The following is a 115,343-nucleotide window of genomic DNA, read 5'->3' as shown; positions in this document are numbered from 1 at the left end:
GCGCCTGGTGGCGGGGGCGGATGGCCGGCCGCACCGAACCCGCCCGCCTGGTCGAGCGGACCTCCTCGCTCACGACCCGCCGGCTGCGCCGCTCGGTGCGGCTGTCCGCCGAGGAGACCGGACGGCTGGACAGGGCCGCCGGCCGCGCGGACACCCGCGCCTCGCGCGTCCTGATCGCCGCCGTGGCCGCCTACCTGCACCGGGTGACCGGAGAGCAGGACCTCGTCCTCGGCCTGCCCGTCGCCGCCCGGCAGGACGAGGCCGCGGCCGGGGTCCCCGGCATGGTCTCCAACATCGTCCCGCTGCGCCTGACCGTCCGGCCCGCCACCACCGCGTCCGCCCTCGTGGCCCACGTCCGCGACGCCGTCGCCGAGGCGGTCGAGCACGGCCGCCACCGCGCCGAGGACCTCGCCAGGGACCTGGGTCTCGTCGACGGCGTCGCCGAACTCGTCGGCCCCACCGTCAACGTCCTGCCCCGCTCCGACGACCTGCGCTTCGCGGACCTCGCCGCCGAACTCCGGCCGGAGTGGCTGGGCCCGGTCAGCGACCTGGCCTTCGGCTTCGGGGAGCACCCGGGCGGGACCGGGACCTCCGTGCACCTGGACGCCGACGCCGCCGTCTGCGACGAGGAGACCCTGCGCGCGCACGAACGGCGCTTCCTCGCCCTGCTGCGCGTCTTCACCGAGGAACCGGACCGCCCGGTCGGCCGCCTGGACCTCACCTCGGAGGCCGAACGGGGCCTCCTGCTGGACGAGTTCGGCGTGGCGCCGCGCGAGACGGCCGAGCTGTCCTGGCCCGCCGCCTTCGAGGCGCAGGTGCGCCGCTCGCCCGGCGCCGTCGCCCTCGTCTGCGAGGAGCGCGAGCTGACCTACGCGGAACTCGACGCCGCCGCGAACCGGCTCGCCCGCCACCTCGTGGACCGCGGCACGCGGACCGAGGACGTCGTCGCCGTCGCCCTGCCGCGCTCCCCGGAACTCGTCGTCGCCCTGCTCGCCGTGATGAAGGCCGGCGCCGCCTACCTGCCGCTGGACGCCGACCACCCCCGGGACCGCATCGCCTACATGCTGGACGACGCCGGCGCCCGCACCGTCATCACCGCGCGCGAGCTCGCCGGCGAGCTCCCCGAGCTGCCGCACGTCACCCGCCTGCTGCTCGACGCCCCCGCCACCGAGGACGCCCTCGCGCGCCTCGACGACACCCGCCCCGGCGTGCCGGTCGCCCTGGACCAGGCGGCGTACGTCATCTACACCTCCGGTTCCACCGGCCGCCCCAAGGGCGTCGTCGTCCCGCACGACGGGGTCGGCAGCCTCATCGCCACCGCCACCGACCGCATCGGCATCACCGCCGGCAGCCGCGTCGTCCAGTTCGCCTCCGTCGGCTTCGACGTGACCGTCTGGGACCTGATCATGTCCCTGTGCGTCGGCGGCCGGATCATCGTCGTCCCCGCCGAACGCCGCGTCGCCGGACCCGCCCTCACCGAGTACATCGCGCGGCACCGGGCCACGCACATGATCCTGCCCCCGTCGCTGGTCTCCGCGCTGCCCCCGGAGTGCGAACTCCCCGACGGGGCCGTCCTGATCGTGGGGACCGAGGCCGTGCCCGGCGAGCTCGTCGCCCGCTGGTCCGGACGGGTCCGGGTGGTCGTCGCGTACGGACTCACCGAGGCGAGCGTCAACTCCACCCTGTGGCCCGCCGACCCGGACCGGCCCGGCGCCGCCCCGATCGGCCGCCCCGACCCCAACACCCGCGCCTACGTCCTCGACACGGCCCTGCGCCCCGTCCCCGTCGGGGCCGAGGGCGAGCTGTACGTCGCCGGACGCGGCCTCGCCCGCGGCTACCTGGGCCGGCACGCCCTCACGGCGGAACGATTCGTCGCCGACCCCTACGGCGCACCCGGCAGCCGCATGTACCGGACCGGAGACCGGGTGCGCTGGGGCGCCGACGGCAATCTGGAGTTCCTCGGCCGGGCCGACGGCCAGATCAAGATCCGCGGCCACCGGATCGAACCGGGCGAGATCGAGAGCGCCTTCATGGCCTGCCCGGGCATCGCGCAGGCCGCCGTCCTCGCCCGGGAGGACCACCGGGGCGTCAAGCGCCTCGTCGCCTACCTGGTGGGCGACGAGGGGACGGACCCCGAGTCCGCCGTCTCCGCCGCCCGCGCCCGGGTCGCCGACACCCTGCCCGACTCCATGACGCCGTCCGCGGTCGTCGTGCTCGACGGACCGCTGCCGCTCACCCCCAACGGCAAGCTCGACCGGCGTGCCCTGCCCGAGCCCCGGTGGACCGCGGTGAGCGGCACGGACGCGCCCGAGGGCCCGGTGGAGACCGTGCTCGCCGGCCTCTTCGCGGAGCTCCTCGGCCTGCCCTCGGTCGGCGTCCACGACAGCTTCTTCGAGCTCGGCGGCGACAGCATCGTCGCCATCCAGCTCGTCAACCGGGCCCGTGAGGCGGGCCTCGTCCTCACCCCGCGCGAGGTCTTCCGGCACCGCACGGTCGCCGCGCTCGCCCGGGTCCCGGAGCGGACGGCCCCGGCCGCCGCCGCCCCCGTCGAGCTGGACGGGACGGCCCTGCCCGTCTCCCCGCTCCAGGAGGGGTTCTACTTCCACGCCGCCTTCGACGAGGAGGCCGCCGACCTCTACGTCGTGCAGGAACTCCTCGACCTCGACGGCCCCGTCGACCCCGACCGGCTGCGCCGGGCCCTCCAGCTGATGCTCGACCGGCACCCCCTGCTCCGCGCCTCCTACCGCCAGCTGCCCGGCGGCGAGGTCGTCCAGCGGCTCGCCGACCACGTCACGCTGCCGTGGCGACAGGCCGACACCACCGCCACCCCCCTCGCCGAACTGCTCGCCGCCGACCGGGCCGCCCGCTTCGACCTGGCACGACCGCCGCTGGTGCGGGCCACCCTGATCCGCGACGGCAGGCGCCACCGCCTCCTCCTCACGCTGCACCACATCGTCGCCGACGGCTGGTCCGTCGCCCTCCTCCTGCGCGAACTGGCCACCGCCTACGAGGGCGGCGCGCTCCCCGAGCCCGTCGACCCCCGCCCCTACCTGGCGTGGCTGGCCGCCCGCGACCGGGACGCCGCCCGCGACGCCTGGCGCGGCGCCCTGGCCGGCCTGGACGGGCCCACCCGCCTCGCCGCGCCCGCCGGCGCCGCGGACCCCGACCGGCTCCCCGCCAGGCCCGAGCACGTCGACACCCGGCTGCCCGAGGACCTCACCACCGCGCTGAACGCCTTCGCCCGTGCCCACGGCGTCACCCTCGGCACCGTCCTGAACGGAGCCTGGGCCCTGCTCCTCGGCGCGCTCACCGGCCGCCGGGACGTCGTCTTCGGCACCACCGTGTCCGGGCGGACGACCGAGGTCCCCGGCGTCGACGCGGCCGTCGGCCTCTTCATCAACACCGTCCCGGTCCGCGTGACCCTGCGCCCCGACGAGCCGCTGGGCGCCCTGCTGCGCCGCGTGCAGGACGAGCACGCCGCCCTCCTCGACCACCACCACCTCGGCCTCGCCGACATCCAGCGGCTGGCCGGCGGCGGGGAGCTCTTCGACACGCTCGTGGTCGTCGAGAACTTCCCCGCCGGCGAGCCCGCGCCCGGACGCGCACCGGGAGCGCTGCGCGTCACCGGCACCGAGGTCCTCGACGCCGTGCACTATCCGCTCGCCCTCGTCGTGGAACCGGGCGACGGCCTGCAGCTGCGGTTCAAGCACGACGCCGCCCGGCTCGACGGCCTCACCGTCGCCGTCCTCGCCACCCGCTTCACCACGCTGCTGCGCACCCTGGCGGCGGACCCGGGACGCACGGTCGCCCGCACGGACGTGCTCTCCGACCGGGAGCGCGGCCACCTCGCCGCGTCGCACGCCACCGGGCACGCCGTCCCCGACGCCACCCTCGTCTCCCTGATCGCCGCGCAGACCGCCCGCACCCCGGACCACCCGGCCGTCGTCTTCGACGACACCACCCTCAGCTACGCGGAACTCGACCGGCGCGCCGAGGCGCTGGCCGGCCGGCTGCGCGCCCGCGGTGCCGGACCGGAGACCTACGTCGCCGTCGCCGTGCCCCGCTCGGCCGAGCTGATGGTCGCCCTCCTCGGCGTCCTCAAGGCGGGCGCCGCCTACCTGCCGGTCGACCTCGACTACCCGGCCGACCGCGTCGCCCTCATGCTCGCCGACTCCGGCGCCCGCACGGTCGTGACCACCGCCGGAGCGGCCGCCCGGCTGCCCCGCGCGGACGGCCTCGACCCCCTCGTGCTCGACCTGGCGGACCCCGCCGACGCCGAGGCCGCGTCCGGCGGCCCCGGACCGGCCGCCGGACCCGACCACCCCGCGTACCTCATCTACACCTCCGGCTCCACCGGCCGCCCCAAGGGCGTCGCCGTCACCCACCGGGCCGTCGTCAACCGGCTCGCCTGGATGCAGGACGCGTACGGGCTCGCTCCCGACGACCGGGTGCTCCAGAAGACGCCGTCCAGCTTCGACGTGTCCGTCTGGGAGTTCTTCTGGGCCCTGACCGCCGGCGCCACCGTCGTCCTCGCCCGCCCGGACGGCCACCGCGACCCCGCCTACCTCGCCGAGCTGATCCGCGCGCGACGGATCACGACGCTCCACTTCGTCCCCTCCATGCTGGCCGCCTTCACCCGGGTCATGGAGGGCACCGCGGCCCGGCCCGACTGGGCGGCGAGCCTGCGGCGGGTCTTCTGCAGCGGCGAGGCGCTCACCGGCGCCGACGCCGGACGCTGGCGGGAGCTCACCGGGGGCTCCGCGCACGGACCCGTGCCGCTGCACAACCTCTACGGCCCCACCGAGGCCGCCGTGGACGTCACCTACTTCCCCTACGAGGGCGGCACCGAGCTCGCCGTCCCCATCGGACGGCCCGTCTGGAACACCCGCCTGCACGTCCTCGACCCCTTCCTGCGCCCGGTGCCCGACGGCGTCCCCGGCGAGCTGTACCTCGCCGGAGTCCAGCTGGCCCGCGGCTACCACCGCCGCGCCGCCCTGACCGCCGAGCGGTTCGTCGCCGACCCGTCCGGCCCGCCCGGCACGCGTATGTACCGCACCGGCGACCTGGTGCGCCGCCGCGCCGACGGTGCCGTCGAGTACCTCGGCCGCACCGACCGGCAGGTCAAGATCCGCGGCAACCGCGTCGAACCCGGCGAGGTCGAGGCCGCGCTGGCCGCCCTGCCGGGCGTCGCCCGCGCCGCCGTGATCGTCCGCGACGACACCCTCCTCGGCTACGCCGTCCCGGCACCCGGCGCCGCGCCCGACGGCCCGGCCCTGCTCGCCGCGCTCGCCGGGGCGCTGCCCGCCGCCCTGGTGCCCGGCGCCGTGACGCTCCTGGACGAGCTGCCGCTGACGCCCAGCGGGAAGCTCGACCAGAACGCCCTGCCGTCGCCCGAGCTCGCCCCCAGGGCCGACGGCCGCGCGCCCCGCGACGAGCGGGAGAGCGCGCTCTGCCGGATCTTCACCGAGGTCCTCGGCATCGAGTCCATCGGGGCCGAGGACGACTTCTTCATGCTCGGCGGCGACAGCCTCACCTCGATCGCCGTCGCCACCCGGGCCCGTGAAAGGGGACTGACCATCAGCCCGCGCGATGTCTTCGAGCACCGCACGCCCGCCGCGCTCGCCGCGACGGCCGCGGACGTGCCGGACGAGCCCGCCGCCGCACCGGCCCCCGGGGCGCCGGCCGCCGACGTGACCGTCTCCGCCGCCGACGCCGGCCAGGCCGCCGCCGCCCTCCAGGCGGTGCTCGCGGCCCAGGCCCTCTCCGGCGCGCCGGTCGACCCGGCCCTCAAGGCCCTCCTCGACCGGCTGGCCGCGGCCTCCCACGCGGAGCCCCCGGCCGCCGCGCCGCTGGGCGGCCTCGCACTGACCCCGGAGGAGACCGCCCGCGTCGAGGCCGCCGCCGGACTCCCCGTCGCCGACGTGTGGCCGCTCTCCCCGCTCCAGGAGGGCATGTACTTCCACGCCACCTACGACTCCGGCGACGCCCTCGACGTCTACCTCTCCCAGGAGACCCTGGACTTCGACCACGCGCTGGACGCCGACCGGCTGCGCGCCGCCTGCCGGGCCCTGCTCGCCCGCAACACGAGCCTGCGCGCCGGCTTCACCAGCGACGGCCTGCCCCGTCCCGTGCAGTTCATCGCCGACGGCGCCGAGATCCCGCTCACCGTGACCGACCTGACCGCACTGGACCCCGGGGAGCGGAACGACCGGGTCGGCGAGCTCCTCGCCGCCGACCGCCGGCAGCGCTTCGACCTGTCCGCGCCGCCGCTCTGCCGCCTCCGGCTGATCCGCCTCGGCGACGGCCGCGACCGGCTCGTCGTCACCCACCACCTCATCCTCTGGGACGGCTGGTCCGCCTGGCTGTTCCTGGAGGAGCTGTTCACCCTCTACGAGCGGGGCGGCGACACCACCGGCCTGACCGCCCCCGGCTCGTACCGCGACTACCTGGCCTGGCTGGACCGGCAGGACACCGACCGCGCCCTCGCCGCCTGGCGCGACTCCCTCGCGGGCTTCGACGAGCCGACGCTCGTCGCCCCCACCGGCCGCGACGCCGGCCCCGTCATCCCGGCCGACCACCACGCCGTCCTGTCCCGGGAGACCGGCGACCGGCTGCGCGCCCTCGCCCGCCGGCACGGCCTCACCCTCAACACCGTGCTCACCACCGCCTGGGGGCTGGTCCTCTCCGCGATGACCGGCCGCGCCGACGTCGCCTTCGGCACCGCGGTCGCCGGACGGCCCGCCGACGTGCCGAACGCGGCCGGCATCATCGGCATGTTCCTCAACACCGTCCCCGCCCGGATCGCCTTCGCCCCGGACGAGCCGCTGCTCGACCTGCTGCGGCGGACCCAGACCGAGCGCGCCGCCGTCATGCCGTACGAGTACGTGGGCCTCGGCACGCTCCAGCAGGAGACCGGCCACCGCCGCCTGTTCGACACCCTCTTCGTGCTCCGCTCCGCCGACGGCGAGGACCGTGCCGCCGAACTGCGCCGGCGGCACGGCATCACCGAGGTGTCGAACGTGGACGGCACCCACTTCCCCCTCACCCTGATCGTCACCCCCGAGACCCGGCTGCGGGTCACCCTGGCGGCACGGCCGGACCTCTTCGACGAGGCGGCGTCCGCCACCGTCCTGAGCCGGTTCACGACCGTCCTGGAACGCCTCGCCGCACTCCTCGACGCCCCCGGCGCCGCCACGGCCCGGACCGTGGGCGTCGACCTGCTGCTGCCCGCCGAGCACGCCGCCCTGACCGCCGGACGGTCCGGCAGCCGCGGACACGTGCCGGACGAGACCATCGCCGACATGCTGACCGCCCAGGTGGCCCGCACCCCCGACGAGGTGGCGCTGGTCTTCGGCGAGCACGCCCTCACCTACGCCGAACTGGACGCGCGCGTCAACCGGATCGCCCGGCTGCTGCTCGCCCGCGGCGCCGGACCGGAGAAGGCCGTGGCGCTCGCCCTGCCCCGCTCCCTCGACATGGTGGCGGCCCTCTTCGCGGTCCTGCGCACCGGCGCCGCCTACCTGCCGCTCGACCTGGACCACCCCGCCGACCGGCTGCGGATGATGGCCGAGGACACCGGACCGCTCTGCCTCGTCTCCACCGCGGCCGTCGCCCCGACCCTGCGCGGCCCCGCGGGCCCCGTCGCCCCCGAGATCCTCCTGGACGACGAGGCCGTGGCCGCCGAGCTGGCCGCCCTGTCCGGCGAGGACGTCACCGACGCCGAACGGCCCGCCTTCGCGCACGGCGTCCCGGGCCGCCTGGAGCACCCGGCGTACGTCATCTACACCTCGGGCTCCACCGGCCGCCCCAAGGGCGTCGTCACCCCCTACCGGGGCCTGACGAACATGCAGCTCAACCACCAGAAGGAGATCTTCGACCCGGCGATCGCCTCGGCCGGCGGACGCCGGCTGCGCATCGCGCACACCGTCTCCTTCGCCTTCGACATGTCCTGGGAGGAGCTGCTCTGGCTCGTCGAGGGCCACGAGGTCCACGTCTGCGACGAAGACCTCCGCAGGGACGCCGAGGCCCTGGTCGCCTACTGCGACGCCCACCGCGTCGACGTCGTCAACGTGACCCCCACCTACGCCCAGCTCCTCATCGAGGAGGGCCTGCTCGACCGGGACGAGACGGCGGGCAGGCACCGCCCCGCCCTGGTCCTGCTCGGCGGCGAGGCCGTCCCCGACACGGTCTGGGACCGGCTGCGCCGCACCGAGGGCACCTACGGCTACAACCTGTACGGGCCGACCGAGTACACCATCAACACGCTCGGCGGGTCGACGGCGGACAGCGCCACCTCCACGGTCGGCGTGCCGATCCGCAACACCCGCGCCCACGTCCTGGACGCCATGCTCCGGCCCGTCCCGCCGGGCACCCCTGGCGAGCTGTACATCGCGGGCACCGGCCTCGCCCGCGGCTACCACGACCGGCCCGGCCTGACCGCCGAGCGCTTCGTCGCCGACCCCTTCGGCGAGCCCGGCGAGCGCATGTACCGCACCGGGGACCTCGTCCGGCAGCGCCCCGACGGGCTGCTCGACTTCCTCGGCCGCACCGACGACCAGGTCAAGATCCGCGGCTACCGCGTCGAGCTCGGCGAGATCGCGGGCGCCCTCTCCGCCCACCCGGCGGTCGCGCACGCCGCCGTCGTCGTCGACGAGTCCACCGGCGTCAAGCGCCTGGCCGGCTACGTCGTCCCCGAGTCCGGGGGCGACGCCAGAGAGGAACTGCACCAGCGGCTGCGCGACCACCTCAAGGCCGCCCTGCCGGACTACATGGTCCCGTCCGCGCTCGTCACCGTCACCACCCTGCCCCTCACCGTCAACGGCAAGCTCGACGTCCGGGCCCTGCCCGCCCCCGACTTCGCCGGCACCGCCGTCAGCCGCCCGCCGCGCACCCCGCGCGAGGAGACGCTGTGCGGCCTCTTCGCCGAGGTCCTGGGCCTGCCCGAGGGAAGCGTCGGCATCGACGGCGACTTCTTCGAGCTCGGCGGCCACTCGCTCCTCGCCACCCGCCTCGTCAGCCGCGCCCGGACCGCGCTCGACGCGGAACTCGCCATCCGCGACCTCTTCGAGGCGCCCACCGTCGCCGAACTGGTCGAGCGCGCCGACCGCTCCGGCGGCGCGGTCCGCCCGGCCCTCACGGCCGCCGACCGCCCCGACGAGCTGCCGCTGTCCCACGCCCAGCAGCGGCTGTGGATGATCCAGCAGATCGAGTGCACCTCCGCCGCCTACAACTTCCCGCTGGTCATGCGCGTGCGCGGCGCACTCGACCCCGACGCCTGGCGCGCCGCCCTCGCCGACGTGACGAGCCGCCACGAACCGCTGCGCACCCTCTTCCTCACCACCCCCGACGGCCACGCCGTCCAGCGGGTGCTGCCCGCCGGCGAGGCACGGCCCGTGGTGGACACCGTGCGCGCCACGGAGGACGAGCTGCCCGGCCTCGTCGCCGCGGCCGTCAGCCGCCCCTTCGACCTCGCCGCGGAACTCCCGCTGCGGGCCACCGTCGTGGAGCTGGCGCCCGAGGACCACGTCCTGGTCGTGCTGCTGCACCACATCACCACCGACGAGTGGTCGGACCGCCCCTTCCTGCGGGACCTCGCCGCCGCCTACGCGGCACGCACCCGGGGCGGCGCCCCCGCGTGGGAACCGCTGCCGGTGCAGTACGCCGACTACGCGCTCTGGCAGCAGCGGCTCCTCGGCGACCCGACGGCCGGCGACAGCCTCGCCGCCCGGCAGCTGGAGCACTGGCGGACGGCGCTGGCCGGCGCCCCCGAGGAGCTGGAGCTCCCCACCGACCGGCCCCGGCCCGCCCGCCCGGCGTTCACCGGCGCCGAGCTGGACATCGCCTTCGACGCCGGGACCCACGAGGGCCTGCGGCGGCTCGCCCGGGAGACCGGCGCCAGCATGTTCATGGTGGTGCACGCGGCCGTGGCCGCCCTGCTGCACCGCATGGGCGCGGGCACCGACATCCCGCTCGGCTCGCCGATCGCCGGACGGACCGACGAAGCCCTCGACGACCTCGTCGGCTTCTTCGTCAACACCCTGGTGCTCCGCACCGACCTGAGCGGCGACCCCGGCTTCACCGAACTGCTGGCCCGGGTCCGCGCGACCGACCTCGCCGCGTTCTCCCACGCGGACGTGCCCTTCGAGGCCGTCGTCGAGGCGCTCAACCCCACCCGCTCCCTCGCCCGCAACCCGCTCTTCCAGGTCATGGTCGGCTACCACGCCCGGACCGGCGAGGAGCTCGCCCTGCCCGGCCTCGCCGTGGAGTACGTGCCCTTCCGGATCCGCTCGGCCAAGTTCGACCTGGTGTTCAGCTTCACCGAGCACACCCCCGCCGACGGCGCCCCCGGCTCCCTGACCTGCCGCCTGGAGTACGCCACCGAGCTCTTCGACCGGGAGACCGCGCAGGAGCTCGGAGCCCGGCTCCGCCGGCTCGTCGCCGCCGTCGTCGCGGCGCCCGAACGGCCCCTGTCGCAGGTGGAGGTCCTCACCGGCGACGAACGGCGGCTCGTCCTGGAGGGCTTCAACGGCGCACCGCGCGCGGTCGACGAGGAGACGTTCCCCGGCCTCTTCGCCCGGCGCCTCGCCGAACGGCCCGACGCCGTCGCCGTCGTCGACCGCGCCCGCTCCGTCACGTACGCGCAGCTCGACGCCCGCTCCGACCGCCTCGCCCGGCTGCTCGCCGCCCGCGGCGTCGGCGCCGAGAGCGTCGTCGGCGTGGCGGTGCCCCGCTCCGTCGACACGGTCGCCACCGTGCTGGCCGTCCTGAAGCTGGGCGCCGCCTTCCTGCCGCTCGACCTCGCCCACCCCGCCGACCGGCTCGCCTACATGATCGAGGACTCGCGGGCCGCTCTCGTGGTCGCCACCGAGCCGGTCGCGGGCAAGATCCCCGGCGTACCGGGCGTCCCCCTCGTGCTCCTCGACGCCCCCGGCACCGCCGCCGAGCTCGACGCGCTCACCGGCCCGCCCCCGGAGCACGGCCGGGCCGCCCTCGACCGGGCCGCGTACGTGATCTACACCTCCGGCTCCACAGGCCGCCCCAAGGGCGTGGTCGTCTCCCACGAGGGCATCTCCAGCCTGGTCGCGACCGCCGTCGACCGGATGGGCCTGCGTCCCGACAGCCGCGTGCTCCAGTTCGCCTCGATCGGCTTCGACGTCTTCGCGTTCGAGCTGGCGATGGCGCTGTGCCACGGCGGCCGGCTCGTCCTGATCACCGACGAGGCGCGGGTCGCCGGACCGGCGCTCACCGACTTCCTCGCGGACCAGCGGATCACCCACATGATCCTGCCGCCGTCGCTGGTCTCGGCGCTGCCGCCCGGCTGCGAGCTCCCCGAGGGCTCGACCGTCCTCGTCGGCACCGAGACCGTGCCCCCGGACCTGTTCGAGCGGTTCGGCGCCACGGCCGACCTGATCTGCGCCTACGGACTCACCGAGGCGACGGTCAACTCCACGCTGTGGCCCGCACGCGAGCACGGCGGCACCCCGGCGGGACGGGTCCCCATCGGCCGCCCCGACCCCAACACCCGCGCCTACGTCCTCGACGGGAACCTGCGGCCCGTGCCCCCCGGCGTGGTGGGCGAGCTGTACGTCGCCGGACGCGGCCTCGCCCGCGGCTACCTCGGCAAGCCGGGGCTGACCTCGGAGCGGTTCGTCGCCGACCCGTACGGAGCGCCCGGCAGCCGCATGTACCGCACCGGCGACCGGGCCCGCTGGCGCCGCGACGGCAACCTCGACTTCCTCGGCCGGGTCGACACCCAGGTCAAGATCCGCGGCTTCCGGATCGAGCTCGGGGAGATCGAGGCGGCCCTCGCCGGACACCCCGCGGTCGCCCAGGCCGCCGTCCTGCCGGACCGCGACGGCGACATCGTCCGCCTGATCGGCTACGCGGTCCCGGAGCCGGGAGCCGCCGGGGAGGCGGACCCGCAGGAGCTGCGCGCCCACGTCGCCGGAGTGCTGCCCGAGTACATGGTCCCCGCGCTGGTGGTGCCGCTCGACGGCCCGCTGCCGCTGACCCCCAACGGCAAGCTGGACCGCAAGGCGCTGCCCGCGCCGGACTGGTCGGCGATGACCGGAGACGTCCGCCCGGCCACCGCGTCGCAGGCCCGCCTCGCCGGGATGTTCCGCGAGATCCTCCGGCTGGACTCCGTGGGCGTGCACGACGACTTCTTCGCACTCGGCGGCCACTCCATGGCCGCGATGCGACTGCTCGGCCGCATCCGCGCCGGCTTCGGCGTCGAGCTCGGCATCCGGGACGTCTTCGACGCGCTGACCGTCGCCCGCCTCGCGGCCAGGCTCGACGGTGCCGCGGCCGCCCGCCCGCCGCTGCGCCCCGCCGCGCGCGGCGACGGGCCGCTGCCCCTCGCACCCGGCCAGCGCTCCCGGTGGCAGGCGTACCGGAGCCGTCCCGGCTTCGACCACGCCCTGGTCCTGCGCGCGCCGGACGGCTTCGACGAGGCGGCGCTCGCCGCCGCCCTCGACGACGTGACCGGCCGTCACGAGCCGCTGCGCACCGCCTTCGAGGAGCGCGACGGCGTCGTGCTCCAGCGGCCCGCCCCGGCCCCGGAGCCGACCGCCGAGTCCTGCGCCGACCCGGAGACCCGCCTGCGCGAGCTGGCCGCCGGGACGTTCGACCCGACGCGGGAGGCCCCCCTGCGGGTCCACCTGCTGACCGGCCCCGACGGCGCCCAGGCCCTGCTGCTCGCCCTGCACTACCTCGCGGTCGACGAGTGGTCCGTGGTCCCGCTCCTGCGCGACCTCACCACGGCCTACACGGCCCGCACCCGGGGCCTCGCCCCGGCCTGGGAGCCGCTGCCCGTCTCGTACGCGGACTACACCCGCTGGGCCCACGAGGTCCTCGGCGACCCCGCGGACCCCGACAGCCGCGGCGGGCGCCAGCTCGCCCACTGGCGGGAGACGCTCGCGGACGCCCCGGCCCGGCTGGCCCTCCCGGCCGAGGGCGCCCGCCCGGCCGCCGCGGACCCGGCGCGCCGGTCCGCGGAGCAGGTCGCGTTCGTGCTCGACGCGGAGCTGCACGCGGCCGTGGACGAGCTGGCCCGGGCCACCGGCACCAGCATGTTCATGGTGCTGCACTCGGCCTTCGCCGCCCTGCTCACCGCGCACGGCGCGGGCACCGACCTGCCCATCGGCACGATGGTCGCCGGCCGCGCCGACGACCGGCTCGCCGACCTCGTCGGCAGCTTCCTCAACACGGTCGTGCTGCGCACCGACACCGCGGGCGACCCGACCTTCACCGAGCTGCTGGCCCGGGTCCGGGAGACCACGCTGCGCGCCCTCGACCGGCAGGAGGTCCCCTACGACGAGGTCGCCCGCGCCACGGGCCTGCCCGTCGGGGGACCGCAGGTCATGGTGGTCCACCACGAGCAGGCCGACACGGCCCTGCTGGAGGGCGGCGCGGGCACGCTGGACGTGGTGCCGACCGGCTGGTCCCGGGCCGAGCTGACCCTCGGCTTCCACGAACCGCGCGGCGACGGCCCCGTGCACTGCGCCCTGACCCACGCCACCGGCCTGCTCGGCGCCGACGGGGCCCGGAGGCTCGCCGACGAATTCCAGCGGCTGCTGCGCACCGTGGCGGCCCGTCCGGAGCAGTCCCTGTCCGAGCTGTTCACCGCATCGTCCCCGAGGAGCGACCACGCATGACGACCAACCCGTTCGAGGACCCGCAGGGCACCTTCCTGGTCCTGGTCAACGACGAGAACCAGCACTCGGTGTGGCCGTCCTTCGCCGACGTCCCGGCCGGCTGGCGCACGGTCGCCGGGCCGGACACCCGTGAGGCCTGCCTCGGGTACGTGGAGGAGCACTGGACCGACCTGCGCCCGGCGAGCCTGGCCGCCCGGCAGGAGTGACCGGCCCCCACGCACGACCGCGGCCCGCGGAGGGAGACCTCCGCGGGCCGCGGTCGTGCGTGGGGGCCGGTGCGGACGGCCCGCCGGGCGGGGGGCCTACCGGCCCCCGCCGAGCGCGGAACCGGCCTCGGAGCGGTCCGAGGGGCCGGGCGCGGGCACGTCCGCGGTGGCGTGACCGGCCGCCCGCGCGCCCGTCGCCAACGGGACGTCCGCCTCCTGCCGGCTGTCCGACCACGCGGCCCACAGCTCCGCGTACCGGCCTCCGGCCGCGACCAGTTCGGTGTGGGTGCCGGTCTCGACGACCCTGCCCCCGTCGAGGACGACGACCCGGTCGGCGGCGGCCGCCTGGGGGAGGCGGTGGGCGACGACCACGCCGGTACGGCCTTCCAGGGCGCGCTCGGCCGCCTCCTCCAGCACCCGGGCGCCGGCACTGCCCGCGTCGGCGGTCGCCTCGTCCAGGATGGCGATCGGCGGATCCGCCAGCACCAGCCGCGCCAGCGCCACGTGCTGGGCCTGCGCGACCGTCAGCCGGTGGCCGCCCTCGCCCACCACGGTGGCGAGGCCCTCGGGCAGGGCCTCCGCCCAGTCGAGGGCGCCCACCGTGGCGAGGGCGCGCCGCAGCTCCTCGTCGGTGGCGTCCGGCCGGGCCAGGCGCAGGTCGGCGCCGAGCGGACCGGCGAAGACGTGCACCTCCTGGCTGATGAGGGTCACCGCGCGCCGGACGCCCTCCGGGCCCAGCTCGCGCACGTCGACCCCGCCGAGGGAGATCGATCCGGCGGTCGGCGTGTGGATGCCGGCGATGACCTTGGCCAGGGTGGTCTTGCCCGCGCCGCTCGCACCGACCAGCGCCACCCGCTCCCCGCCGCGCACGTCGAGGGTGATGCCGGACAGCACCGGGCGTCCGTCGGCGTACGCGTGGCCGAGGCCGGTCACCCGGACGGCGCCGTCGGCCGGTGCCCTCCCGCCCTCCGGGGTCCGCTCGGCGGGCAGGTTCGCCACGCCGATGAGGCGGGCGAAGCTCGCGCCGGCGGACTGGGCGTCGTCGATGAGGTAGAGGGCGGCGTTGACCGGGTTGAAGAGGCTGTGGAAGTACAGGGCGGCGGCGGTGGCGGTGCCGATGCTCACGGACCCGTTCCGGACGAGGAGGAAGCCGGTGCCGAGCATGGCGGCGAGGCCGAGGAACTCGGCCAGGTTCAGCCGGGAGAAGAACCCGGTGACGATGTGCAGCCCGCGCAGCGCCACGTCGCGCGCGGCCCCCGACCGCTCCTCCAGGAGCGCGGCGTGCGGCCCGTTGAGCCGGAAGGCCCGTACGGTGCGCACCCCGCCGATGCTGTCGAGCAGCTGGTGCTGGAGCGCTCCGGTGGCGACGCGGTGCTTCGCGTACACGGGCGCGGCCCGGCGCAGGTACCAGCGGACGGACAGGATCTGGACGGGCACCGCGAGGAGCGCGGCCAGCAGGAACCGCCAGTCCAGGACGGCGAGGCCGGCCAGGGTGAGGACGATCGTCAGCGCGGAGCGGGTGAACTCCGGGAGCGCCTGGCGCACCGACTTGGCGATCATGGAGACGTCGCTGGTGACCCGGGAGACCAGGTCCCCGGAGCCGGCCGCCTCGACGCGTTCGAGGGGCAGCCGCAGCGCCCGCTCGATGAACCGCTCGCGCACGGTGGCGAGCACCGTCTCGCCGAGCCGGGCCACCAGCACGCCGCCGGCCACGGCCGCGGCGCCCCGCGCCAGGGCCACCACGACGAGCAGGACCAGCGGGACCGTCAGGGCCCGCGGTCCCTCGCGCTCCACCACGAGGTCGACGATGTGGCCGAGCAGCGGGGCGGTCAGCAGGCCGATCCCGGTGCCGGCGACGAGCACGAGGGCGGCGGCGACGGCCAGGAGCCGGTGGCCGCGCAGGATCACCCGCAGCGCCGCCAGGCTCTCCGCGCCGCCGGCCGTCGGGAGGAGCGCGCGGCCCGCGTGGTCCGTGCTGGTTCCGCTCATGTCGGTCTCCGTCTGCGTGTCGCCGGTCGGGGGCGTGGTCTCCGTGACGTCCGCGCGGTCGTCGTGCAGGGCGGTCATGCGAGCACCGCCCTGCGGTAGGTCTCGTTCGCGGTGACGAGTTCGGCGTGCCGTCCCTCGGCCGTCACGGTCCCCCCGTCGAGGACGACCACCCGGTCCGTCACCGCGAGGAGCGCCGGACTGGTCGTGACCAGGACGGTGGTCAGCCCCCGGCGGCTCTCCCGCAGGCGGGCGGCGATCCGGGACTCGGTGACCGTGTCCACGGCCGTGGTGGGGTCGTGCAGGACGAGGACCGGGCGGTCGGTGGCGAGCGCCCGGGCGAGCGCGACGCGCTGGCGCTGCCCGCCGGAGAGGGACCGGCCGCGCTCGGCGAGCACCGTGTCCCCGCCGTCCGGCAGCAGCCGGGTCACCTCGTCCGCCGTGGAGGCGGTCAGGGCGGCCTCGACCGACTCCGGGCCGGCGGCCCCCGCCCGCACGTTGTCCAGGAGGCTGCTCTCGAACAGGTCGGCGTCGTGGGGGGAGACGAGCACGCGGCGGCGCAGCAGGTCCGGGTCGAGCTCGGTCAGCGGCACGCCGTCGAGTTCGACGTGCCCGTCGGAGGGGTCCGTCTCGCGGGCGAGGGCGAGGAGGAGGTCCTGGGCGGCGGCCGGATCGCGGGTCACGACGCCGGTGAGGCTGCCGGCCGGGAGGTCGAGGTCGACCCCGCGCAGGTCGCCCAGGTGGACGTTGCGCAGCCGGACGTGCCCGGCGGTGGCGCCGTCGGGGGTCCGCTCGCCGCCGGTGACGGCGGCGGGGGAGGCGAGGACCTCGGCGATGCGGCGGGCGGAGGCCCGGGCCTGGGCGAACTCGGCGTTGGCGTAGGCGAGGAGCTGGAAGGGGGCGAGGAGGAACTGCGCGAGTCCGACCGCGGCGACCAGGTCGCCGACGCTGATGCTGCCGTTCATCGCCAGGTAGGCGCCGACGATGCCGATGACCGCGATGAAGACGCCGGTCAGGGCGAGGAGCGCGCCTTCGTGGCCGGCGCGGCTGCGGGCCGCCCGCAGCGCCGCGGCCAGTGACTCCTGGCTGGTGGTGCGGTAGCGGGCCACGGCCGCGGACTCGGCGCCCATGCCCTTGAGGACGCGGAGGCCGGAGACCAGGTCGGCGGCGACGCCGGAGGCGTGCGCGGCGCTCTCCTGCTCGGTCTCGCTGCGCTGCTCCAGGGGCCGGCTGATGCGGTGGCCGAGCCAGAGCAGGGGCGGGATGCCGAGGAGGACGAGCAGGCCGAGCGGGACGGAGATCCTCAGCAGGGCGACGGCGCTGACCACGAGCGCGGCGATCGCCGCGCAGCCGTAGGGGAGCACGGTGGCGACGGAGCCGACGCGGCGGGCGTCGTTGGTGGCGATGCTGGTGAGCGCGCCGGGCAGGCGGTCGGCGTCGGCGCCGCCGCGCGGGTCGAGGACGCGGGCGCCGAGTTCGAGGCGGAGCCGGTGGGCGGCGTGTTCCCCGGCGCCCTCGGCGATCCTGGCGCTCGTCCGGTAGCAGGTGGACAGCACGAGGAAGAGGACGCCCAGGAGCAGCAGCCAGCGCAGCAGGGCCTGGGTGGAGCCGGTGGCGAACGCCGAGTCGATGGCGGCGCCGATGACCACGGGGACCAGCGCCTCGCACGCCTGGTGGATCATGCCGAGCGCGGACGCCGGGACGACCCTTCGGCGCTGGCCTCTGATCGCCTCGCGGAGGACGAGTCCTCCGGTCGGTCCTCCAACGGGCATGGGACCCTCCATCCGGAGTCATGGGAAAGTTAGGTAAGGCTATCCTGAAGGTCGAGCAGGCGTGGTGCGGCCGAACGTTCCTGCGGGTGAGCGCCCTGACGGGCCATCTCGCCCTGCGCGCAGGCGCGTTGACCCACCGACCACGTTCGGTTAGCCTCGCCTAAGTTGCAAGCCTCGGGTGCGTCGAACCGCCACCTCATCCCTACAGCGCGCGAACGCCCGTGGTACGCGCGCACCGCCGTCAGGGGGAAAAGTCGTTGCCGGTCGAAATCCGGGCGGTGTCCGACGCGGAGGCCGCCCCCGCCGCCCTGCCCGCACCACGCCGCGGCGCCACCGCGCTGCGGGGCGCCGGACTGCTCGTCGTCCTGGCCGCGCTGGTCCTGGTGGGTCTGCTGAGCGTGTGGACGGGCACGCGGGGGATCGCGTTCTCCGCCACGTGGAGCGCGCTCTGGAACCCCGACGGATCCGAGACCTCGGTCATCATCCACGACTACCGCATCCCCCGGACCCTGCTCGGACTGCTCGTCGGCGCGGCCCTGGGACTGTCGGGCGCGCTCATGCAGGCGCTGACCCGCAACCCGCTCGCGGAACCGGGACTGCTCGGCATCAGCCTCGGCTCCTCCGCCGGCGTCGTCGTCGCCATCGCCTTCCTGGGGGTGGGATCCGTCCTCGGGTACGTGTGGTTCGCCTTCCTCGGCGCGGCCCTCGCCTCCGCGGTCGTCCACCTGCTCGGCTCGGCCGGACGCCAGCTCGCGACCCCCGACCGCCTGGTGGTCGCCGGCGCCGCGGTGACGGCGGTGCTGTACGCCTTCAACTCGGCGGTCCTGCTGCTGAACCCGCGCGCCTTCGACCAGTTCCGCTTCTGGACGGTGGGCTCGCTCGCCGGCCGGTACCTCGACGTCGTGTACGTGGTCCTGCCGTTCGTGGCGACCGGACTGGTGATCGCCCTGCTGCTCGGCCCCTCGCTCAACGCCCTCGCCCTGGGCGACCAGATGGGCCGGGCGCTGGGCGTGAACGTCCACCGGACCCGGATCCTCGGCGCCGTCGGCGTCATGCTGCTCTGCGGCGCCGCGACCGCCGCCGCCGGACCGATCGCCTTCGTCGGCCTCGTCGTCCCGCACCTCGCGCGCTTCGTCGTCGGCCCGGACCAGCGCTGGGTGCTCGCCTATTCGATGCTGCTCGCCCCCGTCCTGCTCATCGGCGCGGACGTCCTGGGCCGGGTGATGGGCGCGCCGGGCGAGGTCCAGGTGGGCATCGTCACCGCGTTCCTGGGCGCACCCGTCTTCCTCGCGCTGTGCCGACGCCGAAAGCTGGTCATGCTGTGAGCACCGCACACGACACGCCCCCCGCCCCTCCGGCGCCCGCGACCGCCGCAGGCCGCCGGGTCCACCGGCCGCGCGTGATCACCGGAACCGTCCTGCGCGCCGGCGGACTGTCGGTACGGGTACGGGGCCGGGCCCTCGTCGTGACGGCCGCGGCCCTCGCCGCCCTGGTCGCGGTCGCGCTCGTCAGCCTCACGACCGGCGACTACGAGCTGTCCGTCGGCGAGGTCGTCCGGGCACTGGCCGGACAGGACTCGGGCGGCGCCGACTTCATCGTCAACACCCTGCGCCTGCCCCGCCTGCTCACCGCCCTCGCGGTCGGCGCCGCCCTCGCCGTCAGCGGCGCGCTCCTGACCAGCCTGACCGGCAACGCGCTGGGCAGCCCGGACGTCATCGGCTTCACCAACGGTTCGGCCGTCGGCGCGCTCACCGTCATCATCCTGATGCACGGCAGCATGACCCAGATCGCGGCCGGCGCCCTCGTCGGAGGCCTCGCCACCGCCGCCGCCGTCCACCTCCTCATGCTCGGCCGCGGACTGCACGGCTTCCGCCTGATCGTCACCGGCATCGGCGTCAGCGCCCTCCTCCTCGCCGTCAACTCCTACCTGATCACCCGGGCGACCTTCCAGGAGGCCCTGGAGGCCCAGGCGTGGCTGATCGGCAGCCTCGGCAACCGCGGCTGGATCCACGCCCAGGCCATCCTCCTGGCCTGCGCGGTCCTCCTCCCGCCCGCCTTCGTCCTCTCCCGCCGGCTCTCCATGGTCGAGATGGGCGACCTCACCGCCACCGCCCTCGGCGTGGACGTCACCCGCACCCGCGCGACGCTCCTCGTCGTCAGCGTCGCCCTGGCCGCCTTCGCCACCGCCGTGACCGGCCCGATCTGGTTCATCGCCCTGGCCGCGCCCCAGCTCGCCCGGCGCCTGACCCGCACCGCCGGCCCCGCCCTGCTGCCCGCCGCGCTCACCGGCGCGCTGCTCCTCGCCGGCAGCGACCTCGCCGCCCAGCGCCTGTTCGCCCCGGCCCTCCTCCCCGTCGGCACGGCCACCGGCACCATCGGCGGGCTGTACCTGATCTGGCTGTTGATCACCGAGTCGCGAAAGAGCCGCGCATGACAGCAACGCACACCCCCACGCCCCGGCTGCGCGCCGAGGACCTGACGCTCTCCTACGACCAGCGGACGGTCGCCACCCACCTCGGCGTCGACATCCCGGACCACTCCTTCACCGTCATCATCGGACCCAACGCCTGCGGCAAGTCCACCCTCCTCAAGGCGCTCGCCCGGATGCTGAAGCCCCGCCACGGGCAGGTCTACCTCGACGGCGCCGCCATCGCCTCGTACCGCTCCCGCGAGGTCGCCCGCCGCATCGGACTCCTCCCGCAGACCTCCACGGCCCCCGGCGGCATCACCGTCGGCGACCTCGTCGCCCGCGGCCGCTACCCCCACCAGGGGCTCCTCAAGCAGTGGTCCGCCGACGACGAGACGGCCGTCGTCGACGCCATGCGGCAGACCGGCGTCCTCGAACTCGCCGACCGGCCCGTCGACGACCTCTCCGGCGGCCAGCGCCAGCGCGTCTGGCTCTCCATGGTCCTCGCCCAGCAGACCTCGCTGCTCCTCCTCGACGAGCCCACCACCTTCCTCGACATCGCCCACCAGGTGGACGTCCTCGACCTCTGCGCCGACCTCCACGCCCGCAAGGGCCACACCGTCGTCGCCGTCCTGCACGACCTCAACCAGGCCTGCCGCTACGCCACCCACCTCGTCGTCATGCGCCCCGGCGGCACCGTCGCCGCCGAAGGCGCCCCCGCCGACGTCATGACCGCGGAACTCGTCGAGGACGTCTTCGGCCTGGCCTGCCGCATCATCGACGACCCCGAGACCGGCACCCCCCTCATGATCCCCGCCGCACCCCGGCGGTTCGCGCCCGAGGACGGCGAAGGGCACGGCCGGTCGCCCGAATCCGTGATGGCCGAACCCCGTTAGGACGGACAGCCCATGATGCTCTGTACGAGGCTGACGAACGCGAACATCCTCACCATGGACCCGGACCACCCGGTCGCCCGCGACCTGGGCATCTGGCGGGGCCGCGTCGTCGGCGTGGACGAGGCCGTGACCTCGCTGCCCGCCCGGGAGGTCGTCGACCTCCAGGGGGCCACCGTGCTGCCGGGGTTCATCGACAGCCACGTGCACCTCTCGTGGGCCGGACTCAAGGCGCGCACCCCCAGCATCGCCGGGCTCACCCGCGTGGAGGAGGTCCTCCGGGCCGTGGAGGAGGCGGCCACGCGCGGCGGCGGACCCGGCTCCTGGGTCGCCATCGGCGGCTACGACCAGCGGGTCCTCGGCCGGCACCTCACCGCCGCCGAACTGGACCGGGTCGGCCACGGGCGCCGGATCTTCCTCATGCACGACTCCGGCCACGCCTGCGTCGTCAACACCGCGGTGCTCGACCTGCTCCCTGCCGACGTCCCCCACGAGGACGGCCTCCTCGTGGAGGGCGCCATGGGCGCCGCGCGGAAGCTGCGGCTGCCGTACTCCCAGGCCGAGCTCGCCGACGCCATCGAGCACGCCGGCCGCGCCTGCCTCGCGGAGGGCATCACGGCCTGCGCCGAGGCCGGCATCGGCGGAGGGCTGCTCGGGCACAGCGCCGTCGAGCTCGGCGCGTACCAGCTCCTGCGCGACGAGGGCCGGCTGCCCCTGAGGGTCCAGCTCATGCCCGGCGGCGACACCCTGAAGCCGGTCCGCGCCCACGAGCACGACGGCATACCCCGCGCGCTCGACCTCGGTCTGCGCACCGGCTTCGGCGACGACTGGCTCTCCGTCGGCGCGCTCAAGATCTACACCGACGGCGGGATGATGGCCCGGACGGCCGCCCTCACCGAGCCGTACGAGGGGACGGAGCACACCGGACAGCTCCAGGACGACCCCGAACGGCTCACCGACCTCATCGTGGACGGCCACCTCGCCGGCTGGCAGCTCGCCGTGCACGCCATCGGCGACCGCGCGGCCGACCTCGCCCTCGACGCCCTGGAGCAGGCGCAGAAGGCGCGCCCCCGCCCCGACGCCCGGCACCGCGTCGAGCACGCCGGGCTGATCCGCCCCGACCAGCTCCCGCGCTTCGCCCGGCTCGGCGTCAGCGCGGTGGTCCAGCCCAACTTCCTGCGCTACTTCGGCGACGACTACGCCGACGTCATGGGGGAGCGGCGGGCCCCCTGGATGTACCGGGGCCGCGGCTTCCTCGACCACGGCGTGACCCTCGTCGGCAGCTCCGACCGGCCCGTCACGGACGGCTCCCCGCTGCGCGCCGTCCAGTTCATGGTCGAGCGCACCTCCGTCTCCGGCCGGCCGATCGGACCCGACGAGGCCGTCACCGTGGACGAGGCGCTGCGGGCCTACACCGTCGCCGGCGCGTACGCCTGCCGCTGGGACGACAGCGCGGGCGTCCTCGCCCCGGGGAAGCGCGCCGACCTCGTCGTGCTGGGGGACGACCCGCGGCGCGTCGACCCCTCCCGGATCGGCGGGATCGAGGTCGTGTCGACCGTCGTCGACGGCCGCGAGGCCACCGGGGAGGCCAGGCCGTGAGCGGCGACGGAAACCTCCCGGAGCGCTTCGCCGAGCTGTGGGAGCCCCCGGCCGTGCCGCCGCGCTGGGTCATCTGGCACACGGGCGCCGACGAACCGATGGTCTTCGACCGGAGCTCCAACCTCCCGGTCGACGTCGACGACCGGCTCCTCCCGGAAGTCCTGCGCCGCATGCGGACGGCCGGAGCCCCGGAGACCGACGACTACCCGGGCGGCCCCTGCGCGTAGCACCCCGCCCGCCGGGCCGGCACCGGCCCGGCCCCTCCGCGCTGTGGCTCCGGCGGGCTCGGTCCCTCCGTCCGTGGCCTGCCGGGTCCGGCCTTCCGGTCGTGTGGCCCCGCCGTGCCCGGCTCCTCCGGCGGTGGTTCTGCCGGGTCCGGCCTCCCGGTCCCGTGGCCCCGCCGGGTCCGGTCCTTCCGCCCCCGGTCCCGCGGGCATGCCGACGGCACCTCACCGGGCGGGTCGCCCCGTCCGGTGAGGTGCCGTGATGCCGGCCGCGCCGGCGGGCCGCGGTGTCACGGCCCGTCCGCTCGCGCCGCCGTCAGGTGCCGCCGTCCGCCGAGGCGTCGAGGATCCCGGGGAGGGCCGACACGAGGGCCGCGGCCTCTTCCTCCTCCAGCGTCAGGGCGGGGGCCAGCCGGACGACGGCGGGTCCCGCCGCGTTCACCAGGAAGCCGGCGTCCTGCGCGGCCCGCCGGACCCGCTCGGCGACCGGCTCGGCGAGGACGATCGCCAGGAGCAGCCCGGCCCCCCGCACCTCGCGGACCAGGGGGTGCCCCGACGTCTCGACGCCGCGCCGCAGCAGGGCTCCCACCCGCGCGACCCGGGCGAGCAGCCCTTCCTTCTCGATGGTCTCCAGGACCGCGAGCCCGGCCGCGCACGCCAGGGGGTTGCCGCCGAAGGTGGAGCCGTGCTGACCGGGGGTCAGCAGCTCCGCGGCCGCGCCGAAGGCGACCGCGGCGCCGATCGGCAGTCCGCCGCCGAGCCCCTTGGCCAGGACGACCACATCGGGGTCGACGCCGGGGTCCGCCTGGTGCGCGAACCACCGGCCGGTGCGGCCGATCCCGGTCTGCACCTCGTCGAGGACGAGGAGGCTGCCCGCGGCCCGGGTGATCGCGCGCGCGGCGCGCAGGTACCCCTCGGGGGCGGGAAGGACCCCGCCCTCGCCCTGGACCGGTTCGAGCACCACGGCCGCGGTCCGCTCCGTGACGGCCGCGCGGAGCGCCGCCACGTCGCCGAAGGGGACGTGCGTCACCTCTCCCGGCAGGGGCAGGAAGGGCGCGCGCTTGGCGGGCTGGCCGGTGAGGGCCAGCGCTCCCACGGTCCGCCCGTGGAAGCCCCCCTCGGCCGCGACCAGGTGCGGACGCCCCGTCCTGCGGGCGATCTTGAAGGCGGCCTCGACCGCCTCGGCCCCCGAGTTCGCGAAGAACACCCGCCCCCCGCGCCCGGGGGCGCCCAGCAGCTCCAGGAGCCGCTCCGCGAGGGCGACGGGAGGCTCGGAGACGAACAGGTTCGACACGTGCCCGAGCCGGGCGGCCTGGTCGCGGACGGCCGTGACGAACGCCGGGTGGGCGTGGCCGAGGGCGTTGACCGCGATTCCGCCGGTGAAGTCGGTGTACGCGCGCCCGGACTCGTCCCACACCGTGCTGCCCTCACCCCTGACCAGGGCCAGCGGGGGAGTGCCGTAGGTGTCCATCATCGCCGCGCGCCACCGGTCGGCGAGCGCCGGCGTCGTGCTGTCGGGAATCATGCGTGGTCCTCCTCGGCGCGGGGCCCGGCCGGCCCGGTCGTGTCGTCCGGCACCACCGTCGTGCCGGGGCCGTGCTCGGCGGCGATGCCGTCCAGGAGCGCGTGCGGCACCCGGCCGTCGATGACCTGGGCCCTGCCGACGCCCGCGCGCACCGCCCGCAGACAGCCCTCCATCTTCGGCAGCATGCCGCTCGCGAGGCCCGGCAGCAGTCCGTCCAGCTCCGCGGCCGTCAGCCGCTCGATCACCTCGGTGCTGTGCGGCCAGTCCGCGTACAGCCCCCGGACGTCGGTGAGCACCACGAGCCGGTCGGCGCCGAGCGCGACCGCCAGCGCCGAGGCCGCGAGATCCGCGTTGACGTTGTAGACCTGGTGGTCGTCCCCCCGCGCGATCGGGGAGACGACCGGGATGCGGCCCCCGCCCAGTAAGGCCCGGACGGCGTCCGGCGCCACGGCCACGACCTCGCCCACCAGGCCGATGTCCACGGGGCGTCCGTCGACCTCGGCGCGGCGCCGCACCGCGGTGAGCGTGTGCGCGTCCTCTCCCGACAGGCCCACGGCGAGCGGGCCGTGGGCGTTGATCGCCCCGACGAGTTCGCGCTGGATGCGCCCCGTCAGCACCATCCGGACCACGTCCATGGTCTCCGGCGTCGTCACCCGCAGCCCCGCCTCGAACCTGGTCTCCAGACCGAGCCGGTCGAGCATGGCGCTGATCTGGGGTCCGCCCCCGTGTACCACGACCGGCCGCACGCCGGCGCGCCACAGCTCCACGACGTCGCGGGCGAACGCCTCCAGGAGCGCCCCGTCCACCATGGCGTTGCCGCCGAACTTCACGACGACCGTGCGGCCCCGCAGCTCCTCGCGCCAGCGGGCCGCCGCGGCCGGCGGGGCGGCCGGCGCGACCGGGCGCGCGACTGTCGTACCCATCGGTGTCCCCCTCCCGCTCACGAGCTGTAGGCGCTGTTCTCGTGGACGTACTCGGCCGTGAGGTCGTTGGTCCAGACGACCGCAGAGGCGTCACCGGCGCGCAGGTCGACCGTGACGGTGATCCGGCGGCCGGAGAGGACCGCCTTCTCCCGGGGCTCGCCCGCCGCGCCGTCCCGGCACACCCAGACGCCGTTGATCGCCACGTCCAGCCGGTCGGGGTCGAAGACGGCGTCCGTCGTGCCGATCGCCGAGAGCACCCGGCCCCAGTTGGGGTCCTCCCCGTGCAGCGCGCACTTGAGGAGGTTGTTGCGGGCCACGGAGCGGCCGACGGTGACGGCGTCCCGTTCCGTGGCCGCGCCGACCACCTCGATCTCGATCTCCTTCGACGCCCCTTCGGCGTCCGCGACGAGCTGCCGCGCCAGGTCGGCGCAGACGGCGTGCACGGCCTCGGTGAACTCGCCGGCGTCCGGGACCTCGCCCGAGGCGCCGGAGGCGAGCAGCAGGACGGTGTCGTTGGTGGACATGCAGCCGTCCGAGTCCACCCGGTCGAAGGTCGTGCGGACGGCCGCGCGCAGCGCGGAGTCGAGCAGCGCGCCGCTCGCGTCGGCGTCCGTGGTGAGGACGACGAGCATCGTGGCGAGTCCGGGGGCGAGCATGCCCGCGCCCTTCGCCATGCCGCCGACCGTCCAGCCGGACCGTGCGACGGCGGCGGTCTTGTGCACCGAGTCCGTCGTCATGACGGCCCTGGCGGCGTCCCCGCCGCCGAGGGGCGACAGCGCGTCCGCCGCGGTGCCTATGCCGGCCCGGACGCGGTCCATGGGCAGCCGGACGCCGATCAGGCCGGTGGAGCAGACGGCGACCTCGTCCGGGTCCACGCCCACCGCGTCCGCCGTGCGTTCGGCCATGGCCCTGGTGTCGAGCGCGCCCGCCTCGCCGGTGCAGGCGTTGGCCCCGCCGGAGTTGAGGACGACGGCGGAGACCCGCCGGCCGGCGAGGACGCGCCGGGACCAGCGGACCGGCGCCGCCTGCACGCGGTTCGAGGTGAACACCCCGGCGGCGGCGCGGGACGGTCCCCGGTTCACCACCAGGGCGAGGTCGGGGCTCCCGGACTCCTTGATCCCGGCGGCCACGCCGCTCGCGAGGAACCCCTGGGCAGCGGTGACGGTCACAGTGCCTCTCCGTTCGCTTCTTCGCCCGCGTGGCGCGGGGACCTTGGCTTCGTCGTCCGCGGATCCGCGGACGGGCCCGCACCCGCGGGGGGCGTGGGGAGGTGTCCGCTCACGGAGCCACTCCGTCCGTGGGCAGGCCCAGTCGCTCCGGCAGGCCGAGGGCGACGTTCATGCACTGCACCGCGCCACCGGCGGTGCCCTTGGTCAGGTTGTCGATCGCGCTCACACAGATCAGGCGGCGCGCCCCGGGGTCCACGGCCACCTGGAGCAGGGCGGTGTTGGAGCCGAGGACCGAAGCGGTGGAGGGCCACCGGCCGGGCGGGAGCACCTGGACGAACGGTTCGTCGGCGTAGACCGCCTCGTAGACCGCGCGCACCTCCTCCTCGCTCCCGCCGGCGGTGCCGGGCCGGAGCCGGGCCGAGCAGGTGGCGAGGATGCCGCGCGGCATGGGGGCGAGCGTGGGGGTGAAGGACACGGTCACGTGCTCGCCGGCCGCCAGGGAGAGGTTCTGGGTGAGTTCGGGGGTGTGCCGGTGACCGCCGCCGACCCCGTACGGCGTCATCGACCCCATCACCTCGGCGCCGAGCAGATGGGGGCGGAGCGCCCGTCCGGCGCCCGAGGTGCCGCTGGCCGCGACGACCACGGCCTCGGGTTCCACCAGGCGGTGCGTGTAGGCGGGGAACAGCGCCAGGGTCACCGCGGTGGGGAAGCAGCCGGGGACGGCGATGCGGGTGGCGCCCTCGAGTTCGTCGCGGGCGCCCGGGAGTTCGGGGAGTCCGTACGGCCACGTGCCCGCGTGCGCGGAGCCGTAGAACCGCCGCCAGGCGGCCGGATCGCGCAGGCGGAAGTCGGCGCCGCAGTCGATGACGAGGGTGTCCGGTGCCAACTCCGCAGCCAGGGAGGCCGACTGGCCGTGCGGGAGGGCGAGGAAGACCACGTCGTGCCCGGACAGGTTCTCCGCCGTGGTCTCCTCCAGGACCCGGTCGGCCAGGCTGTGCGCTTGCGGGTGTGCCTCCCCGAGTGTCCGGCCCGCGCTGCTGTGCGCGGTGACGGTGCCGATCTCCACCTCGGGGTGCGAGGTGAGCAGACGCAGGATCTCTCCGCCGGCGTAGCCACTGGCTCCGGCCACCGCGACCCGTAGGGCCATGTTCTTCCGTCTCCTGTTGTCGAGGTGCGGTTGGAAAGGGGACGCCGTCACGCGTCGCGCGGGGCGCGGCCGAGCAGCAGGTCGCGCAGGAGCGCGTCGGTCGTGCAGACCACACCGCTGCGCGCGGCCCAGCGCAGGGCCATGGCGTGCTCCTCGGCGGAGAAGTCCGCCACGGCGTCGGCGACGACGAAGGGCTGGATGTCGTTCATGAAGGCGTCCGCCGCGGTCAGCAGGACGCCGAGGTGGGCGTAGACGCCGCAGACGATCAGCTGGTCGCGGCCCTCCTCGCGGAGCACGCGGCCGAGGTGGCTGCGGAGGAAGGCGTTGGCGCGCACGTGGGGCAGCACGTGCTCGCCGGTGCGGGGGGCGAGCGGGGCCACGAACGCGGACTCCTCGGGGTCGTCCCCGATGCCCGGGCCCCACACCTCGCCCACGAGGCCGCGCCGGCCGGGCGACTGGCCCGCCGGTTCGGCGGTGAAGACGACCGGCATGCCGAGCGTGCCCGCGAGCTCCCGCAGCGCGGCGATGTTCTCGACGAGTTCCACGACGGGCGACCGCCCCGCGGGGAAGGCCCGGACGAAGTGGTGCTGCATGTCGTGGACGAGGAGCGCGGCCCGCGCGGGGTCGACGCTCCAGGAGGCGCACGAGCGGGGGAGCGCGGTCCGGTCCGGCATGGGGTAGGACTCGATGACAGGCAAGCCCATGAAGGGTCCCTCCCCGGCGAACCGGCTCGTGGTCGAGCCCGTGGAACCGAACTGGTGGGTGGGGCCGGCGACGTGCGGTGCGCCGGCCGTGGCGTGGACGGGGTGGCGGCGGTTCCGTCAGGGACGGGACCGCGCGGAGGAGTGGTGCGGGCACCGGCAGGGCGCCGACAGCAGCCGCCGGATCCGCTCGCCCGCCTCCGCGGCGTCGCGGGCGGGGGCCGGGAACGGCAGACGGAGGTCGCGGTGGCCGCCGTCGTACTCGCAGCGGAGCGTGAGCGAGCGGCTGTCCAGGGCGTAGGGAACGACCCGGACGACGCCGGCGGGAAGCCGGTGTCCGGCCAGGGCCGGCAGCCGCCGCGTCAGGTCGGCGTGGGCGTCGGCGAGATGGGTCAGCAGGGCGGCCTCCTCGACGGCGAGGGGGTCGGCCTCCGCCCGGGCCAGTTCCCCGGGTCCCACGTCCACCGCTCCCGCCGGAGTGCCGAGCCGGACGAGGGTGGCCTCCAGGCGCAGGTCGTCGCCGTCCGCCGGGGTGAGGCGGCCGAAGACGCTCACCCTCGCCCGTACGCGGCGGCGGACGGCGGCCGGGGCGATGTCGGTGAACTCCAGCAGGGCGGCCCGGCCGCCGCGGGGCGCCTCGGCGGGGTCACGGTCCGGCGGGGTGTCGTTCCGGAGGTGGAGGGTGATGGCCCCGTCGGGGCCGACGGTGTGCATGCCGATCAGGTCGTACTCCTGCCCGGCGGTCCTGAGGGACAGCGAGACCGCGCGCGCCAGGACGGTGCGCACGTGCTCCGCCGCGCTCGGCCCGGTGGGGGCGACGGTGCCATGCGTGCTCAACGGGACTCCCTGCGGACGAAGGGGCGAACGGACACGGGGGCGGACGGGCGAGGGCGCGCGAGCAGCCGAACCAGCCTCAATTGAGGTAAGGCTAACCTTAGTTGCACCTCGCGGACTGCCTAGGGATGGAGGCGGAACGTGACGCACATCACAATCTCTGGGCCGGGATGCGCGGGGCCGGTTCAGGCGAACAGGCGGGAGTGGGACGCGCGCCGCGCCGTGGTCAGCAGGGAGCGGATGCGGGGGCCGACCTGGTCGGCGTCCGCGAGGGGCGTGGGGAACGGCAGGCGAAGATCGTGCCGGCCGCCGGGGCGTTCGAGGCGGAGGGTGATGCCGTAGCGGTCGATCGCGAGCGGCAGGGCGCGGACGAGGTCGCGCTTGAGGTCCGACGCGGCGAGGCGGAGCAGCCGGGTGACCAGGTCGGGGTGGTCGGCGACGAGGTGGTGGAGCATCGCCGCCTCGCATCCCGCGAGGGGGTCGGGCTCCGCCGTCGCCAGCCGGTCGAGCGGGACGTACGTGCGCCCGTCGGCGTCCTCCAGGACCGCCTGACCGAGGGTCACGCACGTGCTTCCGGCGGCCTCCGGCCCGTAGGGGGAGGTGACGAGGCCCGTGAGGGTCACCCGGGCGCGCACGCGGTCCCGCACGGGCGTGGGGGCGATGTCGGTGAGCTCGACGCGGATCGGGATCCGGGGCACCCCGTCGCCGAAGTCGTCGGTGGGCCCGTGGAGATGGAGGCGGCCCGTCGCGGGGGTGCCGTCGGTGTCGTGGACCTCGTGGCGGAGGCCGTCCGTCACGACGGTCATGGAGCGGGCCACCGCGATGACCGACCGCATGCGCTCGGCGGGGGTCGGCCGCGTGGCGCGGGCAGTGCGAAGTCGCATGGATCCCTCCAGGGACACGAGAGGAGCGAGAATCAACTTAGGTAAGCCTAACTTAACCTATCGCTCCCGGTGTCGGACCCCGGGCCCCGGACGGATCCTCCTGTGCCCCCGGTTCGCGCCCCTATTCGCACGCACTCGGCCCGGCGCGAGCGGGGACGCGGACGGCGGTGACGCCGGAACCGCGGCCTCCGTGCGCGGGCTGCCCCGTTTCGGGCCGGTTCGTGAACGCTGTATGTCACGCCGTCCCTGTCGCTGGTCCGTGCCCCGCCACTGTGTTTACGTAGCGGGGTGATCGTCCCCACGTCCCGCCGCCACGCGGGTCGCGCGTCCCGTACCGCGACCTGTTGTCGCGCCGCGCACTGACCTCACCCCGCCCCTCCTCCGGCGCCGCGCCCTCGGTCCCTCCCGAGCCGCCGGCCCCCGGGCCCGCGGACTCCCGCGCCCCCGGCTCCCGGGCCGTCCGCGTCGGCCGCACCCGCCCCGCGGGTCGCCCCGCTCCCCACCCGCAGCCCGACGTACAAGGGAAACCCACATGAGCCAGCCCCTCGACTCCGTCGCCGCCGGCCACACGCCCGACGGCGAGCCCGCCGGTCCCGACACCTCGGCCTGGTCCTTCGAGACCAAGCAGATCCACGCCGGCGCCTCGCCCGACCCGACCACCGGGGCCCGTGCGACGCCGATCTACCAGACGACGTCGTTCGTGTTCCGGGACACCCGGCACGCCGCCGACCTCTTCGCGCTCGCCGAGCCGGGCAACATCTACACCCGCATCCACAACCCCACGCAGGACGTCTTCGAACAGCGCGTCGCCGCGCTGGAGGGCGGGGTCGCGGCGGTGGCGCTGTCCTCCGGGCAGGCGGCGGAGACGCTGGCGATCCTGACCGTGGCGAGCGCCGGCGACCACATCGTCTCCAGCACCTCGCTGTACGGCGGCACGTACAACCTCTTCCGGCACACGCTGCCGAAGCTGGGCATCCAGGTGTCGTTCGTGGACGACCCCGACGACCCGGAGGCCTGGCGCGCGGCGATCCGGCCCACCACCAAGGCGCTGTTCGCGGAGACGCTCGGCAACCCGCGCGGCAACGTCCTGGACGTGCGGGCGGTCGCGGACGTGGCCCACGAGGCGGGCGTGCCCCTGATCGTGGACAACACGGTGCCCACCCCCTACCTGCTGCGGCCCATCGAGCACGGCGCCGACATCGTCGTGCACTCGGCGACGAAGTTCCTCGGCGGACACGGCACGGCCATCGCGGGCGTCGTCGTCGACGGCGGCACCTTCGACTTCGGTGCGCACGGCGAGCGCTTCCCGGACTTCGTCGAGCCCGACCCCAGCTACCACGGCCTGCGGTACTGGCCCGCGCTCGGGCCGGGCGCGTTCGCGGTGAAGCTGAGGGTGCAGCTGCTGCGCGACCTCGGCCCGGCGCTGTCCCCGCACTCCGCCTTCCTCCTGCTCCAGGGCGTGGAGACGCTGAGCCTGCGCATCGAACGGCACTCGCAGAACGCGCAGGCGCTCGCCGAGTGGCTGGAGCGGCGCGACGAGGTCGCCGCGGTCCACTATCCCGGCCTGCCGTCCAACCGCTGGCACGAGGCGGGCAAGCGCTACCTCCCGCGCGGTGCGGGCGCGGTGCTCTCCTTCGAGCTGCGCGACGGAGTCGAGGCGGGCAAGCGGTTCGTGGACGCGGTCGAGCTCTTCAGCCACCTCGCCAACATCGGTGACGTGCGCAGCCTCATCATCCACCCGGCGTCCACGACCCACAGCCAGCTGGACGAGGCGCAGCTGGTGGCCACCGGCACCTCGCCCGGCCTGGTGCGCCTGTCGGTCGGCATCGAGAACCTGGCCGACCTCAAGGCGGACCTGGAGGCCGGCTTCAGGGCGGCGAAGGGCGCGTCCTGAACACCGTCGTGACGCCGTCCGGGGTCCCCCTCCCGCCGGCCTCCGGGGCCTGGCGGGAGGGGGACCCGCCGGGGCGCCGCCGGTGGTACGTCCACGACGGGCCGCTGCCGCTGGAGGCCGGTGGCGAACTGCCGGGCCTGCGGCTCGCGTTCGAGACGTGGGGGCGGCTCGCGGCGGACCGCTCCAACGCGGTGCTGGTGCTGCACGCCCTGACCGGGGACAGCCACGTGGCGGGCCCGGCCGGCCCCGGGCATCCGACGCCGGGCTGGTGGGACGGTCTCGTCGGTCCGGGGCGTGCGCTCGACACGGACCGCTGGTTCGTCGTGGCCCCGAACGTGCTGGGCGGCTGCCAGGGCAGCACGGGGCCGTCGTCGCCCGGTCCGGACGGACGCCGCTGGGGCGGCGACTTCCCCTTCCTGACCCAGCGCGACCAGGTCGCGGCCGAGGCCCTGCTCGCCGACGCGCTCGGTGTCGACCGGTGGGCGCTGGTGGCGGGCGGATCGATGGGCGGCATGCGGGCGCTGGAGTGGGCCGTGGCGCACCCGGAGCGCGTGGACGCGCTGCTGCTGCTCGCCACGACGGCCGCCGCGAGCGCCGAGCAGATCGCCTGGGCGGGCATCCAGGCGCACGCCGTCCGCTCCGACCCCCACTGGCGCGGCGGCCACTACCACGACACCGGGAGGGGCCCCCACGCCGGACTCGGACTGGCACGGCGGCTGGCCCACGTCACCTACCGCAGCGAGCCGGAGCTCGCGGGGCGCTTCGGCCGTTCGCCGCAGCGGGCCGAGGACCCGTGGCACGGCGGCCGCTACCAGGTCGCGTCCTATCTCGACCACCACGCGGACAAGCTGGTGCGCCGCTTCGACGCGGGCAGCTACGTCGTCCTCAGCGAGGCGATGAACAGCCACGACATCGGACGCGACCGCGGTGGCACGCGGGCCGCCCTGGGCCGGGTGACCGCGCGGACGCTGGTGGCGGGCGTGGACACCGACCGCCTGTACCCGCCCGCGCAGCAGGCGGAGCTGGCGGCCGGCATCCCCTCCGCGGACCGTCCGCGGATGCTGGAATCGCCCTGCGGACACGACGGCTTCCTCATCGAGGTGGCCCAGGTGGCCTCCCTCGTGGACGAGCTGCTCCCCCGGGGCCTCCCCCCGGACCCTGGCTGAGACCTCCGCCGCGACCTCCGGACGGCGGCGGTGCCCCTGGGGGTCAGCGGCAGCGGGCGGTGAAGCCGTTCGCCGCGAGGCCGTGGCAGAAGGCCGCCCTGGCGGGGCCGTAGCGCGACAGCCGGCCGTCGACGAACCACGTGGTGTCCGGCGGGAAGTCGAAGGTGCCGTCGTCGACGCCGTCCCAGCCGTGGCGGAAGTCGAGGCCGATGTAGACCACCGAGCGGATCACGCCGCGCAGGTCGTGCTCGCCGGGGAGGTTGGGGATGGGCCCCCGGTAGTCCAGGAGGGAGAACAGGCGGTTCACCCACTGTTCGGCGCGGACCTGCTCGATGCCGTCGGTGGCGGTGCCGTCCGCCGTGAAGTTCATCAGCCCGGCCTCGGAGAGCACGACCGGCTTGGCGTGGTCGCGGGCGAACTTCACCAGCTTCAGGACGTTGCCGTCGTGGTCGAAGTTCCGCCAGACGGCGGCCGGATTGCCGTGCGCGTCGGTGCCGATGTACGCGTTGCGGCACTGGCTCGCCGCGATGTCGTAGTTCTGCGGCGGCGTGCCGTTGTAGAGGTAGCCGCGGTCGTGGATCGGCAGGCACAGCTCGTGGGCGAAGACGGACACCCCCATCCAGTCGACGGCGGCGTCCCCGGGGTACATCGCCTCGAACTCGCCCCGGACCGGGTGGAAGACGTACTCCAGGTTGTGCGCGCGGGAGCGGGCGTCCAGGTGCGCGGCGAGCCGGGCGAAGGCGTTCTTGTACGAGGAGCAGCTCGCGTCGGTGCAGTGGTGGAAGGAGCTGACCTCGTAGTCGAGGCGCAGCGTGAACCGGGCGGCGGGATGGGCGTCGGCGAAGGCGAGCAGCCGGTCGAGGGCGGCGGTGTGGCCGCCCGCGGCGATCTCGGCGGTGACCGCGCGCGAGCGGGCCGCCTTGGCGTTCTCGTCGCCGCCCGGGAAACCGGGCGGGTTGTCCTTCCAGCTGATCCCGACCTGGACCGTCCGGCCCTGCCGGGCCAGCATCGTGGCGTAGGCGCGGTGGTGGTCGCCCACCCAGTCGCCGCGCCGCAGCTCGTAGTAGACGGAGCCGCCGTCGGCGTCCTGCCCGTAGCTCTGGAAGTCGTCCCAGGCGGTCCGGGTGGACTGCCCGATGAGCAGCTCGGGCGCGGCGGCGGTGGCGGTGCGGGGTGCGGCGGGGGTGCGCGGACCGGCGTCGGCGCGGGCGGTGGCGGGGCCCGCGGGCAGGGCCGCCAGCACGGCGAGGGCGAGGGCGGCGAGGAGCCGCGCGGCGGTCCTCGGGGGGCGGGGGTGCGGCATCGTGACTGCTCCCGTCGGGTGGGGGAGGAGAGGGGAGGGGCGGCGGGAGGGAGGGGCCGGGCGCCGCCGCGGGTGCGGCGGCGTCCGACCCCGGACCGCCGGATCAGGCGGCCCGCCAGGTGAAGGAGGGCGTGGTCAGCTGGCTGGTGCGGTCCGTGGGCTGGTAGTGGAAGAAGTACGAGACGGTGGCACCGGCCGGGACCCGCAGGGACAGCTCCCAGCGGCGGTCGGCGGAGTCGTACGCGAGGAAGTGGTTCTGCGGCGCGCCGCCGTCGACGCGGTACTGCACCGTGACGAACGTGGCGTCGAAGCCCTGCGGGGCGAACCAGAGCGTGGCGTTCGCGGCGCCGCCGGCCACCCCCTGCGCGTAGCCCTGCGGGCCGGGCGCGGTCGGGGTGGGCGTCGGTGTCGGGGTGGGCGTGGGGGTCGGCGTGGGCGTCGGCGTGGGCGTCGGGTTCGGGCCGGCGGAGCCGTTGGTCCACAGCGGCTTCCTGATCTCGGCGAGGAAGCGGCTCAGCACCGTCGGGTCGGCCTGGACGCGGGAGTCGCCCCAGTTGCCGTTGGCGCAGCCGGGGCCGCCGGCCTGGGCGCCCGCCGCGCACTGCCACTGCGTCTGCGCGTCCCAGTTCGTGTTGATGTACGCGGCCGCGCGGACGACGTCCTTGTTGCGGTCGACCCAGTCGAAGTAGCCGGCGTGCCAGCCGTCCCAGATGGCCTGCCCGCTGCTCGCCGCCGGGTTGTTGCGGAAGATGCAGCTGCTGGTCTTCGCGCCGGTTCGCGCGCCCTGCGGGGCGGCTTCGGCGACCATCGCGGGCTTGCCGTGGGCGCGGGCGAAGTCCAGGATCCGGTTCTGCAGGCCGACCGGGTCGGTGTCGTAGGAGCCGCAGCCCCACTGGGTGCCCACCGAGCGGGAGTTGTAGAAGGAGGAGAGCCCGACCCAGTCCACGTAGGCGTCGCCCGGGTACCAGGTGTCGAGGTGGGCGGGGTTCGTCACGACGTAGTTCCACTCCGGGTGGTCCGGGTGGGTGTTCACGGGCCAGGCCGCGCTCTGCCAGACGGTGGCGATCCGGGTGGCGCCGAGGGCGTCGATCCTGCCCTTGACGTACCGGAAGGCCTCCTTGTAGAAGTCGGCGCTGTAGCAGTTCCAGGGGCCGTCGAACTCGTAGCCGATGCGGAGCAGCACGTCCCGGTCGTACGCCTTGAACCGGTTGATCATCTCGTCGACCTTGGCCCGGTACCGGCTGGTCAGGCTCGGGTTGCCGGCGGTGACGTCGGCGTCCTGGCGGCCGATGATCGCGCGCAGCGGCTGGTTGCCGCAGCCCGAGGTGGCGTCGGAGAGGTAGAGGCCCACGGCGAGCGAGGAGGTGGGGTAGTCGGCCAGGGTGCGGGCGAAGTCCACCGTCCCCGCGCCCCAGTCGGCCGCCCCGTCCATCCCGGCGAGCGGGGCGGGCGAGCCGCCGAGGACGAGGTTGGTGTAGAGGGTGACCGCGCCGGGCGCGGGGGCGCCGAGCGAGGCGTTGCCGAGGACGTCGCGGCGGTAGTCGCCGAGGGTGTCGCTGTCCTGCCCGAGCACCAGGCTCACCTTGCCGGCAGGCGGGAGGCCGGGCGGTGCCGCGGCCGAGGTGGCGGCTCCGGCGGGGGCGGGCAGGGCGGTGAAGGCGAGGAGGGCGGCCACGGCGGCGGCAGCGGCGCCGAGGGCGCGCCGGAGCGGGGGTGCGGGACGGGACATGCGGAAGCCTCCGGAGTCGGGGAAGGGGGGCGCCGACGGCACGGGAGCCGGTGGCGGTCGCATGGTGGGGTCCCGGCGGGGGCCGGTCAACGGCCCGCGCGATTTTCGTACGGCACAGCAGGTCAAAAGCTTGGCTCTACGAAAATTTTCGTAGCGAAATCCCTGCTGGATCTGGCTCGATAAGGATGAGTGGGATCTCTTGTCGGAAGTTTTCGCGAAAACCTTGACAGTGTTTTCGGTCGTCCCCGACCTTGGTGGCACTCACCCGTCGCCCTCTCCCCGGAGGACCACCATGGGCCGTACCCGTGCCCGCAGAACCCTCGGCGCGCTCGCCGCCGCCACCTCGCTCGTCGCCCTCTCCGCCTGCGGCGGCGGGGAAGCGGAGGCGGACGGCACGATCACGCTGACCGTCGCGACCTTCAGCGACTTCGGCTACAAGCCGCTGATCGAGGAGTACCGGCGGACCCATCCGAACGTGGTGATCAAGGAGCGCGTCTCCCAGTTCGACCAGCACCACAACCAGCTGTCGACGCAGATCGCCTCCGGCGGCGGGGCCGCCGACGTCGTCGCCATCGAGGAGGGGTACCTCCCCAAGTTCCGCGCGGTGAAGGACAAGTTCACCAACCTCGCCGACCACGGGGCGAACGACCGGCGCGGCGAGTACCTCGACTGGAAGTGGCAGCAGGCCACCCTCGGCACCTCCGACTTCGTCATGGGCTACGGCACCGACGTCGGCAGCCTCGCCGTCTGCTACCGCAAGGACCTCTTCGCGCGGGCCGGACTGCCCACCGACCGCGCCGCCGTCTCCGCCCTCTGGCCCACCTGGGACGCCTACTTCGCCACCGGCGAGAAGTTCCGCGCCAAGGTGAAGGACAAGGCGTGGTTCGACAGTTCGGGCAACATCTTCACGGCGATGATGAACCAGACCGAGTTCGGCTTCTTCGACGCCGGGGACCGGTACATCGGCGACTCCAACCCGAAGGTGAAGGAGTTCTTCACCGCCACCGCGCGGGCCACCGCCGCCGGCCAGTCCGCCAACCTCCAGCCCTTCAGCCAGCAGTGGAACACCGGCATCAAGCTGGGCCGGATGGCGACGATGACCTGTCCGGCCTGGATGACCGGGCTCATCAAGACGGCCGCGGGCGAGTCCGCCGCCGGGACCTGGGACATCGCCGCCGTGCCGGGCGGCGGCGGGAACTGGGGCGGCTCGTTCCTCACCGTGCCGAAGCAGGGGAAGCACGTGAAGGAGGCGGCCGAGCTGGCCGACTTCCTCACCTCGGCCGCCGCCCAGAAGAAGATCTTCACCGGTCCCGTCGGCGCGCTGCCCTCCCTCGTCGGCGTCCTGGACGACCCCGAGGTCGAGGGGGCCGCGCAGGACTGGTTCTCCCAGGCGCCCACCGGCGAGATCTTCGCCTCCTCGGCCAAGTCCCTGAAGCCCAACTACCGGGGCACGAAGGACCAGCAGGCGCGCATCCCGTTCGGCAACGCCCTCCAGCTCGTCGAGCAGGGCAAGGCCGATCCGGCGGCCGCCTGGGACAAGGCGCTCGCCGAGGCGGCCAAGAACCTCCGCTGACGAGGCCGACCGGCCCCGCCCCCCCGAGACCGCCGGCCCGCCGCATCACCACGCCGCTCACGGCGGGCCGGCCCGCGCCCCGCCCCGCGCTCCGGGACGCCGTACCCCGTACCCGTACCCCTGACCCGGCCACCGGGTCGGGATCCCGGCCCCGATCCCGGCCCCGGCCCCGTCCTCGCACCCCGGCCCCTGACGCCGTACCCCGTTCCCGTTCCCGCGCCCCGTCCCCGCTCCCACCCGACACCCACCTCCCCGGAGGCCCCCATGGCGGTCCAGACCCGCCCGCTCCCGACCGGCCGACCGGGGCCGCCGCGCCCGCGCCGGCGGCCGGGGCGGAGCCCGCTCCCGTACCTCTTCGTCGCCCCCTTCTTCCTCCTCTTCGCCGTCTTCGGCGCCTACCCCCTCCTCCAGACGCTCTGGGTCTCCCTGCACGACTGGGACCGGCTCGCCGGGCAGGGGGAGTGGGTGGGCCTGGCCAACTTCCGGCGGCTCCTCGACGACGCCGACTTCCTCACCGCCCTCTTCAACACCCTCAGCATCTTCCTGCTCTCCACGGTCCCCCAGCTCCTCGCCGCCCTCGCCGTCGCCTGGCTGCTCGACCGCCACCTGCGGGCCCGCACCGTCTGGCGCGCCCTCGTGCTCGTCCCCCAGTACGTCTCCGTCGTCGCCGTCGCCCTCGTCTTCTCCCAGCTCTTCGGCCGGGACTACGGCGTCGTCAACGGGGCCCTCCAGGGGCTCGGCCTCATCGACGCCCCCGTCGACTGGACCGCCGACACCTGGAGTTCGCACCTCGCCATCAGCTTCATGGTCATGTGGCGGTGGACCGGCTACAACGCCCTCATCTACCTCGCCGCCATGCAGGCCGTCCCGCGCGAGCTCTACGAGTCCGCCGCGATCGACGGCGCCTCCCGCCTCCTCACCTTCCGCAAGGTCACCCTGCCCGCCATCCGGCCGACGCTCCTGTTCACCGTCGTCATCTCGACCATCGGCGGGCTCCAGCTCTTCGCCGAACCCTTCCTCTTCGACCAGCAGGGCAACGCCGAGGGCGGCGCGGAGCACCAGTTCCAGACGCTGACGCTGATGCTCTACAAGTACGGCTTCATCAACAACGACGCCGGCTACGCCTCCGCCGTCTCCTGGGTGCTCTTCCTCGTCATCGCCGTCGTGGCGGCCGTGAACCTCGTGCTCGCCCGCCGCCCGCGCCGCCCCTGACCCGCCCGCCCCGTCCCGGAGGACACCCCATGGCCGTCTCCGCGCCGCCCACCCGGACCCGCCCCCGCCCGCCCCGCGCCCCGGCCGGCCCCTTCCGCGCCGTCCCGCGCCGCGTCCGGCGGCTCGACGCGGCGGGCCCCCTCGCCCACCTGCTCCTCGCCGCCGTCACCGCCGCCTCCGTCTTCCCGCTGTACTGGAGCTTCGTCGTGGCCTCCCACGACGACAACTCCGTCCTCGCCGGCACCACCCCGTCGCTGGTTCCCGGCGGCCATCTGATCGAGAACATCCAGCGCGTCTTCGAACTGTCCGCGTTCTGGCAGGCGCTGGGGAACTCCTTCCTCGTCGCCGGCACCACCGCCGTCTCCAACGTGCTGCTGTCCTCGCTCGCGGGCTTCGCCTTCGCCAAACTCCGCTTCCGGGGAAGGGACTTCCTCCTCGGCTGCGTCGTCGTGACCCTGATGGTCCCGACCCAGCTGGGTGTGATCCCCCTCTACATCCTCGTCACCGACCTCGGCATGTACGGGAAGCTGTCGGCGCTCATCGTGCCCGCGCTGGTCTCCGCCGTCGGCGTCTTCTGGATGCGTCAGGCCGTCGAGGAGAACATCCCCGACGAACTCGTCGAGGCCGCCCGGGTCGACGGCGCCGGACTGCTGCGCACGTACTGGCACGTCGTCGTCCCCGGCGTCCGCACCACCGCCACCGTGCTCGGCCTCTTCACCTTCATGTTCGCCTGGAACGACTACTTCTGGCCGCTGATCGCCCTCCCGCCGGAGAACGGCACCGTCCAGATCGCGCTGAACCAGCTCGCCGCCGGCTACTACACCGACTACACCCTGATGCTCGCCGGCGTCGTCGTCTCGGCCCTCCCCGTCCTCGTCGCCTTCACCGTCCTCGCCCGCCGCATCGTCTCCGGCGTGATGGCCGGAGCCGTCAAGGGCTGACCTTCCCGAAAGCAGGAGCACATGACCTCCGGGCCCGCCCTCGGCACCCCCGTCCCGCCCCTCACCGCCCCTTCCGCCCCCGGCGACGCGGTCCTCGTCAACCCCGTGCTGCCCGGCTTCCACCCCGACCCGTCGATCCTCCGCGTCGGCGACGACTACTACATCGCCACCTCCACCTTCGAGTGGGCGCCCGGCGTCACCGTCCACCACTCCCGCGACCTCGTGCACTGGACCCCGCTCGGCGGAGTCCTCAGGGAGGCCCGGCTGCTCGACCTGGCGGGCCGCCCCGACTCCGGCGGCGTGTGGGCTCCCTGCCTCTCGCACGCCGACGGCCTCTTCCACCTCGTCTACAGCGACGTCACCAACCTCGCCGGAGCCTTCAAGGACGTCCGCAACCACGTCACCACCGCCCCCTCCCTCGACGGTCCCTGGTCCGACCCCGTCCCCTTCCCCTCGCACGGCTTCGACCCCTCCCTCTTCCACGACGACGGGCCGGACGGCGACGGACGCAGCTGGGCGGTGTGGATGGAGTGGGACCACCGCCCCGGCCGGCACCCCTTCGCCGGGATCCTGCTCCAGGAGTGGGACCGCGTCCGGGGTGCGGTCACCGGCGCCGTGCACCGCGTCTTCACCGGCACCGCCCTCGCCCACACCGAGGGACCGCACCTCTACCGCCGGGGCGGCTTCCACTACCTCGTGACCGCCGAGGGCGGCACCTCCTGGGGCCACGCCGTGACCGTCGCCCGCTCCCGCTCCCTCACCGGCCCGTACGAGGCGGACCCCGCCGGCCCCCTCCTGACCTCCCGGCACCACCCGGAGGCGCCGCTCCAGAAGGCGGGCCACGGGAGCCTCGTCGAGACCCCGGAGGGGGAGTGGTACCTGGCCCACCTGACCGCCCGCCCGCTGACCCCGCGCGGCGCCTGCGTCCTCGGGCGCGAGACCGCGCTCCAGCGGGTGGAGTGGACGGCCGACGGCTGGCCCCGCCTCGCGGGCGACGCGCCGGTCCGCGGCGGCGAGGCCCTGCCCCGCACCGTCGTCCGGGCCCCGGCCGCCGGGCGTCCGGTCCCGCCGGCCGCACCTCCCGCCCCCGCGCCCCCGCGGCCCGCGCCGGCCGGGTCCGGCGGTCCGGAGGCGCTCGTCTCCGCGGACTCGGCCCGGCTCGCGCCGCCGTGGTCGGCGCTGCGCCGCCACCCCGACCCCGGATGGCTGGCGCCGCTGCCCGGCGGAGTGCGGCTGTACGGCGGGCAGTCGCTCGGCTCCACGCACGGGCAGAGCCTCGTCGCCCGCCGCCAGCAGGCCGTCGACTTCGACTTCTCGGTCCGCCTCGACGCCCGCCCCGACTCGCCGCTGACGATGGCGGGCCTGGTCCACTACTACAACACCACCCTCTGGCACTACGCGCACCTGACCTGGGACGAGGAGCTGGGCCGGGTGCTCCGGCTCGGCGTGTGCGCGCACGGCCGCTACGGCGAGCCGGCCGCGCCCCTGCCGGCCGGGGACGGGCCGGTGGAGCTGCGGCTCACGGTCCGGGGAGCCGAGGGCCGCTTCTCCTGGCGGCCGGCCGGGGCCGACGGCGGGGGCGGCGGCAGCCACGACGGCGCCGGCGACCGGGGCGCGGACGACGCGGGGGGCGGCAGCGGCGCGGGCGCGCGCTGGCGGCCCCTCGGCGACGCGCTCGACGTGTCACCGCTCTCCGACGAGGGCGCGACCCGGGGCGACCCGGCGACCGGCCACTACACGGCCTGGGGCTTCACGGGCGCCTTCGCCGGACTGTGCGCGCAGGACCTCACCGGCGGGCGGGCGCCGGCCGACTTCACCCGGCCCGTCTACCGGGAGCGGTCGTGACCCGTGCGGATCCCGGCGGGCGGCGGCGGCGCCGCCCGTTAGGCTTCGGCAGGACAGCCGGTGGGCACCCCCACCCGACGAGCGGAAGGCAGGGCATGGCGGAGGAGCGCACCGACGCCCCGGGCGGCAGGGTCACCCTGCACATGGTCGCGGCCGAGGCAGGGGTCTCCGTCTCCACCGTCTCCAAGGTCCTCAACGGGCGCACCGACATCTCGGCCGACACCAAGGAGCGCGTCGAGGAGGTGGCGGACGCCCTCGGCTACCGGCGGCGTCCGGCCCGCCGCCGGGGCAGCGTCGTCGACCTGGTGCTCAACGAGCTCGACAGCCTCTGGTCGATCGAGATCGTGCGGGGCGTGGACGAGGTGCTGCACGAGGCCGGCGCGAGCATGGTGCTCTCCGCCGTCCACGGCCGCAGCGCCGACACCCGCGAGTGGATCGAGCAGCTCGCGGCGCGCCGGAGCAGCGGCGCGATCCTCGTCGTCTCCGATCTGACCCGGCAGCAGCGGCGCAGGCTCGCGGCGATGGACGTGCCCTTCGTCCTGCTCGACCCGGTCGGCCAGGCCGACGCGCTGGTGCCGACGGTCGGCGCCACCAACTGGGCCGGGGCGGTGGCCGCCACCGAGCACCTGATCGGCCTGGGCCACACCAGGATCGCCCATCTGGCCGGTCCCCGGCAGCTGTTGTGCAGCCGGGCCCGTGCCGACGGCTACCGGGCGACGATGGAGCAGGCCGAACTGCCGGTCCCCGAGGGCTTCGTGCGGCACGGCGACTTCAACGACGCCTCGGGCCGCCGCGAGACCGCCCGGCTGCTGGACGCGCTGGAGGCGGCGGGGGAGGCCCCGCCCACGGCGATCTTCGCCGCCAGCGACCTCCAGGCCCTCGGCGCCTACGAGGAGTTGAGGAGCCGGGGGCACAGGATCCCGGAGGACGTCGGCATCGTCGGCTTCGACGACCTGCCGGTGGCGCGCTGGACGCATCCGCCGCTCACCACGGTCCGCCAGCCGCTCTTCGACATGGCGGCGATGGCGGCCCACACGCTGCTGCGGATCATCGACGGCGAGCACGTGGAGAACCTGCGCGTCGAGCTCGCCACCCGCCTGGTGGTCCGGAGCAGCACCGCACCGCCGGCCTGACGCCGCGGCTCGCCCCCGGGCACGCTCCATGACCGCTCCCGTTCACCGGCCGGCCTGCTGTACAACGATGTAATCCCGTATCGAAGCATCACTGCGTGAAGTGTGCACGTCAATAGAGGTGCGTCGGCCGGTCTGGGCCTTGTGGCGCTAAATGTTGGATTCCTTGGATTTTCTGGGGGGATTCCGTTGATCTGTGTTCCGTGTTAGGTTCCCCGGCACCTCGGTCCCCCGAGACGCGGGGCACTCGCCCCCTGCACGAGCCGCTCGCCAACTCCGCACGGACCTCCCGCACGCCGGACGCACGCCCCCGGCGCGCCGGGGGCTCCGCGCGCCTTCCTGCCCAGGAGGAGTTCGATGCGACGCATCGTCGCCTTTCTCGCGGCCCTGCTGATGACGGCCGGAGGACTCGTCCTCGCCGCCACCACCACCGCGACCGCCGCCGTCGTCCCCAGGACGCCGCCCCTCACCACCCCGTGGACCGGTCAGGTGTCCACCACGAACCCCCTGCCCGAATACCCGCGCCCCCAGATGACGCGGCCCGACTGGATGTCCCTCAACGGGGAGTGGGAGTTCCTCAACCCGCCCACCAACGGCGCCGGGAACGTCGACCGCGAGGCCGCGCCCCCGCTCGGCCGGACCCTCCCGGAGCGCATCCTCGTCCCGTACCCCGTCGAGTCCGCGCTCTCCGGCATCATGCGCAACGACGACCGGGACCTGATGTTCTACCGCCGCACCTTCACCGTCCCGCCGGACTGGAACGGCCGCCGCGTCCAGCTCCACTTCGGAGCCGTCGACTACGAGGCCACCGTCTGGGTCAACGGCACCCGCGTCACCAGCCACAAGGGCGGCTACGACCGCTTCGAGGTCGACGTCACCCCGCAGCTGCGCGCCGGCGCCGCCAACGAGATCGTCGTCCGCGTCTACGACCCCACCGACGCCCGCGGCGAGAAGCAGCCGGTCGGCAAGCAGACCACCGACCCCAGCGGCATCTTCTACACCCCCACCAGCGGCATCTGGCAGACCGTCTGGCTGGAGCCCACCCCCGTCACCTCGATCCACTCCGTCGACATCCGCCCCGACCTCGCCGCCGGCACCGCCCGCGTGAAGGTCTTCACCCGGGGCTCCACCACCGGCCACACCGTCCGCGCCGAGGCCATCGGCGGCGGCCAGGTCGTCTCCACCGCCACCGGCGGCTTCACCGAATTCGCCGTCCCCGTCCCGAACGCCCGCCGCTGGTCGCCGGACGACCCCTTCCTGTACGACCTCCGGGTCACCCTCCGCGACGCCGGCGGCGCCGCCGTCGACACCGTCACCAGCTACTTCGGCATGCGCGAGGTCGGCACCCAACGCGTCGACGGCGTCCTGCGGCCCACCCTCAACGGCGAGTTCGTCTTCCAGATCGGCACCCTCGACCAGGGCTTCTGGCCCGACGGCCTCTACACCGCCCCGACCGACGCCGCCCTCGCCTCCGACCTCGTCAAGCACAAGGACCTCGGCTTCAACATGGTCCGCAAGCACATCAAGGTCGAACCCGCCCGCTGGTACTACCACGCGGACCGGCTCGGACTCCTCGTCTGGCAGGACATCCCCTCCACCCAGGCCTTCGACTCCACCCGCACCCCCGCCCAGATCGCGCAGTTCGAGACCGAGGCGCGCGAGATCGTCGACGAACACCGCTTCTCCCCGGCCGTCGTCGCCTACGTCCCCTTCAACGAGGGCTGGGGCGAGTGGAACCTCGACGACACCCGCCGGATCACCACCGCCCTGGAGAACCAGGACCCCGCCCGCCTGATGAACGCCCACAGCGGCTACAACTGCTGCGCCTCCAAGGGCGATCCCGGCACCGGCGACATGATCGACTGGCACGTCTACACCGGCCCCGACGCCCCCCGCCCCTCCGCCACCCGGATCTCCGTCCTCGGCGAGTTCGGCGGCATCGGACTGCGCACCCCCGGCCACGAGTACAGCCCGAACGGACAGTTCTTCGCCTACGAGCAGGTCGGCAGCGCCGCACAGCTCGACGACCGGTACACCGGCATGGTCCGCGACGTCCAGCGCCTCATGACCACGAAGGGCGTCTCCGCCTACGTCTACACCGAGATCACCGACGTCGAGGGCGAGTACAACGGCCTCCTCACCTACGACCGCAGGATCCAGAAGGTCGACACCGCCCGGCTCCGCGCCGCCCACGGCACCCTGATCGCGGCCTCCCGCAACCTCGGCTCGACCCCCGTCCACACCCTCGGCCACGTCCGGTCCTTCCGGGTCACCACCCCCGGCCACACCGCCCGCTACCTCCGCCACGCCGACTCCCTCGCCCGCACCGACGTCCTCACCCCCGCCTCCGCCGACGGCGCCCGCCAGGACGCCTCCTTCCGCACCGTCCCCGGCCTCGCCGACCCGCGCTGCCTCTCCTTCGAGTCGGTGAACCTGCCGGGCCGCTACCTCCGCCACGCCGGCGACCGGGCCCGCGTCGACGCCGACACCGGCGGCACCTTCGCCGCCGACGCCACCTGGTGCGCCCGCCCCGGCCTCGCCGCCGGCGGCACCTCGTACGAGTCGCTGAACTTCCCCGGCTCCTACCTGCGCCACTACGCCGACGCCGTCCACCTCGCCCGCAGCGGCGGCCCCGACCCCTGGGACACCGCCTCCTCCTTCGCCGCCGACGCCACCTGGAACACCACCGAACCCGCCCTCTGGCGCAGCTCCGTCCTGCTCCCCACCGACGTCCGCCGGTCCCTGCGGGTCACCACCTGGGGCCACACCGACCGCTACCTGCGGCACGCCGACAGCCTCGCCTGGACCGAGGTCGTGAACGCGGGCAGCGGCGCCCTGCTCAAGCAGGACGCCACCTACACCGTCCGGCGCGGTCTCGCCGACTCGTCCTGCTACTCCTTCGAGTCGGTCAACTACCCCGGCCGGTTCCTCCGGCACGCCGCGAGCCGGGTCCGCAACTCCCCGTCCGACGGCACCGCCCTCTTCCGCGAGGACGCCACCTGGTGCGCCCGTCCCGGACTCGGCGGGACCGGGGTCACCTTCGAGTCCCTGAACGTCCCCGGCTCCTTCCTGCGCCACTTCGAGTCCGCGGTGTACCTCGCGTCGGGCTCCGGCAGTGCCGGCGCCGACCGTCCGCAGACCCTGACCGCCGACAGCAGCTGGTCCCTGGAGGCGCCCTGGGCACCCTGACCGCACGACCGGGCCCCGGCCGCCGCGAGGCGACCGGGGCCCGGCCCCGAAGGGGGAGGCGCGGGGGCTACGGCCGCTGCGCGGCGTTCAGGGCGGCCACCTCCTCCGTGGAGAGCGCCCGGTCGTAGACGCCGACCCGGTCCACCGCTCCCTTCCAGAAGTCGACGTTCCCGCCGCCCCACCGGGCGCGCCCCACCGCCAGCGGACCGGTGCTCACGTCCGCGGGACCCGGCGCGGCCGTCGCCACCAGGGCCCCGTCCACGTACAGCCGGATCTCGTCGCGCGCGGGGTCGCGGACGCCCACCAGGTGGTACCAGCGGCCGAGTTCGGGCGTGACGGCGTAGCGGGCCCGGTTGCCGCCCGGCGTGCTGAAGGCGAAGGCGCCCTGACCGTACTGGAGGTAGAAGGGGTTCTCCCGGCGCCGGCCGTCCTGGCTGACGACGGTGGCGTAGTTGCCGGGCAGGGAGTCGAGCGTGGCCCAGGCGGAGACGGTGTAGCCGGCGGTGGTGTCGACCACCGGGCCCGCCGTCTGGGCGAAGTCGCCCTGGCCGTCGAAGCGCAGCGCGCTCCCGCCGCCGACGCCGTCCGTCCAGGCCGTGTCGCCGTCGAGGGTGAGCGTCGCCCCGTTCGGTCCGGAGTCGAGGGCGGTCGTGCCGGTGCCCTCGTCGAGCGCCCAGGAGGCGCCGCCCGGGGCCGGGGTGCGCTGTCCGGCGGCTGCACCGGCCGCGATGACCCTGCGGTTGACCTCGCGGACCCGGACCGGATCGACCTTGATCTCCCTGCGGTCGTACGTGTAGAGGCCGTTGAGCTCGTTCTCCAGGTCGGAGATCTGGGTGTAGACGGAGCCGGACAGCTCGGCGCCGGCCGCCTCCAGGTAGTACTTCTCCGTGTTCTCGACGTACCTGCGGGTCAGCGCCTCCTTGTCGGTGACGCCGCTGTAGATCACGGTCGGCGCGCCGGGCCACATGTGGCCGGGGGTGCGCAGGGTGAAGCCGCCGTGCTCGCCGTCCATCGCCGCCCGGTGGTCGGGGTAGGGCGCGTCGGTGTTGTTGTAGTCGTGGTGGTCGAGGATGTCGCCCTTGCCCGAATCACCCTTGGAGTTGCAGCAGTTGACGCCGCTGTGGGCATTGACGATCCGGGACGGGTCGGCCGCCTTCACCGACTCGGCGATCCGGCCGGACTCCTCGCGGTCCCACTCGCCCCAGCCCTCGTTGAAGACGATCCAGCCGATCACGGACGGGGAGTCGTGGTGCTCGCGCATCATCTCCCGGCCCTGCTCGACGAAGGCCCGCTGCCCGTCGGCGTCCTTGAGGTCGCCGGAGACGAAGTCCTGCCACACCAGGAGGCCGAGGCGGTCGGCGTGGTAGAACCAGCGGTCCGACTCGACCTTGATGTGCTTGCGCACCGCGTTGAAACCGAGCTTCTTGTGCGCCTCCAGGTCGAAGGCGAGCGCCTCGTCGCTCGGCGGCGTGTGGAGGCCGTCCGGCCAGAAGCCCTGGTCGAGGGTGGCCAGCGAGAAGACCGGCTTGCCGTTGAGCACCAGCTTCGGGAAGCCGCCGACCTTCTCGACCGAGATCTTCCGCATCCCGAAGTAGCTTCCGACGCGGTCGGACGACCGGCCGTCGGTGAGCCGCACGTCGAGGTCGTACAGGTAGGGGTCGTCCGGGCTCCACAGCCGCGGCTTCGGCACCGGCAGGCGCAGTTCGGCGCCGGGGCGGCCGGTGACCCGGCCGACGACCCTGCCCCCGGCGTCCCGGGCGACCGCCTCGACGCGGGCGCCGGCCGAGGCCCGCGCGGAGCGCACGGTCACCGCGAGGGCGGAGGTGTCGACGTCGGGGGTGGTGACGACGTCGTCGATCGCGACGGGCGCGACCGGCTCCATCCACACGGTCTGCCAGATCCCGGAGGACTGGGTGTAGAAGATGCCGCCGGGGTTCGTGGACTGCTTGCCCGTGGGCTGGTTGGGACCGCCCGTGTCGGTGACCGCGACGACGATCTCCTGAGGACCCTTCGCCTTGAGCGCGTCGGTGACGTCGGCGCCGAAGGCGTCGTAGCCGCCGGTGTGCTCGGCGACCTTCCTGCCGTTCACGTACACCGTGGCCCGGTGGTCGACGGCGCCGAAGTTCAGCATCAGCCGGTTGCCGCGGCCGGTCCGGCCGACCTTCCAGTCCTTGGGCACGTCCACGAGCCGCCGGTAGACCATGTGGTCCTCGTGCCGCTCGATGCCCGAGAGCTGCGACTCGACCGGGAAGGGCACGGTGATCCGCTCGGGCAGGTCCTCGCCGAAGACCGGCGTCTCGCCGGCCTTCGCCGGGGCGAACTGCCAGGGGCCGTTCAGGTTCTTCCACTGCGATCGCACCTGCTGCGGGCGCGGGTACTCGGGCAGCGGGTCCTTCGGGTCCAGCCGGTCGCCCCACTCCGTGGTGAGCCGGTGGGCGGAGGCGTTCGACGCCGAGCGCAGGAGCCGGGGGACGGTCTCGCCGCCGTCGGTCAGCCCGCCGGCGCCGTCGTAGTCGATCCGCACCCGCTGCCCCTTCTGGACCGGCGCGTCGAGCGCGACGACGACGGTCGCCGGGTCGCCGGGCGCGGCCTCGACCGAGCGGATCGGCAGCGGCGTGGTGTCCGCCTCGACGGTGAGGTGCCGCGCGAGCCGGTCGAGCCCGGCGACGCGGTGGCCGAAGCGGAGCCGGAGCTCCCGGCCGCTCGCCGGGACGGTCGGCTCCACCGGGTACACCGCGAAGTCGTCCGGGGGCGTGAAGGCGGACTCCGGCACCAGCTGCTTGGGCATCGTCGGCGTCGACCAGCGGAGGAACATGTTGGCGCCGCCGACGTCCTGGAACATCTCCAGCCGGAAGTCGTGCTTCTCGCCCGCCGTCAGCCGCACGGGCGCGCTGGTCTGCTCCCGGTCCCAGTCGGGCACCCAGTGGTCGATGACCGGCTCGCCGTCGATGAACAGCCGGAAGCCGTTGTCGCCGATGCCGTGGAAGGTGTAGTCGCCGGTGACCGGGGCCGCGATGCGGCCGGTCCAGCGCGCGGTCGTGTGCTCCGAACGGCCGGTCAGCGCCTCGAAGGTGCCGGTGAGCCCGGAGAAGTCGACCTGCGGGTCGAGGGCGGTGCCACCGAGCCGGGCGAAGTCGCGGGCGCCGGGAGCGGACATGGCGAAGTACTCGCCCTTGAGGCCGTGGACCTCGATGGCGGGCGCCCGGGACGCCGCCGGTGCCCCCGCCCGATCGGCGGTGAGGGCGGCGGCCGGCGGGGTGAGGGCGCCCACGGGGAGGACCAGGGCGGCGGCGGTGAGGAGGGACCAGAGCCGGGTGCGGGAGCGGAAGGGGTGTCGTCGTGGTGTCATCGCGTCTTCCTCGTGCGGGTGAGGAGCTCGTACGGGGGAGGAGGGGAGGGGGAGGGAGGAGGGGCGGGTGGTGGAGGAGGGAGGGGGTGGGGAGGAGGGAGGGGGTGGGGAGGAGGGAGGGGGTGGGGAGGAGGGGCCCGGGCGGGGGACGGAGCGCGGTGGCGCGAGCGCGGCGGGGCGCTCCGGCGTGCGGTGTCCCCGGCCTGCGGTGTCTCCGGCGGGGGCCGGCCGGGCCGCCGCGTACGGCTGTGGCGCACGGAAGCGGGGCACGGCATCGGCGTACGGGGTCGGCGAGGGGTCCCCGGAGGGCCGGCCGACCATCATTCCAACGTTGGAAAACGGCGTGCAGCGGAATGACAGCACGCCGTGCGGAGGCTGTCCAGACCCCGCGCACGGCATCGCTGAAAGGGCCTCAACTTCCTCCGGGCGGCGTCCGCTTCGCCGCGGCGCGGGATTCCGGAAAACGTTGTCCTCGCCCCTTGCCGAGCTCGCCACGGCGCGGTTATAACGTTGTAAAGCCGGAGTCGCCGCCACCCCCGGAGGCTGCTCCGAGCCATGATCTTCCCAGGTCAGGGCCATGATCCGGGCTGATCGAGACTGTGCCCCACAGGTCCGCCGTCTTCTCGCGGCGGTCCCGCTCCGCTTCCCTGCCCCGCGCGACCGCACGCCACTCGGCGGTGCTGTCCCCCGCCAAGGAGTGTCCTCCCGATGACCCTTCCGCAGAGATCCCGCACGCTCTCCGTCGCCTGCGTCGTCGCGGCCGCCGCCGCGCTCGCACTCTCCGGCTGCGCCAAGTCCGAGACGCCGGGCACCGCCGCCGGCGACGACGGCCAGGGCGCGCAGACCGTCCAGACGCCGACCGCCTCCGCCGAAGCCGGCTCCGGATGCAGCCTCACCACTTACGGCGCGCCGAAGCTCGACCTCAAGGACGCCGTCGTCGGCTTCTCGCAGTCCGAGAAGGAGGCCAACCCCTTCCGCATCGCCGAGACCCGGTCCATCAAGGACGAGGCCGCCAGGATCGGCGTCAAGAAGCTCCTCACCACCAACGCCCAGTCCCAGCTCTCGAAGCAGATCAGCGACATCCAGGACATGCTCGCCCAGGGCGCCCAGTTCCTCATCGTCGCCCCGCTCAACTCCGACGGCCTGGAGCCGGCCCTCCAGGCCGCCGCGGCCAAGAAGGTCCCCGTCCTCACCATCGACCGCAAGATCAACGCCACCGCCTGCAAGGACTACCTCGCCTTCCTCGGCTCGGACTTCGTCGAGCAGGGCAAGCGGGCGGCGGACGCGATGGCGAAGGCGACCGGCGGCAAGGGCAAGGTCGCCATCCTGCTCGGTTCCTCCGGCAACAGCGTCACCACGGACCGGACCAAGGGCTTCGTCGACCAGGTCGCCGCCACGGCGCCGGGCCTGGAGATCGTCGCCCAGCAGACCGGCGAGTTCGCCCGCGACAAGGGGCAGCAGGTCATGGAGCAGCTGATCCAGTCGAAGCCCGACATCACGGCGGTCTACGCCGAGAACGACGAGATGGCGCTCGGCGCGGTCACCGCCCTCAAGGCGGCCGGCAAGAAGCCCGGCCAGGACGTCAAGATCGTGTCGATCGACGGCACCCGGAACGCCGTGCAGGCCCTGGTCAACGGCGAGCTGAACGCCGTGATCGAGTCCAACCCGCGCTTCGGTCCGCTGGCCTTCGCCACCGCGCAGAAGTTCTACGCGGGCGAGGGCATCCCGGAGGACGTCATCATTGCCGACCGCGCCTACGACCCGGCGAACGCCAAGGAGTCGCTGGGCGGGGCGTACTGACCGACGGCACCGGACGACCGGGCGGGGCGGGGACCGGCCCCGCACCGGTCGCCGTCCCGCACCGGTCGCCGTCCCGCACCGGTCGCCGTCCCGCACCGGTCGCCGTCCCGCACCGGTCGCCGTCCCGCACCGGTCGCCGTCCCGCACCGGTCGCCGTCCCACCCGGTGTGCTCCCGCCCCACCCGGTGCGCGTTCCGTCCCGGCCCTCCCCGGCCCATCCCCGTTCGTGCCTCTCCCGGTTCGGCCCGGTCCCGCCCCTCTTCTCCTGCCCTCCCCTCCCCTCCCCTTCTCGTGCTTTCTCTCGCCCCCAAGACCCCGGAAGGCCCCTCATGGCACCCCCCGAAGCGGCACCGCCCGCGGCTCGCGGCACGGCGTCCGCGTCCGCGCCGACGGTGCTGGAGGCCCGCGGCGTCGGGAAGCGCTTCCCCGGCGTCGTCGCCCTGGACGACGTCTCGTTCACCCTCCGCGCCGGTGAGACCCACGCCCTCGTCGGCGAGAACGGCGCGGGCAAGTCCACCCTCATCAAGGTGCTCACCGGAGTGCACCGCCCGGACGCCGGCGAACTGCTGCTCGCCGGGCGCCCGGTGGGCTTCGCCCGTCCCGCCGAGGCGCAGGCCGCCGGGATCTCCACGATCTACCAGGAGGTCAACCTCGTCCCGCTGATGAGCGTGGCCCGGAACGTCTTCCTCGGCCGCGAGCCGAAGAACCGCCTCCGGCTGATCGACTTCCCGAGGATGCACGCCGAGGCGGCCGCGCTCCTCGACGGCTTCGGCGTCACCGTCGACCCGCGCCGCCCGCTGCACACGCTCGGACTCGGCACCCAGCAGATGGTCGCCCTCGCCCGCGCGGTCTCGGTCGACGCCCGGGTGGTCGTCATGGACGAGCCGACGTCGTCCCTGGAACCGCGTGAGGTCGAGACGCTCTTCCGGGTCATCGAGGACCTGCGGCGGCGGAACATCGCCGTCGTGTACGTCAGCCACCGCATGGACGAGCTCTACCGCATCTGCGACCGCGTCACCGTCCTGCGCGACGGCCGGCACATCCACACCGGCCCGCTCGCGGAGCTCGACCGGATGCAGCTGGTCTCCATGATGCTCGGCCGCGAGGTGTCCGAGGTGCGCCGCGACGGCGTGACCGGTTTCGGCGCGGACGGCCACGACGTCACCCGGACCCCGGTCCTGACCGCGAAGAACCTGGTACGACGCCACCAGCTGGACGGCGTCTCACTGGAGCTGCATCCGGGTGAGGTGCTCGGTCTCGGAGGTCTGCTCGGCTCCGGACGCAGCGAGACCGCGAAGGCGCTGGCCGGCGCGCTCTCCCTGGACGCGGGGGAGGTGCGGGTGGCGGGGAGGCCGCTCGCCCGCTCCTCCCCGGCGGCGGCGATCCGGGCGGGGATCAGCCTGCTCCCGGAGGACCGCAAGGCGGAGGGGATCGTGCCCGGACTCTCCGTACGGGAGAACATCGTCCTCGCCGCCCTGCCCCGGCTGTCGCGCGGCGGTGTCGTCTCCCGGGCGCGCCAGGACCGGCTGGTCGAGATCTTCGTGAAGCGGCTGCGCATCAAGGCGTCGAGCCCGGAGCAGAAGGTCGGCGAACTGTCCGGCGGCAACCAGCAGAAGGTCCTCCTGGCCCGCTGGCTCTGCCTCGAACCGAAGGTGCTGCTCCTCGACGAACCCACGCGCGGCATCGACGTGGGGGCGAAGGCCGAGGTCCAGGCCCTCATCGACGAACTCGCGGGGGAGGGCCTGGCCGTCCTGCTGGTCTCCTCCGACATCGAGGAGCTCGTCGAGGGCGCCGACCGGATCGTCGTCCTGCGCAACGGCGGGACCGTCGGCGAGCTCGTGGGGGAGAACGTCTCGGAGGACGCCCTCCTCGCCGCCCTGGCCGACCACGCCCCACCGGCGGAGACGACGGAGACGGCCCCACCGGCGGAGACGACCGATGCGGTCGAGACGGCCGATGCGGCGGAGACGGCCGATGCGGCGGAGACGGCCGATGCGGCGGAGACGGCCGATGCGGCGGAGACGACCGATGCGGCGGAGGCGATCGAGACGGCCGAAGTGACGGAAGCGACTGAAGTGACGGAAGCGGCCGAAGTGGTCGAAGCGACTGAGGAGGACCCCCGATGACCGCCCAGGCCACCGCGGAACCCGTCCGCGGCGAGGGAGAGCACGGCGACGGAGGACCCGGCGGGAAGTCCCGCGGTGCCGGCGCCGGTCCCGGCCCCGGCCTCCCCGGCACCAGGGGCCGCGGCCTCCTGGGCCGCCGCGGCACCGCCGCCTGGCTGCAGGAGTACGGCGTCTACGCCGCCGTGGCCGCGCTCCTCCTCTTCAACGCCCTGTTCACCGACCACTTCCTCACCACCGACAACCTCCGCACCCAGCTCATCCAGGTCGCCCCGATCGTCATCGTGGCCCTCGGCATGGCCCTGGTCATCGGCACCGAGGGCGTCGACCTGTCCGTCGGCTCCGCGATGTCCCTCGCCGCCGCGCTGCTGCCGCTCTACCTCGGCTACGGCCTGATCCCCGCACTGCTCGTGGCCCTCCTCTCGGGCGCCCTCGTCGGAGCGGTCAACGGCACGCTCGTCTCCGTCGTCGGGCTCCAACCCATCGTGGCCACCCTGGCGCTGTTCGTCGGCGGACGCGGCCTCGCGCTCGTCATGGCGGACGGGCAACTGAAGCAGATCGTCAACCCCGACCTGCTCGCCCTCGGCACCGGCAGCCTCCTCGGCATCCCGCTCGTCGTGCTCGTCGCCGGCGTCCTGGCCCTCGCCGTCGCCTTCGTCGTCCACCGCACCACCTTCGGACGGCAGGTCGTCGCCATCGGCGGGAACCGTGCCGCCGCCGCGCTCGCCGGACTCCCCGTCAAGCGGGTCCTGACCGGCGTCTACATCCTGTGCGGCGTGCTCGCCGCCCTCGCCGGCGTGCTCGCCACCGCCCGCCTCACCGCGAGCGACCCGTCGTCCCTCGGCACGCTGATGGAGCTCTCCGCGATCACCGCCGTGGTCGTCGGCGGCACCCCGCTCAGCGGCGGCTCGATCCGCGTCCTGGGCACGGTCGCCGGAGCCCTGCTGATGCAGCTGCTGCGGGCCACGCTCGTCAAGCACGACCTGCCCGACTCCACCGCCCAGATCGCCCAGGCGGCCATCATCATCGCCGCCGTCTACGTCGCACGGGAGCGCCGGTCCCGATGAAGCAGACCTCGTACGCCGCCAAGACCGCCAAGACCGCCAAGTCCGCCAGGACCGCCGCGGCGGGCACACCCGCCACGGCCTCCGCGGACGCCCCCGCCCTCCCCGCCCCCGGGGGACCCTCCGGCCCCCGGCCGCGCCCCGCGTCCACCGTCGCGGAGCGCCTCCTGGCGGGGGTGCGGAGCCAGGGCGTGCTCGCCGTCCTCCTCTCGGTCGTCGTGGTCGCGTCCTTCGTGTACCCGACCTTCGCCACCCTCGACAACGCGCGCGGCGTCCTCGTCCAGGCGTCCTTCCTCGCCGTCGTCGCGCTCGGCATGACCCTGGTGATCATCACCGGCGGCATCGACCTGTCCGTCGGCTCCGTCTTCGCCCTCGGTGGCGTCCTCGCGGCCTGGGCCTCCCCGTGGGGCCTGCTGCCCGCGCTGCTGGTGCCGCTCGCCGCGTGCGGTGCGATCGGACTGCTCAACGGCCTCCTCATCGCCCGCGCCGGCATGGCCCCCTTCATCGTCACCCTCGCCTCCCTGCTGGGCGCCCGGGGACTGCTGCTGGCGCTCACCGACGAGGGCGCCACCACCCACCTCGTCCCGAAGGGCTCGGCGTTCGCCGAGCTCGGCCAGGGCAGCGCCGCCGGGTTCGGGTACCCGATCCTGATCGCCGTGGCGCTCTTCGCGGCCGGCGGTCTCGTCCTCCAGCGCACCTCCTTCGGCCAGACCCTGTTCGCCGTCGGCGGCAGCGGCGACGCGGCGACCCTGATGGGGCTGCCGGTGGCCCGTGCCAAGGTGACGGTGTACGTGCTCAGCGGCCTGCTCGCCGGCTTCGCCGGGGCGATCAACGCCGCGCGGCTCTCCTCCGGCGTCACGATCATCGGCACCGGCATGGAGCTCGACGCCATCGCCGCGGTCGTCATCGGCGGCACCCTGCTCGTCGGCGGCGCCGGTTCGGTGACCGGCACGCTCTGGGGCGTCCTGCTGCTCGCCGTCATCCAGAACCTGATCAACCAGATCGGCTCGCTGAACTCCTCGTACCAGTCGGTGGTCAGCGGAGGCTTCCTGATCCTGGTCGTGGTCGCCCAGCGGTACGTTTCACGCACCCGAAAATCGCTCTGACACACCGGAAAACGGAAGAACCGACGCCGGCCGGCAGAGCCGAACCAGAGGAGTCCCGTGGGCGTCAGCCTCAAGGACGTCGCGCAGAGGGCGGGCGTCTCCATCAAGACCGTCTCCAACGTGGTCAACAACTATCCCCACGTCACCCCGCAGATGCGGGCCAAGGTGCAGCGGGCCATCGACGAGCTCGGCTACCGGCCGAACCTCACGGCCCGCCACCTCCGCAAGGGGCGGACCGGCATCATCGCCTTCGCCGTCCCCGAGCTGGGCAACCCGTACTTCGCTGAGCTGGCCGGAGCGGTGATCGACGCGGCCGCCCAGCACGACTACACCGTGCTCGTCGACCACACGGCGGGGCTGCGGGAGCGGGAGCTGCTGGTCTGCCAGGAGTTCCGCTCCCACGTCATCGACGGGCTGATCCTCAGCCCCATCCACCTGGAGAACGGCGACCTGCTCGCCCGCCAGGAGACGTCGCCGCTCGTCCTCCTCGGCGAGCGGGAGTACGACGCCCCGTACGACCAGATCGCCATCGACAACGTCGCCGCGGCCCGCAGCGCGGTCCGGCACCTCCTCGACCTCGGCCGGCGCCGCATCGCCTTCCTCGGATCCCGCACCGGCCGCGAGCGCCAGCCCGCCCACCTGCGGCTGCGCGGCTGGCGGGAGGAGCTCACCGCGGCCGGCGTGGAACCCGACGACCGTCTCGTCGTCGCCACCGACGGCTACGGCCGGGGCGACGGCGCCGACGCGATGGCCGCCCTCCTCGACCGCGGCGTCCGCCCGGACGCCGTCTTCGCCTACAACGACCTGATCGCCCTCGGCGCGCTGCGCACCCTCACCGAGCGGGGCCTGCGGGTCCCCGAGGACATCGCCGTGGTCGGCTTCGACGACATCGAGGAGAGCCGGTACGGCGCGATCAGCCTGACCACCGTCGCCCCGGACAAGCGGGCCATCGCCCGCCAGGCCGTCGACCGGCTGGTGGCGCGCCTCGCGGGCGAGCCGGTGACCGAGCCGCGCCGCATCCGCCCGGGGTACCAACTGGTCGTCCGCGAATCCACCGGCGGCTCCCACACGGTGGCCGGACCCCCGGCCGCCGCGACGGAGGCCACCCCGGCCGCCGCGACGGAGGCCACCCCGGTCACCGCGACGGAGGCCGCCTCGGCCACCGCCCCGCCCGTCGACGCCCCCTGAGCCCGCACGGGGTTCCCCCGCCCGTCCGGGGCCCCGCCCACCCGGGGCCGTCCCCCGCCCCTTCCCCGCTCCCCCTGCCCGCCCCCGCTCCGCCCCCTCCCTTCCCCCCGGCCCGAGGACCCCCATGCCCCGACCCGCCATCCGCCACCGTCCCTTCGGCACCACCCCCGCCGGGGAGGAGGTCACCCTCTGGCACCTGGCGTCGCCCTCCGGCGCGTACGCGGAGGTCCTCACGTACGGCGGCGTCCTGCACGCCCTCGGCGTCCCCGACGCCCGGGGCCGCACGGACAACGTGGTCCTCTCGCTCGGCACGCTCGACCAGTACGCCGAGAAGAGCCCGTACCTCGGCGCGCTCGTCGGCCGGTACGCCAACCGCATCGCCCACGGCCGCTTCACCCTCGACGGCGTCACCCACCACGTCCCCGCGAACGACCGGGGCCACGCCCTGCACGGCGGGCCCGAGGGCTTCGACACCCGGGTCTGGCGGGCCGAGCCCGTCGTCGACGGCGACACCGCCGCCCTGCGGCTCACGCTGCACAGCCCCCACGGGGACATGGGCTTCCCGGGCACCCTCGACGTCACCGTCACGTACGCGCTGGACGCCGCCGGCACCCTCTCCCTGGAGTACGAGGCCACCACGGACCGCCCGACCGTCGTCAGCCTCGCCGGCCACGCCTACTTCAACCTCGCGGCGGACGGAGGCGACGTCCTCGACCACACCCTCCAGGTCGACGCCACCGGCTACCTCCCCGTCGACCCCACCGGCATCCCGCTCGGCCCGCCGGAGGACCCCGCGGGGACCCCCTTCGACCTCGCCGTCCCCCGCCGCCTGCGCGACACCGTCCTCGACCCCGCCGACGCGCAGCTCCGCCTCGCGGGCGGCTACGACCACTGCTGGACCCTCGCCGGCGCCGAGTCGCCGGAACCCCGCCGGGCCGCCCGCCTCGCCGCCCCCGGGGGCACCCGCGTCATGGAGGTCTGGACGACCGCCCCCGGCCTCCAGGTCTACACGGCGAACCAGCTCGACGGCACCCTGGCCGACCCCGGCGGCCGCCCCCTCCTCCGCCACGGCGCGGTCTGCCTGGAGGCCCAGCACTACCCCGACGCGCCCAACCGCCCCGCGTACCCCACCCCCGTCCTGCGCCCCGGCGCCACCGCCCGCCGCCGCACCGAGTTCCGCTTCCCCCGCTAGCGCCGGCCGGGTCAGCCCCGCGGCGCGGGGGCGGGGCGGGCGCGGGTGCGGAAGGTGCGGCGGTAGGCGTCCGGAGGGACCCCCACGGTGCGGGCGAAGTGGCGCCGCAGGGTGGTGGCGGTGCCCATGCCGGTGGCGGTCGCGATGGTGTCCACGGTGTCGTCGGTGGTCTCCAGGAGCTCCTGCGCGTGGCGGATGCGCTGGGTGTGGAGCCACTGGAGGGGCGTGGTGCCGGTGACCGACCGGAAGTGGCGGGCCAGATGGCGTGAGCTCATCCCGGCCTCGCGGGCCAGGTCCTCCACCGTGAGCGCCCGGTCGAGGCGGAGCAGCGCCCACGGGAGGAGCCGGGCCAGCGGATGGTTGCCGGGGGCGGGCACGGGGGTGGTCACGAACTGGGCCTGGCCCCCGTCCCGGTGCGGGGGGACGACCAGGCGCCGGGCGACGGTGTTGGCGACGGCCGACCCGTGGTCGAGGCGGACCAGGTGCAGGCAGAGGTCCATGGCGGCCGCCTTGCCCGCGGAGGTGAGCACGCTGCCGCCGTCCACGTAGAGGACGTCGGGGTCGACCGTCACCCGGGGGTGACGCCGGGTCAGTTCGCCGGTGTGCGCCCAGTGCGTGGTCGCGCGCCGGCCGTCCAGGAGGCCCGCGGCGGCGAGCACGAAGGCGCCGGTGCACAGGGAGGCCACGCGCGCCCCCGCCTCGTGCGCCGCCCGTACGGCGTCGACGAGTTCGGCCGGCGGGTCCCGGTCGACGTCGGCCCAGCCGGGCACGATCACGGTGTCGGCGTGCCGGAGGTGGCCGAGCCCGCGGTCGGGCTCCAGCCGGAAGCGGCCCACCCGGACGGGACCGGGGCCGCAGAGCGCGAAGTCGTACCAGGGATCGACGATGTGGGTCAGGTCGGAGCCGAACACCTCGATCGCCAGCGACAGTTCGAAGTGCAGCATGCCTTCGGTCAGGGCCAGGGCAACAGTCGTCACGCCCGGAAGCGTACGGGGCGTGCCGTTCCGGACGCCCGTGAGGGGACCGGCTCCGCGCCGGCCCCGTCCCGACCGGGCCCCCGATCGGCCGAGGGCGTCCGGCCACGGCCGGACGCGCGGGCGAAGCGCCGCGCGGCACCGCCTTCCCGGGAACCGCGACGGCCCTGCGGACCCGGGCCTTCCTTCGGAATCAGACGGGTGCCGCGCCCGGGGGGCGCAGCCGGGCGAGGACGGTCTCGCCGCCCTCCGCGGCCCCGCGCGCGAAGGCGGTGCGGAACGCCGCCGGGCCCAGTGCCGCCCGCAGCGCGCCGGTGATCCGGTCCACGTCGCCGCGCTCCGCCGCGGGCAGCGGGGCGTCCACGCGCCGCCGTTCGGCGTCCGCCGCGCCGAGGAGCGCGGCCGCCTCGTCCGGCGCGGCCGGGGCGACCGCCCCCGCCAGGCCCTCCAGGCACAGGGCGAGGGCCCGGGGCTCCCCGAGGACGCGCGCCACCGCCAGCGCGCGCAGATGGTGCGCGGCCGCCTCGTCCGGCCGGCCGCGCAGCTCGGCGAGGAAGCCGAGTTCGGCATGGCGCAGGTGCTCGCCCGCCGGGGAGGAGGCCCGGGCGAACCGGTCGCGCAGCAGCTCCAGGTGGAGGCCGGCGGCCGCGAGGTCCCCCGACCGCCGCGCGCCGAGCGCCAGGCCCATCCGGGCGTGGATCTCCGCGTAGGCGTAGCCCCGTTCGGCGGCGATCGCGAGGGCCTCGTGGTGCAGGGCCCGGGCCCGGTCCCAGTCGCGGTCCAGCAGGGCCAGCCGGCCGAGGCCGGAGAGCCGGGCGGACACCTCGGCGGTGAGCCCGAGCTCGCGCGCGAGGCGCAGCCCCTCCCGCTGCCGCCGGCCCGCGTCCTCGTACGCGCCCTTGATCTCGGCGAGCACCGCGAGCGGCGGGACCGTCTGCAACTCCCCCCAGAGGTCGCCGATCTCGCGGAAGAGCCGGGCGCCGCGCGTCCCGTCGCGCCCCAGCTCGGCGAGTGCGCCCCGGTCCAGGGCCAGCCGGGCCCGCAGGCTCAGCGCGGCCGCCGTGCCCCAGGTGTCGCCCAGGGCCTCGAAACCCTCCAGCGCCCGCGAGTTGACCGCCTCGGCCTCCTCCGGCGCGCCCGCGCTGAACAGTCCGTACGCGCAGAGCCACCGGGCGCGGAGGAGGCGGGCGGCGGCCCCGGCGGGGCCGGGGACGGCGGCACCGGGCCGTCCGGCGCCGCCGGGGAACGCGGCCTCGGGGAAGGAGGCGTCGGGGACGGGCCGCCCGGTGCCGTCGGGGGTGTCGCGGCCCTCGGTCAGGAGGGTGAACGCCCGGTGCAGAAGACGTAGTTCGGCGCCCTCCGGGCTCGCGTCCGGGAGGGCGTCGAGCACCGCGCCCAGGGTGCGCCGGGCCTCGGTGAGGCGTCCGCGCAGCAGCCACCACCAGACGAGCGCCCGGGCCAGTCGCGCGGCGGAGGCGTGACCGGAGGGCGACCGGAGCGCCGTGTCCAGCGCGGTGCGCAGGTTGCCCGCCTCCGCGTCGAGCCGGTCGAGGCACTCGCGCTGGCCGGGGCCGCGCAGCTCAGGCTCGGCGCGCTCCGCCAGCTCCAGGTAGTGGGCCAGGTGCCGCGCGCGCACCGCTTCCTGCTCGCCCCGCCCGGCCAGCCGTTCCGCGGCGTAGGCGGCGACGGACTCCAGCAGGCCGTAGCGGGGACCGGTGGGGCCGGTCGTCACGGTCACCAGGGAGCGGTCGACCAGCCGGGCGACCGGCTCCCACACCTCCGCCCCGGCCACCCCGCCGCCCGCCGCGACGGCGCCGACCGCCGCCAGGTCGCAGCCGTCGCCGAAGACGGAGAGGCGGCTCAGGACCAGGCGTTCGGACGGGCCCAGCAGCTCCCAGCTCCAGTCGATCACCGCCCGCAGGGTCTGCTGCCGGGCCGGGCCGCCGCGCCGCCCGGCTGCCAGGAGCCGGAAGCGGTCGTCGAGCCGGGCGGCGAGCTCCGGCACCCCGAGGGCCCTGACCCGGGTCGCGGCCAGTTCGAGGGCGAGCGGGATGCCGTCGAGGCGGCGGCAGACCTCCTCGGCGGCGGCCCGGTCGGCGGCGGCGAGCCCGCCGGGGTCGGCGGGGAAGCCCGGCGCGGAGGCCGCGGCCCGCTCGGCGAAGAGGCGGAGCGCGTCCGGGGCGGCGAGCGGCTCGACCGGCACGACGGTCTCGCCGCGCATCCCGAGCGGCTCCTGACTGGTGGCCAGGACCCGCAGCCCGGGGGCGGCGGCGAGCAGTCGCCCGGCCAGTTCGGCGGCGGCCTCCACCACGTGCTCGCAGTTGTCGAGCACCAGCAGGCCGCGGCGGTCGCGCAGCGCGGCGGCCAGCCGGCCGACGGGGGAGCGGCCGGGGCCGCCCGGCCCCGCCGCGTGCGGGTCGTCCCGCAGGCCCAGGGCGGTGGCGGCGATCTGGGCCAGGTCCGCGGCGGAGCCGGAGCGCACGCCGGCGAACTCCACCAGCCAGGCGTCCGGCGCCGTGGCCCGCGCGGCGGCGACCGCCACCCGCGTCTTGCCCACCCCGCCCGGGCCGGTGAGCGTCACCTGCCGTGCGGTGCCGAGGAGGCGCCGCAGGCGGGCGAGCAGCGCGTCGCGGCCGATGAGCGGGGTCAGCGGTGCGGGCAGGGCGCCCGCGGCGGGCGGTGCGGGCAGGGCGGGGGCGGGCGGGGCGGACGCACCGCCGGCGGCGGGCCGAGTCGGCGGTACGCCCGTGTCGGGCGCCGGGGCCCGGTCCCGGCGGAGGAGGGCGGCGTGTACGGAGGCCAGCTCGGGTCCCGGACCGACGCCCAGGTCCTCCGCGAGCAGGCGGCGCACCTCCGCGTACGCGGCGAGCGCCTCGCCCGGGCGGCCGGCGGCGTCCAGCGCCCGCAGCCGGAGGGCGTGCAGTCGTTCGCGCAGCGGGTGCGCGGCGACGAGTCCGGCCAGCTCCCCGGCGAGGGCGGGGTCGCCGCCGAGGTCGAGCCGGGCCCGGGCCCGCTCCTCCAGCGCGGTGAGCCGTTCCTCCTCCAGCCGGGCGGCGACCGGCCCCGCGAAGGCGGCGTCCGCGAAGTCCGCGTACGCGGGACCGCGCCACAGCTCCAGCGCCTCGGTCAGCAGCGCGACGCGCTCGCGGGCCCCGGCCGCCCCGCCGGCCCGCGCGACCAGGGCGCGGAACCGTGAGGCGTCGACCTCGTCCTCGTCCGGACGCAGGTCCAGGTGGTACCCCGGGGGGCGGCGCACCACGCGCTGCCCGCCGAGGACCCGGCGCAGCTGGGAGACCCGCGCCTGGAGGGAACCGGTCGGCCGGGCGGGCAGCCGGGCGGGCCAGAGGGCGTCGACGAGCCGGTCCGCCGCGACCGTCTCGCCGTCGTGGGCCAGCAGCACGGCGAGCAGCGTGCGGACCTTGGCCTCGGGGACCGTGACCTCCTCGCCGTCGTCGTTCCGGACCACGACGGGCCCGAGCACCCCAAACCGCATGCCGGTCACCCTATCCGCCGCTCCTGACGTCCTGACGTCCTGACGTCCTGACGTCCTGACGTCCTGAGGTCCTGAGGTCCTGAGGTCCTGAGGTCCTGACCCCCGACGCCTTGTCGCCTTGCCGTCCCCGGCGCTTCCGGTGTCCCTCCGCTCGGGGTCGTCCGTTCGGGGCTGTCCGTGCCCGAAGCGGACCCGAAGGATTCCCGAAGTGCCCGCGCGCACAGTCGGATCGGCGGCGCGGACGGACGGCCGCGGGCGACGGAGCCCGCCCGTGCGGCCGACGTGGTGCCCCCGCACCTCCCGCCCCTCGACCGACACACCCGGAGCACCCATGAGCACGACACCCGACACGTCCGCGACGCACCCCGGCACCCCCGCCCCCGGCGACGGAACGAACATCCCCGTCCCCGGCGACGCAACGGACACCCCCGTCCCCGGCGGCGCCCCGGACGCGTCCGTCCCCGGCGGCGCAACGGACACCCCCGTCCCCGGCGGCGCCCCGGACGCGTCCGTCCCCGGCGGCGCAACGGACACCGCCGTCCCCGGCGGCGCCCCGGACGCGTCCGCCCTCCGCGGCGCGCCGGACGTCCCCGGCCGCGAACCGGCCTCCCCCGCCCCGAAGCTGCCCCTCCTCGCCCTGCTGGCCCTCGCCACCGCCGTCTTCGTCACCAGCCTCACCGAGACCCTCCCCGCCGGTCTGCTGCCCGCGATGAGCGGCGACCTCGGCGTCGGCGCCTCGGCCACCGGCCAGACGGTCACCGTCTACGCCCTCGGCACCGCGCTGACCGCGATACCGCTGGCCGCGGCGACGGCCGGGTGGCCGCGCAAGCGGCTGCTGCTGGCCTCCATGACCGGGTTCGCCGTCGCCAACACGGTGACCGCCGTCTCCTCCGTGTACGCCCTGACGATGGGCGCGCGCTTCGTCGCGGGCGTCGCGGCCGGGCTCGCCTGGGCCCTGCTGGCGGGGTACGCGCGGCGGCTGGCCCCCGCGGGGCTGGAGGGCCGGGCGATCGCCGTCGCCATGGCGGGCATCCCGGTCGCGCTCTCGCTGGGCGTGCCCGCGGGGACCTATCTGGGCGGGGTGACCGACTGGCGGGTCGCGTTCCTGGTGGTGACCGGCCTGACCCTGGTGCTCCTGGGATGGATCGCGGCCGCGGTGCCCGACCGGCCGGGGCAGCGGTCCGGGGAGCGCCCGGGGATGCTGCGGGCCCTGCGGATGCCGGGCGTGCCGGCGGTGCTCTTCGTGACGCTGGTCTTCGTCCTGGCCCACACCGTCCTGTACGCGTACGTGGCGGCCTTCCTCGACGACCTCGGCCTGGGCGGCAGCACGGACCTGGTGCTGCTGGAGTTCGGGGCGGCCTCGCTCGTGAGCATCTGGATCGTGGGCGCCCGGATCCACCGGGAGCTGCGGCGGCTGACGATCGGCGGGACCCTGCTGGTCGCGCTGGCGGCGGCGGTCCTCGGCGTCCTCGCCGGGCACGCCCTCTTCGTCCATCTGGCCGCGGTGCTCTGGGGGCTGGGCTGGGGCGGCGTGCCCACCCTGCTCCAGACGGCCGCGGGCGAGGCGGGCGGCGACCGGGCCGACGGCGCCCAGGCCATGCTGGTGACGCTGTGGAACGCGGCCATGGCGGCGGGCGGCGTCCTCGGCGGAGTGCTCCTCGACACCACCGGCAGCGGAGCCTTCCCCTGGACGCTGGTGGTGCTGCTGGTCCCCGTGCTGGTGGTGGTGGTCCGGGCGCGGACCCACGGCTTCCCGGCCGGCCGGACCGCCGCCTGAACGACCGGCCGCATCCCGGCCCTCCCCGTCCCGTCCCGGGGACCCCCCCGGACTGAGGAGAGTCCTCTCCCGTCCCGGAGACCGTCCGGAACGGGAGAGGACTCTCCTCGGTCCGGGACGGTCCCGGTCCGGGAACCGTCCCGCCGCGTGCCGGGGATGATGGCGGGATGGAGTCGATCATCCCCCGTCTTCCGGCGGACTTCCTGACCGTCCGCTACGACGGCTCGCGTTTCCCGGGTGCCGCCTCCGTGGCGGCCCGCCCGGGCCTCGCGCCGGGCGCCAACTGCCAGTTGTACGCCTACGAGGTGCTCCGCCACTTCGGCCTGTACGTTCCGCCGCTGCGCTCCTCGGAGCTCTGGGAGGACACGGAGGCCACCGTCCGCGTGCCGGTCGCCCGCCCGCTCGACCTCCTGCTCTTCAACTCCGCCGACCGCGCGTACGGCGCCCACGTCGCCGTGTGCGCGGGGGGCGGGAAGCTCCTCCACCTGTGCGCCGAGGCCGGCCTTCCCGCGGTGTGGCGGGCGGAGGAGTTCGCGGCGCGCGAGCGCTATCGCGTGCTGCTCGGGGCCAAGCGGGTCCTTCCGTCCGGGACCATCTGAAAGCGCCCTCCCGCGCGGTCCTCCGCCCCCCGTCCGACGTCCCCCGCCCCTCGGGTCCCATGCTCGCCCCCGGGTCCCATGCTCGCCCCCCGGGTCCCAGGCTGGCCCCCCGGGTCCCAGGCTGGCCCCCCGGGTCCCAGGCTCGCCCCCCGGGTCCGGGTTTCGCCCCCGGACCGTGGCCCCGGACGCGAGCGCGGGACTGCGCGAGCGCGCCGGCCTCCCGGGCGACGCCGCCGGGTCCCGCCGCCCGCTGTCCGGGGAGGAGCCGGGGCAGGACTTCGGCTTCGTCCTCCACGAGACCGCCCTGCCCGTGCGGGGCCCGGTCCTGATCGAGGCCGGGCGGGTCCACGACCGCGCGCAGGTCTTCGTCGACGGACAGCCCGTGGGCGTCCCGGAGCGGATCGAACGCCGCGGCGACGGACTCCGGCGGCTCGCGAGGGAACCCACCCTCGCCGTCCGCTCCGGCACGGCGCCCCCGCCCGGTGACCGCACGGGGCCCGCGGAGGGCCGGACGGCGGCCCGTGGCGCCGCCGCGGCGGACGGCGGCCGTCAGCGCCGGTCGCGGCGCCGGGCGAGGTACAGGCCCAGGAGCATGCCGACGAGGAGGGTGACGGTGAGCACGATCCAGAGCGGGAGCGTGACCGTCGGTATCCACAGGCGGATCGTGACCGATCCGGTGTTGGCCGCGATGAACCAGACGGCGAGCGCGGCGAGCACCAGGAAGGCGACGGTCCGCAGCCGCATGTCCCTCCCCTTGACCGTGACGGTGGCCGGGCCGTGCGGCTGCTTCGCGGTGTTCCGGGACATGGTCCGGGTCCTCTCTCGGGGAGGAGGGATTCCCTCCCCAGTATCGAGGCGGAACGGAGCCCTGTCCCCCCGGGCGACCTGGCCGGAAGGAGTTGTCCACAGGCTGCGGCGGGCGGCCCGGCGGGGCCGTCCGGGCGGCTAGGCTTTTCGGGTGGCCCTCATCGACGCTTCTTCCGACGCCTCCCCGACCCCGAGCCCCGGCGGATCCCCCGACGCCCTGGAGGTGCTCCACCGGGTCTTCGGGTACAGCTCCTTCCGGGGCGAGCAGCAGGAGATCATCGACCACGTCGTGGCCGGCGGCGACGCCCTCGTGCTCATGCCGACCGGTGGCGGCAAGTCGCTCTGCTACCAGATCCCGGCCCTGGTGCGCCCCGGCACGGGCGTGGTGGTCTCGCCGCTGATCGCGCTGATGCAGGACCAGGTGGACGCGCTCAACGCCCTCGGCGTCCGGGCCGGGTTCCTGAACTCGACCCAGGACCCCTACGAGCGGCAGACCGTCGAGCAGGCCTTCCTCGCCGGCGAGCTCGACCTCCTGTACCTGGCCCCCGAGCGGCTGCGCACCGAGGGCGCCCAGCGGCTGCTGGACCGGGGCACGGTCTCCGTCTTCGCGATCGACGAGGCGCACTGCGTCTCCCAGTGGGGCCACGACTTCCGGCCCGACTACCTGGCGCTCTCGCTGCTCCACGAGCGCTGGCCCAAGGTGCCCCGGATCGCGCTGACGGCCACGGCCACCGAGGCCACCCACGGCGAGATCGCCACCCGCCTGGGTCTGGAGGAGGCGCGCCACTTCGTGGCCAGCTTCGACCGGCCCAACATCCAGTACCGCATCGTCGGCAAGAACAGCCCCACCCGGCAGCTCCTGGACCTGATCCGCACCGAGCACGCCGGGGACGCCGGCGTCGTCTACTGCCTGTCGCGCTCCTCCGTGGAGAAGACCGCCGCCTTCCTCGCGGAGCACGGCGTCGACGCCATCCCCTACCACGCGGGCATGGACGCCGCCACGCGCGCCGCCAACCAGGCGCGGTTCCTCCGCGAGGACGGCGTCGTGGTCGTGGCGACCATCGCCTTCGGCATGGGCATCGACAAGCCCGACGTGCGCTTCGTCGCCCACCTCGACCTGCCCAAGTCCGTCGAGGGCTACTACCAGGAGACCGGCCGCGCCGGCCGTGACGGCGAGCCCGCCACCGCCTGGCTCGCGTACGGCCTCCAGGACGTCGTCCAGCAGCGCAAGATGATCGACGGCTCCGAGGGCGACGAGCAGCACCGGCGCGGCCTCGCCGCCCACCTCGACGCCATGCTCGCCCTGTGCGAGACCGTCGAGTGCCGCCGCGTCCGCCTGCTCGCCTACTTCGGCCAGAAGTCCGGCCCGTGCGGGAACTGCGACACCTGCCTCGCCCCCGCCGAGTCCTGGGACGGCACGGTCGCCGCGCAGAAGCTGCTTTCCACCGTGTGGCGGCTGGCCCGCGAGCGGCGCCAGAAGTTCGGCGCCGGCCAGATCATCGACATCCTCCAGGGGAAGAAGACCGCCAAGGTCATCCAGTTCGACCACGACACCCTGTCGGTCTTCGGCATCGGCGCCGACCTCGGCACGGCGGAGTGGCGGGGCGTCGTCCGCCAGCTCCTCGCCCTGGGCCTGCTCGCGGTGGAGGGCGACTACGGCACCCTGGTCCTCACCGAGGCCAGCGGCGAGGTCCTCGGCGGCCGGCGCGAGGTCCCGATGCGCAAGGAGGCCGCCAAGGTCGCGGCGCCCCGCAAGGAGAGCGGCGGCCGCTCCGGAAAGGCCCGGGTCCCCGTGGACCTGCCCGCCGCCGCCGTGCCCGTCTTCGAGGCCCTGCGCGCCTGGCGCGCGGCGACCGCGCGCGAGGCGGGCGTCCCCGCGTACGTCGTCTTCCACGACGCCACGCTCCGCGAGGTCGCGACGACGCTCCCGTCGAGCGTCGCCGAGCTCGGCACCGTCGGCGGCGTCGGCGAGGCCAAGCTCGCCAAGTACGGCGAGGGCCTCCTGGAGGCGCTCGCCGAGTTCACCGGCCGGGACGGCGGCCGGGGAGAGCCGGGCGGACAGGACGCCGGCCCGGTCCGGCCCGGGCCGGAGGACCGGAGCGACGAGGCGGCCGCGACGGCCCCCGCGCCCGAGGCGGCCCCGGTCCGGGAGTCCGCCCGGGCGGCGGACCAGCGGGCGGCCCGTACGGGCGGTGCCGCGCCCGCGGCGCGGAGGTCCGCCCCGCAGGCCCGGCCCGCCGCCCCCGCGGCCCCGGAGGACGAGCCGCTCTTCTTCGGCGAGGACGAGACCGAGCCGTCCTGGGACGACTGGGAGTGACCGCAGGGTCCCCGGCCGGAGCACCTCCGGCCGGGGACCGGCCCGGGACCGCCTACGACGCCGCCGGCGTCCTCTCCCCGGCCGGATCCCTCTCCGCGGTCGCCGTCCTCTCCTCGGCCCGAGCTTTCTCCCCGGCCGGCGTCTTCTCCGCGGCCGCGGACCCCTGCGCGTCCCCCGCCGGCCGGTCCAGGCGCCGCAGCCCGCGGATGGCGGGCACACAGAGCATGGCGGCCAGCAGCAGGAAGGAGACGGCCGAGGAGAAGAGCAGCACCCGGTCCGCTCCGAACGACTCGGCCGTCGGACCCGCCAGCGCCCGGCCCAGCGGGATCACCATGATCGAGCCGGCGATGTCGTAGGCGGAGACCCGGCTCAGCACCGCCAGCGGGATGTGGGACTGCACGCTCGTCGCCCACATCACGCCCCAGAAGGCGAAGCCGCACCCCGCCACCGCGCCCGTGACCGCCGTGAGGGCGAAGTTCCAGCCGAGCGCCGGGGCCAGCGGGTTGAGGGCGAAGAAGAACATCGCGCACACGCCCGCCACCAGCGGTCGGCGCGGCCGGACCCGCATCCCCAGCAGCCCGCCGATGATCGTGCCCAGCCCGTCGGCCGACGCGATCCAGCCGTAGCCGGTGGCGCCGTGCTGCTCGGTGAGGAGCGCCGCGCCCAGCGGCAGCGACGGACCGAAGACGAAGAGGCCGTACACCGCCCACAGCGAGATCACGCCCCACAGCCAGGAGCGGGACCGGAACTCGTGCCAGCCGGTGGCGAGCCGCCGCCACATCGGATCGGAGCTCTCGTCGTCCCCGTCGGCCTCGTCGCGCCCGGAGGCGAGTCCCCGCAGCGGCAGCAGGCCAGCGGCGCTGACGGCGTAGGCCACCGCGATCACCAGGAACGATCCGGCCAGGTCCCCGTAGGCCACCAGGAAACCGGCCAGGCCCGGGCCGATGAGCGTGGCCATCGACTCGGCGATCCGCAGCAGCGCGTTGGCGCGCTGGATGTCGTCGGCGACCCGCGGCACGATGCTCGCCAGGCCCGGCTGGAACATGGCGGTCGCGGCGCCGCTCACCGCCATCAGGGCCATGATCTGCCAGAGCCGTACGCCGCCCCCGGCGAACAGCGCGGCCATGACGAGCATGGCCACCACCCGGACCGCGTCCGCGCCGACCATCATCACCTGCGGGGTGAACCGGTCGGCGAGCACCCCGCCGAAGAGGATCAGCAGCACGATCGGCGCCATCCAGGCGGCGAGCGCGTAGCCCACGCCGGTGGCGCCGAACCCGGAGCCGAGGACCGAGGTGGTCACCGACACCATCAGCATGCCGTCGGCGAGCAGCGAGGCGCTGCGGGCGGTGAAGAAGAGCCGGAAGCGACGGGACCGCCACGGGCTGGGCAGCGGCGCGGCCTCCCGCGCCGGGGTGGAGTCTTCGGTGGTCATGTGGCATCCCGGCCCCGGCCGGTCCCTTCCCTGAGAATCCGCTGCGCCGCGGCGGGCTGCCGCGGCGGGCCCTCGACGAACACGTACCGGTGCGGGGCGAGCACCCCGGGACGCCCCGGCAGGACCGCCATCAGCGCCGCGTGCGCCGCGTCGGGCGTCACCTCGTCCTCCGGCCAGGTCCGTTCGTCGGCGCCGATGTACGCGGTGAGCCCCCGGCCGTCCGGACCGCCCGCCCCGTCCTCCACCAGGACCTCGACCGGGCGGCCCCCCAGGGCCCCGGCCAGCGCCTCGGCGACGGCGGCGGGGGAGACCCAGCAGCCGTCCACCCGCACCCACTCCGGCCCGCGCGCCACCGGCCGCACCCCCGTCAGCTCGGTGAGCGGGCCGGCCGCGCCGAGCGGCACGTCGGACTCCGCCACCGCCTCCAGGAGCCGGACGAGCCCGGTGGCCAGCTCCTCGGCCGCGCCCCGGGGGAACAGCGCGGGATCGGCCCAGGTCGCGAACCGCAGGACCGGCTCCGTCTCGTACACGAAGGTCAGCAGCCGCGTCGGCAGCGTCTGCCCGGCGCCCCAGACGAGCTCCAGCTCGGGCGCGTCGCCGTCGGGCGCCGCCGCGGCCGCCAGGGTCGCGGGCAGCGCGCTGATGTCGTTGAAGACGGCGTCGCGCGCGAACTGGCTGCCGCGCTCGGTCGTGACCCGGCCGATCAGCTCCCACAGGTCCAGCGCGTCGAAGCGGCTGTGCCGGTACGCGTTCATCGCCGCGCCCCACGCCTTGGCGAGGAGCGCGTCGAAGGACGGCGCGCGCACGTCGAGGTCGAGGAGGGCGTCCTGGGAGAGGGTGCTCACCGAGCGGGCGAGCTTCGGCAGGAAGCGGTTGGAGGTGGGCACGGCGGCCACGCAGACGGACTGTCCGGCCCGGTGCGCGGTGAGCACGCACCAGGCGGTGAGCAGCACCGTGCCGGGGAGCGCGCCGGTGCGCCGGGCGGCGGCGGCGAGCGCCCGGGCGCCGCGCGCCGAGCGCAGGGTGAGGCCCGGGGTGTCCGTCTCGGTCCCGGCGGCGCCGTCCTCGGCGAACATCGCCTGCGGTCCGGTGCGCAGGATGCGTTCCCAGTGGGCCAGCGAGGCGGCGGACTTGCGGCGCCCGGCCGGGCTGTGCTCCTCGGCGGCCAGGTCGAGCGGGGTGAGCGCGGTGACCGGCGGCAGCGGCTCGCCGCGGAGGAGGGCGAGCCATTCGTCCCGCAGGACGCCGAGGGCGGAACCGTCGGTGACCGCGTGGCTGGCGGCGAGGGCGACGCGGACGGGCCGGCCGGCGCGGGCGAGGATCCGCAGCCGCAGCGGGAAGTCGAGGTCGAGGCGGAAGCGGGTGTCGCGGGCCGCGCGGGCCAACGCCTCGGCGTAGGCGTCGGGGTCCTCGGGGAGCGCGTCGTGGTCGAGGACGGTGACGGTGAAGGAGCCGTCGGGGGCGACCACCTGCTCGGCGGGGGCGGCGGCGCCGGGCCCGTGGGGGAAGGTGGTGCGCAGGGCCTCGTGGCGTACGGCGAGGGCGGCGAGCGCGTCGAGCGCCCGGTCCATCCCGGTGCCGTCCGGGACCGGCCACACGTCGTGGATGTTGATGGTGTCGGGCTCGTCCCGCAGGATGCAGCGGATCATGTTCGCCTGGCCCATGGTGACGGGCCCCCGCCGCGCGCCTCCGCCGGTGTAGCGGACGGTGAGGGTGCGGGAGCCGGTGACGCCGTCCGGGGCGTGCGCGGTCGTCACGGCGTCACGGCCGGGGCGTGCGCGGTCCGGGGGCGCGGCGGGTGGTTCACGGCGGTGCCTTTCGCGTGCGCGGTCAGGGAGCCCCAGGCGTCGACGAGCCGGGCGAAGTCCGTCATGCCGGAGGCGGCCTCGGCGAGGAGCCGGTCGCGCCGGTCCGCGAAGAGCGCGGCGGCGGTGGCGTACCGGCCGCCGAGGGAGCGGTAGCGGCGGTCGAGGACGTCGAGCCGGGCCTCGTTCCCGGCCGGGTCGATCAGGGTGCTCTCGCGGACGAGGGCGGCGACGGCGTCGGGCCGCACCCGGCCGGCGGCGTCGAGGAGTCCGTCACCGGTCGCGGCGAGGCCCGCGTACACCGTGTCGAGGTGGGCGGTGGCGAGCAGGTACTTCGCGAACCGGAGCTGGTAGGCGAGGAATCCCGCGTCGGAACGGCGCTCCTCCGTGTGGTAGTTGACGATGTGCCGGTTGTGCAGGACGCCGGGCAGCCGGGCGTTGCGCACGAGGTGCAGGAGGAAGTAGTCGGTGCCGATGGTGTCGGTGGCGGGCGGCAGCGGCACCCGGCCGTAGACCTCCCGGCCGAGGGCGACGTTGCACATGTCGACCCGGGTGGGGCTGACGAGGGTGAGCGTCGTCGTGTCGGTGGTGAACGGCGTGGTGCCCGCACCCCGGAACGCCTCGTCGATCAGGTTCCGGCGCCAGATCTCCGGGTGGCCGGCGGGCACCGAGAGGCCGACGACCTCGTGGTACGCCTCCGGGTCGAGGGCGCGGAGCTCGGCGACGTCGACCGAGAGCGCGCCGATGAAGGACGCGCCGGCCAGGACGACCGTCCGGTCCGCGCAGCCGGGGTCGAGCCGTCCGCGGGTGACCTCGGCGGCGACGTCCGCCGCCGGCCGGCCGAGCGCGGTGAGCTCGTGGTGGATCGGGAAGACCGGTTCCCCGTCGAGGAGCTGGTAGCGGCTGTCGGAGTCCCGGCGGTGCACCGAGGCGCAGCCGAGCGCCTCGGCGAGGAGGAAGGCGCGGTTGGTGCAGGCGCCGTACGACACCCCGGCCGGGAGCATCAGGTCGAGCAGCCGGTCCGCGTCGTCGGGCCGGGCGGAGGCCAGGACCTCGCGCAGGAAGGCGCGCTGCCGGTCCTCGTCGAGGTGGTGGACGACGACGCCGGGCGCCGGGGGCAGGGCGGCCACCGCGGCCCGGTGGGCGGCGAGGTCGGCGGGGGCCGAGGAGTCGAGGATCAGCAGGTGCACCTCGACGCCGAACTCCCGTGCCCCGTAGGCGGCTTCCCCGGCGACCGCCGCGATCGTCGCCGTACAGGCCCGGTGGGTGGGCAGGGTCAGGCAGACGCGGCGCACGCGGGCTCCCCGGTCGGCGGGGCGGGCTCGGCCGCGTCGGCCTCCTCGTGCCAGGAGGTGAGGCCGAGCAGCCGGGAGCCGAGCGGGGTGAGTCCGGCGGTCGGGTAGCGCTTGGACTCGTGCAGCACGGGGTCGCCGACGAGGGTGCGGTTCCAGCGCGGGGTGCGCAGGTGGCGCCAGGACTCGACGCGGGAGCGGCGCAGCTTCGCGTGCTCCTCCAGGGCGGGCATCATCGACAGGTACTGCACCGCGCGGACGCCGTCGGCGGAGGCGTTGCGGGCGACGCCGTGGGCGAGCAGGCCGTTCCAGATGAGCAGGTCGCCGGGGCGCAGGTCGGGGCGGACGACGGGGTAGGCGGTGCGGTCCAGGTCGGGGCGGATCGGGTCGCGGCCGGCGGGCTGGTCCCGCTTCCACTCCTCGAAGCGGCGGAAGAGCTCCGGGCCGCACTGGAAGCCGCCGGTCTCGGGGCTGGTGTCGTTGAGCGCGATGATGCCCTGCACGCGCTGCGGGGGCACGCCGAGGGTGGTGTCGATGTCCCAGTGCAGCTCGATGTCGAAGCCCCGGTCGGTGGGTTCGATGAGGGCGCGGTCGCGGTTGCGGACGTTGGGCGGGTTGAGGTTGAGCCGGTCGAGGGTGACCCAGAGCTCCTCGCAGTCCCAGACGTCGACGAAGGCGTCGTAGACCCGCTGCGCCTGGCGGCTGTCCCAGAGCAGCTGGTGGTGGTACGCCTCGACGAAGCCGTAGATGTGCAGCTGCTGGTCCAGCTCGGAGCGGAACGGCCGGTCCTCGTACCAGCTGTCGGGCCGGTCCGGGTCGAGGCCCTGGAAGTCCCAGGCGAAGTCGAGAAGCCGGCGGGCCGCCGCGGCGGGGATGGCCTCGCGCACGATGACGTATCCGTACGTCTGCCAGTGCGCGAAGTCCTCCTCGGAGAGCACCCGCAGCGGCCGGGTCTTGCGCAGCTCCCGCAGGGTGGTCGCGGCGAGGTAGGACTCGCCGTCGGCGCTGAAGTAGGGGCGCTCGGTGGCGGCCCGGTGGAGGTAGGGGGCGCGCGGGCGGCGCGGGGCGGCGGGTGTGGTCGTCAAGGGTCCCTCCAGGCGGGAGTCGGACGGCGTGCGGGCGTGGGGGAGCGGGGCACGGCGGGACGGGGGCGCGGACCTGGCGACGGTGGGGGGACCGCGGGGGACGAGGGACAGAATTGGTGTAGACCATGATCGGTGTCAAGTGACCCGGCGGTATGCCGCGCGTGTCGGCCGATGGCCCGAAATCGCGCCTTCCGCGCCCCCGTTGGGGCGGGATCTTTGGTCTAGACAACCATCGGGCGACTCGCCTACTGTCGCCACTGCGCAGAGCCGGAACCGACTCGACCGGTCGGTCCCGGCCCGACCGCTGCGCCCCGGTCGACGGCGACCGAGAGCAGGGCCCCGCCCGCCGCCCCGCCGACGTCCGCCACCGGCACGGGGGCGGCGGCCCGCGCCCGCACGACCGACGCCCCGACCGACCGACCACGCCGAGAGGGAACGGTTCCATGAGCACACCCAGCGCCACGACCCCGCCCGCCGCCGCCCTCAGAAGCCCCGGCCCGGGACTGATCACGCTGGATCCGGTGCACACCGCCCTGCTGCGCGGCCTCGACGCGCTCCTCGCCGGACTCGCCGCCCGGCTCTCCGCCCCCGAGGTGACCGGCCCGCCGCTGCTCGCCGCCGACGGCCTCGCCCGCCTCGACTACTTCCGCAACTTCCCCCACCTCGGCGTCTCGGCCGGGCGGTTCGCCCCCGAGTCCCACGACGTCCTCGCCGCCGGCCAGGCCCCCGGAGACCGCCCCCTCGAACCCACCGGCTACCTCCTGCCCTCCGCCACCTGCTACGGCCTGCTGCTCTCCCTGGAGGGCGCCGACGTCGGCGAGGAGGGCCTGCGGCTCTCCGCCGCAGGCCGCTGCTTCCGCAACGAGACCCACTACGACGGCCTGCGCCGCCTCTGGGGCTTCCACATGCGCGAGGTGGTCTACCTGGGCACCAAGGAAGGCGCCGTCGAACACCTGGAGCGCGGCGGCGCGTTCATCCAGGAGACCGCCGGGCGCCTCGGCCTCGACCTGACCCGCGCCACCGCCGACGACCCCTTCTACGATAAGGGCGGCTCCCGCGCCCGCCTGATGGCCCTCGACCCCGTCAAGCACGAGTACAGCGCCCCCGACGGCACCGCCATCGCCTCCGTCAACCGCCACCGCAACTTCTTCGGCGAGCGCCTGGACATCCGCGCCGGCAGCCACGGCCCCGCCTACAGCGCCTGCGTCGCCTTCGGCGTCGAGCGCTGGGTGCGCGCCCTGCTCCTCGCCCACGGCGGCCCCGAGCAGGCCCTCGACCGCCTCCGCGCGGCCACCGTCACCCCCACCCCCTGACACCCCTCAGCAGACCAGCACGGAGCGGAGAGAACAGCCCATGGAACGCGTCACCGCCTGGCTCCAGGAGAAGAACCCCGGCCTCGACGGGCCCATCGACACCGACGAGGACCTGATCGAGGCGCGGCTCATCGACTCCATGGACTTCCTCGAGTTCATCGACCTCCTGGAGGACATCTCCGGCACGTCGATCGACCTCCAGGAGGTCACCATCGACGACTTCCGCACCCTCGCCCGCGTCCGGGAACGCTTCCTCGCCCCCACCGGGTGACCCCCGGCGCCCTGGCGGTCGTGGCCACCACCCGGGAGGTCCTCGGCCACCCGGGCCTCGGACCGCACCTCCTCGCCCCCTGGGAGCTGCGCCGCCTCGACGCCGTCCGCGTCCCGGCCCGCCGCGACGACGTGCTGGCCGCCCGCCTCCTCCTGCGGCTCTGCGCCGCCCGGCTCACCGGGCTGCCCCCGCAGGAGACCGGCCTCGCCCAGCGCTGCCCGCGGTGCGCCCGGGACGGACACGGCCGCCCGTACCTCGACGGGCACCCCGGACTCGGCGTCAGCCTGAGCCACGCCGACGGCCTGGCCGCGGCCGCGGCGGGCCCGGGCCCGGTCGGCGTCGACGTGGAACCGGCCGCCCGCCGCCCCGGCCCCCCGGGGGTCCTCCGCCGGCTCCTCCCCGAGGCCGACCTGCGGGAGGCGGCGGCACACCCCGACCCGGGCCCGGCGCTCCTGCGCGCCTGGGTCCGCGCGGAGGCCCGCTTCAAGGCGGGCCCCCCGGGAGCGGGGGCCGTCCACCGCGTCACGGAGTGGACCGACGGCCGGCGCTCCGCCGTCGTGGCGGTGGCGTCCGCCGGGACGCCGGCCCTCCTCCCGCCGGCGGCGGTCCTGGGAGGGCCGGTGCCCGGCCGGGTCGACCGGGGGCCGGTCAGGCTCCCACGTACCGCGCCAGGTGCTCGCCCGTGAGGGTGGAGCGGGCGGCGACCAGGTCGGCCGGCGTGCCCTCGAAGACGATCCGGCCGCCGTCGTGGCCCGCGCCGGGACCGAGGTCGACGATCCAGTCGGCGTGCGCCATCACGGCCTGGTGGTGCTCGACCACGATCACCGACTTGCCGGAGTCCACCAGCCGGTCGAGCAGCCCGAGCAGCTGCTCGACGTCGGCGAGGTGGAGCCCGGTGGTCGGCTCGTCGAGGACGTAGATCCCGCCCTTGTCGCCCATGTGGGTCGCCAGCTTCAGCCGCTGCCGCTCGCCGCCGGAGAGCGTGGTGAGCGGCTGCCCCAGGGTGAGGTAGCCGAGCCCCACGTCGACCAGCCGCTCCAGGATCCGGTGCGCCGCCGGGGTGCGGGCCTCGCCCGCGCCGAAGTACGCCTCCGCCTCGGCGACCGACATCGCCAGGACCTCGCTGATGTCCCGGCCGCCCAGCCGGTACTCCAGCACCGCCGCCTGGTAGCGGCGGCCCTCGCACTCCTCGCAGGTGGTGGCCACACCGGCCATCATCGCCAGATCGGTGTACGTGACGCCGGCGCCGTTGCAGGTCGGGCAGGCACCCTCCGAATTGGCGCTGAACAGCGCCGGCTTGACGCCGTTGGCCTTGGCGAAGGCCTTGCGGATCGGGTCCAGGAGACCGGTGTACGTCGCGGGGTTGCTGCGCCGCGAGCCGCGGATCGGGCTCTGGTCGACCGAGACCACCCCGGCGTCCGCCGGGATCGAGCCGTGCACCAGCGAGCTCTTGCCGGAACCGGCGACGCCGGTGATCACGGCCAGCACCCCCAGCGGCAGGTCGACGTCCACCTTCCGCAGGTTGTTGGCGGTCGCGCCGCGGACCGGCAGCACACCCGTCGCCGTGCGCACCGCGTCCTTGACCGAGGCCCGGTCGTCCAGGTGCCGCCCGGTCACCGTGTCGCTGCCGCGCAGCCCGTCCAGGGTGCCCTGGAAGCAGATCGTGCCGCCGCCGGTGCCCGCGCCGGGGCCGAGGTCGACCACGTGGTCGGCGATGGCGATCGTCTCCGGCTTGTGCTCCACGACCAGGACCGTGTTGCCCTTGTCCCGCAGGCGCAGCAGGAGTTCGTTCATCCGCTGGATGTCGTGCGGGTGCAGACCCGCGGTCGGCTCGTCGAAGACGTAGGTGACGTCGGTCAACGAGGACCCGAGGTGCCGGATCATCTTGACCCGCTGCGCCTCGCCGCCGGACAGGGTGCCCGCCGGGCGGTCGAGGGCCAGGTAGCCGAGGCCGATCTCCACGAACGAGTCGAGGGTCTGGCGCAGCGACTCCAGCAGCGGCGCCACCGAGGGGTCGTCCAGGGTGCCGACCCAGGCGGCCAGGTCGCTGATCTGCATCGCGCAGGCGTCGGCGATGCTCTTGCCCCCGATCCTGGAGGAGCGGGCGCCCTCGTTGAGCCGGGTGCCGCCGCAGTCGGGGCAGACCTGGGTGGTCGTGGCCCGCTCCACGAAGGCCCGGATGTGCGGCTGGAGCGACTCGACGTCCTTGGCCAGGAAGGACTTCTGGAGCTTGGGGATCAGGCCCTCGTAGGTGACGTTGACGCCCTCGACCTTGACCCGGGTCGCCTCCTTGTACAGCAACGCGTCCCGCTCGCGCCCGGTGTACTCGCGGATCGGCTTCGCCGGGTCGAGGAAGCCGGCGAGGCGGTAGATCCGCCCGTACCAGCTGTCGGCCGTGTAGCCGGGGATGGTGAGCGCGCCCTCGTCGAGCGACTTGGTGTCGTCGTACAGCTCGGACAGGTCGATGTCGGACACCCGGCCCCGGCCCTCGCAGCGCGGACACATGCCGCCGGTGACGGTGAAGCTGGTCCGCTCCTTCACCGTCCGTCCGCCGCGCTCCACGGTGACGGCGCCCGCGCCGCTCACCGAGGGGATGTTGAAGGAGAAGGCCCGCGACGAGCCGATGTGCGGGGTGCCGAGGCGGCTGAAGAGGATGCGGAGCATCGCGTTGGCGTCGGTGGCGGTGCCGACGGTGGAGCGCGGGTCGGCGCCCATCCGCTGCTGGTCGACGATGATCGCGGTGGTCAGGCCGTCGAGCACGTCGACGTCGGGCCGCGCCAGCGTCGGCATGAACCCCTGGACGAAGGCGCTGTACGTCTCGTTGATCAGCCGCTGCGACTCGGCGGCGATGGTGTCGAAGACCAGCGAGCTCTTGCCGGAGCCGGAGACCCCGGTGAAGACCGTCAGCCGCCGCTTGGGGATCTCGACGCTGACGTCCTTGAGGTTGTTCTCCCGCGCGCCGAGCACGCGGATCATCTCGTGGCTGTCGGCGAGGTGCGCGGCGGACGACGGGGCGCCCTTCCGCTGGGCCGTGCTCAAAGGTTTCTCCCTCGTCGGGGGCGGGCCGGTGGGCGCCCAGGACGCGAGGACCCGGGCGCGCGACCCACCTTAGGTCCCGGCACCGACAGCCGCCCCCGACTTGATAGGCAAGTGACGGCTTGCCTATCGTGGAGGCATGGAGGAGGATCTGTTCAAGGCGCTGGCCGACCCCACGCGCCGGCTCATCCTCGACGAGCTGACCGAGCGCGACGGGCAGTCGCTCTTCGAGGTGTGCGCCCGGCTCGCGACCCGCCACGGCCTCGCCGTCTCCCGGCAGGCGGTCAGCCAGCACCTCGCCGTGCTGGAGGCCGCCGGACTGGTCACGGCCCGCCGCGAGGGCCGCTACAAGTTCCACGACCTCGACACCCGCCCGCTGGAGCACATCGTCAGGCGATGGCTCACCCCCGCACCCCCGGAGGACACCCCATGAGGATCAACCTGGCCAGCGTCTTCGTCGACGACCAGGAGCGGGCTCTCCGCTTCTACACCGACGTGCTCGGCTTCGTCCTCAAGCACGACGTGCCGATCGGCGGGGACCGCTGGATCACGGTCGTCTCCCCGGAGGCCCCCGACGGCACCGAGCTCGTCCTGGAGCCCTCCGGCCACCCCGCCGTCCGCCCCTACAAGGAGGCGCTGGTCGCCGACGGCATCCCCGCGACCTCCTTCGCCGTCGACGACGTCCGCGCCGAGCACGCCCGCCTCACCGCCCTCGGCGTCCGCTTCACCCAGCCCCCCGTCGAGATGGGCCCCGTCACCACCGCCGTCCTCGACGACACCTGCGGCAACCTCATCCAGCTCGCCGAGTACGAGTAGCCGGGGCCGGGCGCGGCGGGCCGTCCGTCAGTCGCTCACCGCGAGGCGCACCGCGAACGCGCCGATCACCGTGCCCGTGATCCGGTCCAGGACCCGACGGGCCCGGGGGCCGCGCAGCCGGGTGCCCAGCGCGGTCGCGGAGGCGATCAGGACCGTCGACCAGATCGTGCCGAGGGCGACGTGGACGGAGGCCAGCGCGAGGCCCATCGCGAAGTGCGGCGCCTCGGCGGGGATGAACTGCGGCAGGACGGCGACGTAGAAGACGCCGACCTTGGGGTTGAGGAGGTTCGTCAGGGTGCCCTGCCGCCAGCCGCCCGAGAGGGTGTCGGCGCCGCCGGCCTCCACCTCGGCGGCCGTGCCGGTCCCGCCGCGCCGGAAGGTCTCGGCGATCATGCGCCCCGCCATCCACAGCAGATAGGCGGCGCCCGCCCAGCGGAGGACCTCGTACGCGAGGTGCGAGGCGGTCAGGAGCGCCGTCACGCCCAGCGAGGTCAGCGCGCCCCAGATCAGGGTGCCGGTCTGGATGCCGAGGACGACCCCCCAGGCGCGGGTGCGGCGGCCGAGCGCGGCCGTGCGCAGGATGAGGGCCGTGTCGAGGCCCGGGGTGAGGGTGAGGAGTCCCACGACGAGGGCGAAGGACCAGAGTGCGGTGCTCGATGCCATGGAAGGCCACCGTACCCCAGCCGTCGCGCATTTCGACATGCACCCGTCACACCTGCCGGTCCCCCGCTCTACCGCGCCTCGCCGTACCGCGCCTCACCTCGCCGTACTGCACCGCACCGCGCCCGCCCCGCCGCGTCGGTCGGCCCCCGCGGGGACGGCGGCAGGCGCCCCGCCCTGCCCCGCCCCGGCCCGGTACGGGCGGCGGTGGCCGTCGCGCCCGTGCCGGGCCGGGGCCGGTGCGCGCCTCCCTAGGGTGGCCGCATGAGAGAACTGTTCCTGACGGACCGGCAGGCGTACCTGCGGTGGATCGACCTCCCCGGCGACGGGCCCGTGCGGGTCTTCCTGCACGGCCTCGGCTGCACGGCGGCCTCGGACTTCGCGCACATCGCCGCGCACCCCGCGCTGGGCGGCGGCCGCGCCCTCCTCGTCGACCTGCTCGGGCACGGGCTGAGCGACCGCCCCGCCGGCTTCGACTACCGGCCCGAGCGGCAGGCGGCGGCGGTGGCCGCTCTCCTCGACCACCTCGATCTGCGCGGCGTCGACCTCGTCGGCCACTCCATGGGCGGCGCCGTCGCGATCCACCTGGCGGCGGCCCGGCCGGGGCGGATCGCCCGCCTGGTCGTCGCCGAGCCCAACCTGTACGCGGGCGGGGGCCCGTTCAGCAGGCACGTGGCCCGCCAACCCGAGGAGGAGTTCGTCCGGAGCGGGTTCGCGACGCTGCTGGCCGTCGCCGACCGGGTCGACCACGCGGCGCGGCTGCGGCTCGCCGACCCGCGCGCCGTGCACCGCTGCGCCGTCGCGCTCGTCGAGGGCGGCGAGCCCGAGGCCGGTGACGTGCTCGACGCGCTGACGATGCCCCGGGCGTTCCTGGTGGGGGAGAAGAGCCTGCCGGACCGCGCGGCGGAGCAGGCGGCACGGATGGGCGTGCCCGTCCTCGAAGTCCCGGCCGCCGGACACAACCTGATGCTCGACAACCCGGACGGCTTCGCCGCCGCGCTCGCGAGGGCCCTCGCGCCCCCGCGATGACCGACGGCTCCCGGCCACACCGGCGGGGGCCCCGCGCAGAGGGCTTGCGCGGGGCCCCCGCCGCTCTCTACGCTCGGCGCGCCGATAGTTAGGAATGTTTCCTAACGAGCGATTGACTGGAAGAGAATGGGAGTTGTCATGCGCCGCCGAAGCGTCATCCCGCTCGGACTCGCCGCTCTGCTGGCCCTGCCCCTCGCCCTCGTGCCGAAGACCGAGGCCCGGGCGGCCGACGCCCTCGTCTCCGGGGGCAAGCCGGCCACGTCCTCCTCCGTGGAGGGCTCGGGCTTCGCCCCCGGCCTCGCGGTGGACGGCAGCGCCGCCACCCGCTGGGCCAGCCTGGAGGGCGTCGATCCGCAGTGGATCCGCGTCGACCTCGGAGCGAACCACACCCTCTCGCGGGTGAAGCTCAACTGGGAGGCCGCGTACGCGAAGACGTACCGCATCCAGACCTCCGCCGACGGATCCGCCTGGACCGACGTCTACACGACGACGACGGGCGACGGCGCCGTCGACGACCTCACCCTCTCGGGAAGCGGCCGCTACGTCCGCATGTACGGGACCGGGCGCGGCACCGCGTACGGCTACTCGCTCTGGGAGTTCGAGGTCTACGGCGCGCCGAGCGGCGGCGGGGGCGGCACCGGCCCCGCCGTGCCCTTCGGCAGCCACCTCAGGCCCTACGCGGCCGGCATGCTCAAGCCCTCCGGCAGCCAGGCGGCGCTCGACCAGAAGGTCGTCGACTACTACAACCGCTGGAAGTCCGCCTTCGTCCGGCAGAACTGCGGCAACGGCTGGTACCAGGTGATCTCCCCCGACGCCGACCACCCCTACGTCGCCGAGGCCCAGGGCTACGGCATGGTCATCGCCGCCACCATGGCCGGCGCCGACCCCGACGCCAAGAAGATCTTCGACGGCCTGGTCAAGTGGAAGCTCGACCACCCCTCGGCCATCAACCCCGACCTGCTCGCCGCCGAACAGGACGTCGACTGCCGCAGCGTGAACGGCGGCGACGGCGCCACCGACGGCGACATGGACGTCGCCTACGGCCTGCTCCTCGCCGACAAGCAGTGGGGCAGCGGCGGCACGTACGACTACAAGGCGCTCGCCCTCAAGCACATCGCCGCCATCAAGAAGGACGAGCTGAACCCCACCACCAAGCTCCTCAAGCTCGGCGACTGGTCCAGCTCGGGCGACCAGTACTACTGGATCTCCCGCACCTCGGACTGGATGGTCGACCACTTCCGCGCCTTCCGGGCCGCCTCCGGCGACACCACCTGGGACGCGGTCCGCACCGCCCACCAGACGCAGATCGCCAACCTCCAGTCCGGCTACGCCCCGGGCACCGGTCTCCTCCCCGACTTCGTGGTGGACACCGGCACCAGCCCCAAGCCGGCCCCGAACCAGGTCCTGGAGGACCCCAACGACGGCCAGTACTGGTGGAACGCCTGCCGCACCCCGTGGCGCATCGCCGACGACGCCGTGACCAGCGGCGACGCCAAGTCCCTCGCCGCCGCCCGCAAGCTCAACACCTGGATCAAGGGCAAGACCGGAGGCGACCCGAACAAGATCGCCATCGGCTACAAGCTCAACGGCACCCAGATCTCCTCCGGCAGCGAGGCGGCCTTCTTCGCCCCCTTCGCCGTCGCCGCCATGACCGACTCCGGCAGCCAGGCCTGGCTCGACGCCCTGTGGAACAAGATGGTCGCCACCCCGATCGACACCGGCAGCTACTTCTCCGCCAGCATCCAGCTCCAGGTGATGATCACCGCCTCCGGCAACCACTGGGTCCCGTAGCCCCGTTGCTCCGTCACCCCGCCCCCGTGCCCGGCCCGCGTGGCGCCGGGCGCGGGGGCGGCCGAGAACGTCCGCAGCCCCGACGGCTCCGCCGGCCCGACAGCTCCGACGGCTCCGACGGCTCCGACGGTTCAGAGAGCGCCGCGAGGCCGCTCGCGCCCGAACTCCCGACCATGATCACCTGAACGAGTGAGCGGGCCGCCCCGGCGGCCCGCTCCTGGTCCATCCTGGGCCGGTACGGCGCCCGACGCGGGCGCCACCCCCCCCGCACTCCCAGGAGCCGGACCGCATGACGCCCCCCACGAGCCCGGACCGACGGCCCGACGAACAAGCCCTGTTGCTCGCCGCAGGCCTGGCCGACCTGGTGGTGGAGGCGATCGGAGGCGCCGCCGGATCGCTCCGCGGGCTCCTCGGCCGCGCCGACGCCGCCGACATCGCCCAGGACGCGGCCGCCGACCTCCGCGCCAGGGGCCGGCTCGCGCTCGACCGCCTCGCCCCCGCCCAGGACGGCCCCGGCGGCCTCGCGCACATGGAGGTCCTCGCCCGCGAGGCCGTCGCCCGCCGGGCCGCCGCCGCGGCCGGTCCCGGTGAGTGACACCTGGGCGCCGGAGGCGTTCAAGACCCGCACCGACGCCGTCCTCGCGGGCTTCCTCGACGACGAGGCCGCCGAACTCCTCGCCGTCGACGACGCCCTCGACCCGCTCGCCGAGGCCCTCCGCACCACCGCCCGGCACGGCAAACGACTCCGTGCCGCCTTCTGCTACTGGGGCTGGCGCGCCGCCGGACAGCCCGACAGCGACGCCCTGATGCGGGCCGCCGCCGCGATGGAGCTCGTCCACGCCGCCGCCGTCGTCCACGACGACCTCATCGACGACAGCCCCCTCCGCCACGGCCGCCCCACCGCCCACCACGCCTTCGCCGCACTGCCGCACCCCCGCGGCCGGCGGCCCCGGCAGGCGGCCCGCGCGCTCGCCCTCCTCCTCGGCGACCACCTGATGGCCCTCGCCGGCCGCCTCTACGCCGAGTCCGGACTGCCCGCCGCCTACCTCTCCCGGGGCCGCCCCCTCTGGGCCGCGCTCGCCCGCGAACTCGTCGCCGGCGAGGCCCTGGAGATCCTGCACACCGGCGGCCTCCCGGACACCGGAACCTCCCTCAAGGTGATCCGCTACAAGACGGCCAAGTACACCGTCGAGCAGCCCCTCCTCCTCGGCGCCCTCCTCGCCGGCGCCCCCGCCGCACTGCGCGAGGGGCTCTCCCGCTACGGACTGCCGCTCGGAGAGGCCTTCCAGCTCCGCGACGACCTGCTCGGCCTCTTCGGGGACCCCGCCCGCACCGGCAAGGCCCCGCTCGACGACCTCCGCACCGCACGGCCCACGGTGCTGCTCGCCGAGACCTGGCGGGCCGCCGACCCGGCCCGGCGCGAGCTGCTGCGCCGCGCCCTGGCCGGCGACGGGCCGCCCGACGACGCCCGGCTGTGCGAGGTGCGCGCGCTCATGGCCGAACTCGGAGCGCCCGCGCGCGTCGAGCGGATGATCGCCGGCCGCGTCGAGGAGGCCGTCCGCACCCTCGACGAGCTCGACCTGCCCGGCGCGGCCCACCGCGCCCTCACGGACCTGGCCCACCGCGCCGCCGTCCGCCACCACTGACCCCCGGAGCGCCCGCCGTGACCAGCCCGCACCCCGCCGCCCCTTCCGCCTCCGCCGTCCCCCCGCCCGCCCGGTACACCGACGAGGACCTCGACGCCCTCCGGCTCGGCGGCGACGAGCTCGCCGACGCGGTCGTCGCCACCCTCTTCGAGCGCGGCCAGGTCGGCCTCTTCAACTCCCTCATGCGTCACGTCTCCGTCTCCGGCCAGGAACTGCCCGCCGGCCTTCCCGACGTGGCCCGCGAGTACCTGGAGACCACGGCCGTGCCGCCCGCCTGGGTGGACTGGAACGAGATGGAGAAGGCCCGGCTCTTCTTCACCGACAACAACGTCCACATCAACACCGCCCTCTCCTTCGCCGCCATGCCCGCCTGCTACGTCGTCCCGCGCGTGGCCCGCCTGCTCTCCGCCACCCACGGACTGCGCTACCCGAGCAAGCGCATGGCGGAGACCGGGCAGTTCACCACGTACCTCATGCGGCCCGACGCCTTCGAGGCCGGCGGCCGGTTCGTGCCCGCCGCGCAGAAGGTCCGCCTGCTGCACGCCTCCATCCGCCACCACCTGGTCCGCGCGGACCGCTGGGACACCGCCGCCGAGGGGGTGCCGATCTGCCAGGAGGACATGATCGGCGGGCAGATGTTCTTCTCGATGCTCGTCCTCGACAGCCTCCACCGGCTCGGCATCCACATGTCCACCGAGGGGGCCGAGGCCTACTACTACGCCTGGCGGGTGGTCGGCGCGATCCTCGGCGTCGACCAGACCGCCGTGCCGAAGACCCTCGACGAGGCGCGCTCCTTCCTCGACCTCTACCTGCTGCGCCACATGGGCCCCTCGGAGGAGGGCGTCCTGCTGACCCGGCAGCTGATCGACCTGTACGAGGAGGTCGTCCCCGGCACCCTCTTCGACCCGGTCGTCTCCGCCCTGATCCGCCACCTCGTCGGCGACACCTGCGGCGACTGGCTCGACGTGCCGCGCAGCCGCTGGGACACCGCGGTCAAGGCGCTGCCCGCGCTGCTCGGCGTCCTGGAGTCGGTGGAGGACGCCTCGCCCTTCGCCGCCTGGGCGCTCGACCGGCTCGGCCACCTCACCTCGGTCTTCGAGCTGTCCACCCTCACCCGGGGCCGCGTGATGCACTACGCCATCCCCGAGCACCTCAGGAAGGAGTACGGCGTCGACGCGGGCGTGGCCCGCAACCGCCGCTGGACCCCGCCCCCGGCCACCGTCTGACCGGCCCCGCCGGGCGCGGGCCCCCGGCACCGCCTCCGGTCCGTCACCGCCTCCGCGCGCCTCCGGCGGGCGTCTCTCCTCGCACACTCGGGCCCGCGGGTCGAGACTGGTACTCACCCGGTGAAGGCGAGGTGCGCATGGACGGCGAGCGGAGCACGTTCGGCGACGGACCGGCGGCCGGCCGGCGCGACCGGTTCACGGTCGCCGTCCGGTCCGCCCCGGATCCCGGGACCGTGGTGGTCGCCCCGGCCGGCGAGCTCGACCACGACACGGTCGAGCCGCTGCGCGCCCTCCTGGAGAAGCACGAGGACGCCGCCCGGATCGTCGTGGACTGCGCGGGGCTCGACTTCTGCGACTCCACCGGACTGAACCTGCTGCTCAGGGCACGTGCGCGGGCGCGCGAGACCGGCGCGGTCCTCGACCTGGCCGGGCTGAGGTCTCCGGTGGACCGGATGTTCGAGATCACCGGGGCCGGCCGGGTCTTCCGGGTGTACGCCGACGTGGGCGCGGCACTCGCCGCCGGGACGGGGGACTCCCGTCCCGAGGACCGGGCGTGACGGGCCCGCCGGCCGTGCGGGACGACGGGATGGCCGAGGGCGACGGGACACCGGCGCAGATCCGCCGGCTGCCGCTGCGGGAGAGTGCGGGGGCGGTCTCCCGGTGCCGCGACTTCACGGCGCGGGCGCTCGCCGACTGGGGCTGGACGCCCGCCGTGAGCCCCCGGGCGCGCGAGCGCGTGGAGGACGTCCTCCTGCTGGTCTCCGAGGTGGTCACCAACGCCTGTCTGCACGGCGGGGGACCGGAGGAGTTCGTCCTGCGGCACGCGGACGGGCTGCTGCGCGTCGAGGTCGCCGACCGGAGCTCCGCGCATCCGCGCCGCATGGCGCCCCGCTCGCCCGCGCTGCCCGGCGGCCACGGGCTGATGGTGCTCGACCGGCTGGCGACGGACTGGGGCTCCGTGGACCGGGGGCCGGGCGTCGAGGGCAAGGTGGTGTGGCTGGAGGTCAGCCTTCCGTCGCGTCCGCCGTGGCACCGTCGTCCAGCAGACCCGCCCTGAGCTCGCCGAGGATGCGGGCGAGCAGCCGGGAGACGTGCATCTGGGAGAGGCCGACGCGGCGGCCGATCTCGGCCTGGGTCAGCTCCTGCCCGAAGCGCAGGGAGAGGATCAGCCGGTCGCGCTCGTCGAGCCGGGTCAGCAGCGGCCGGAGCGAGTCGAGGTCGTCGACCAGCTCGTAGGCGGGTTCCTCGACGGCGGTCCGCAGGCCGACCGCGCCCAGGGGGGCGCCGGACCCGTCGTCGCCGACGGGCGCGTCGAGCGAGTGCGCGGTGTAGGCGTGGGACGCCAGCTCGCCCTCGGCCACCTCCTCGGTGGTGAGGTGCAGCCGGCCGGCCAGCGCGGCGCGGTCGGGCCGGTGGCCGTCCCGCTGCTCCAGGGCGTCGGAGGCCTTGGCCAGCTCGATCCGCAGCTCCTGGAGGCGGCGCGGCACCCGCACGGCCCAGCCGGTGTCGCGGAAGAACCGCTTCATCTCGCCGACGACGGTGGGCAGCGCGAAGGCGGAGAACTCCACCCCGCGGCCCGGGTCGAAACGGTCGATCGCCTTGATCAGCCCGATCGTGCCCACCTGGACGATGTCCTCCATCGGTTCGGGCCGGCCGCGGAACCGCCGGGCGGCGAACTTCACGAGGCTGAGGTTGAGCTCCACCAGGGTGTTGCGCACGTACGCGTGCTCCTGGGTGCCCTCGTCGAGCGTCCCCAGCCGCCGGAAGAGCGCCACGGACAGGGTCCGGGCGTCCTGGGTGGAGGCGTCGAGCGGACGCTCCGGGGCTTTCAGGGGGCCGAGCGCCCGCCGCCGGGCGGCGGGGGTGGGCGGGAGACGGCGCCGGTCCGTGCGGACGGACGGGGCGGCCTGGCCGGTGGCCATGCGGACTCCTTCGACGGTTCCGGTGGGCCGGGGCCCGCCTCGGAGGAGGAAGGTGTCGCGGTCCGCCGGTCGAACGTCCTGAAGGAAGGATTCCCCGTCGAGGGGTTTTGACTCATTCCGTCCGGGTCAGTCGCCGTACATGGAGATACGTGAGCGTAGGGCGACGACACGGCGCTCCCGGTGTCATCCTCTCGGTGACGGCCCGGGCACGGCCGGCCGCTGCCGCGCACTCGCCAGGGCCGCGATCGGGGACTGGTACGGGCCGCTGTCGCCCCGGGGCGCGACGGCCGCCGGGGACGTGATGCTGCTCCTCACCGAGCTGGTGGCCGACGCCGTCCGCCGGGGAGGAGTCCCGTACGAGCTCCGTCTGGAGCGCTTCACCGCGGGCGTCCGGATCGAGCTGAGCGACACCGCCACCGGCCCCCCGTTCACGGGGGGACCGCCCGCCCCGCAGGCCCTCTTCCTCCTCCGCCGGCTCGGCATCGCTTCGGGCTGGCACACCCGGGTCCCCGGCCGGACGGTCTGGTGCGAGGTCGCCTTCCCGCAGCCCGAGCCGGGGGACGGACCTCCGTCTGAACGGCCCCGGGGCGGGTAGCCGCTCCCGGAAGGACGAACGGGAAGGGACGGGCGAGACGGAGCGGCGCGGAGCGCCGCGGCGGACCCCGTCCCGTCGCGGGGGGCACGGACCGGAGGAGGTGGACCGATGGACGAGGCCCGGCTCTCCGCGTACGAGCGTCGTGTACTGGCCGAGATCGAGGAGGACCTGAGCGCCGACGACGCCCTCGTCCGGCGCATGGCCGGCCGCCGGCCCCGCGCCCTCCCACGCCGCACCGCGCGGGGCGGGGTGTGCGCCGCGCTGCTCGGGACCGCGACGCTCACCCTGCTCGTCCTCGCCGTGACGACCTCGGCCCCCGCACTGATCTGGGCCTTCGCCGCCGTCTGGGTGGCGACCCTGGCCCTGCTGCTGCGCCTGGTGGTCCGCTGGACCCGGCGGCACCTGGGCGGCGGGACACCCGAAGCCTGAACCCCACGGCCCCACGGCCCCACGACCCCACGAGAGGAGCGCACCATGCCCCGCGGATCGAACGCCAAGCGCGAGCGGCAGTACGAGCACATCAAGGAGAGCGCGCTGGAACGCGGCGAGAGCGAGGACCGCGCCGAGGAGATCGCCGCCCGCACGGTCAACAAGGAACGGGCCCGTGCCGGGGAGTCGAAGACGGCGAGCAAGAGCTCCACCGAGGACATCTCCTCGTCGCGGCGCGGCGGACTGCGCTCGCACAGCGGATCCCGGGGCCCGACCTACGACCAGCTCTACGCGGAGGCGCGCCGCCGCGGCCTGCACGGCCGCTCGAAGATGAACAAGGCCGAGCTGAAGCGGAAACTCGGCCACTGAGCCCCCGGCGTCCTTCCGCCCTTCGCCGTCCGCCCTCCGGCCTCAGCCCCGGCCGGGGGCGGACGCGTCCTCCGGCCGGGCCCCGACCACGCCCCGGGCGACGCCGAGGGCCACCAGGTCCTCGGGGCACAGGCGCAGCAGGTCGGCCGTCCCGTCGGCGTCCTCCGGAGGCCGCTTCAGGATGGCCGTGGCGAGCTCCGGCGCGATCACGGAGAAGTACGCGTCCGGGGTCGCCCAGGTGCGGCCGGGGGCGGCGAGGGCCAGCGCCCCGCCCGAGCCGCCCTCGCCGATGAGCAGCGAGGTGACGGGGACCCGCGCCTCCGCGACGGCGCCGAAGAGCTCGGCGATGGCCGGTCCGGCACCGGCCCGCTCCGCCTCGGCGTCGTTGGCGGCGCCCGGGGTGTCGATCAGCGTCAGGACGGGGATCCCGAGCCGGCCGGCGAGCCGCACGAGCCGGGCGGCGGTGCGGAAACCGGCCGGCCGGGTCGCCGTCCCGCACTGCGCCGCGTAGGCGGCCGTACGCCCGTCCGGAAGCCGGCCGAAGCCGCACAGGGTCCCCGGATCGGTGCCGCCCGCGCGGTCCCCGGAGAGCTCCGCGCGCTCGGTGAACACCTCGTCGAGGTACGCCTCCGCCCGGGGCCGCTCGGGACGGCGGGCGCGGGCCACCGCCTCCCGACCGCTCGCGGACGGCTCCGTCCCGCCGAGCGCGTACGGCGGCGGCACCGGGCCCCGGGCGGGCCGGGTGAGCAGCGCCAGCCAGCGCCCCAGCACCGTCCGCAGCTCCGCCGCCGGGACGACCGCGTCCACGTGTCCGTGGACCAGCTGGGACTCGGCCGTGTACGCCGCCGGGTCGGCGTCCCGGGGCCGGACCCGGGAGCCGGCGAAGCCGACCTGCGCGCCCGGCAGCGCGAGGACCACGTCGGCGCCGGCCCCGAGGGTGGCCCAGCCGCCGCCGGTCGTCGGGTCCCGCAGGACCGCGAGCTGGGGGAGTCCGGCGGCCCGGGTGAGCGCCGACTCCCCGGCCAGCCGCTGGAGCTGCACCAGCGCCCGCATGCCCTCGTGCATCCGGCTGCCGCCGGTCGCCGGCAGGACGGTCACGGGCAGCCGGTGCTCCCGGGCGTGGGCGTGCGCGGCGGCGACCCGGGCGCCGGTGCCCTCCCCGATGGAGCCGCCGAGGAAGCCGAACTCGAAGGAGACGAGGACCGTCCGGACCCCGCCGACCGTGCCGGTGCCGCAGACCACGGACTCGGCCTCGCCCGAGCGGGCGGCCGCCGCGGCCCGGGACCGGCCGTAGCCCGGCCAGTCGATCGGCCCGTCCCCGTCGGACGGCTCCCCGGCGAAGGGGAGTTCGGCGAAGTCGTCGGTGACGAGGACCAGTGCCTCGCGCGCGTTCCCAGGTGCAGTCATCGGGGCCTCCCGCCCGTCGCCGGTCCGCTCACCGTACCGTCGGGTAACAGGCCCGGAGCCGGCCCGGGCACGGGTGCGGCGGAGATCACTCCGCCCGGTCGGGGGCCCGGCCCGTGGCGAGCGCGCCGCCCGCGAGCCCGAGCGTCGTGCCGAGTAGGAAACCGCCGAGGTCGGAGGCGACCCAGGTGCCGAGCGAGGCCAGGACGCCGACGACCGCGTACGCGCGCCGTCCGCCCGGGTGGAGCACGAGCAGGAGCCCGCACAGGCACATGAGGAGCGGCAGCGCGTACCGGACGTCGGCCCCCGACGCGAGCAGCGTCGCGGGTCCTGCCCGCTGCACCAGCAGGATCTCGGCGCCGCCCAGCACGAGCGCCGCGCCGGCACCGAACGGCCGCCCGCCCCACCGGTCACGCCGGCCGGGACGTTCACGTGCGTCGGGCGGGCCGGGCCGCGCCGCCCGGGCGCGCGTGTCACCAGGACGGCCGGGCGCGGGTTCGGACGGGGCCATGCGCCGCTCCTGACGGTCCGGACGGGAGAACCGTCCGGACCGTACGGCCGCGCCCGTGAGAGGTCAACGCCCGTGCCGCACCCGGCTCACGCCATGATCCCGCTGCCGTGCGGCGCGTACAGGTCGAGCAGCCGGACCCGGGTCACCTGCAACCGGTGCGCCAGGATCGACCCCACCCAGAAGTACACCGCGGCCCCGAACTCCAGGTCCGTGTGGCACATCGAGCGGACCGCCGTCGCGTCGAACTGGTACGCCCTGACCGGGGTCATCGCCTCCGCCCCCGACTGGCACAGATAGGGCGGGAACAGCCACGACAGGCCCACCAGCTCGCCGTGGCGCAGGGTCTCGATCACCGGCGACCCCCGGCCCGGCACCTTGGCGTCCAGATGGACCGCGCCGGTCTTCACGATCCAGAACCGCTCCGCGTGCGCCTGCTCCTCGAAGAGCCGGTCGCCGGAGTCGAAGTACACGTCCTCGGCGAAGGCCATCAGCCGCTCGCGGTGCTCCGCCGGCAGCGTACTGACCTTGGGTGCGGCACTCCTCATGACGGGCCCTCCTCCTCGCGCGTGCTGCTCCGTTCCCAGTCTCCGCCCACCCCGCCCGGACCGCAGGCGGCGCGGCCCGCCGGGCACGGCCCCGCACCGCCCCGGCGTGCGGCCCGGCGGCGCAGGGCGGAGCATGAGACCGGGGAGGAAACCGCAGACGGGGGCGTGAGCCAGGAGGGTGACATGCCCGTCCCGGAGGGCCGCGTCACGGACGAGGGCGACGCGCTCGTCGTGCTGCGCCGGGTCGACAAGCACTTCGGGAGCCTGCACGTCCTCCAGGCCGTCGACCTCACGATCCGGCGGGGCGAGGTCGTCGTCGTGATCGGACCCTCCGGCTCCGGGAAGTCCACCCTCTGCCGGGCGATCAACCGCCTGGAGACCATCGACGGCGGCGAGATACGCATCGACGGCAGACCCCTGCCCGCCGAGGGGAAGGAGCTCGCCGGGCTCCGCGCCGACGTCGGCATGGTCTTCCAGTCCTTCAACCTCTTCGCCCACAAGACCGTCCTGGAGAACGTCACCCTCGGGCAGGTCAAGGTCCGGAAGAAGGACCGCCGCACCGCCGAGGAACGGGCCCGCGCCCTCCTCGACCGGGTGGGCGTCGCCGCCCAGGCCGACAAGTACCCGGCCCAGCTCTCCGGCGGGCAGCAGCAGCGCGTCGCCATCGCCCGCGCCCTCGCCATGGACCCGAAGGTGATGCTCTTCGACGAACCGACCTCGGCCCTCGACCCCGAGATGATCAACGAGGTCCTGGAGGTCATGCAGCAGCTCGCCCGGGAGGGCATGACCATGGTCGTCGTCACCCACGAGATGGGCTTCGCCCGCTCCGCCGCCGACCGGGTCGTCTTCATGGCCGACGGCCGGATCGTCGAGGAGACCACCCCCGAGGAGTTCTTCGGCAATCCGCGCAGCGCCCGCGCCCGCGACTTCCTCTCCAAGATCCTCCACCACTGAGCCCTCACGGGGTGATCAGCATGAACCCGCTCAGGACCACCCGGACCCTCGTGGCCTCGGCCACGGCCGTCGTCCTCGCCCTCGGCTCCGCCTCGCTCGCCCACGGCGCGATGCCCGCCGACCACTCGGACGACGACCGGATCACCATCGGCATCAAGTTCGACCAGCCCGGCATCGGCCTGAAGACCCCCGACGGCACCTACACCGGCTTCGACGTCGACGTGGCCACGTACGTCGCCGGGCAACTGGGCCACGAACCCGGGGAGATCGTCTGGAAGGAGGCGAAGAGCGCCGACCGCGAGACCATGCTCCAGCGCGGCGACGTCGACTTCATCGCCGCCTCGTACTCGATCAACGACGAGCGCGCCGAGAAGGTCGACTTCGCCGGCCCCTACCTCCTCGCCCACCAGGACGTCCTGATCCGGGCCGACGACGACTCCATCAAGCAGCCGTCCGACCTGAACGACAAGCGGCTCTGCTCCGTCACCGGCTCCACCTCCGCCCAGAACGTCAAGGACGAGATCGCCCCCGACGCCCAGCTCCAGGAGTACGGCGGCTACTCCGAGTGCCTGACCGGCCTGGAGAACGGCGTCATCGACGCCCTCACCACCGACGACTCGATCCTCGCCGGATACGCGGCGCAGGAGGAGTTCGAGGGGAAGTTCAAGCTCGGCGGCTTCGAGCTGAGCAACGAGAACTACGGCATCGGCGTCCAGAAGGGCAGCGACCTCAAGGACAAGATCAACACGGCCCTGGAGAAGATGGTCGAGGACGGCTCCTGGGACGAGGCAGTGGAGAAGAACTTCGGGCCGGCGGGCTACCAGAACGAACCGGCACCGCAGATCGGCGTGATCGTCGAGTGAGCCGGCCGCCGTGTTCGACTTCCTCGACGGCTACGACCTGCTGGGCGCCTTCTGGCTGACCGTCCAGCTCACCTTCTGGTCCGCCCTCGGCTCCCTGGTGTGGGGGACGCTGCTCGCCGCCATGCGCGTCGGGCCCGTCCCCCTCATGCGCGCCTTCGGCACGGCCTACGTCACCATCGTCCGCAACATCCCCCTCACCGTCATCATCGTCTTCACCTCGCTCGGCCTCTTCCAGACCCTCGGGGTCAGCCTCGGCGCCGACCGCTTCACCACCATCAACTTCCGGCTCGCCGTCCTCGGCCTCACCGCCTACACCAGCGCCTTCGTCTGCGAGGCGCTCCGCTCCGGGATCAACACCGTCCCCCTCGGCCAGGTCGAGGCCGCCCGTGCGATCGGCCTCAGCTTCCCCCAGACCCTCCGCATCGTCGTGCTCCCGCAGGCCTTCCGGTCCGTCGTCGGCCCCCTCGCCAACGTCCTCATCGCCCTCACCAAGAACACCACCGTGGCCGCCGCCATCGGCGTCGCCGAAGCCGCCCTGCTCATGCGGGAGATGATCGAGAACGAGGCCCAGCTCATCCTCATCTCCGCCATCTTCGCCTTCGGCTTCATCTGCCTCACCCTCCCCACCGGCCTCCTCCTCGGCCGGCTCGCCAGGAAGGTGGCGGTCAAGCGGTGAGCCGCTCCGGCGACGAGGCGGGTGAGCGCCCCGGGAAGGACGCGGGGGAGCGCCCCGGCACGAGCGCGGCGGAGAACGCGACGAGGGACGCGGGGAACCCGGCCGGGAAGGACGCCGGGAAGCGCTCGGGGAAGGACGCCGGGAGCCCGGCCGGGAAGGGCGCCGGGAAGCGCCCCGGCACGGGCGAGCCCGCCACCGTCCTCTACGACGTCCCCGGCCCCCGCGCCCGCCGCCGCAACCTGCTGTGGACGGTGCTCTTCCTCGCCGCCCTCGCCGCCGCCGTCTGGTGGGTGATCGACGGACTCGCCGCCAAGAACCAGCTGGAGGCGGCCAAATGGGAACCCTTCTTCACCGACGGACGGGCCTGGGAGACGTACCTCCTGCCCGCCCTGAGGAACACCGTCGTCGCCGCCGGCCTCGCGATGCTCCTCGCCCTCCCGCTCGGCGCCCTCCTCGGCATCGCCCGCCTCTCCGACCACCGTGCCGTCCGCGCCGGCGCCGGCACCGTCGTCGAGTTCTTCCGCGCGATCCCCGTCCTCATCCTCATGCTCTTCGCCAACGCCGCCTACGCCGAGTTCACCGACATCAGCCCCGAGACCCGCCCCCTGTACGCCGTCGTCACCGGCCTCGTCCTCTACAACGCCTCCGTCCTCGCAGAGGTCGTCCGCGCCGGCATCCTCGCCCTCCCCGCCGGCCAGACCGACGCCGCCAAGGCCATCGGCATGCGCAAGGGCCAGACCATGGCGTACGTCCTGCTGCCCCAGTCCGTCACCGCCATGCTGCCCGCCCTGGTCAGCCAGCTCGTCGTCATCGTCAAGGACACCGCGCTCGGCGGCGCCATGCTCGGCTTCGCCGAACTCCTCGCCTCGGTCCGCCCCATGAGCGCCAACTACGGCGCCAACACCATCGCCTGCTTCACCGTCGTCGCCGTCCTCTTCGTCCTCCTCAACCTCGCCCTCACCACCTTCGCCTCCTGGCTCGAACGCCGCCTGCGCCGCGGCAGACGCTCCACCGGCGCCGTCGTCACCGCCTCCGCCGTCGACGACCTCGCCGCCCCCGGCCCCGGCGAACCCGACGCCCCCCGCGGACCCGACCGCCGGGAACCGTAACGAACCCGCTCCACCCGAGCTTTCCGCGCGGACATGAGGGACACTGCTCCCGTGCGTGGACATCTACCGGACGAGAACCCGGGATTCGCAGGCCGCCGCACGGAACTGAAGCGCATCACCGCCGCGCTGGCGGAGCACCGCCTCGTCACCGTGACCGGCGTCGGCGGCGTCGGCAAGACCCGGCTCGCGCTGCGCGCCGCCCACCGCGCGCGCCACCGCCACCCCGACGGCGCCTGGTGGGCCGACCTCGGACAGCTCGACGGCGAGCGGCTCCTCGTCGCCCTCGTCGCCGACTCCGTCGACCTCGCCGACCACACCCCCGGCACCGACTCCGGCGCCCTGCGCCGCCGGCTCGCCGAGACCCGGCTCCTCCTCGTCCTCGACTGCTGCGACCACCTCGCCGACGCCTGCGGACGGCTCGTCGCCGAACTCCTCGACGCCGCCCCCGGCCTCACCGTCCTCGCCACCTCCCGCCGCCCCCTCGGCGTCCCCGGCGAACACACCGTCCTCCTCGACCCGCTCCCGCCCACCGGCGACGACGCCCTCGCCCTCCTGCGCACCGCCGCGGGCCGGGACCTCCCCGCCACCGGACCCGCCGGCGAGATCTGCGTCCGCCTCGAAGGCATACCCCTCGCCCTGGAGCTGGCCGCCGCCCAGATCCGGCTCCAGGGCGCCGAAGCCGTCCGCGACCAGCTCGGCAGCCGCCTCACCGCACCCCCCGAAGCCCGCTTCGACCTCCTCGCCCACCCCGAACGCGTCTGGCCCGCCCGCCACCGGACCCTGCGCGCCGCCATCGGCTGGAGCCACGAACTCGCCGCCCCCCTCGAACGCCTCCTCTGGGCGCGCCTCTCCGTCTTCCGCGGCCCCTTCGACCTCGCCACCGCCACCGCCGTCTGCTCCGGCGGCCCCCTCACCGCCGACACCCTGCCCGCCGCGCTCGACGGCCTCGTCCGCGCCTCCGTCGTCCGCCCCGCCGACGCCGCCGGCCGCCACCGCCTCCTCGACACCATCCGCGAGTACGGCGCCGGCTGGCTGGACCGCCTCGGCGAGACCGGCACCGTCGCCGACCGGCACGCCACCCACTTCCGCGCCCTCGCGGAAGAGGGGGCCGCCGCCTGGCACGGCGGCCCCCAGCTCCGCTGGTACCGCGCCGTCGACACCCACCACACCGACCTGCGCACCGCCCTGGACCGGCTGCTGCGCACCGACCCCGACGCCGCCCTCGACCTCGTCGGCTCCGTCGCCTTCGCCTGGTCCTGCCGCGGCCGGCTCCGCGAGGCCCGCGACGGTCTCGAACAGGCCCTCCTGCTCAGCGGCGCCCGGGGCAGGGCCCGCACCCGCGCCCTCTGGGCCCTCGGCGTCACCCTCGTCCTCCAGGGCGACCTCGGCCCCGCCCAGGAGGTCAGCGAGCGCTGCGCCCGCGAGGCCCGCCACACCGAGCACCCGCCGGAACGGCCCGGGACGGCCCCGGAGCCGTACCGGCCCGGCGAGCTCACCCTCGACGCCGCCGCCCTCGCCGGCCTCCTCGCCCTCTCCACCGGCCGCGCCCACGCCGCCCTCGTCGTCGTCGACCACGTCCTCGCCTCGGCCGGCCGCCGCCCCGGCGACTCCGCGGCCACCCTCCGCTGCCACCTCGTCCGCGTCTTCGCCCTCACCGGCCTCGGCCGGCTCGCCGAGGCCCGCCCCGACGCCCTCGCCCTGCGCGCCGTCTGCGACACCCTCGACGAACACTGGACCCGCACCGCCCTGGAGTACCAGCTCGCCCTCACCGGCCTCCTGGAGGGCGAACCGGCCGCCGCGGCCGACCACGCCCGGGCCATGCTCGCCGGAACCCGCGCCCTCGGCGCCGGCCTCGGCGTCGCCCTCGGCCTCGACGTCCTCGCCACCGCCTACGCCGCCGCGGGCGACGGCGCCCGCGCCGCCGACGTCTCCGGCACCGGCGAGGCCTACTGGCGCGCCACCGGCCAGCCCCGCCGGGGCCTCCCCGGCCTGCGCGCCCTCCACGCCCACTACACCGCGGGCGTCCGCGCCGCCCTCGGCGAACCCGCCTACGAGGAGATCTTCCTGCGCGCCCTCGGCGACCTCCCCCAGGCCGGCCTCGACCGCGCCCTCGGCTCCGGCTGACGCCCCGCCCGCCCCCGTCCCCACCGGGCGGTCCCGGCCCGCGCGGCGCACCATGGGGACATGGACCCCTCGCCGGGCGGCCTCGGCGCCGTCAGCGGTCCGGCCCGGCTCGCCGGACCGGACGAGGGCCTCTCCGCGCAGGAACTCGCCCTCGCCACCCGCAACCACGGACTTCCGCTCGAAGCCCTGCGGTACGACGTCACCCCACCCGGCCTGCACTACGTCCTGGTCCACTACGACATCCCCGACACCGCCCCCGACACCTGGCGGCTCACCGTCGGCGGGCGCGTCCTGCGCCCGCTCGACCTGGACCTCCCCGGCCTCCGGGCCCGCCCCGCCGTCACCCGCCGCGTCACCCTGGAGTGCGCGGGGAACGGCCGCGCCCTGCTCGGGCCCCGCCCCGTCAGCCAGCCCTGGCTCGTCGAGGCCGTCGGGACCGCCGAGTGGACCGGTGTCCCCCTCGCCGCGCTCCTCGCCGAGGCCGGCCCCGCCGAGGACGCCGTCGAGGCCGTCTTCACCGGCGCCGACCACGGCGTCGAACGCGGCGTCGAGCAGGACTACCGGCGGTCCCTGCCCCTCGCCACCGCCGCCGACCCCGCCCGCGAGGTCCTCGTCGCGTACGCCATGAACGGAGCCCCGCTGCCGCCCCAGCACGGCAGCCCGCTCCGGCTCGTCGTCCCCGGCTGGTACGGCATGGCCCACGTGAAGTGGCTGCGCGAGGTCACCCTCACCGCCACCCCCTACACCGGCTTCCAGCAGACCGCCGCGTACCGCCTCCGGCAGGAGCCCGGCGACGAGGGCGAACCCGTCACCCTCATCGCCCCCCGCGCCCTCATGGCCCCGCCCGGCTTCCCCGACTTCATGTCCCGCGCCCGGGTGGTCCGCCCCGGCCCCGTCCCGCTCACCGGCCGGGCCTGGTCGGGCCACGGCCCCGTCGTCCGCGTCGAGGTCAGCGAGGACGGCGGCGCCGCGTGGACCGACGCCGAACTCGTCCGCGACCCCGCCCACCCGTGGGCCTGGGCCGCCTGGCGCACCACCTGGACCGCCACACCCGGCCTGCGCCACCTCGCCGTCCGCGCCACCGACGCCACCGGCCGCGTCCAGCCCCTCGCCCCGCCCTGGAACCGCGGCGGCTTCGCCAACAACCTCGTCCAGCGCGTCGAGGTCCTGTGCGCCCCGGCGCCCACCGCCCCGCCGCGGCCCCCGGCCGCCTGAACGCACCGCGACCGAAGCGCCCTCCCCGTCGAACCCCCAGGCCGGAGCGGCCGGAGCCTCCTCCCACCCCGTAGAGTCGGAGCCGTCGTCCCGACCCGCCCCGACGAGGAGATCCCCGTGACCCACCCGGCGCCCACCGCCCGCCAGCTGCAGATCGCCCGGGAGCTCCAGGTCTCCGGGACCTTCGACCCGGCCGCCGAGATCGAGCGCCGGGTGGCCTTCCTCACCGAGCGCCTCACCACCACCGGACTGCGCTCGCTCGTCCTCGGCATCAGCGGCGGCGTCGACTCGACCACCGCCGGCCGGCTCTGCCAGCTCGCCGTCGAGCGCGCCCGCGCCGCCGGCCACGAGGCGGCCTTCTACGCCATGCGCCTGCCGTACGGCGTCCAGGCCGACGAGAAGGACGCGCAGACCGCCCTCGACTTCATCCGCGCCGACCAGGTCCTCACCGTCGACGTCAAGGCGGCCTCCGACGCCGCGCTCGACGCCGCCCTGGCCGCCGGCCTCACCTTCCGCGACGCCCACCACCAGGACTTCGTGCACGGCAACATCAAGGCCCGCCAGCGCATGATCGCCCAGTACGCCGTCGCCGGCGCCCGGGACGGCCTCGTCGTCGGCACCGACCACGCCGCCGAGGCCGTCTCCGGCTTCTTCACCAAGTTCGGCGACGGCGCCGCCGACCTCGTCCCGCTCACCGGCCTCACCAAGCGGCGGGTCCGCGCCGTCGCCGCCGAGCTGGGCGCCCCCGCCGGCCTGGTCTGGAAGGTGCCCACCGCCGACCTGGAGACCCTGGACCCGGGCAAGCCCGACGAGGACGCGCTCGGCGTCACCTACGACGACATCGACGACTTCCTGGAGGGCAAGCCCCTCGCCGAGGCCGCCCACGCCGTCATCGTCCGCCGCTACGACCTCACCGAGCACAAGCGGCAGCTGCCGATCGCACCCTGAGCGCCCCGCGCCGATCGGGCGGATCCTGGAAGGGCGGGAGCCCCGCACCGGGGCCCCGGAAGGGAGCACGTCATGTTCGGCGAGACGACGGCGTACAGCAGCTTCTCGGTGGACGACCTGGACGCCGCCCGGCGGTTCTACGGGGACCGGCTCGGTCTCGCGGTGGAGGAGACCGGCGACGGGGACATGCGGATGCTGTTCCTGACCCTGCCGGGCGGGGCCCGGGTCTTCGTCTACCCGAAGGAGGACCACACCCCCGCCTCCTTCACCGTCCTCAACTTCGAGGTCGACGACATCGACCGGGCCGTCGACGACCTGGCCGCCCGGGGCACCACCTTCGAGCGGTACCCCGGCTTCGGGGCCGACGACCGGGGCGTCGTCCGCCCCGGCGAGGAGACCGGCGGGGGAGCCCCGGCGGGCATCGCCTGGTTCACCGATCCGGCGGGCAACGTCATCGCGGTCATGCAGACCGGCTGAGCCCGCCCGGACGGGCCGGTGGGGCGCCCGGCGGCGGACTGTGATCCACTGTGCGGGCGGGGGAGCACGGAGCAGGAACAGCAGCAGGAGCACCGTTGACCACCTACCGCCAGCCCGGCGTCGTCGTCACCGACCACCACGTCCCCGTCCCCCTCGACCACGCCCGCCCCGAGGGCGAGCAGATCGAGGTGTACGGACGCGAGATCACCGCCGCGGGCCTGAGCGACACCGAGCGCGACCGGCTGCCCTGGCTGCTCTACCTGGAGGGCGGCCCCGGCTTCGGCGCCCGCCGCTTCATCGGCCGGCAGGCGTGGATCGGCCGCGCCGTCCGCGAGTTCCGGGTGCTCCTGCTCGACCAGCGCGGCACCGGCCGCTCCACCCCCGCCAACCGCCAGACCCTCCCGCTGCGCGGCGATGCCGCCGCGCAGGCGGAGTACCTGACCCGATTCCGCGCCGACTCCATCGTCAGGGACTGCGAGCTCGTCCGCCGCCGGCTCACCGGCGGCGCCCCCTGGACCGTCCTCGGCCAGAGCTTCGGCGGCTTCTGCGCCGTCCACTACCTCTCCACCGCCCCCGAGGGCCTGGCACGCGTCCTGATCACCGGCGGCCTGCCGTCCCTCGACGCGACGGCGGACGAGGTCTACACCGCCGCCTACCCGCGGATCCGCCGGAAGAACGAGGCCCACTTCGCCCGCTACCCGCGCGACGCCGAGCGCGTCGCCGCGATCGCCGCGCACCTCCTGGAGCACGAGGTCACCCTCCCCGGCGGCGGCCTCCTCACCGTCGAGGCCTTCCAGTCCCTCGGCATCCTCCTCGGCTCCGGCGACGGCACCCACCAGCTCCACCACCTCCTGGAGGGCGCCTTCGTGCCGACGCCCACCGGGCCCGTCCTCGCCGACGCCTTCCTGGAGCAGGTCCAGGCCCACCTCTCGTACGCCGGACACCCGCTCTACGCCGTCCTCCACGAGGCCATCTACGCCCAGGGCCGCGGCCCCACCGACTGGGCCGCCGAGCGGGTCCGCGCCGGCTTCCCCGAGTTCGACGCGGCCGGGGCGCTCGCCGCCGGGCGGCCCGTCCTGCTCACCGGCGAGACCGTCCACCCCTGGCTCTTCGCCACCGACCCCGCCCTCCGCCCGCTCCGCGAGACCGCCGAGCTCCTCGCCCGGCGGGACGACTGGACCCCGCTCTACGACCCCGAGCGCCTCGCCGCCAACCGGGTGCCGGTGGCCGCCGCCGTCTACCACGACGACATGTACGTCGACACGGCCCACTCGCTGGAGACCGCCGCTGCGATCCGGGGACTGCGGACCTGGGTCACCGACGAGTTCGAGCACGACGGCGTGCGGGCCGGCGGCCCGCGCGTCCTGGACCGCCTCCTCGCGCTCTCCCGCGACGAGCTCTGACACCGCCACCCGCAGCGGCGGGCCGCGTGCGAAAGTCCAAGGACCGGACCCCGATCGCACATGGCCCGCCCCGCGGCGGGCCGGTACAACTCGGTCCATGAGCGCACACGTCACCGCCGAGATCGCCGGCCAGCCCGACTGCTGGCGCCGCGCCGCCGCCCTCGCCGGGCCGCTCGCCGACCGGCTGCCCCGCCCCGGCGAGCGGGTCGCTGTGGTCGGCTGCGGCACCTCGTACCTGATCGCCCGCGCCTACGCGGCCCTGCGGGAATCCCTCGGGGCGGGCGAGACCGACGCCTTCCCCGCCTCCGAGCGCACCCCGCTCGGCCGCGGCTACGACCGCATCGTGGCCCTCACCCGCTCCGGCACGACCACCGAGGTGGCCGACCTCCTCGCCGGCGCGGCCGGCCGGCTGCCCACCCTGGTCCTCACCGGGGTCCCCGACAGCCCCGCCGGCCGGCTCGCCGACCAGGTGGTCGACCTCTCCTTCGCCGACGAACGCTCCGTCGTGCAGACCCGGTTCGCCACCACCGCCCTCCAACTCCTGCGCGCCGGACTCGGGGTGGACCTCGCCCCCTCCGTCGCCGACGCCGAACTCGCCCTCTACGAGCCCCTCCCGGCGCACTGGGAGCGACGCGTCCAGTTCACCTTCCTCGGCACCGGCTGGACCGTCGGCCTCGCCGACGAGGCGGCCCTGAAGCTCCGCGAGGTCGCCCGCGCCTGGACGGAGTCGTACGCGGCGATGGAGTACCGGCACGGACCCATCAGCATCAGCGACCGGACCAGCCTCGTCTGGTGCATCGGCCCCGTCCCGGCCGGACTCCGCGAGGAAGTGGAGTCCACCGGCGCCCTGTTCACCGCCGACGCCGTCGACCCGGTCGCCGCCCTGGTCCGCGCCCAGCGCCTCGCCGTCTCCCTCGCCGCCCGGCGCGGCCTCAACCCCGACCGTCCGCGCCACGTCTCACGCTCCGTGATCCTCGCCGGAGCGTTCCGCCCCACCGCGGCGGAGGCCGCCCGTATCCTGCGGGCATGATCGACACCGAAGCCACCGACCTGCCCGAGCTCCCCGGCGACTGGCGGCGCGCCCTCGCGGTCGTCGCCCACCCCGACGACCTGGAGTACGGCTGCGCGGCCGCCGTCGCCCGTTGGACCGACGAGGGCAAGGAGGTCGTCTACCTCCTGGTCAGCCGGGGCGAGGCCGGGATCGACACGCTCGACCCGGAGGTCTGCGCACCGCTGCGCGAGCGCGAGCAGCGGGCGAGCGCCGCCGTGGTCGGCGTGGACACCGTCGAGTTCCTCGACCACCGCGACGGCGTCATCGAGTACGGGACCGCGCTCCGCCGCGACATCGCCGCGGCGATCCGCCGCCACCGCCCCGAGCTCGTCGTGACCCTCAACCACCGCGACGGCTGGGGCGACGGGCCGGGCGCGCCCCGGAACACCCCCGACCACGTGGCCGTCGGCCGCGCGACCCTCGACGCGGCGGCGGACGCGGGCAACCGCTGGATCTTCCCCGAACTCGCCGAGCGGGGCCTCGCGCCCTGGGACGGGGTCCGCCGGGTCGCCGTCGCCGCGTCCAGCACCCCGACCCACGCCGTCGACGCCGGCCCGGGCCTGGAGCGGGCGGTGGAGTCGCTCCTCTGCCACCGCGCCTACATCGAGGCCCTGACGGACCGGGAACCGGAGGAGTACGCCCGGGAGTTCGTCACCGCCACCACCTCCCGCGCGGCCGACCGCTTCGGCGGCCGCCCGGCGGTGACCTTCGAGGTCTTCCCCCGTTAGGCCGTGCCCGGAGGGCGGACGGCGCGACTTCCCGGACAGGACCCGGTGGCTTTTGCCGAGCGCCCGCCGTCAGCCCGTCGGAGCCGGCGTGAGGACCGCGAACTCGGCCCCCGAGGGGTCGGTGAACCAGGCGAGGCGGCCGACGTCCGGGACGTCCGCCGGCGGCAGCAGGACCGCACCGCCCGAGGCGGTCACCGCGTCCGCCGCCGCGTCGGCGTCCGCGACCTCGAAGTACGGGATCCAGCGGGACCGTTCGCCGGGCCCCTGGAGCTCGGCGGCGCCGCCGAAGGAGGCCGCCTCCTGGTCGCCCTCGGCGGTCGAGACCACCCGGTACGTCATGCCGGGCGCCTCCATCTCCGCCCAGCGCCACTCGAAGAGCGAGCGGTAGAAGTCGAGCGCGGCCTCCGGGTCCGGGGTGTGCAGCTCCACCCAGACGAGCGTGTTCCGCGAGGAGGTGCGGTCCAGGCCCCGGACCGATCCGGCCTGCCAGACGGCGAACTCGGCCCCGGCGGGGTCGGTGAGCGCCGCCATCCGGCCCGCGTCCATCACGTCCGTGGCGCGGACCCGGACCCGCCCGCCCTCGGCGGCCGTCACCATCTGGGAGGTGTCCGCGTCCGAGGTCCGGAAGTACACGGTCCAGGCGCTCCGCGCGCCCTCCTCGGTGAGCGGGCCGAGCGCGGCGACGGTCGCCCCGTCCTGCTGGAAGAAGCCGTACCCGTCGGCCTCGGGACCGGCCGGGCGGAACTCCCAGCCGAGCACGGCGGCGTAGAACTCCGCCGCGCCGACGGTGTCCGGGCTGCCGAGGTCGATCCAGCAGGGGGAGCCGTGGGTGTACTGGGTGCCGAGCATGGGGCGGTGCCGTCCTTCCGTCGTCCTGCGTCCGGGCCGGATTCCGGCCACCATGGCCGATCCTCGGGCTTTCGCCCGGACGCCGCGACCGGTGCCGCGCCGGTTCATCCGACCGGCGCACCCGCCGCGCCGGATCCCCGCCGCGCCGGACCCCTGCCGCGCCGGACCCCTGCCGCGCCGGACCCCTGCCGCGCCGGATCCCCGGCGTTCGGTGCTCCCCTCCTCCCGGGTCCCGCCGCCCCCCGCCCCCCACCGCCCCCGGCGTTCCCGTCCTCCCGCCGCTCCGGGCGTCCGTCGCCCTGGGGATCCGTCGCCCCGCGTTCCCGTCGCCCCGGGGATCCGTCAGCCCTCCAGGCCGTCCGCCCTCGCCGCGAGGTCGCCCATGAGCAGCTCGCCGTGGAGGACCGCGCCCGCCCGGTAGCCCGCGCCGGCCGCGTTGACGACCTGCTCGGCGGGGCCGGTCACGTTCCCCGCCGCCCAGACGCCCGGCACGCTCGTCCGGCCCGCCTCGTCGACCTTCACGAAGGTGCCGAAGGGCGTCTCGTACCCCTCCGCGCCGAGCTGCCGGAGCACCCCGTCACGGGGGAGGAGCCGGGTGCCCGCCGCGAAGAGCACCTCGCAGCCGACGGTCCGACCGTCGGCGAGCCGTACCCCGGTCAGGCGGTCGTCCTCCACGGCGACCGCCTCGACCGCGCCCTCCACGGTCCGGACGCCCGCCGCGGCCAGCAGCCGGGCGTCCTGCCCGGTGAGCTCCGCGCCGTCCAGGAAGAGCGTCACGTCGGAGGAGAGGTGCGAGACCATCAGTGCCTGATGGGCCGGCATCGCCGGATGCGCCACGACGCCGAGGGGCCGGTCGCGGACTTCCCAGCCGTGGCAGAAGGGGCAGTGCAGCACGTCCCGGCCCCACCGCTCGGCCAGTCCCCCGATCTCCGGCAGTTCGTCGACGAGGCCGGTGGCCACGACCAGCCGCCTGGCGGCCAGCGCGGTCCCGTCGGCGAGGGTGAGGGCGAAACCGTCGCCGTCCGCGGCCGCCGCCGTGACCTCGCCCGGCCGGACCTCCACGCCGTACGCGAGGAGTTCGCGCCGGCCGGCCGCCAGGAACTCCGCGGGGGCCATCCCGTCCCGCGAGAGGTAGCCCTGCATGTGGCCGCTCGGCGCGTTGCGCGGCTCGCCCGCGTCCACGACCAGGGTGCGGCGCCGGGACCGGCCGAGGATCAGCGCGGCGCTGAGTCCGGCCGCCCCGCCGCCGACCACCACGACCTCGAAGCTGTTGTCGTCCATGAGTGCGTTCATGCCGCGAGCGTCACCCGGGACCCATCGGGGCGGCAAGGAATCTTGCCGTTTCTGCAACACTGGATCCATGACCGAAGACGACCGCACCGACGCCGTGCTCACCGAGGTCGGCCCCCGGCTGCGCCGGGTCCGCCGCGACCGCGGGGTGACCCTGGCCGAGCTCTCCGCCGCCACCGGCATCTCCGTCTCCACCCTCTCCCGCCTGGAGTCCGGGCAGCGCAGGCCGAGCCTCGAACTGCTCCTCCCGCTGGCCCGCGCCCATCAGGTCCCCCTGGACGAGCTGGTCGGCGCCCCGCCGGTCGGCGACCCCCGGGTGCGGGCCCGCCCGATCGTCCGCCACGGCCGCACCATGTACCCGCTCACCCGCCAGCCCGGCGGCCTCCAGGCGTACAAGGTGATCCAGGAGAAGGCCTCGGAGCAGCCGGACCCCCGGGTCCACGAGGGGTACGAGTGGCTCTACGTCCTCTCGGGGAGGCTGCGCCTGGTCCTGGGCGAGCACGACGTGGTCCTGGCGGCCGGCGAGGCGGCCGAGTTCGACACCCGGGTGCCGCACTGGTTCGGCCCGACCGCCGACGGCCCGGTGGAGTTCCTGAGCCTCTTCGGCCCGCAGGGCGAGCGGATGCACGTACGGGCGCGCCCCAAGAAGTCCGACTGAGCGGCCGCGGCCGTGGAGGCGGGGGCGGGGGCACCGCCTGGACGTCCGCCTCCACGGGGGCCCCGGCCGCGCTCGTCCCCCCGGGCCGGGGAGCTACCGGCCGGCAAGCCCCCGGCGGGGAAGTCCGCCCCGCCTGTTCCCCCAGGAGCAAGCGACCGCTTAGTATGCCACCGACCGCTCGGTACGGACGGAGGCTCGACGGATGCAGGCATGGCGAGTGCACGAGAACGGCGAACCCGGCGCGGTGATGCGCCGCGAGGAGGCGGACGTCCCCGAACCCGGACCCGGCCAGATCCTCCTCAGGGTCCGCGCCGCCAACGTCAACTTCCCCGACGCGCTCCTCTGCCGCGGCCACTACCAGATCCGGCCCCCGCTGCCCTTCACCCCCGGTGTCGAGCTCTGCGGCGAGACCCCGGACGGACGCCGGGTCATCGCCACCGCAGCCCTCCCGCACGGCGGCTTCGCCGGCCACGCCCTCGCCGACGCCGCGAGCCTGCTCCCGGCCCCCGACGCCCTCGACGACGCCGAGGCCGCCGCCCTCCACATCGGCTACCAGACCGGCTGGTTCGGCCTGCACCGGCGCGCCACCCTCCGGGCGGGCGAGACCCTCCTCGTGCACGCCGCCGCCGGTGGCGTCGGCAGCGCGGCCGTCCAGCTCGGCAAGGCCGCCGGCGCCACCGTCATCGGCGTGGTCGGCGGCCCCGCCAAGGCCGCCGTCGCCCGCGCCCTCGGCTGCGACGTCGTCATCGACCGCCGCTCCGAGGACGTCGTCGCCGCGGTCAAGGCCGCCACCGGCGGCCGCGGCGCCGACGTGATCTACGACCCGGTCGGCGGCGAGGCCTACCAGCAGTCCGCCAAGTGCGTCGCCTTCGAGGGACGGATCGTCGTCGTCGGCTTCGCGAGCGGCACCATCCCCGCCCCCGCCCTCAACCACGCCCTGGTCAAGAACTACGCGGTCCTCGGCCTCCACTGGGGCCTGTACGCCCAGCGCGACCCGGCCTCCGTCCTCCGGTGCCACGAGACCCTCGCCGAACTCGCCGCGAAGGGGACCGTCAAGCCGCTCGTCGCCGAGCGCGTCCCCTTCGCCGGAGCGGCCGACGCCGTCCAGCGCGTCGCCGACGGCACCACCACCGGCCGCCTCGTCGTCCTCCCGGAAGGAGCCCGCGCATGACCGACGCCGCCGCACTCCAGGAGCGCACCCGGGCCCTGCTCGCCGCGCACCCGCCCGCCACCACCGACCGGCTCGACTTCCTCCGCGCCCGCTACGACGCCGGCCTCGCCTGGGTCCACTACCCCGTCGGCCTGGGCGGACTCGACGCCCCCCGCTCCCTCCAGGCCGTCGTCGACGCCGAGCTCGCCGCGGCCGGCGCCCCCGACAACGACCCCCGGCGCATCGGCATCGGCCTCGGCATGGCCGCCCCCACCCTCCTCGCGTACGGCTCCGACGAGGTCAGGTCCCGCTTCCTGCGGCCCCTGTGGACCGGGGAGGAGGTCTGGTGCCAGCTCTTCAGCGAACCCGGCGCCGGCTCCGACCTCGCCGCCCTCGGCACCCGCGCGGTCCGCGACGGGGACGACTGGGTGGTGGACGGGCAGAAGGTGTGGACCTCCAGCGCCCACACCGCCCGCTGGGCCATCCTCATCGCGCGCACCGACCCCGACCTCCCCAAGCACCGCGGCATCACCTACTTCGTCTGCGACATGACCGACCCCGGCGTCGAGGTCCGGCCGCTGCGCCAGATCACCGGCGAGGCCGAGTTCAACGAGGTCTTCCTCACCGGCGTCCGCATCCCCGACGCCCACCGCCTCGGCGAGACCGGCGACGGCTGGCGGGTCGCCCAGACCACGCTCATGAACGAGCGGGTCTCCATCGGCGGCGCCCGCATCCCCCGCGAGGGCGGCATGATCGGCAAGGCCGCCGCCGTCTGGCGCGAGCGCCCCGCCCTGCGCACCCACGCGCTGCACCGCGACCTCCTCGCCCTCTGGGTCGACGCGGAGGTCGCCCGGCTCACCGGCGAGCGGCTGCGCCAGCAGCTCGTCGCCGGCCAGCCCGGCCCCGAGGGCAGCGCGATGAAGCTCGGCTTCGCCCGCCTCAACCAGGCCATCAGCGGCCTGGAGGTCGAACTCCTCGCCGAGGACGGCCTGGTGTACGACGACTGGACCATGCGCCGGCCCGAACTGGTCGACTTCACCGGGCGCGACGCGGGCTACCGCTACCTGCGCTCCAAGGGCAACTCGATCGAGGGCGGCACCACCGAGGTGCTCCTCAACATCGTCGCCGAGCGGGTCCTCGGACTGCCGCCGGAGCCCCGCAACGACAAGGACGTCCCCTGGAAGGACCTCGCCCGATGAGCCACGAGCCGGACCTCCTGTACTCCGACACCGAGGACGCCCTGCGGGACGCCGTCCGCTCCCTCCTCGCCGACCGGGCCGGACACCAGGCCGTCCTCGACCGGATCGAGACCGGCGACCCCTACCCGGCGGGGCTCTGGCCCGCCCTCGCCGCCGGCATCGGCGCCGCCGGACTGCTCGTCCCCGAGAAGCTGGGCGGCCAGGGCGCGAGCCACCGGGAGGCCGCGGTGGTCCTGGAGGAGCTCGGCAGGGCGGTCGCCCCCGCCCCGTACCTCACCGGCGCGGTCGTCGCGACCGAGACCCTGCTCGCCCTCGGCGCGACGGACGGCCCGGCCGCGGCCCTCCTCGCCGAGCTGGCGGCGGGGGAGCGGACCGCCGTCCTCGCGGCCCCCCTCACCACCGCCCCCCGCGCGGCGGACGCCCTCTTCGGGGCCACCGGCCCCGCCCGGGCCGTCGCCGACGCGGCCGCCGCCGACGTCTTCCTCGTGCCCCGGCCCGACGGTCTGTACGCGGTCCCCGCCGCCGAGGCCGCCGTCACTCCGGCGACCGCGCTCGACCTCACCCGCCCGCTCGCCGCCGTCGACACCGCGGGAGCGGCCGGCACCCGCCTGGCCGGAGCCGGGGAGGCGCGCGCCGCGGTGCGCCGCGGCCTCCTCGCCGGGGCGGGCCTGCTCGCCTCCGAGCAGCTCGGGCTCGCCGAGTGGTGCCTGGAGGAGACCGTCCGGCACACCAAGGAGCGGTACCAGTTCAACCGGCCGATCGGCTCCTTCCAGGCGCTCAAGCACCGCATGGCCCACCTCTGGCTGGACCTCGTCGGCGCCCGCGCGGCGGCCCGCGCCGCCGCCGACGCCCTCGCCGCCGGGGCTGCCGACGCCGAACTGACGGTGTCCGTCGCCCAGGCGTACTGCTCCGGCGTCGCCGTCCGCGCCGCCGAGGAGTGCGTCCAGCTGCACGGCGGCATCGGCATGACCTGGGAGCACCCGGCCCACCTGGCGCTCAAGCGGGCCAAGGCCGACCAGCTGGCCCTGGGCTCGGCCGGCCACCACCAGGACGTGATCGCCGGCCTGGTGGACCTCCCCGCCCCCGCCTGACGTCCGTCGCCCGCCCCGCGTGACGGCGACCGCCCGCCCCGGCCGGGGCGGGCGGTCGCCGCGTCAGCCCCCTTCGGGAGCGCGGCGCGCGTAGCAGAAGAGGTGCTCCTCGGGCTCCCCGCCGGGCACGTCGGGCCGGAAGACCGACAGCTCGTGGTGGAGCACCTCCAGGCCGCACTCCTCCCGCAGCAGCCCCAGGTACGCCTCGGCGGAGAAGCTGGAGACCCGCGCCCGGCGCCCCATCCAGGTGATCTCCAGGCCCTCGACGTCGGCCGGCACCGTCGCCGACACCAGCAGCCCGCCGGGCACCAGCCAGGACGCCATCCGCCGCACCGTCGCCACCTGCTCCTTCCGCTCCATCATCAGGAGCGGGAAGAAGGCGCATATCGCGTGGTACCCCTCCTCCGGCGGGGTGTGGTCCCGGAGGTCGCCCCGCTCGAACCGCGCCCCGGGCACCTGCGCGCGCGCCAGCTCGACCATCGTCCGGGAGACGTCCACCCCGGTCACCTCGTGCCCCGCCGCCGCGAGCAGCGCCGCCACCGGCCGCCCCGTACCGCTCCCGGCGTCCAGGACGCGGGAGCCGCGGGCGAGCCGGCCGTCGAGCCACTCCACGGCCGCCAGCTGCGCGGGCAGCCGCCCGAAGGCCCGCTCGTAGTCGATCCCCACCCCGTCGAAGAGCTCCGCGGCGCCGAGCACCGCCTCCCCGTCGCCCCGCCCCGCCGCGGGGGTCCGCTCCTCGTGCGTCTCGCTCATCGTCACTCCCGGTGTCGTCGACGTCCGGAACGCACTACCCCGCGCACGTCCCCGTTCCACCCTTGAGGTTTAATTGCAAACTCTTCGCAATAGCACTTGATCTTCAAAAGGGGAGTGGACCCGATGGCCGCCCGAACCGTCCGCCGCGCGACCGCCGCCATGGCCACGGGGGCCTTCGCCCTCACCGCCGCGGCCTGCACCAACCCCGGCACCGACGGCGCGGGCTCCACAGGCCCCAAGGACTCCGCGGTCGTCGGCATCGCCTACGAGCCCGACACCCTCAGCCCGCTCCTCGGCTACGGCAAGGACGGCAACTCCAAGATCTTCGACGGCCTCCTCGCCTTCGACGCCGGCATGAAGCTCACGCCGGCCCTCGCCCGCGAGCTCCCGAAGGTCAGCGCCGACGGACTGACGTACACCTACGCCCTCCGCTCCGGCGTCACCTTCAGCGACGGCGAGCCCTTCACCGCCGAGGACGTTGTCTTCACCTACCGCACGATCCTCGACCCGAAGACCAACAACCCCTCCCGCACCGAGCTCGACGCCCTGAAGAGCGTCGAGGCCGTCGGCGACGACACCGTGGTCTTCCACCTCAAGTACCCCTACGCGCCCTTCGCCGAGCGCACCGTCCACGCCATCGCCCCCGAGCACGTGGCCGGCGGGCAGGACGTCAACACCGGCGCCTTCACCACCAAGCCCATAGGCACCGGCCCCTACGTCCTCAGCAGCTGGTCCAAGGGCGAGAAGCTCACCTTCCAGGCCAACCCGGCCTATTGGAACGGCGCCCCCGCGGTGAAGAAGTTCACCATGGCGATCATCAAGGACGACGACGTCCGCGCCACCCGCCTGCGCGCCGGCGACCTCGACGGCGCCATCCTCCCGCCCAACCTCGCCGCCGGCTTCGCCGACGACAAGGCGAAGAAGACCTACGCGGCCACCACCTACGACTACCGCACGGTCACCCTCCCCACCCACAACCCCGTCGCCGGCGACACCGCCGTCCGCGGCGCCCTCGACATCGCCGTCGACCGGCAGACCATGGTCGACAAGATCCTCGAAGGCGCCGGAAAGCCCGCCTACGGCCCCGTCCCCACCGACAGCCCCTGGTTCGCCCGGGGCACCGAGCGCCGCCACGACCTCGCCGGCGCCCGCAAGATCCTCGACGAGGCCGGCTGGAAGCCCGGCGCCGACGGCGTCCGCGCCAAGAACGGCGTCCGCGCCTCCTTCCCCCTCTGGTACCTCTCCGGCGACAAGCTCCGCCAGGACCACGCCCTCGCCTACGCCTCCGACGCCCGCAAGGCCGGCATCGAGATCAAGACCCAGGCCGGCACCTGGGAGGTCATCGAGCCCCGCATGAAGACCGACGCCGTCCTCGCCGGCGGCGGCGCCCCCGGCGACCCCGACTTCGACCAGTACCTCCTCCTGAAGTCCACCCTCGCCGGCGACGGCTTCAACAACATGGCCTGGTACGACAACGAGGCCGTCGACCGCGCCCTGGAGGACGGCCGCCGCACGAACGACCCCGCCAAGCGCAAGGCCGCGTACGACACCGTCCAGCGCGAACTCGTCGACGACCCCGGCTACACCTTCCTCACCCACATCGACCACCTCTACGTCGTGAACGACTCCTGGGACGGCCTGACCACCCAGACCGAGCCCCACGACCACGGCCTCGCCGCCGGCCCCTGGTGGAACGTCGAGACCTGGAAGCCGAAGAACACCGGAGACACGAAGAAGTGAGCCGCCGCCTCCCCTGGGGGGCCATGGCCCGGATGACGGGACGGCGCGCCCTCGCCGCCGTCCCCGTCCTCCTCGGCGTCACCCTCGCCGTCTTCGCGGTCGCCGAAGCCTCCCCGTTCGACCCCGTCAAGGCCTACGCCGGCACCGCCGGCCTCACCGCCTCGCAGGAGAACCTCGACCAGCTCCGCCACAACCTCGGCGTCGACCGGCCCCTCCTCACCCGCTGGTGGGAATGGATCACCTCGGCCCTCACCGGCGACCTCGGCGACTCCTCCGTCATGCGCCGCCCCGTCGCCGACGTCGTCACCGAACGCCTCGGCTGGTCCGTCCTCCTCGCCGCCACCGCCTTCCTCGTCGCCATCGCGCTCGGCACCCTCCTCGGCGTCCTCGCCGGCCGCCGCCGCGGCGGCCTCCTCGACCGGACCGTCAGCGCCCTCGCCTACACCCTGGAAGCCGCCCCCGCCTTCTGGCTCGGCCTCCTCGCCATCTGGTTCTTCGCCCTCCGGCTCGGCGTCCTCCCGGCCGGCGGCCTCACCGACACCGCGAGCGACACCGTCACCCTCGACCAGGTCGCCCGCCACCTCGTGCTGCCCGCCCTCGTCCTCGGCGTCTCCCAGCTGCCGTGGTTCTTCCTGTACGTCCGCCAGGGCGTCGGCGACGCCCTCGACGAGGACCCGGTCCGCGGCGCCCGCGCCCGCGGCCTCGCCGAACGGACCGTCCTCACCGGCCACGCCCTGCGCTCCGGCATGCTCCCGATGCTCACCCTCATCGGCTCCCGCGTGCCCGAACTGATCACCGGAGCCCTCCTCGTGGAGACCGTCTTCAGCTGGCCCGGCATCGCCGCCGCCACCGTCCAGGCCGCCACCGCCGTCGACTTCCCGCTCCTCGCCGCGCTCACCGTGCTCGCGACCGCGGCCGTCCTCCTCGGCAACCTCCTCTCCGACCTCCTGTACGGCCTCGCGGACCCGAGGGTGGGCTTCGATGGCTGACCCCCGCACCCACCGCCTCCGCCTGTGGAGCTCGGCCCTCGTCGTCGGCGCCGTCGTCCTCGCCGTCCTCCTCGTCCCCCCGCTCGTCCAGCTCGACGAACAGGCCGTCGACCTCTCCCAAAAGCTGCTCCCGCCCTCCTGGGAGCACCCCTTCGGCACCGACGACGTCGGCCGCGACCTCCTCCTGCGCTGCGTCTACGGCCTCCGGATCTCCCTGCTCGTCGGCCTCGTCGCCGCCCTCGTCGCCACCGTCCTCGGCACCGCCGTCGGCGCCGCCGCGGGCGCGCTCGGCGGCTGGACCGACCGCACCCTGATGCGACTGGTGGACGCCTTCTCCTCCGTGCCCCACCTGCTCCTCGGCATCTTCGTCGTCGCCCTCTTCCGCCCCGGCGTCTGGCCCGTGATCGTCTCCGTCGCGGTCACCCACTGGCTCTCCACCGCCCGGATCGTCCGCTCCGAGGTCCTCTCGCTGCGCACCCGCCCCCACATCGAGGCCGCGATCTCCGGCGGCGCCTCGCGCCGCCGCGTCGCCACCCGCCACCTGCTCCCCGCGGTCCTGCCCCAGGCCGGCCTCGCCGCCGTCCTGATGGTCCCGCACGCCATGTGGCACGAGTCCGCGCTCTCCTTCCTCGGCCTGGGCCTCCCCAGCCACCAGGCGAGCCTCGGCAACCTCGTCCAGTCCGCCCGTTCCTCCCTCCTCGCCGGCGACTGGTGGCCCACCCTCTTCCCCGGTCTCTTCCTCATCGTCCCCACCCTCGCCCTCGCCGGCCTCGCCGGCGTCTGGCGCGACCGCCTCAACCCCCGCCGCCGATCGGAGCTGATGCTGTGAACGCCCGCGTCGCCCGCGCGCTGGACGCCGTCACCGCCGAGCGCGCCGAGAACGCCCTCCTCAGCGTCCGCGGCCTCACCGTCCGCTTCCGCCTCCGCGGCGGACGGACGGTCGCCGCCGTCACCGACGCCGACTTCGACCTCGCACCGGGGGAGTGCCTGGCCCTCGTCGGCGAGTCCGGCTGCGGCAAGTCCGTCCTCGCCTCCGCCCTCCTCGGCCTGCTCCCCGCCAACGCCGAGACCGCCGGCACGGCCCTCGTCGACGGCACGGACCTCCTCGCCGCCGGCGAGAAGACCCTCGCCCGTTCCGTACGAGGCCGGCGCATCGGCCTCGTCCCCCAGAGCCCCGCCGCCCACCTCACCCCGGTCCGCACCGTACGGGCGCACCTGGAGGAGACCGTCCGGGCCCTCACCACCACCCCGCGCTCCCGGCGCCGCAAGGCCGCCGAGGACGCCGCCGACCGCGCCGCCTTCCCGGCCACCCACCTCGACGCGTACCCCCACGAACTCTCCGGCGGCCTCGCCCAGCGCGCCGCCACCGCCCTCGCCCTCATCGGCGACGCCCCGCTCCTCCTCGCCGACGAACCCACCACCGGCCTCGACCGCGACCTCGTCGAGCGCACCGCCGACGAACTCCGCCGCCACGCCGACGACGGCCGCGGTCTCCTCCTCATCACCCACGACCTGACCGCCGCCGCCCGCATCGCCGACCGGGTCGCCGTCATGTACGCCGGCCGGATCGTCGAGACCGCCCCCGCCCACCGCTTCTTCGGCGCCACCGGCCCCGACCACCCCTACGCCCGCGGCCTCCTCGACGCCCTCCCCGACCGCGCCTTCACCCCCATCCCGGGCATGCCGCCGGAACTCTCCGACCTCCCCGAAGGCTGCGCCTTCGCCCCGCGCTGCCCCCGCGCCACCGACCTCTGCGCCACCGCCCCGGCCCTCCACGCCGGCGTCGCCTGCCACCATCCGGAGCGCCCCCGTGCTTGAACTCGACTCCGTCACCGCCGGCTACCACCCCCGCACCCCGGTCTTCCGCGGCGCCTCGCTCACCGTCGCCCCCGGCGAGTCCGTCGGTCTCCTCGGTCCCAGCGGCTGCGGCAAGTCCACCCTCGCCCGCGTCGCCGCCCTCCTCCACCGCCCCGACGCCGGCCGGCTCGTCCTCGACGGCACCGAGGTCACCGCCTGGCGCCACCGCGCACCGCGCGAGCAGCGCACCGCCGTCGGCGTCGTCTTCCAGCAGCCCCGCACCGCCGCCGACCCCCGGCTAACCCTCGCCGACCTCATCGCCGAACCCCTGCGCGCCACCGGCCGCAAGGCCGAGGCCGCAGGCCGCGTCGCCGAGCTCGCCCCCGCCGTCGGCCTCACCCCCGAGCTCCTCACCCGCCGCCCCCACGCGGTCAGCGACGGACAGCTCCAGCGCGCCTGCCTGGCCCGCGCCCTCACCCTCCGCCCCCGCTGGCTGGTCTGCGACGAGATGACCGCCATGCTCGACGCCTCCACCACCGCCGCCCTGGTGGCCGCCGTCGAGACCTACCGGGAGGAGACCGGCGCCGGCCTGCTCGCCGTGGGCCACGACCGCGTCCTCCTCACCCGCTGGTGCGACCGCACGGTGGACTGGCAGGACTGCCTGCCGCCCGAAGAGCCCCCGACCCGTCCCTGACCGGTCTCCTCGGATCCCACCCGTATGGCCGCGCCGCCGTTCCCCCGGACGGACCGCCCATTCCGCCACACTGTCCGCCGAACGCCGCAATTCCGGTGCGGCAGAAGAAGGACGTGAGTGCGATGGCCGTTTCCGTTTCCCTCGTGGTGCTCCTCCTCGTACTGGCCGTGGTCTTCATGCGCAGCGGCGGCCTCAAGGTCACCCACGCCGTCGTCTGCGCCCTCCTCGGCTTCTCCCTGGCCGGCACCAACATGGCCCCCACCATCCAGAACGGCATGGCGGCCACCGCCGAGGTCGTCTCCAGCCTCCGCCCCTGACCGGGCCGGCCCGCTGGTTTGACACGTCCCACCCGGAGGCGTAACGTTTCTTGGGTTGTCCGACGTGAGCACCGGCCCCGGTCGGCCCCGGACGGCGATTCCGCGAGAACCACAGAGCCCGACGGCGGCGAGTAATTCGTTTCCTTCGGCTCTTCGTGTTCTTTTGCGGAATGAGGAATCCCCCGATTCGCATCGGAGTCAGGGAATCCGCTAGAGTCTCACTCGTCGGAACGGCCCAACGGCCGGAAAGACGAATCCCGCCGACCGGGAATCGGGCACCGAAAAGCGTCTGATAGAGTCGGAAACGAAGGAAGCGCCCGGAGGGCCCGGAAACGGGAACGAAGGAAGCGTCCGCACCTTGAGAACTCAACAGCGTGCCAAAAATCAACGCC

Annotated in this window: 88 protein-coding genes and 2 pseudogenes (1 of these 90 running past the window's edge); 62 read left to right on the top strand and 28 right to left on the bottom strand. The window is 75.2% G+C overall.

Annotation, left to right across the window (positions count from 1 at the left end; genetic code table 11):
• Positions 1-13,655: the 3' portion of a non-ribosomal peptide synthetase gene (locus tag IE287_RS10750; RefSeq protein WP_189848734.1), read on the top strand. 595 nt of this gene lie to the left of the window's left edge; the window shows 13,655 of its 14,250 coding nt (coding positions 596-14,250); the start codon falls outside the window, past its left edge; it ends in the stop codon at positions 13,653-13,655.
• The gene (locus IE287_RS10745; protein ID WP_189848733.1) at positions 13,652-13,861 is read left to right on the top strand and encodes an MbtH family protein; all 210 of its coding nucleotides are present in this window, start codon (positions 13,652-13,654) and stop codon (positions 13,859-13,861) included. Before IE287_RS10750 ends, IE287_RS10745 begins: the two co-directional genes overlap by 4 nt.
• 96 nt (positions 13,862-13,957) lie before the next feature.
• Here the strand turns inward: IE287_RS10745 and IE287_RS10740 are convergent, their stop codons facing one another.
• A complete protein-coding gene (locus IE287_RS10740; RefSeq protein ID WP_373307828.1) occupies positions 13,958-15,928 on the bottom strand; it encodes an ABC transporter ATP-binding protein in 1,971 nt (656 codons plus the stop codon).
• On the bottom strand, positions 15,925-17,619 hold the full coding sequence (locus tag IE287_RS10735) for an ABC transporter ATP-binding protein (protein ID WP_189848732.1): 1,695 nt from the start codon (positions 17,617-17,619) through the stop codon (positions 15,925-15,927). The genes IE287_RS10740 and IE287_RS10735 overlap by 4 nt, the downstream gene beginning before the upstream one ends.
• A gap of 257 nt (positions 17,620-17,876) precedes the next feature.
• On the opposite strand from IE287_RS10735, the gene IE287_RS10730 reads away from it, so the two are divergent.
• The 5 genes from IE287_RS10730 to IE287_RS10710 all read left to right on the top strand — a co-directional run bounded on the left by IE287_RS10730 (position 17,877) and on the right by IE287_RS10710 (position 22,745).
• On the top strand, positions 17,877-18,944 hold the full coding sequence (locus IE287_RS10730) for a FecCD family ABC transporter permease (protein WP_189848731.1): 1,068 nt from the start codon (positions 17,877-17,879) through the stop codon (positions 18,942-18,944).
• A gap of 74 nt (positions 18,945-19,018) precedes the next feature.
• The gene (locus IE287_RS10725; protein ID WP_229883395.1) at positions 19,019-20,053 is read left to right on the top strand and encodes a FecCD family ABC transporter permease; all 1,035 of its coding nucleotides are present in this window, start codon (positions 19,019-19,021) and stop codon (positions 20,051-20,053) included.
• On the top strand, positions 20,050-20,922 hold the full coding sequence (locus tag IE287_RS10720) for an ABC transporter ATP-binding protein (protein WP_189848729.1): 873 nt from the start codon (positions 20,050-20,052) through the stop codon (positions 20,920-20,922). Before IE287_RS10725 ends, IE287_RS10720 begins: the two co-directional genes overlap by 4 nt.
• A 15-nt stretch (positions 20,923-20,937) precedes the next feature.
• Positions 20,938-22,518, top strand: a complete 1,581-nt coding sequence (locus IE287_RS10715; RefSeq protein WP_189848897.1) for an amidohydrolase — start codon at positions 20,938-20,940, stop codon at positions 22,516-22,518.
• Complete coding sequence (locus IE287_RS10710) at positions 22,515-22,745, top strand: hypothetical protein (RefSeq protein WP_189848728.1); 231 nt, start codon at positions 22,515-22,517, stop codon at positions 22,743-22,745. The genes IE287_RS10715 and IE287_RS10710 overlap by 4 nt, the downstream gene beginning before the upstream one ends.
• A gap of 313 nt (positions 22,746-23,058) precedes the next feature.
• On the opposite strand, the gene IE287_RS10705 is transcribed toward IE287_RS10710, so the two are convergent.
• The 7 genes from IE287_RS10705 to IE287_RS10675 all read right to left on the bottom strand — a co-directional run bounded on the left by IE287_RS10705 (position 23,059) and on the right by IE287_RS10675 (position 29,925).
• Positions 23,059-24,267 carry an acetylornithine transaminase gene (locus IE287_RS10705; protein WP_189848727.1) on the bottom strand — a complete coding sequence of 403 codons (1,209 nt, stop codon included), beginning with the start codon at positions 24,265-24,267 and terminating at the stop codon, positions 23,059-23,061.
• Entirely contained in the window at positions 24,264-25,190 is a 927-nt protein-coding gene (gene argB / locus IE287_RS10700) for an acetylglutamate kinase (protein ID WP_189848726.1), read from the bottom strand. Before argB ends, IE287_RS10705 begins: the two co-directional genes overlap by 4 nt.
• A 17-nt stretch (positions 25,191-25,207) precedes the next feature.
• Positions 25,208-26,359: a bifunctional glutamate N-acetyltransferase/amino-acid acetyltransferase ArgJ gene (argJ, locus tag IE287_RS10695; protein ID WP_189848725.1), complete on the bottom strand. Its 1,152-nt coding sequence runs from the start codon at positions 26,357-26,359 to the stop codon at positions 25,208-25,210.
• Between the two features lie 109 nt (positions 26,360-26,468).
• Positions 26,469-27,506: an N-acetyl-gamma-glutamyl-phosphate reductase gene (gene argC, locus IE287_RS10690; RefSeq protein ID WP_189848724.1), complete on the bottom strand. Its 1,038-nt coding sequence runs from the start codon at positions 27,504-27,506 to the stop codon at positions 26,469-26,471.
• 47 nt (positions 27,507-27,553) lie between these two features.
• Positions 27,554-28,210: an isochorismatase family protein gene (locus tag IE287_RS10685; protein ID WP_189848723.1), complete on the bottom strand. Its 657-nt coding sequence runs from the start codon at positions 28,208-28,210 to the stop codon at positions 27,554-27,556.
• Positions 28,211-28,327: 117 nt separating this feature from the next.
• Positions 28,328-29,044 carry a DUF2470 domain-containing protein gene (locus IE287_RS10680; RefSeq protein WP_189848722.1) on the bottom strand — a complete coding sequence of 239 codons (717 nt, stop codon included), beginning with the start codon at positions 29,042-29,044 and terminating at the stop codon, positions 28,328-28,330.
• Between the two features lie 182 nt (positions 29,045-29,226).
• Complete coding sequence (locus IE287_RS10675) at positions 29,227-29,925, bottom strand: DUF2470 domain-containing protein (RefSeq protein WP_189848721.1); 699 nt, start codon at positions 29,923-29,925, stop codon at positions 29,227-29,229.
• A 532-nt stretch (positions 29,926-30,457) separates the two neighbouring features.
• Here IE287_RS10675 and IE287_RS10670 point away from each other — a divergent pair.
• A complete protein-coding gene (locus IE287_RS10670; protein ID WP_189848720.1) occupies positions 30,458-31,819 on the top strand; it encodes a bifunctional o-acetylhomoserine/o-acetylserine sulfhydrylase in 1,362 nt (453 codons plus the stop codon).
• Positions 31,820-31,827: 8 nt separating this feature from the next.
• Positions 31,828-32,985 carry a homoserine O-acetyltransferase MetX gene (gene metX / locus IE287_RS10665; RefSeq protein ID WP_189848719.1) on the top strand — a complete coding sequence of 386 codons (1,158 nt, stop codon included), beginning with the start codon at positions 31,828-31,830 and terminating at the stop codon, positions 32,983-32,985.
• 43 nt (positions 32,986-33,028) lie between these two features.
• Here metX and IE287_RS10660 read toward each other — a convergent pair whose 3' ends face one another.
• The gene (locus tag IE287_RS10660) at positions 33,029-34,288 is read right to left on the bottom strand and encodes a glycoside hydrolase family 26 protein (protein WP_229883394.1); all 1,260 of its coding nucleotides are present in this window, start codon (positions 34,286-34,288) and stop codon (positions 33,029-33,031) included.
• 103 nt (positions 34,289-34,391) lie between these two features.
• Positions 34,392-36,017, bottom strand: a complete 1,626-nt coding sequence (locus tag IE287_RS10655; protein ID WP_189848718.1) for a glycoside hydrolase family 26 protein — start codon at positions 36,015-36,017, stop codon at positions 34,392-34,394.
• Between the two features lie 292 nt (positions 36,018-36,309).
• On the opposite strand from IE287_RS10655, the gene IE287_RS10650 reads away from it, so the two are divergent.
• From IE287_RS10650 to IE287_RS39410, 7 genes and pseudogenes are all read left to right on the top strand, one after another.
• Positions 36,310-37,590 (top strand): ABC transporter substrate-binding protein, encoded by a 1,281-nt coding sequence (locus tag IE287_RS10650; RefSeq protein ID WP_189848717.1) that lies wholly within the window; start codon positions 36,310-36,312, stop codon positions 37,588-37,590.
• 264 nt (positions 37,591-37,854) lie between these two features.
• Positions 37,855-38,802, top strand: a complete 948-nt coding sequence (locus IE287_RS10645) for a carbohydrate ABC transporter permease (protein WP_189848716.1) — start codon at positions 37,855-37,857, stop codon at positions 38,800-38,802.
• Between the two features lie 29 nt (positions 38,803-38,831).
• A complete protein-coding gene (locus IE287_RS10640; RefSeq protein WP_189848715.1) occupies positions 38,832-39,743 on the top strand; it encodes a carbohydrate ABC transporter permease in 912 nt (303 codons plus the stop codon).
• Between the two features lie 21 nt (positions 39,744-39,764).
• The gene (locus tag IE287_RS10635) at positions 39,765-41,588 is read left to right on the top strand and encodes a glycoside hydrolase family 43 protein (RefSeq protein WP_189848714.1); all 1,824 of its coding nucleotides are present in this window, start codon (positions 39,765-39,767) and stop codon (positions 41,586-41,588) included.
• A gap of 95 nt (positions 41,589-41,683) precedes the next feature.
• A complete protein-coding gene (locus IE287_RS10630) occupies positions 41,684-42,721 on the top strand; it encodes a LacI family DNA-binding transcriptional regulator (protein ID WP_189848713.1) in 1,038 nt (345 codons plus the stop codon).
• A 354-nt stretch (positions 42,722-43,075) separates the two neighbouring features.
• Positions 43,076-45,412 (top strand): annotated as a pseudogene (locus IE287_RS10625) (AbfB domain-containing protein); the annotation flags it as partial.
• A gap of 21 nt (positions 45,413-45,433) precedes the next feature.
• On the top strand, positions 45,434-45,907 hold the full coding sequence (locus tag IE287_RS39410; protein ID WP_373307835.1) for an AbfB domain-containing protein: 474 nt from the start codon (positions 45,434-45,436) through the stop codon (positions 45,905-45,907).
• Between the two features lie 67 nt (positions 45,908-45,974).
• On the opposite strand, the gene IE287_RS10620 is transcribed toward IE287_RS39410, so the two are convergent.
• Entirely contained in the window at positions 45,975-49,256 is a 3,282-nt protein-coding gene (locus IE287_RS10620; protein ID WP_189848711.1) for a LamG-like jellyroll fold domain-containing protein, read from the bottom strand.
• 708 nt (positions 49,257-49,964) lie between these two features.
• Here IE287_RS10620 and IE287_RS10615 point away from each other — a divergent pair.
• From IE287_RS10615 to IE287_RS10590, 6 genes are all read left to right on the top strand, one after another.
• Entirely contained in the window at positions 49,965-51,056 is a 1,092-nt protein-coding gene (locus tag IE287_RS10615; protein WP_189848710.1) for an ABC transporter substrate-binding protein, read from the top strand.
• Between the two features lie 329 nt (positions 51,057-51,385).
• Positions 51,386-53,182, top strand: a complete 1,797-nt coding sequence (locus tag IE287_RS10610) for a sugar ABC transporter ATP-binding protein (protein WP_189848709.1) — start codon at positions 51,386-51,388, stop codon at positions 53,180-53,182.
• Positions 53,179-54,246, top strand: a complete 1,068-nt coding sequence (locus IE287_RS10605; RefSeq protein WP_229883393.1) for an ABC transporter permease — start codon at positions 53,179-53,181, stop codon at positions 54,244-54,246. Before IE287_RS10610 ends, IE287_RS10605 begins: the two co-directional genes overlap by 4 nt.
• Entirely contained in the window at positions 54,243-55,349 is a 1,107-nt protein-coding gene (locus IE287_RS10600) for an ABC transporter permease (protein ID WP_189848708.1), read from the top strand. Before IE287_RS10605 ends, IE287_RS10600 begins: the two co-directional genes overlap by 4 nt.
• A 57-nt stretch (positions 55,350-55,406) precedes the next feature.
• The gene (locus tag IE287_RS10595) at positions 55,407-56,537 is read left to right on the top strand and encodes a LacI family DNA-binding transcriptional regulator (protein WP_189848707.1); all 1,131 of its coding nucleotides are present in this window, start codon (positions 55,407-55,409) and stop codon (positions 56,535-56,537) included.
• Between the two features lie 124 nt (positions 56,538-56,661).
• On the top strand, positions 56,662-57,729 hold the full coding sequence (locus IE287_RS10590; RefSeq protein ID WP_189848706.1) for an aldose epimerase family protein: 1,068 nt from the start codon (positions 56,662-56,664) through the stop codon (positions 57,727-57,729).
• Positions 57,730-57,740: 11 nt separating this feature from the next.
• Here the strand turns inward: IE287_RS10590 and IE287_RS10585 are convergent, their stop codons facing one another.
• Together IE287_RS10585 and IE287_RS10580 are read right to left on the bottom strand one after the other, a co-directional pair.
• Complete coding sequence (locus tag IE287_RS10585; protein WP_189848705.1) at positions 57,741-58,706, bottom strand: helix-turn-helix domain-containing protein; 966 nt, start codon at positions 58,704-58,706, stop codon at positions 57,741-57,743.
• A 190-nt stretch (positions 58,707-58,896) separates the two neighbouring features.
• On the bottom strand, positions 58,897-62,196 hold the full coding sequence (locus tag IE287_RS10580; protein ID WP_189848704.1) for an ATP-binding protein: 3,300 nt from the start codon (positions 62,194-62,196) through the stop codon (positions 58,897-58,899).
• Positions 62,197-62,527: 331 nt separating this feature from the next.
• Between IE287_RS10580 and IE287_RS10575 the strand changes: the two genes are divergently transcribed.
• The 3 genes and pseudogenes from IE287_RS10575 to IE287_RS39405 form a co-directional block, all read left to right on the top strand.
• A complete protein-coding gene (locus IE287_RS10575; protein ID WP_229883392.1) occupies positions 62,528-63,973 on the top strand; it encodes an MFS transporter in 1,446 nt (481 codons plus the stop codon).
• Between the two features lie 167 nt (positions 63,974-64,140).
• Positions 64,141-64,572, top strand: coding sequence for an NlpC/P60 family protein (locus IE287_RS10570; RefSeq protein WP_189848703.1), 432 nt, complete (start codon positions 64,141-64,143; stop codon positions 64,570-64,572).
• 175 nt (positions 64,573-64,747) lie between these two features.
• Positions 64,748-64,963, top strand: a pseudogene (locus IE287_RS39405) (glycoside hydrolase family 35 protein); the annotation flags it as partial.
• Between the two features lie 158 nt (positions 64,964-65,121).
• On the opposite strand, the gene IE287_RS10565 reads toward IE287_RS39405, so the two are convergent.
• Positions 65,122-65,379, bottom strand: coding sequence for a LapA family protein (locus tag IE287_RS10565; protein WP_189848702.1), 258 nt, complete (start codon positions 65,377-65,379; stop codon positions 65,122-65,124).
• A gap of 160 nt (positions 65,380-65,539) precedes the next feature.
• Between IE287_RS10565 and recQ the strand changes: the two genes are divergently transcribed.
• Complete coding sequence (recQ, locus tag IE287_RS10560) at positions 65,540-67,696, top strand: DNA helicase RecQ (RefSeq protein WP_189848894.1); 2,157 nt, start codon at positions 65,540-65,542, stop codon at positions 67,694-67,696.
• Positions 67,697-67,748: 52 nt separating this feature from the next.
• On the opposite strand, the gene IE287_RS10555 is transcribed toward recQ, so the two are convergent.
• Genes IE287_RS10555 through IE287_RS10540 form a run of 4 tightly spaced genes read right to left on the bottom strand, consistent with a single transcriptional unit; the run spans position 67,749 to position 73,313 of the window.
• Positions 67,749-69,131 carry an MFS transporter gene (locus IE287_RS10555; RefSeq protein WP_189848701.1) on the bottom strand — a complete coding sequence of 461 codons (1,383 nt, stop codon included), beginning with the start codon at positions 69,129-69,131 and terminating at the stop codon, positions 67,749-67,751.
• Positions 69,128-70,888, bottom strand: coding sequence for a condensation domain-containing protein (locus IE287_RS10550; protein WP_229883391.1), 1,761 nt, complete (start codon positions 70,886-70,888; stop codon positions 69,128-69,130). The genes IE287_RS10555 and IE287_RS10550 overlap by 4 nt, the downstream gene beginning before the upstream one ends.
• Positions 70,885-72,231, bottom strand: a complete 1,347-nt coding sequence (locus IE287_RS10545) for a DUF6271 family protein (RefSeq protein WP_189848700.1) — start codon at positions 72,229-72,231, stop codon at positions 70,885-70,887. Before IE287_RS10545 ends, IE287_RS10550 begins: the two co-directional genes overlap by 4 nt.
• Positions 72,213-73,313, bottom strand: coding sequence for a phytanoyl-CoA dioxygenase family protein (locus IE287_RS10540; protein WP_189848699.1), 1,101 nt, complete (start codon positions 73,311-73,313; stop codon positions 72,213-72,215). The genes IE287_RS10545 and IE287_RS10540 overlap by 19 nt, the downstream gene beginning before the upstream one ends.
• Positions 73,314-73,756: 443 nt before the next feature.
• On the opposite strand from IE287_RS10540, the gene IE287_RS10535 reads away from it, so the two are divergent.
• From IE287_RS10535 to IE287_RS10525, 3 genes are read left to right on the top strand one after another with little or no spacing between them, the layout of a single operon-like run.
• Positions 73,757-74,626, top strand: coding sequence for a class-II aminoacyl-tRNA synthetase family protein (locus tag IE287_RS10535; RefSeq protein ID WP_189848698.1), 870 nt, complete (start codon positions 73,757-73,759; stop codon positions 74,624-74,626).
• A gap of 40 nt (positions 74,627-74,666) precedes the next feature.
• The gene (locus IE287_RS10530; RefSeq protein ID WP_189848697.1) at positions 74,667-74,897 is read left to right on the top strand and encodes an acyl carrier protein; all 231 of its coding nucleotides are present in this window, start codon (positions 74,667-74,669) and stop codon (positions 74,895-74,897) included.
• Between the two features lie 20 nt (positions 74,898-74,917).
• The gene (locus IE287_RS10525) at positions 74,918-75,583 is read left to right on the top strand and encodes a 4'-phosphopantetheinyl transferase superfamily protein (protein WP_373307827.1); all 666 of its coding nucleotides are present in this window, start codon (positions 74,918-74,920) and stop codon (positions 75,581-75,583) included.
• On the opposite strand, the gene IE287_RS10520 is transcribed toward IE287_RS10525, so the two are convergent.
• Positions 75,546-77,873, bottom strand: a complete 2,328-nt coding sequence (locus tag IE287_RS10520) for an ATP-binding cassette domain-containing protein (protein ID WP_189848892.1) — start codon at positions 77,871-77,873, stop codon at positions 75,546-75,548. The two genes, IE287_RS10525 and IE287_RS10520, sit on opposite strands and share 38 nt — an antisense overlap.
• 199 nt (positions 77,874-78,072) lie before the next feature.
• Between IE287_RS10520 and IE287_RS10515 the strand changes: the two genes are divergently transcribed.
• Positions 78,073-78,366, top strand: a complete 294-nt coding sequence (locus IE287_RS10515; protein ID WP_189848695.1) for an ArsR/SmtB family transcription factor — start codon at positions 78,073-78,075, stop codon at positions 78,364-78,366.
• The gene (locus tag IE287_RS10510; protein ID WP_189848694.1) at positions 78,363-78,749 is read left to right on the top strand and encodes a VOC family protein; all 387 of its coding nucleotides are present in this window, start codon (positions 78,363-78,365) and stop codon (positions 78,747-78,749) included. Before IE287_RS10515 ends, IE287_RS10510 begins: the two co-directional genes overlap by 4 nt.
• Before the next feature lie 27 nt (positions 78,750-78,776).
• Here IE287_RS10510 and IE287_RS10505 read toward each other — a convergent pair whose 3' ends face one another.
• Positions 78,777-79,412, bottom strand: coding sequence for a LysE family translocator (locus IE287_RS10505; RefSeq protein WP_189848693.1), 636 nt, complete (start codon positions 79,410-79,412; stop codon positions 78,777-78,779).
• A gap of 261 nt (positions 79,413-79,673) precedes the next feature.
• On the opposite strand from IE287_RS10505, the gene IE287_RS10500 reads away from it, so the two are divergent.
• The 7 genes from IE287_RS10500 (at position 79,674) to IE287_RS10470 (ending at position 86,158) form a co-directional block, all read left to right on the top strand.
• Complete coding sequence (locus IE287_RS10500; protein ID WP_189848692.1) at positions 79,674-80,438, top strand: alpha/beta fold hydrolase; 765 nt, start codon at positions 79,674-79,676, stop codon at positions 80,436-80,438.
• A gap of 138 nt (positions 80,439-80,576) precedes the next feature.
• Complete coding sequence (locus tag IE287_RS10495) at positions 80,577-82,229, top strand: glycosyl hydrolase family 8 (protein WP_189848691.1); 1,653 nt, start codon at positions 80,577-80,579, stop codon at positions 82,227-82,229.
• Positions 82,230-82,518: 289 nt separating this feature from the next.
• On the top strand, positions 82,519-82,824 hold the full coding sequence (locus tag IE287_RS10490) for a polyprenyl synthetase (RefSeq protein WP_189848690.1): 306 nt from the start codon (positions 82,519-82,521) through the stop codon (positions 82,822-82,824).
• Entirely contained in the window at positions 82,817-83,875 is a 1,059-nt protein-coding gene (locus tag IE287_RS10485) for a polyprenyl synthetase family protein (RefSeq protein WP_189848689.1), read from the top strand. Before IE287_RS10490 ends, IE287_RS10485 begins: the two co-directional genes overlap by 8 nt.
• Positions 83,876-83,892: 17 nt before the next feature.
• Entirely contained in the window at positions 83,893-85,101 is a 1,209-nt protein-coding gene (locus tag IE287_RS10480; RefSeq protein ID WP_189848688.1) for an oxygenase MpaB family protein, read from the top strand.
• 137 nt (positions 85,102-85,238) lie between these two features.
• The gene (locus IE287_RS10475; RefSeq protein WP_189848687.1) at positions 85,239-85,658 is read left to right on the top strand and encodes an STAS domain-containing protein; all 420 of its coding nucleotides are present in this window, start codon (positions 85,239-85,241) and stop codon (positions 85,656-85,658) included.
• The gene (locus IE287_RS10470; RefSeq protein ID WP_229883390.1) at positions 85,655-86,158 is read left to right on the top strand and encodes an ATP-binding protein; all 504 of its coding nucleotides are present in this window, start codon (positions 85,655-85,657) and stop codon (positions 86,156-86,158) included. Before IE287_RS10475 ends, IE287_RS10470 begins: the two co-directional genes overlap by 4 nt.
• Here IE287_RS10470 and IE287_RS10465 read toward each other — a convergent pair.
• Complete coding sequence (locus IE287_RS10465; protein WP_189848686.1) at positions 86,106-87,023, bottom strand: SigB/SigF/SigG family RNA polymerase sigma factor; 918 nt, start codon at positions 87,021-87,023, stop codon at positions 86,106-86,108. The genes IE287_RS10470 and IE287_RS10465 overlap by 53 nt on opposite strands.
• 301 nt (positions 87,024-87,324) lie before the next feature.
• Between IE287_RS10465 and IE287_RS10460 the strand changes: the two genes are divergently transcribed.
• The 3 genes from IE287_RS10460 to IE287_RS10450 all read left to right on the top strand — a co-directional run bounded on the left by IE287_RS10460 (position 87,325) and on the right by IE287_RS10450 (position 88,416).
• The gene (locus IE287_RS10460; protein WP_189848685.1) at positions 87,325-87,618 is read left to right on the top strand and encodes an ATP-binding protein; all 294 of its coding nucleotides are present in this window, start codon (positions 87,325-87,327) and stop codon (positions 87,616-87,618) included.
• Positions 87,619-87,726: 108 nt separating this feature from the next.
• Positions 87,727-88,047, top strand: coding sequence for a DUF3040 domain-containing protein (locus IE287_RS10455; protein WP_189848684.1), 321 nt, complete (start codon positions 87,727-87,729; stop codon positions 88,045-88,047).
• Positions 88,048-88,092: 45 nt separating this feature from the next.
• Positions 88,093-88,416 carry a plasmid stabilization protein gene (locus tag IE287_RS10450; RefSeq protein WP_189848683.1) on the top strand — a complete coding sequence of 108 codons (324 nt, stop codon included), beginning with the start codon at positions 88,093-88,095 and terminating at the stop codon, positions 88,414-88,416.
• Between the two features lie 42 nt (positions 88,417-88,458).
• On the opposite strand, the gene IE287_RS10445 is transcribed toward IE287_RS10450, so the two are convergent.
• From IE287_RS10445 to IE287_RS10435, 3 genes are all read right to left on the bottom strand, one after another.
• Positions 88,459-89,823, bottom strand: coding sequence for a carboxyl transferase domain-containing protein (locus tag IE287_RS10445; RefSeq protein WP_189848682.1), 1,365 nt, complete (start codon positions 89,821-89,823; stop codon positions 88,459-88,461).
• Between the two features lie 85 nt (positions 89,824-89,908).
• Positions 89,909-90,331, bottom strand: coding sequence for a DUF6114 domain-containing protein (locus IE287_RS10440; RefSeq protein ID WP_189848681.1), 423 nt, complete (start codon positions 90,329-90,331; stop codon positions 89,909-89,911).
• A gap of 86 nt (positions 90,332-90,417) precedes the next feature.
• Positions 90,418-90,876 carry a cyclic nucleotide-binding domain-containing protein gene (locus IE287_RS10435; RefSeq protein WP_189848680.1) on the bottom strand — a complete coding sequence of 153 codons (459 nt, stop codon included), beginning with the start codon at positions 90,874-90,876 and terminating at the stop codon, positions 90,418-90,420.
• Between the two features lie 183 nt (positions 90,877-91,059).
• Here IE287_RS10435 and IE287_RS10430 point away from each other — a divergent pair, with 183 nt between their 5' ends.
• From IE287_RS10430 to IE287_RS10380, 11 genes are all read left to right on the top strand, one after another.
• Complete coding sequence (locus tag IE287_RS10430; RefSeq protein ID WP_189848679.1) at positions 91,060-91,830, top strand: amino acid ABC transporter ATP-binding protein; 771 nt, start codon at positions 91,060-91,062, stop codon at positions 91,828-91,830.
• Between the two features lie 20 nt (positions 91,831-91,850).
• On the top strand, positions 91,851-92,693 hold the full coding sequence (locus IE287_RS10425; protein ID WP_189848678.1) for a glutamate ABC transporter substrate-binding protein: 843 nt from the start codon (positions 91,851-91,853) through the stop codon (positions 92,691-92,693).
• 10 nt (positions 92,694-92,703) lie between these two features.
• Positions 92,704-93,369, top strand: a complete 666-nt coding sequence (locus IE287_RS10420) for an amino acid ABC transporter permease (protein WP_189848677.1) — start codon at positions 92,704-92,706, stop codon at positions 93,367-93,369.
• 239 nt (positions 93,370-93,608) lie between these two features.
• The gene (locus IE287_RS10415) at positions 93,609-94,478 is read left to right on the top strand and encodes an amino acid ABC transporter permease (RefSeq protein ID WP_189848890.1); all 870 of its coding nucleotides are present in this window, start codon (positions 93,609-93,611) and stop codon (positions 94,476-94,478) included.
• A gap of 33 nt (positions 94,479-94,511) precedes the next feature.
• Positions 94,512-96,602, top strand: a complete 2,091-nt coding sequence (locus IE287_RS10410; RefSeq protein ID WP_189848676.1) for an ATP-binding protein — start codon at positions 94,512-94,514, stop codon at positions 96,600-96,602.
• Between the two features lie 60 nt (positions 96,603-96,662).
• Entirely contained in the window at positions 96,663-97,817 is a 1,155-nt protein-coding gene (locus IE287_RS10405) for a sulfite oxidase (protein ID WP_189848675.1), read from the top strand.
• Positions 97,818-97,934: 117 nt separating this feature from the next.
• Positions 97,935-98,765, top strand: a complete 831-nt coding sequence (nadE, locus tag IE287_RS10400; RefSeq protein WP_189848674.1) for an NAD(+) synthase — start codon at positions 97,935-97,937, stop codon at positions 98,763-98,765.
• A 72-nt stretch (positions 98,766-98,837) separates the two neighbouring features.
• Entirely contained in the window at positions 98,838-99,242 is a 405-nt protein-coding gene (locus tag IE287_RS10395) for a VOC family protein (protein ID WP_189848673.1), read from the top strand.
• A gap of 95 nt (positions 99,243-99,337) precedes the next feature.
• Positions 99,338-100,645, top strand: a complete 1,308-nt coding sequence (locus tag IE287_RS10390; RefSeq protein WP_189848672.1) for an alpha/beta fold hydrolase — start codon at positions 99,338-99,340, stop codon at positions 100,643-100,645.
• A 97-nt stretch (positions 100,646-100,742) separates the two neighbouring features.
• Entirely contained in the window at positions 100,743-101,675 is a 933-nt protein-coding gene (locus IE287_RS10385) for an SIS domain-containing protein (RefSeq protein WP_189848671.1), read from the top strand.
• Positions 101,672-102,424 (top strand): PIG-L deacetylase family protein, encoded by a 753-nt coding sequence (locus IE287_RS10380; RefSeq protein WP_189848670.1) that lies wholly within the window; start codon positions 101,672-101,674, stop codon positions 102,422-102,424. The genes IE287_RS10385 and IE287_RS10380 overlap by 4 nt, the downstream gene beginning before the upstream one ends.
• Before the next feature lie 69 nt (positions 102,425-102,493).
• On the opposite strand, the gene IE287_RS10375 is transcribed toward IE287_RS10380, so the two are convergent.
• The gene (locus tag IE287_RS10375; RefSeq protein ID WP_189848889.1) at positions 102,494-103,273 is read right to left on the bottom strand and encodes a VOC family protein; all 780 of its coding nucleotides are present in this window, start codon (positions 103,271-103,273) and stop codon (positions 102,494-102,496) included.
• Positions 103,274-103,615: 342 nt separating this feature from the next.
• On the bottom strand, positions 103,616-104,566 hold the full coding sequence (locus IE287_RS10370; protein ID WP_189848669.1) for an NAD(P)/FAD-dependent oxidoreductase: 951 nt from the start codon (positions 104,564-104,566) through the stop codon (positions 103,616-103,618).
• A 67-nt stretch (positions 104,567-104,633) separates the two neighbouring features.
• Here IE287_RS10370 and IE287_RS10365 point away from each other — a divergent pair, with 67 nt between their 5' ends.
• The 4 genes from IE287_RS10365 to IE287_RS10350 all read left to right on the top strand — a co-directional run bounded on the left by IE287_RS10365 (position 104,634) and on the right by IE287_RS10350 (position 108,661).
• Positions 104,634-105,221: a helix-turn-helix domain-containing protein gene (locus IE287_RS10365; RefSeq protein WP_189848668.1), complete on the top strand. Its 588-nt coding sequence runs from the start codon at positions 104,634-104,636 to the stop codon at positions 105,219-105,221.
• A gap of 202 nt (positions 105,222-105,423) precedes the next feature.
• Positions 105,424-106,392: an NADPH:quinone oxidoreductase family protein gene (locus IE287_RS10360; RefSeq protein WP_189848667.1), complete on the top strand. Its 969-nt coding sequence runs from the start codon at positions 105,424-105,426 to the stop codon at positions 106,390-106,392.
• Positions 106,389-107,570: an acyl-CoA dehydrogenase family protein gene (locus IE287_RS10355; protein WP_189848666.1), complete on the top strand. Its 1,182-nt coding sequence runs from the start codon at positions 106,389-106,391 to the stop codon at positions 107,568-107,570. Before IE287_RS10360 ends, IE287_RS10355 begins: the two co-directional genes overlap by 4 nt.
• Positions 107,567-108,661, top strand: a complete 1,095-nt coding sequence (locus tag IE287_RS10350; protein WP_189848665.1) for an acyl-CoA dehydrogenase family protein — start codon at positions 107,567-107,569, stop codon at positions 108,659-108,661. Before IE287_RS10355 ends, IE287_RS10350 begins: the two co-directional genes overlap by 4 nt.
• A gap of 63 nt (positions 108,662-108,724) precedes the next feature.
• On the opposite strand, the gene IE287_RS10345 is transcribed toward IE287_RS10350, so the two are convergent.
• The gene (locus IE287_RS10345; RefSeq protein ID WP_189848664.1) at positions 108,725-109,414 is read right to left on the bottom strand and encodes a class I SAM-dependent methyltransferase; all 690 of its coding nucleotides are present in this window, start codon (positions 109,412-109,414) and stop codon (positions 108,725-108,727) included.
• Between the two features lie 123 nt (positions 109,415-109,537).
• On the opposite strand from IE287_RS10345, the gene IE287_RS10340 reads away from it, so the two are divergent.
• The 6 genes from IE287_RS10340 to IE287_RS10315 all read left to right on the top strand — a co-directional run bounded on the left by IE287_RS10340 (position 109,538) and on the right by IE287_RS10315 (position 114,951).
• Entirely contained in the window at positions 109,538-111,154 is a 1,617-nt protein-coding gene (locus tag IE287_RS10340) for an ABC transporter substrate-binding protein (protein WP_189848663.1), read from the top strand.
• On the top strand, positions 111,151-112,143 hold the full coding sequence (locus tag IE287_RS10335) for an ABC transporter permease (protein WP_189848662.1): 993 nt from the start codon (positions 111,151-111,153) through the stop codon (positions 112,141-112,143). The genes IE287_RS10340 and IE287_RS10335 overlap by 4 nt, the downstream gene beginning before the upstream one ends.
• A complete protein-coding gene (locus IE287_RS10330) occupies positions 112,136-112,972 on the top strand; it encodes an ABC transporter permease (RefSeq protein ID WP_189848661.1) in 837 nt (278 codons plus the stop codon). The genes IE287_RS10335 and IE287_RS10330 overlap by 8 nt, the downstream gene beginning before the upstream one ends.
• Entirely contained in the window at positions 112,969-113,961 is a 993-nt protein-coding gene (locus IE287_RS10325) for an ABC transporter ATP-binding protein (protein ID WP_229883388.1), read from the top strand. Before IE287_RS10330 ends, IE287_RS10325 begins: the two co-directional genes overlap by 4 nt.
• A complete protein-coding gene (locus IE287_RS10320) occupies positions 113,954-114,634 on the top strand; it encodes an ABC transporter ATP-binding protein (protein WP_189848659.1) in 681 nt (226 codons plus the stop codon). The genes IE287_RS10325 and IE287_RS10320 overlap by 8 nt, the downstream gene beginning before the upstream one ends.
• Positions 114,635-114,756: 122 nt before the next feature.
• Positions 114,757-114,951: a hypothetical protein gene (locus IE287_RS10315; RefSeq protein WP_189848658.1), complete on the top strand. Its 195-nt coding sequence runs from the start codon at positions 114,757-114,759 to the stop codon at positions 114,949-114,951.
• The last annotated feature ends 392 nt before the right edge of the window (positions 114,952-115,343 follow it).

Origin of the sequence: Streptomyces omiyaensis (assembly GCF_014650895.1) — a bacterium.
GTDB lineage: Bacteria > Actinomycetota > Actinomycetes > Streptomycetales > Streptomycetaceae > Streptomyces > Streptomyces omiyaensis.
Note: the sequence above shows the minus strand (reverse complement) of the source record. Positions and strands in the feature narration are given on the sequence as shown.

What these genes read in the sequence shown, in the direction of transcription:
- IE287_RS10405 (WP_189848675.1), top strand. Translation starts at nt 96,663, where the DNA reads ATGGACCCCTCGCCGGGCGGCCTCGGCGCCGTCAGCGGTCCGGCCCGG.
- IE287_RS10520 (WP_189848892.1), bottom strand. Translation starts at nt 77,873, where the DNA reads ATGATCCGCGTGCTCGGCGCGCGGGAGAACAACCTCAAGGACGTCAGC.
- IE287_RS10410 (WP_189848676.1), top strand. Translation starts at nt 94,512, where the DNA reads ATGAGGGACACTGCTCCCGTGCGTGGACATCTACCGGACGAGAACCCG.
- IE287_RS10490 (WP_189848690.1), top strand. Translation starts at nt 82,519, where the DNA reads ATGACGCCCCCCACGAGCCCGGACCGACGGCCCGACGAACAAGCCCTG.
- IE287_RS10425 (WP_189848678.1), top strand. Translation starts at nt 91,851, where the DNA reads ATGAACCCGCTCAGGACCACCCGGACCCTCGTGGCCTCGGCCACGGCC.
- IE287_RS10640 (WP_189848715.1), top strand. Translation starts at nt 38,832, where the DNA reads ATGGCCGTCTCCGCGCCGCCCACCCGGACCCGCCCCCGCCCGCCCCGC.
- IE287_RS10575 (WP_229883392.1), top strand. Translation starts at nt 62,528, where the DNA reads ATGAGCACGACACCCGACACGTCCGCGACGCACCCCGGCACCCCCGCC.
- IE287_RS10535 (WP_189848698.1), top strand. Translation starts at nt 73,757, where the DNA reads ATGAGCACACCCAGCGCCACGACCCCGCCCGCCGCCGCCCTCAGAAGC.
- IE287_RS10630 (WP_189848713.1), top strand. Translation starts at nt 41,684, where the DNA reads ATGGCGGAGGAGCGCACCGACGCCCCGGGCGGCAGGGTCACCCTGCAC.
- IE287_RS10340 (WP_189848663.1), top strand. Translation starts at nt 109,538, where the DNA reads ATGGCCGCCCGAACCGTCCGCCGCGCGACCGCCGCCATGGCCACGGGG.
- IE287_RS10500 (WP_189848692.1), top strand. Translation starts at nt 79,674, where the DNA reads ATGAGAGAACTGTTCCTGACGGACCGGCAGGCGTACCTGCGGTGGATC.
- IE287_RS10440 (WP_189848681.1), bottom strand. Translation starts at nt 90,331, where the DNA reads ATGGCCCCGTCCGAACCCGCGCCCGGCCGTCCTGGTGACACGCGCGCC.
- argC (WP_189848724.1), bottom strand. Translation starts at nt 27,506, where the DNA reads ATGGCCCTACGGGTCGCGGTGGCCGGAGCCAGTGGCTACGCCGGCGGA.
- IE287_RS10555 (WP_189848701.1), bottom strand. Translation starts at nt 69,131, where the DNA reads ATGACCACCGAAGACTCCACCCCGGCGCGGGAGGCCGCGCCGCTGCCC.
- IE287_RS10475 (WP_189848687.1), top strand. Translation starts at nt 85,239, where the DNA reads ATGGACGGCGAGCGGAGCACGTTCGGCGACGGACCGGCGGCCGGCCGG.
- IE287_RS10315 (WP_189848658.1), top strand. Translation starts at nt 114,757, where the DNA reads ATGGCCGTTTCCGTTTCCCTCGTGGTGCTCCTCCTCGTACTGGCCGTG.
- IE287_RS10530 (WP_189848697.1), top strand. Translation starts at nt 74,667, where the DNA reads ATGGAACGCGTCACCGCCTGGCTCCAGGAGAAGAACCCCGGCCTCGAC.
- IE287_RS10565 (WP_189848702.1), bottom strand. Translation starts at nt 65,379, where the DNA reads ATGTCCCGGAACACCGCGAAGCAGCCGCACGGCCCGGCCACCGTCACG.
- IE287_RS10385 (WP_189848671.1), top strand. Translation starts at nt 100,743, where the DNA reads ATGAGCGCACACGTCACCGCCGAGATCGCCGGCCAGCCCGACTGCTGG.
- IE287_RS10605 (WP_229883393.1), top strand. Translation starts at nt 53,179, where the DNA reads ATGACCGCCCAGGCCACCGCGGAACCCGTCCGCGGCGAGGGAGAGCAC.
- IE287_RS10615 (WP_189848710.1), top strand. Translation starts at nt 49,965, where the DNA reads ATGACCCTTCCGCAGAGATCCCGCACGCTCTCCGTCGCCTGCGTCGTC.
- IE287_RS10430 (WP_189848679.1), top strand. Translation starts at nt 91,060, where the DNA reads ATGCCCGTCCCGGAGGGCCGCGTCACGGACGAGGGCGACGCGCTCGTC.
- argB (WP_189848726.1), bottom strand. Translation starts at nt 25,190, where the DNA reads ATGGGTACGACAGTCGCGCGCCCGGTCGCGCCGGCCGCCCCGCCGGCC.
- IE287_RS10505 (WP_189848693.1), bottom strand. Translation starts at nt 79,412, where the DNA reads ATGGCATCGAGCACCGCACTCTGGTCCTTCGCCCTCGTCGTGGGACTC.
- IE287_RS10655 (WP_189848718.1), bottom strand. Translation starts at nt 36,017, where the DNA reads ATGTCCCGTCCCGCACCCCCGCTCCGGCGCGCCCTCGGCGCCGCTGCC.
- IE287_RS10660 (WP_229883394.1), bottom strand. Translation starts at nt 34,288, where the DNA reads ATGCCGCACCCCCGCCCCCCGAGGACCGCCGCGCGGCTCCTCGCCGCC.
- IE287_RS10450 (WP_189848683.1), top strand. Translation starts at nt 88,093, where the DNA reads ATGCCCCGCGGATCGAACGCCAAGCGCGAGCGGCAGTACGAGCACATC.
- IE287_RS10455 (WP_189848684.1), top strand. Translation starts at nt 87,727, where the DNA reads ATGGACGAGGCCCGGCTCTCCGCGTACGAGCGTCGTGTACTGGCCGAG.
- IE287_RS10740 (WP_373307828.1), bottom strand. Translation starts at nt 15,928, where the DNA reads ATGACCGCCCTGCACGACGACCGCGCGGACGTCACGGAGACCACGCCC.
- IE287_RS10745 (WP_189848733.1), top strand. Translation starts at nt 13,652, where the DNA reads ATGACGACCAACCCGTTCGAGGACCCGCAGGGCACCTTCCTGGTCCTG.
- IE287_RS10495 (WP_189848691.1), top strand. Translation starts at nt 80,577, where the DNA reads ATGCGCCGCCGAAGCGTCATCCCGCTCGGACTCGCCGCTCTGCTGGCC.
- IE287_RS10620 (WP_189848711.1), bottom strand. Translation starts at nt 49,256, where the DNA reads ATGACACCACGACGACACCCCTTCCGCTCCCGCACCCGGCTCTGGTCC.
- IE287_RS10460 (WP_189848685.1), top strand. Translation starts at nt 87,325, where the DNA reads ATGCTGCTCCTCACCGAGCTGGTGGCCGACGCCGTCCGCCGGGGAGGA.
- IE287_RS10355 (WP_189848666.1), top strand. Translation starts at nt 106,389, where the DNA reads ATGACCGACGCCGCCGCACTCCAGGAGCGCACCCGGGCCCTGCTCGCC.
- IE287_RS10395 (WP_189848673.1), top strand. Translation starts at nt 98,838, where the DNA reads ATGTTCGGCGAGACGACGGCGTACAGCAGCTTCTCGGTGGACGACCTG.
- IE287_RS10435 (WP_189848680.1), bottom strand. Translation starts at nt 90,876, where the DNA reads ATGAGGAGTGCCGCACCCAAGGTCAGTACGCTGCCGGCGGAGCACCGC.
- IE287_RS10635 (WP_189848714.1), top strand. Translation starts at nt 39,765, where the DNA reads ATGACCTCCGGGCCCGCCCTCGGCACCCCCGTCCCGCCCCTCACCGCC.
- IE287_RS10570 (WP_189848703.1), top strand. Translation starts at nt 64,141, where the DNA reads ATGGAGTCGATCATCCCCCGTCTTCCGGCGGACTTCCTGACCGTCCGC.
- IE287_RS10330 (WP_189848661.1), top strand. Translation starts at nt 112,136, where the DNA reads ATGGCTGACCCCCGCACCCACCGCCTCCGCCTGTGGAGCTCGGCCCTC.
- IE287_RS10590 (WP_189848706.1), top strand. Translation starts at nt 56,662, where the DNA reads ATGCCCCGACCCGCCATCCGCCACCGTCCCTTCGGCACCACCCCCGCC.
- IE287_RS10515 (WP_189848695.1), top strand. Translation starts at nt 78,073, where the DNA reads ATGGAGGAGGATCTGTTCAAGGCGCTGGCCGACCCCACGCGCCGGCTC.
- IE287_RS10465 (WP_189848686.1), bottom strand. Translation starts at nt 87,023, where the DNA reads ATGGCCACCGGCCAGGCCGCCCCGTCCGTCCGCACGGACCGGCGCCGT.
- IE287_RS10380 (WP_189848670.1), top strand. Translation starts at nt 101,672, where the DNA reads ATGATCGACACCGAAGCCACCGACCTGCCCGAGCTCCCCGGCGACTGG.
- IE287_RS10735 (WP_189848732.1), bottom strand. Translation starts at nt 17,619, where the DNA reads ATGCCCGTTGGAGGACCGACCGGAGGACTCGTCCTCCGCGAGGCGATC.
- IE287_RS10350 (WP_189848665.1), top strand. Translation starts at nt 107,567, where the DNA reads ATGAGCCACGAGCCGGACCTCCTGTACTCCGACACCGAGGACGCCCTG.
- IE287_RS10715 (WP_189848897.1), top strand. Translation starts at nt 20,938, where the DNA reads ATGCTCTGTACGAGGCTGACGAACGCGAACATCCTCACCATGGACCCG.
- IE287_RS10370 (WP_189848669.1), bottom strand. Translation starts at nt 104,566, where the DNA reads ATGAACGCACTCATGGACGACAACAGCTTCGAGGTCGTGGTGGTCGGC.
- IE287_RS10610 (WP_189848709.1), top strand. Translation starts at nt 51,386, where the DNA reads ATGGCACCCCCCGAAGCGGCACCGCCCGCGGCTCGCGGCACGGCGTCC.
- IE287_RS10650 (WP_189848717.1), top strand. Translation starts at nt 36,310, where the DNA reads ATGGGCCGTACCCGTGCCCGCAGAACCCTCGGCGCGCTCGCCGCCGCC.
- IE287_RS10365 (WP_189848668.1), top strand. Translation starts at nt 104,634, where the DNA reads ATGACCGAAGACGACCGCACCGACGCCGTGCTCACCGAGGTCGGCCCC.
- IE287_RS10600 (WP_189848708.1), top strand. Translation starts at nt 54,243, where the DNA reads ATGAAGCAGACCTCGTACGCCGCCAAGACCGCCAAGACCGCCAAGTCC.
- IE287_RS10645 (WP_189848716.1), top strand. Translation starts at nt 37,855, where the DNA reads ATGGCGGTCCAGACCCGCCCGCTCCCGACCGGCCGACCGGGGCCGCCG.
- IE287_RS10670 (WP_189848720.1), top strand. Translation starts at nt 30,458, where the DNA reads ATGAGCCAGCCCCTCGACTCCGTCGCCGCCGGCCACACGCCCGACGGC.
- IE287_RS10360 (WP_189848667.1), top strand. Translation starts at nt 105,424, where the DNA reads ATGCAGGCATGGCGAGTGCACGAGAACGGCGAACCCGGCGCGGTGATG.
- IE287_RS10375 (WP_189848889.1), bottom strand. Translation starts at nt 103,273, where the DNA reads ATGCTCGGCACCCAGTACACCCACGGCTCCCCCTGCTGGATCGACCTC.
- IE287_RS10720 (WP_189848729.1), top strand. Translation starts at nt 20,050, where the DNA reads ATGACAGCAACGCACACCCCCACGCCCCGGCTGCGCGCCGAGGACCTG.
- IE287_RS10345 (WP_189848664.1), bottom strand. Translation starts at nt 109,414, where the DNA reads ATGAGCGAGACGCACGAGGAGCGGACCCCCGCGGCGGGGCGGGGCGAC.
- IE287_RS10510 (WP_189848694.1), top strand. Translation starts at nt 78,363, where the DNA reads ATGAGGATCAACCTGGCCAGCGTCTTCGTCGACGACCAGGAGCGGGCT.
- IE287_RS10685 (WP_189848723.1), bottom strand. Translation starts at nt 28,210, where the DNA reads ATGGGCTTGCCTGTCATCGAGTCCTACCCCATGCCGGACCGGACCGCG.
- IE287_RS10445 (WP_189848682.1), bottom strand. Translation starts at nt 89,823, where the DNA reads ATGACTGCACCTGGGAACGCGCGCGAGGCACTGGTCCTCGTCACCGAC.
- IE287_RS10675 (WP_189848721.1), bottom strand. Translation starts at nt 29,925, where the DNA reads ATGCGACTTCGCACTGCCCGCGCCACGCGGCCGACCCCCGCCGAGCGC.
- IE287_RS10705 (WP_189848727.1), bottom strand. Translation starts at nt 24,267, where the DNA reads ATGATTCCCGACAGCACGACGCCGGCGCTCGCCGACCGGTGGCGCGCG.
- IE287_RS10580 (WP_189848704.1), bottom strand. Translation starts at nt 62,196, where the DNA reads ATGCGGTTTGGGGTGCTCGGGCCCGTCGTGGTCCGGAACGACGACGGC.